We start from the raw sequence: 114,487 nt of genomic DNA, 5'->3' as shown, positions 1-114,487 counted from the left end.
CAATGACAACGCGCTGGCGAGCATTACCGACGAGGCGGATCAGCGTCTCCTCAATACCCGCCTCAGAGGCGGAGATGCCCGGGATGGTGGCGTTGGTGGAGTCACACATGAACAGGTCGATGCCTTCGTCGCCAAGACGCGACAGGGCCGGCAGGTCGGTCGGCTTGCCGTCGTACGGGGTCTGGTCGACCTTGACGTCGCCGGTCATCACGACGTGTCCGGCACCGGTCTTGATGGATACGCCGAGGCACTCCGGAATGGAGTGGTTGACGTGCCAGAAGCGCAGGCGGAACGGGCCGACGGTGACCTCGGAGTCCTTGTTCACGTCGTTGAGCTTCGGACGCTGGCGGTGCTCCTGCGTCTTTGCCTTGATCAGGGCGTTGGTGAACTTGGACGAGTAGATCGGGATGTCGTGGCGCAGCTTCAGCAGCCACGGGATCGCACCGATGTGGTCTTCGTGGCCGTGGGTGACGATGAGCGCGTCGATCTTGTCCAGCTTGTTCTCAATCGGGCCGAAGTCCGGCAGGACCAGGTCCACGCCCGGCTCGTCGGAGTTCGGGAACAGCACGCCACAGTCCACGATAAGCAGACGGCCGTTGTATTCGAAGACCGTCATGTTGCGGCCAATTTCGGAAATGCCACCAAGTGCGTAGATACGCAGGGTGTCCTTGGCCAGTTTCGGCGGGGCTGGCAAGCGCTTGGTCAGATCGGCGCCTTGCATTCCCTTCACCGGGTTGCGACGTCCGCCGCCCTGGTTGCCACCGCGACCACGGCCACGGCGACGGTTTCGGCTGCTGCCACCACCGTTGCCGCCACCACCGTTGTTGCCGCCGTTACCACCACGGTTGCCGCGCGGCCTTTCGCCGCCATTGCGACCACCGTCGCGACCGCCATCACGGCCCGCGTCGCCGCCATTATCGGCGGTGTTCTTCTGTGCGTTTGTGTCCGGGGTCTCCGGAGCTTGGAAGACCGGCTGTTGATCAGCCGGTTCCGGGGGTCCTGCCTTGCGCGTCACCTTGCGGGCGCGGTTGCGGGGTTCGTTCATATTTATAGGACTCCAGCCTCTTTCATATCTTCTTGGAGCCGCTTGACCTGCTCGGCTGTCGCTGGTGCGACAGGCAGGCGCGGGTCTCCCACTTCGATGCCCTGCAGTCGCAGAGCTGCTTTTGCAAATGTCACGCCACCCAGCTCGGCCTGCTGCCGTGCGAGGACGTTGAGTACGTTGGCGTTGATTTCCCGTGCGCGGGTGAGGTCGCCGGCCTCGAATGCGTCCACGAGTCCCCGCAGCGCTTGTGGTGCTGCGTGTCCGACGACGGAGATAACTCCGGTTGCGCCGAGTGTGAGCCAGGGCAGGTTGAGCGGGTCGTCGCCTGAGTACCACGCCAGGCCTGTCTCTTGGATGAGGCCTGCGGCTTCGAAGAGGTCGCCGCGGGCGTCTTTCATTGCCTGAATGTTGTCGACCTCGGCGAGTTCGCGGATCGATTCGGCAGTGATGGGGATCCCGGAGCGTCCCGGGATGTCGTAGAGGCAGACGGGTAGGTCGGTTGCGGCTGCGATTGCTTTGAAGTGCGCGACTACTCCGGCCTGTGAGGGTTTGGAGTAGTAGGGGGTGACTGCGAGCAGGGCGTCTGCGCCCGCGTCTGCAGCTTGTTGTGCCAGCGTGACTGCGTGGCGGGTGTTGTTGGAGCCGGCTCCAGCGACGATTTTTGCGTTGGTGCCAACTTCTTCGCGCACTGCTTTGAGCAGCTCAACTTTTTCTTCTGCGCTGGTTGTTGGGGATTCGCCGGTGGTTCCGGCGAGGACGAGTGTGTCGATTCCGTTTTCTACAAGGTGGGCAGCAAGCCGACGTCCTGCGGCGAGGTCGAGGTTGCCGTCGGAATCAAACGGCGTAACCATGGCGACGCAGACGGTGCCGAATGTGTTGGCGCCTGTATCAACTTTGCATGATGAGCCCATGAGCAAGAAGAATACCTCCTATTGACACGTATGTGCTTATCGACGTTCCCCTGCCGCCAAATCTTCAAACACCAAGGGCGCTTCCGGCTGGAGCACATCGAGGCACGCGCGTGCGATCATTCTGATTTCTTTGTCTTCATATTTTCCGCTGTGCTTCTCGACGAAACCACGCCACGCCCCGTACGACCCCGTGATTACCAGTTGCGTTGCGGTGGCTAAGGGCTGAAGCAAGCGTGCTGCTTCGGCGGCTCGTTTGCGCCGAGAGAGCAGGTTGGGGTCGTCGACAAGCACGTGCTCGAGGCCGTCGAGGAGCTCTTGGCGGATGAATGCAATGTGTTCGATGGCGGTGTCAAACAGGTTGACGAGGTCCTCGTCTTCCGCGATGAGGTGCGGGACGACCGCGCCGTCGTCGTCACGCAGGCTCACCGCGAAACCGGGGTGTGCACGGATGATTTCTGCCGCGGCGCGCGATACCCCGTACACGTGGAGGGTGGCGCTGGCGTGGGCGAGAAGGTCGGTGCGGTCGTCGTCGATAAGCCTGCGCAGCACTGTTTCGGCGTCGTGGGACGACATTGCGGCGTGCGCGATAACCGCCTCTGCGTCGGTGCCGCCTGCGGGGCGGGTGTTGCGCAGGGCGGTTGCGGCGTGCGCGATAACCGCCTCTGCGTCGGTGCCGCCTGCGGGGCGGGTGTTGCGCAGGGCGGTTGCGGCGACGAGCTCGGCGCGCATTTAGAGCCCGAGGTACTCGTCGAGGCCAATCGTCAGACCCGGACGGTTGGCCACTTCGCGCACACCAGTCAAAACACCTGGGACGAAGGATTCACGGCCGTAAGAGTCCTGACGGATGGTCAGTGACTGATCGGTGGTGCCGAAAATGACCTCTTCGTGCGCGACCATGCCCTGCATGCGTACCGCGTGGACAGGCACACCGTCGACATCGGCGCCGCGGGAGCCGTCGAGTGCTTGCTCGGTTGCGTCCGGCATTGCGCCCATGCCGGCTTCCTTGCGGGCCTGTGCAATTCCCTGCGCTGTCTTGACTGCGGTGCCGCTCGGCGCGTCGAGTTTGTTCGGGTGGTGGAACTCGACGACCTCCGCCGACTCGAAGAATGGCGCCGCCTGGCGGGCAAACGCCATGGTGAGTACCGCAGAGATGGCGAAGTTCGGAGCGATGAGCACGCCGACGCCCTCGTTAGCAGCACACCAATCGCGGACCTGCTGGTAGCGGGCATCGTCGAAGCCAGTCGTGCCGACAACGCAGTGAATGCCGTTGTTAATGCAGAACTCCAGGTTGTCCATCACCGCGTTCGGGGTGGTGAAATCGACGATGACGTCGACGCCTTCGTCGACAAGCGTTTGCAGCGAGTCCCCCTTGTTGATCTCCGCCGCCAGCTCGAGATCGTCCACCTTCTTCACCCCGGCGACGACTGCCGAGCCGACCTTGCCCTGTGCGCCAAGCACTCCAACCTTGATCATGTGCATCCTTTCTTTCGCTCGCCCGCAATGGTAGCGCCACCTAAGCTGGGCGACTATGAAACGCCACACGACACTACTTATCCCGGGTGCCATTGCGGCGCTGCTGCTCGGCGCGTGCTCTGCGGACAACGACGCCGGCACCGACGCCAGTACCGACGCCACCGTTACAGCACCAACGTCGCAGAGCACGACCGCTACCTCGAGCGAAGCGGCGACGACCACTGATGTCTCCCCTGCCGCAGCAGCTGCCCCCGTAGAGCCCCCCACCAAAGATGGGTTCTCGCTCGAAGACACACACATCCAGTCCGAGCAACTCGCCGAGATGATGGTCGAAGACGTGCGTGCTGGTTCGCACGAGGGATACGACCGCCTCGTAGTGGAACTGTCTGGCACCGGTTCGCCGAGCGTGATCGCCGGGTACGACACCGACCCGCGCCAGCAGGCTTCCGGCCTCCCACTGAAACCCGCCGGTAATGCGTACTTCACGCTGATCATCCAGGGTGTGCCGCTAAGTATGTCTGCAGATGAGGCAGTCTTGGCTAAGTCCAGCCCTGCCGGCGTGGCGGCCGGCAGCATCACGGAGATCGCGGACGGCGGCGTGTTCGAAGCGGACGCCCAGTACGTTGTCGGTTTGGACAAGCAGCGCCCGTACAAGCTCAGCGTGCTTGAAAACCCGACCCGCATCGTCGTGGACTTTCAGAAGTAATGAACGCCACATCGTGGCTTGGGCTCGCCTTCGTCATCGGGGTGAGTGTCCTTGGGTTGTTCGTCTTGTGGCGCAAGTTGCGCGAGATTCAGCGCAGCGATCTTGACGACGACGCCAAGCGCCGCTGGGGCCTGCTTTTCGGTATCTCGCCGCTTGCCGGATTGTTTACGTGGAATCGTCGCGAAGAATTGCTCGGCCATCGTGACGATTCGGAAGAAACTTCCAGTGAGACAGGTCAAGGGAGAGCGTGATTGTGTTACGCTTCACACCATGCCAAGGCCACAGCCATCCGATAGCTTCGACGACCTGCTCGACGGCAGTGTCAAAACCGGCAAGCGCGACGTAAAACGCGCACCGCTCGGCCCTGACTCGCTGCTGTGGAAATGGGGCGCCGACAACCGCATTCAACTCCTGCGCGGCTACACCGGCGTGCTGCAGAATATGCACCCAGCCATCGGCCAGTCACTGCTGGACCACTCGAAGTTTTTCGAGGAGCCCTTCGCACGCCTCGAGCGCTCCACCCCGCAAATCATCGCGTCGATTTACGACGACCAGGACGTGATCGGTAAACAAATCCGCGATTACCACGTAGATATCAAGGGCAAGCTCCGCGACGGCAAGCGCTACCACTCGCTCAACCCAGAAACCTACTGGTGGGCACACGCAACATTCGTCTACCGTGTCATCCTCGCTCAGGAACTGTTCGGGACCCCGTTTACCCACGCGGAGAAAGACCAGATCGTGCGCGAAGGCGTGACCTGGTGGGACTTGTACGGCCTGTCCGAGCGCCCTGTCATTGACAACTACGACGACCTGATCGCCTACATCGAAGAGATGGAAGACACTGTGCTTGAGCGCAACGATACGGTCGATTTCGCGCTGCGTACCGCCCGCGTCGAACCGGTGAAGGCACCGGATGGTGTCCCCGAGGCTGTGTGGAAGGTCATCTGGAAGCCGATCATGCGCAGCGTGATTTGGCTGACGGTGGGCACGCTCAACGACAAGGAGCGCCAGATCCTCGACCTCGACTGGACGCACCGCGACCAGCGCCGCTTCAACCGAATCGCAAGGTTTATCCGCGGTGTGTTCAAGATCCTGCCTGAGGACAAGCGCTACATGGAGCCAGGGCGCTCGCTGATGATCAAAAACGGCATGATCTCCGGCAAGTACAAGGAACCGAAACTGATCACCCCGTACTCTCCGAAGAGCCAAGACGCAACGTCCGGCGGTTGCCCCGTCTAGCATCGGCGTTATGCTGCCAAAACGCCTCCGCGAACAACCACTGCCCGCACACCTTCAGAGCGAGCTCGTCGCCCTGACGACGAACCACGGCGGCGAGGTGATCTCCGTCGCATCTCCGCTTATCGACGAGCCCCTCGGCACCGTCCCCGCAGGCACCACAGACGACGTGGATGAGGCGTTTCGCCGCGCCCGTGTGGCGCAGCGTGCGTGGGCGGAGCGCAGCCTGGCGGATCGCACCGCGGTGTTCGACGCGTTCCATTCGCTGGTCTACCGGCACCGCGACGTGCTGGCGGACATCGTGCAGCTCGAGACCGGCAAGGACCGAACGGCAGCGTTCGACGAAGTGCTCGACGTGCTCAATAATGCCCGGTACTACGCCCGCAACGCAGCAACGTTTCTGGCAGAGAAACGACGCCCGGGTGCTCTACCTCTGCTGACCCGTGCGCGGGAGCAACGCATCCCCGTCGGTGTTGTCGGCCAGATCAGTCCGTGGAACTACCCGCTTTCCCTGGCTATTTCTGACGCCATCCCGGCTCTTATCGCTGGCAACGCTGTGGTGGCGAAGCCGGATTGGAAGACGCCGTTTTCGTGTCTCGTCGTCAAGCAACTGCTCGTGGAGGCTGGCCTTCCAGCGGACGTGTTCCAAGTCGTGACAGGCTCCGGCCAAAAAGTCGGCGGTGCGATAGCCGAGCGGTGCGACTACCTGATGTTCACCGGCTCCACCGCCACCGGCAAGAAACTGGGCCGCACTGTCGGCGAACGGCTCATCGGCTATTCCGCGGAACTCGGCGGCAAAAACACGATGATCGTCGCGCCGGACGCCGACGTACAAAAGCACGCGCGCACAATGGCTATCGCGTGCTTCTCCAACGCGGGTCAGTTGTGTGTGTCCATCGAACGCATCTACGTCCACACAGACATTTACGACGACTTCCTGCACGCGTTCACCCACTCCACCGAATCACTCACCTTGGGCAAGGGACTGAACTGGGACTATGACATGGGCTCGCTTATCGACGATACCCAGCTCAAACGGGTGCAGACCTACGTCGACGACGCCGTAGCGAAGGGTGCACGGGTGGTCACCGGTGGCACACCTCGCCCAGATGTTGGCCCTCTCCACTTCGCGCCGACCGTTCTCGCAGACCTACCCGCTGACGCGAACCTGCGTGAGGAAGAGGTGTTCGGCCCCGTCGTGTATGTCCAGCGTGTGGGCAGCGTCGACGAGGCGATCGATCTGGCTAACGCCCTCCCCTACGGACTTAACGCCTCCGTGTTTGCATCCCCGCACACCGCCTGGGAGATCGCGCGCCGCGTTGAAGCCGGCAGCGTGACGATCAACGACGGCTACGCCGCTACATGGGGCTCGATGGCAACCCCGCTGGGCGGGGTAAAGGAATCCGGGATGGGCCGGCGCCACGGACGCGACGGGATGACCAAGTACACCGAGGTGAAAAACATCGCACAGCAACGCATCGTGACTATGCGCGGCCCACACGCGATGCCGAAGCGGCTCTACGGCCCGCTCATGACCTCGGCACTGGCGCTTGGCAAAAGGTTGCGTCTTCTGCCCTAGCAAGACAAAACGGGCGCTTCCCCAACTGGGAAGCGCCCATGATGTTTGCGAAAAACTACGCGTTGTCCTCCACCGGGACAAGCGAGATCTTGCCACGGTTGTCGATGTCGCGGATCTCAACCTCGACCTTGTCGCCGACGTTGATGACGTCCTCGACCTTCTCCACACGGGTGTTACCACCCAGGTTGGAGATGTGGATCAGGCCATCGGTGCCCGGGGTGATGGACACGAACGCGCCGAACGCCACGGTCTTGACCACGGTGCCCAGGTAGCGCTCGCCCACCTTCGGCATCTGCGGGTTCGCGATCGCATTGACCTTCTCAATCGCGGCGTCGGCAGCCTCACCGGAGGTGGCGGAGACGAACACGGTGCCATCGTCCTCGATGGAGATGTCTGCGCCGGTGTCCTCGGTGATCTGGTTGATGGTCTTGCCCTTCGGGCCGATCAGCTCGCCGATCTTGGATACCGGGATCTTCACGGTGGTGATCTTCGGTGCGAGCGGGTTCATCTCGTCCGGGCCGTCGATGACCTCAGCCATGGTGTCCAGGATAGCCTCGCGGGCGTCGCGGGCCTGGTTCAGCGCATCTGCAAGAACGCTGGACGGAATGCCGTCGAGCTTGGTGTCTAGCTGCAGGGCGGTGATGAACTCGCGGGTACCGGCGACCTTAAAGTCCATGTCGCCGAACGCGTCTTCGGCACCGAGGATGTCGGTCAACGCAACGTATTCGGTTTCACCGTTGACCTCGCCGGAGACCAGACCCATCGCGATACCCGCAACCGGTGCTGCCAGCGGCACACCAGCGTTGTACAGCGACAGCGTGGAAGCACACACGGAGCCCATCGAGGTCGAGCCGTTAGAACCGAGCGCCTCGGAAACCTGACGGATCGTGTACGGGAACGCCTCACGCGACGGGATCACCGGCTCAAGGGCACGCTCGGCGAGCGCACCGTGGCCGATTTCGCGGCGCTTCGGAGAGCCGACGCGTCCGGTCTCACCAGTGGAGTACGGCGGGAAGTTGTAGTGGTGGATGTAGCGCTTGGACTCTTCCGGGTGCAGCGAGTCGAGGTGCTGCTCCATCTTCAGCATGTCCAGGGTGGTCACGCCGAGAATCTGGGTCTCGCCACGCTCGAACAACGCAGAGCCGTGGGCACGCGGGATGAGCTCCACCTCGACGCCGAGGTCGCGGATATCGGTCACGCCGCGGCCGTCGATACGGAAGCCCTCGGTGAGGATTTTCTCGCGCACGATCTGCTTCTGCAGTGCATTGTACGCGGCGCGGATTTCCTTCGATGCTGCGTCGCGCTCCTCGCGCTCGTCATCGTCGATATCGAAGGAGTCGAACAGATCTTCCTCGATGTCTTCCATGTACTCGTTGGTGGCGTTCTCGCGCTCAGCCTTGGACGCGATGGTCATCAGCTTGGCCAGCTTCTTCGCGGCCTTCTTCTCAACGGCCTTGAACACCTTCTCGGAGTACGCCGGGAAGAGCGGGAATTCCTTCTGCTCGGTGGAAACCTCGCTGGTAAGCGCACGCTGCGCACGGCACAGGGTCTCGATGTAAGGCTTGGCTGCCTCGAGGCCTTCTGCAACGGTCTTCTCAGTCGGGGCTGGGTAGCCCTTCTTGATCTGCTCGACCACGTTCACGCCGGCGCCTGCCTCCACCATCATGATGGCGACATCTTCCTCGGTCTTGCGGCCACGCTTACGCTCAACCATGCGGCCAGCAACGACCATTTCGAACAGGCAACGCTCGTGCTGCTCATAGTTCGGGAATGCGACCCACTGGCCCTCGGGGTGCTTATCGTCGGCAAGCAGTGCCATGCGCACGCCACCAACCGGTCCGGACACCGGCAGGCCGGAAAGCTGCGTCGCGGCGGACGCGCCGTTGATCGCGACAACGTCGTAGTACTCCTCCGGGTGCTGCGACAGCACCGTGATGACAACCTGAACCTCGTTGCGCAGGCCCTTAACAAAGGTCGGGCGCAGCGGGCGGTCGATCAGACGGCACGCCAGGATCGCCTGGGTGGACGGGCGGCCCTCGCGACGGAAGAACGAACCCGGGATCTTGCCCGCGGCGTACATGCGCTCTTCAACGTCGACGGTCAGCGGGAAGAAGTCGAATCCTTCGCGCGGCTGGTTGGATGCGGTGGTGGTGGCCAGCATCATGGTCTCTTCGTCGAGGTACGTGGTGACGGAACCGTCGGCCTGGCGCGCGAGCTGGCCGGTCTCGAAACGAATGGTGCGGGTGCCGAAGTCGCCGTTATCCAGCGTGGCAACCGCTTCGGTGACGCCGAAATCTTCATCGACGTGGACATCAAACGAGTTGTTTGGCTTAAAGTTGCGCAAAAGATCCCTCTCCTTCGAAGGCGTGTTGGCGATCATCGGTGCCGCCATGTCATAGGTGTTCTTGCAACGGCCAGCAATAATAGCAAAAAACGCCCCACCGCGCAGGTGAGGCGTTATTTTTTTGCGCTATTGCTTAGCGACGAAGACCCAGACGGGCAATGAGATCACGGTAGCGATCAACATTGTTCTCGCGCAGGTACTTCAGCAGACCACGACGACGACCAACGAGCAGCAGCAGGCCACGACGAGAGTGGTGATCGTGCTGGTGGTCCTTCAGGTGCTCGGTCAGGTTGTTGATACGCGCGGTGAGCAGCGCAACCTGTGCCTCGGTGGAACCGGTGTCGGTCTCGTGGATGCCGTACTCCTTGAGGATTTCGGCCTTCTTCTCAGTGGACAGTGCCATGAGGTGCTCCTTGGTTGTTTCAGTTCGCGTTCTACGGAAAAAGTCTGTGCTGCACCATAACTGCCGCGAACCACAGTCGTCTGGCGCAAGACCTCAAAGAGGTTACACGACCGGCGTGGACTGCGCCAAACTCGTCAGACGTCGCATGAACTCCTCGAGAAAACCTGCGGTGTCTACCGTGACGGCCACTGCGGCGGACTTGTCCGGGTCGTTCAGGCGGGTTTCGTCGCCAATCGTGCGCCCACGCGTCTCGCCCTCGGTGTCCACCTTCATGTTGATGCCAAGCGTGTCCACCAAACCCGGCTGGATAGCCACGGCAACCGCCAACGGGTCGTGCAGTCCGCAGCCACCAAGGTGTGGCGAGGTGGTCTTGTAGGCGTCGATGTAGTAGTTCGTGATGTCGGCAAGGAACTTCCCGCCGGTGGTGCCCAGTTCGGCCCACTTCGCGGTCTCTTTAGTGGTCAAAAGCGTTTGCAGCGTGACGTCAAGACCAATCATGGTGACGTTACGTAGCTTTCGGAACAACACATCGGTGGCCTCAGGGTCCTGGTTGATGTTCGCCTCAGACCAGGCAGTGACGTTGCCAGGGACGGTGAGTGCGCCGCCCATCATCACAATATTGGCGTTTTCGCGGAACACGTTGGATGCCTCGACCGCTGCCGCGATTGTGGTGGACGGGCCTGTGGGCACGATGATGAGGTCATCGCCGTACGCCGTAACCGATTCGACGAGGAAGTCCACCGCAGACGTCGATTCCACCTGACGCGTCGGATCAGGGATCTCCACCTCGCCAATGCCATTTTTGCCGTGGATGAACGCGGAGATCTCCTGGACCTCGAAGGAGTCCTTCGCGCGTGCGTGGTCTGGGCCTGCGAACACCGGAATGTCTGTGCGGCCAAACAGCTCCAAGATGGCGAGGGTGTTGCGCACCGAATCTTCGACAACCACGTTGCCGTAGGTGCAGGTCACGCCGATGAGTTCTACTTCGGGCGACGCGAGTGCGTACGCCAGTGCCAGGGCATCGTCGATGCCGGTGTCAAGGTCCAGGATCAGCTTCGTGGTCATGCACCGAGAATATCGCGGGTGGTGTCCACATCGCGCGCCATGTGCTCAAGTAATTCCTCAACGGAGTCAAACTTGACCATGTCGCGAACCTTGCCCACGAACTCCACTCGGGCCATCCGCCCGTACAGGTCAGCGTCGCGGTCGAGCACAAACGACTCAACGCTGCGCCGGTTGTCGCCAAACGTGGGGTTCGTCCCCACGGAGATCGCCGCTGGGTAGCGCACGCCGGGTTCCATGTCGCCGTCGATGGGGGCGTCGTCGATGATGGTGAGCCAGCCCGCGTAGACACCGTCAGCCGGGATCGCGGCCGCATCGGATGCGTACTGGTTGGCCGTCGGGTACCCCAGTTCCTTGCCGCCACGGCCGGCACCACGTTCAATCGGTGCGATCACAGAGAACGGCCGTCCCATGTAGTCGGTCGCCGTTTGTACGTTTCCGCCGGAGAGTTCGTCGCGGATGGCGGTGGAGCAGACCTTGACGCCGCCGTCGGAAAGCAATCGCACAATCGTCACGTCGATGCCTGCGCGCTCCCCTAGCTGCGCCATGGTTGTAGCGGTGCCTGCGGCATCCCTACCAAAGGTGAAATTCTCCCCCACCAGCACGTGGCGGGCGCGCAGTTGGCCCACGAGTACGTCCTCCACGTACCCCTCGGGCGAAACCCCGCCGAGCTCGTGCCGGAAATCAATGACAAGCAAGTAGTCCACGCCCAACTCAGCGATGTGGCGGGCGCGCTCCTCAAGCGACATCAGCGCCGCAGGCGTGTGACCTGGTGCGAATACCGTCACGGGGTGCGGGTCAAAGGTCATGACCACGCTCGGCACACCGAGTTCACGTGCGGTATCCACGGCCTTCGAGATCAGCAGTTGGTGGCCTCTGTGCACACCGTCAAAGACGCCGATAGTGACGACGGTGCCACCAGGCTCGCCAAATGTTTCCGGCACTGCGTCGAGGCCACGCAAAATATCCACGGAGGACACAGTACGGCATACTTCAAAAGCATGAACGATCCCCTCGAAAAGTCCGGCATTGTTGTCGTCGATAAGCCTCAGGGCTTGACGAGTCATGACGTGGTCGCGCGACTGCGCCGCTTCTTTGGCACGCGCAAGGTTGGCCACGCTGGCACGCTCGACCCGATGGCCACGGGCGTGCTTGTCGCAGGCATTGAGCGCGGCACGAAGCTGCTGGCGCACCTGGTCGCAGAGGACAAGGTCTACGAAACGACGATCCGCCTCGGTGCGTCCACGACCACAGACGATGCGGAGGGCGAGATCACCGAAACGCACGACGCGTCCGCGGTTACCGACGACGCGATCCACGAGCAGATCGCACTGCTGACCGGCGATATCATGCAGGTTCCGTCGAAGGTGTCCGCGATCAAGATCGATGGGCGCCGAGCCCACGAACTGGTGCGCGCCGGTGAGGAGGTCACCATTCCTCCCCGCCCCGTGACCGTCCACGCTTTCGATGTCAGCGAGATCCGCCACCACGATGGCGTCGTCGACATCGACGCCCGCGTGCATTGTTCCTCCGGCACCTATATCCGCTCGCTGGGCCGCGACCTCGGCGCGGCGTTGGGGGTTGGCGGGCATTTGATTGCTTTGCGACGAACCTCCGTCGGCCCGTTCTCCATCGACGACGCTCACACCCTCGACGCGTTGGAAGACAATGCTGTGTTGTCACTGACCATGGATGAGACACTGACCCGCTCGTGGCCGGTGCTTGATGTCACTGCTGATGAATACGCGGCGCTATCCATGGGCAAGTGGCTCGAGCCGCGCGGTTTGAAGGGCGTGCACGCCGCCGTTGGACCAGACGGCAAAGCAGTCGCCCTGGTCAAAGAGCAGGGCAAGCGCCTCGCCACGGTGTTTGTGGCGCGGCCATCCACACTTTAGCTCTTAGCGCACGTACGTGGAAGCCACCGCGTAGCCACCACGGACCACCCAGCGGCCCTCAAACACCGGCACCGGCGCGGGACGGGCGAGGAGCTGCGAGACAAACGTGCCGTCGGCGCGCAACTCAATTTCGGCTTCGTCGAAATCTAGCCAACGCCGTGTCATCGGAAACCAGCACTTGTAGGTCGCTTCCTTGGCGCAAAACAGCAGCCGGTCGGCCCATTGCTGCCCCTGCTCACGCATACCGTTGACCATCGCGATCTCAGTATCACTGGCGATCGACTCCAGCACCCCGTCTGGCAGCGATTCTGCCGGCTCCGCATCGAGCCCCATCGACAGTACGTACCGGGTTGGTGCTGCGACAGCGGCGCGCAGGCCATCGGTATGGGTCAGCGAGCCGGTAAACCCCTCTGGCCACAACGGCATACCGCGTTCCCCGCGCAGGATCGCGCCTGCAGATTCCACGCCCAGTTCGCGCAGTGCCTGGTGTGCGCACCAGCGGGCATCGCCGAACTCTCCCTTGCGCAGGTCCACCGCAGTCTTTACTTCCTGGCGCTCTGCCGGATGGAGGTGGTCGTAGCGGGTGAGGTCGCCGGCGTCGTCGGTAAGTAAAAAGACGCAGCGTGCTTCTGGAGGAAACAGCGAAATATCTTGCATCACTATTCAACCTCCATGACCGGGTACGGGAATTGCCGCGTGGACGGGTGGTGGCGCCACTCGCGCGGATAGCCCAGGGAGACCTCAATGTGGTCGACGCCATCGACCTTGGTCACCCCCGGCATGTGCAGGTGACCGTACACCACTGCCTGCGCGTTGTAGCGCTTGGGCCATGTCCTGGTGTGCCGGGTCCCGCACCACAGGGCGATTTCGGACCACATCATGCGCTGCACCGGCTCCTGCACCAGCGGCCAGTGGTTGACCAGAATCGTCGGCCCGCTAATGCGGGATAAGCGTTTGGTGGTGTAGGCCAAACGGTCCCAGCACCAGCCACGGATATCCACAAATGGTGCGATGGCAAACTCGTCTGTCATCACCACGTTGTTGTCGTGGGCGGCCTGCAGGGCTTCGTCGACAGTCATTTCCCTGCTGCGGAACGAATAGTCGTACAGCGTAAATAGCGGCGCGATGGTCACTCCGCCGAACACCGGATAGCGATCTTCCGGGGTAATCACACCGATAGCGCGCATCGCTTGAACTAGCATGGCGTACTTTTCTCGGCCGCGGTACCTGTCCGCAGAACGGCAAAATAGCTCGTGGTTGCCGGGCACCCAGATGACGGTGTCGAACCGACTGGCCAGTTCTGTCATCACTTCAACGATGAGTTCGAACCGTTCGGCCACGTCGCCAGCGACGATGAGCCAGTCAGACGGGTCAGTAGGCTGGATGTCGTCGATTTTTGGGCCGTTGAGCTTCACTGCGGCGTGCAGGTCGCTGACTGCCCAGAGTGTCGTGGTCATGCGTCATTCCTACCATCACCGCTTGTCACTGCCCATCGCATGGAACGGAACCTGTGCACTACACCTACGAGGCGCACAAGGATTTGGCCGAGTTGTCCGACCCAAATACCGGTCAGGCCCCAGCCAAAGAAACCGGAAGCGATGATGATCGGCAGCGCAACCCCGAGCAGCGAAAACAGTGTCAGGTTGCGCAGGTACGCCGCATCCGCCGCACCAAGCAGCACCCCGTCGAGCGCAAACACCGCTCCCCCGGCGATGATCATGGCGATAAACAACAGCCACGGCAGCTGCAGCGTATCGACGACCGCCTGATCCTGCGTAAACAAACCCAGAATCGGCTCACGGAACAACGCGAACACCACGGCCAGCACGACCGCGAAGACCATCGAGTACTTCAGTGCGTGCTCACCAACGGCGCGTGCGTCCTGCGCCCCTGCCCGCCCCAAAGCCGAGCCGGTCAGGGTCTGCGCCGCAATAGCCAGCGAATCAAGCACGAGTGTGAGGAAGTTCCACAGCTGCAGCATCAACTGGTGAGCAGCAAGCGCAACCACGCCGAAGCGACCAGCAACTGCAGCAGCGGTCAGCAACGAGACTTGAAACGATAACGACCGCAAAATCAGGTCGCGGCCTAACACGAGCTGCTTGGAAATCACCGACCACTGCGGCGCCCAGCCCCGGCCCGACGTCCGGTGCTCCCTGATAAGAAACACCACGAACAACGTTGATGTGATCCCCATGCCAATCACGTTGGATATCGCGGAGCCCACAAGCCCGTACTGGTTCACCAATAACGGCAACGAGATCGCGCCGGGAATGAGGCCACACAGCGTTAAGTAGAACGGCAATCGCGTATTTTGCACGCCGCGCATCCAGCCATTTCCGGCCATGATGATCAGCGTCATTGGGATGGCGAATGCGGATACACGCATCCAGGACGCAGCGCGCACACTCGTCTCAACGTCACCTGCAAGCGCCATCGCCAACGGCTGGGCGAACACCCACACAATCAGCGCCAAGATCGCGCCCACCCCGAGCGCTACCCAGGTAGCTTGTACACCTTCCTCGACTGCCTGATCGCGTTTTCCGGCACCATAAAACCGCGAGCTTCGCGCCGTCGTGCCATAGGACAAAAACGTTAATTGGGTTGTCACGGTCGACTGAATGGCAGCGCCTGCAGCGAGTGCAGCCAGCTGCGCGGTGCCGAGCCTGCCAACGACAGCGGTATCCAGCAACAGGTACAGCGGGTTGGCTGCCAGCACGCCGAGCGCGGGCAGCGCGAGCATCAAGATATCCCGCGCGGTTGGTGTGCGGGCAGCGTCCGCGCCCCTCATCGGTCGGCGGGTTCCGGCAATGCGTCGAGCAGGTCGCGGACGACCTCAGAGCGCGAACCGGTGGCCGAGTACCCCGCTGCTGCCTTGTGTCCGCCACCGCCAAGAGAGCGCGCGACGGTTGAAACATTCAGCACCGTAGAACGCAGCGACATCGCCCAGTGCTTGCTGCTGTACTGCTTCAACACCACGCCGACGTCGGTGCCTTCAAGGGCACGGGCGTAGTCGATGATCGCCTCGACCGTTGGCTGGCTCATGCGCGCTAACAACCCCGTGGGAATGGTGAGCACTGCAACGGAGAGCCCCTTGACCGGAATGATCTGGGTTTCCGCCAACACCGCGCCCATGAGCTGGAGGTCAGTCGCACTCATCGTGTCCATCAGGTCCAGCGCAATCTGGCGAGTATTCAGGCCGTAGCCCATCAGCTCCGCGGCCAAACGGTGCATCCTCGGTGTGCCCCACCGGAAGCTGCCGGTGTCGGTGACCAAGCCCGCGTACAGGCAGTACGCGATGTCCTCGTCAAGCTCCACCCCAAGATGATCAAGCAACTCGCGGATCATCGTTGTGGTCGATTCGGACTCGACGATCAAATTCATGTCGCCGAAACCGGGGTTGGTGTTGTGGTGATCGATGACAACAACGCGCGACGGGCTATCCGTAACATCGACCAGGAATGCTCCTGTGCGATCTGCGGAGGCACAATCCACGGTGACAACAAGGCCATCCTCCGGCAAAGTTTCGCCGTAGATGATCTCATCGACTCCCGGGATAGTGCGCATATTCGCCGGGTGCGGCAACGGCTGGCCAATGTAAACGTCGTTGTCGATACCAAGCGCCGTGAGCCCCTTTGCGAGCGCACACGCCGATCCGATCGCATCCGCATCGGGGTTGATGTGTGCGACCACGTTGACGCGGTCCGCGGCGCGGATACGCTCGGCAACCTCGGCAAATAGCGGAGCATGCTCCGCAAACAGCTGGCTGTTCAGGGCACTACTCCCCTTCACCGGAGCGCTTGTACGGGTCAGCATCGCCAGCCGGCTTCGCATTTGCGCGCAGCTTTGCTAGCTCCTCATCACGCGCGCGTGCACGGTTGAGCAACTCCTCCATGTGCGCGGAAGCTTCCGGCACGGTATCGCGCTCAAACGAGATGGTCGGCGTGAACCGAACCGAAAGCTGATCACCCACGATCTTGCGGATCTGCCCGCGAGCACGGTTGAGCGCCTCAGCGGCCTGCTCGTAGTCAGGTTCGTCGTCGATCTCTTGGCCACGCACTGTGTAGTAAATGGTGGCGTCATGAAGGTCCCCGGTGACTCGGGTGTCGGTCACAGTGACCAACTCCAGCCGGCGGTCCTTAATCTCCCGCTCAATCGCGGAAGCAACAATCGTCTGAATCTGCTTCGCCAACCGCTGGGCGCGGGTGTTATCAGCCATGTCACTCCTCCTCAAAACTTCTGCATAGTGTAACCCCCGCCGAGCACGTGCGTGCGGGGCGGGGGTTTCGTCGATAAGCAATTGCTTTGCGACGACTAGTCGCGCGGGACCTCGACCATCTCGTAGGTCTGAATGATGTCGCCCACCTGGATATCCGGGTAGGACAGCACCATGCCGCACTCGTAGCCCTTGGCTACCTCGTTGACGTCGTCCTTCTCGCGGCGCAGCGAATCGATCGACGCATCCGGAGTAATGACGTTGCCGTCGCGGACCAGGCGCAGCTTCGCACCGCGCTTGACCTTGCCCTCGGTAACCATGCAACCTGCGATGAGGCCGACTGCGGAAGCCTTGAAGATCTGACGGATCTCGGCTTCGCCCAGGTCGCGCTCTTCGTAGATCGGCTTGAGCATGCCCTTGAGCGCCTGCTCCACATCCTCGATCGCCTGGTAGATGACCGAGTAGTAGCGGATCTCCACGCCTTCGGCATTCGCCTCTTCCGTGGCCTTGCCGTCCGCGCGGACGTTGAAGCCAATGATGATGGCGTCGGATGCCGCCGCGAGGGTGACGTTGGTCTGGGTCACAGCACCGACGCCACGGTCGATGATGTTGACCTGCACCTCGTCGTCGACCTCGATCTTGAGCAGCGCCTCCTCGAGGGCTTCCACCGAACCGGCGTTGTCGCCCTTGAGGATGAGGTTGAGCTGGCTGCGCTCCTTGAGAGCCTGATCCAGGTTCTCCAAAGAGACACGCTTCTTACGACGTGCCTGCATCGCCGCACGCTGACGAGCGTCACGCTGCGCAGCAATCTGGCGAGCCACACGGTCATCCTCAACCACGAGCAAGTTGTCGCCCGGGCCAGGAACACCGTTGAGGCCCTGGACCTGAACCGGACGGGACGGGCCTGCCTCTTCCACGTCCTCGCCCCACTCGTCGACCATGCGACGCACGCGACCGAAGTTGCCGCCGACGACAATCGAGTCACCGACACGCAGGGTGCCGCGCTGCACGATGACGGTGGACACCGGGCCACGGCCACGGTCCAGGTGGGACTCGATGGCAATACCTTGTGCGTCCATGTCTGGGTTCGCCGTGAGCTCAAGCGCCGCATCTGCGGTCAGGAGCACAGCCTCCAGCAGGTTGTCGATACCGGTGCCCTGCTTCGCGGAGATGTCAATGAACATGGTGTCGCCGCCGTACTCTTCCGGCACGAGGCCGTACTCGGTGAGCTGACCACGGATCTTCTCCGGGGAAGCCTCCGGCTTATCCACCTTGTTCACTGCAACCACGATCGGCAGTTCCGCAGCCTTGGCGTGGTTAATCGCCTCAACGGTCTGCGGCATGACGCCGTCGTCCGCTGCCACCACGAGGATGGCCAAGTCGGTCGACTTCGCACCACGGGCACGCATGGCGGTAAACGCCTCGTGGCCCGGGGTATCCAGGAACGTGATCTTACGCGGGTGGCCGTCGAGGGTGACCTCGGTCTGGTATGCACCAATGCCCTGGGTAATACCGCCGGCCTCGCCACGACCCACGTTTGCCTTGCGGATGGAGTCCAACAGGCGGGTCTTACCGTGGTCGACGTGACCCATGACGGAGACCACTGGAGGACGCTGCTCGAGCTCCTCTTCGCCGCCTTCGTCCTCACCGAATTGCAGGTCGAAGGACTCAAGCAGTTCGCGGTCCTCGTCCTCAGGCGAGACGATCTGGACCTCGTAGTTGATCTCAGCGCCGAGCAGCTGCAGGGTGTCCTCAGACACGGACTGCGTTGCCGTCACCATCTCACCGAGGTTGAACAGCGCCTGCACCAGCGACGATGCATCGGTGTTGATCTTCTCAGCGAGGTCAGACAGGGTCGCGCCTTGGCGCAGGCGAACGGTCTTGCCACCGCCGTCGGGGAGACGAACGCCACCGATGACGTTCGGCTTGTGCATCTCCTCGTACTCAGCCCTCTTCTGGCCCTTGGACTTGCGGCGCTTGCCGGGTGCACCACCCGGACGGCCGAATGCACCTGCGGTACCGCCGCGACGTCCGCCGCGACCGCGGAAACCGCCACCCGGTCCGCCGAAACCGCCACGCTGTGGCCCGTTCTGGCCACCACGGCCACGACCACGGCCACCGCCGCGGCCACCAGCCGGTGCAGCCTTCGCAGGCATTTGTGTCGGCGACGGACCTGCCGGCATATCCGCCGGGGACGGACGGTTGCCGCCACCCTGACGGGCACCACCCGGGCGTGGGCCGCCCTGGCCACCGCGACCCTGCCCCGGACGTCCACCCGGACGCGGCGGGCGCTGCCCACCGCCGGTATTGGACGAGAACGGGTTGTTAGCAACGCGCGGGCGTCCACCAGGCTTCGGCATCGGGCGAGGCATACCGCCCGGAGTCGGGCCGTCCTTCTTCGCAGCAGCCGGCTTCGGCGCTGCAGGCTTTGGAGCTGCGGGTTTAGGTGCGCCCGGCTTTGGTGCGGAACCGGCAGGCTTCGGCGCTGCAGGCTTCGGCGCACCTGGTTTCGGTGCGCCCGGCTTCGGTGCCGACGCACCAGCAGGCTTCGCAGCCGGTGCCTTCGGAGCAGCCGGAGCCGGCTTCGGCTTCGCAGCCTCGCCCGGCTTTGGTGCGGAACCGGCGGGCTTCGGCGCTGCAGGCTTGGCACGGTTCTGGCCAGGCTTCTTCAGCGGCGGTTTCGCCGGAGTCGGTGCTTCCTTCTTTTCGTTGTCGTCTGCGCCACCGCCATTGAGCTTGGCGTAGTGCGCCTTCATCTTCTTGATGACAGGCGGCTCAATGGTCGACGACGCCGTCTTCACAAACTCACCCTGTTCTTTCAGGGTTGCGAGTAATTCCTTACTTGTTACGCCGAGCTGCTTAGCCAACTCGTGTACGCGTAGCTTTCCGGACACATGTCTCCTTGTTGTTCATGCTAGGAGCCCAGTGCCCTTCGGCTACCGGCCCCTAGACGTGGTCAGTGACTTTCATCGCTGATGCTGCTTCATGGTTGCGTACTCATCAGTGTTCGGTCTTTCCTTCATTCTCTGGGTCGACCGCCTCGGCGCTTCTGCTTTGCGACGAGGCGAGGTACGTACGTACATGACCTAGGTCTACTTTCGCAGACAGACGGAGCGCTCGCCCAAAGGCGCGGCGTTGTTCCGCCAGCTCGACTGCGTCCAACGACGGGGTAATCCATGCTCCCCGACCAGGCAGTCTCCGGTCCGGGTCGGCGAGGATCTTCCCCGGCACGTCCGGATCGGCGACCACGCGCAACAGTTCGACGTCGGGGTGAGTTTTTCGGGTGGCAATACAGGTACGTGTGCGGATGGGGTGCTTACGCATTCCGCTCATTCGCATCCTTCCCGCAACCTATCTGCCGTCTAACACTGTGCCGTTATGTCTCACACCGGCGCACTCGTGTGCGTGGTGGGCCGCCGCACCCAACGTGCGGACGCAAAGCCGTTAAACACTGTACGCGAAAACCCGCAGAATCTGTACTTCCTGCGGGTTTCATAAACGTTGGCAAAGACCTTATTCGTCGTCGGCGATATCAGCGTCGGAGCGGATGTCGATCTTCCAGCCGGTCAGGCGGGCGGCCAGGCGGGCGTTTTGGCCTTCCTTGCCGATGGCCAAGGAGAGCTGATAGTCCGGCACCGTCACGCGAGCCGCTTGCATATCCGCATCGAGCACCGTGACATCCACCACTTTCGAGGGGGCCAGGGAGTTACCGACGTACTTCGCCGGGTCCGCATCCCAATCGATGATGTCGATCTTTTCGCCGCCGAGCTGCTGCATGATGTTGGTCACGCGCGCTCCTCGAGGCCCGATGCACGCGCCCTTGGCGTTGACACCCTTGACGGTTGCACGCACCGCAACCTTGGAGCGGTGGCCTGCCTCGCGCGCGATGCTGACAATCTCTACCGAACCGTCGGCTACCTCCGGCACCTCGAGTGCGAACAGGCCTCGAACCAACTCGGGGTGCGTGCGCGACAGGTTGACCTGCACGCGCTTGTCGCCCTTGTTCACACCCACCACGTAAGCCTTGATGCGATCGCCGTGGCGCAACACTTCGCCCGGGATCTTCTCTGCCGGCAGCAGGATGCCGTCCTGCGGGTCTGCCTCCGTACCGAGCTGGACGATGCTGATGCCGCGCGCCTCTGCGTGGGCATCGCGCTGGACCAGCCCAGAGACAATCTGGCCCTCGAGTTCGGCGTACTCGCCGTAAACGCGGCCAGCCTCCGCTTGGCGCAGACGGCCCTTGATCGCGTCACGCACGGCGACGGAACCAATTCGGGAGAAGTTCACCGGCGTGTCGTCGTATTCAGAGATGACTTCGCCTTCGGCGTCGAGCTCGCTGACGATAACGGCAACGTCGCCCGTTTCGGTGTCAATGTCCACACGCGCCTTGGAACGCTCCGTACCGCTTTCCTCCTTGAACTCGCGGTATGAAAACAGCAACGCGTTTGCGATGGTGGTCAGCAGATCCTCCATCGAAATGCCTTGCTGCTCTTCGATGGTTTTCAGCGCGTTCAAGTCGATATTCACTTGTTTCCTTCCTGTGCCGCCGCTGCGGCTTCGAGCTCTGCAAACGTCTGATCCGCCAGCTCAACTTCTGCTGCTGGCGGCGCGTTGAACTCAATTTCTACCACTGCACCAGCAATTTCTGAAACCGGTGCAATTCGCACCTCATCGCCCTTTTTCGACGAACGCACCAGCGCAACATGCTCCTGCGCCTCATCCAGTACGGCGATGCGCCACTTCTGCTCACCCGCCTTAATCAGACGGCCCTGGTTGCGACGGAAGTGTCGCGGCTGCGTCAGCGGCATATCCACACCAGGGGTGGTCAGTTCAAGCGTGTATCCGGCGCCGAAGTTGACTTCCCCGCGCTGCTCGAGGTCGTCGAAAAGCGTTGATAGCTCATTGGACACTTCCTCCAACTCATCCAGCGTCGGGTGCGTATCCGAGTCGAGCGCAATAACGACCTGCGATTTCTTCCCCGCCTTGACGGTGCGAATGTTCTCAATGTCCATCGCGTACGCCTTCACGACAGGGGCGACCAATTGTTCAAGTTCGTTATTTGTGGGAAATGCCATGCGTCAAACCTAGCGTGTAACGTGCAGCGGGTGAAGAAACTGCTTGTTTTGCCAGCTGTACTGCTCCTGACCAGTTGCACAGTGATGGATGTTGTCGGCCCTCGCGCCAACGGCGAGATCATGTCGCTGGCCAAGCAAGCCTCCGCTGATTGGGTGTTCGGGGAGCACCCCGAGTGGGCGGAACTGCGCAAGTTCCAGAGCGAGCAGCTTCAAGACGAAGCACTGCGCCTGTGCGGCACGGACGAAACTGGACAGACCCCGCAGTCCTGCAACGTCGGGTATGGCGACACCGACCTTCCGGCAGCCGCGGACGGCGCAGCCCTTTTGGAGCACACCGTCACCGCCGCCGACAAGGTGCCTGACGATTCGGTTGACCTCGTAGTAGCCCAAGCCATCGATGCGCTTGCGCTCACTCCTGTCAAGATTGAGATCGAGGGCCCGCTTGACGACGACGCCGCGACCCAATCCGCCGCCGACCTCCTCGCCCGCGAAAACGCGATGTATTACGGCCTCGGCCTCGCGCTCGCCCATGCCGACGAGGCTTTGCGCACCCGCATTAGCGAACTGCGCGAGGCATCCCACGAACGCACCGAGGCGCTTACGGAACTGCTCGGCGACACAGACGGCCAATCGTTAGTTCCCGCCGCCGGATACACCTTCGCGGACGGCTACAACGACCCCCAGACAACGCAAGAGGCCACCGCGCTCGTCGAAACGATGCACGGTGACCTTGTCAAACAGTGGCGCTACGCCGCCGCTCACGCAGAGACCAAGCAGTGGCGCAAGGCGGCAATCCAACTCGCCGCCCACGCCCAGCGGGCCTAGCCGTCGCGTCTAGCCTGAGCGCCTAGCCGCGGCGCTCTGCGACCAGTTCCTGGACCTTCGCCACGATCTCGTCGGCAGGGACTTCGAGAGTCTCACCACCGCGGATACGCAGCTCGACGATGCCGTCTGCGAATGCGCGGCCCAGGATCACGATGAACGGCATACCGAGCAGTTCCGCATCCTTGAACTTGACGCCTGGGGAGACCTTCGGGCGGTCGTCGAAAAGCACCTCGAGCCCGGCGTCGGAGAGTTCAGCCGCGATGCGGTCGCCTGCCTCGAGCGCAGCAGCGTCCTTGTTCGCCACAGCCACATGCACCTGGTACGGGGCGATCTCCACCGGCCAGACCAGGCCCTTGTCGTCGTGGCGCTGCTCCGCCACCACAGCGAGCATGCGAGAGATACCGATGCCGTAGGAACCCATGGTCGGCACGGCACGCTTGCCGTTTTCGTCCAGGATCTGCACGTCCATGGCTTCGGTGTACTTGCGGCCCAGCTGGAAGATGTGGCCAAGCTCGATGCCGCGGGCGAGTTTCACGGTGCCGTTGCCGGACGGCGACGGGTCGCCTTCCTTGATCTCGGCGGCCTCGATGTAGCCGTCGACGGTGAAGTCGCGACCAGCGACCAGTCCGACGACGTGCTTCTGCGGAGCGTCCGCACCGGTGATCCACGCGGAGCCGTCAACCACACGCGGGTCCGCGAGGACACGCACACCGTTGGCCTGGAGCGCACGCGGGCCAACGTAGCCCTTGACCAGGAAATCACTCTTGGCAAAGTCCTCGTCGCTTGCCAACTCGAAGGTCGCCGGCTCGAGCGATGATTCCAGGCGCTTCTCGTCCAGTTCGCGGTCGCCCGGAATGAGCACGCCGACCAACTGTGGGCCGACCGGCTTGCCGTCCTCATCCACGGCGCGCGGATCGTTGACCTTGATCATCATGCACTTGAGGGTGTCGGAGGCTTCGGCAGGGCGGTCGTCGATAAGCACTCCTGCGCTCTGCGCCCACTCCACGAGTGCCGCGATGGTCTCGGACTTCGGGGTGTCGTGCTCGACAGCCTCAGGCAGCCCTTCGACCGCACGGGCTTCCGGAGCAACCGTGGTCACAGCCTCAACGTTGGCTGCATAATCGCCCGCGGTGGAAACGACAAAAGTGTCCTCGCCGTTGTCGGAGTACGCGAGGAACTCCTCGGATGCGGAGCCACCCATGGCACCGGAGGTGGCCTGGCAGATCTCGTACTTCAGTCCCACACGGTCGAAGATGCGCTGGTAGGTCGCACGGTGGTTTGCATACGACTCATCCAGACCCTCGTCCGACATGTCGAAGGAGTAGGAATCCTTCATCACAAACTCACGCCCGCGAAGGATGCCCGCGCGCGGACGTGCCTCGTCGCGGTACTTCGTCTGAATCTGGTACAGCGTGACCGGGAAATCCTTATACGACGAGTACAGATCCTTCACCGCCGTAGTGAACATCTCCTCGTGCGTCGGGCCGAGCAGCATGTCCGCACCCTTACGGTCCTTCAGGCGGAACAGGTCATCGCCGTATTCGGTCCAGCGGTTCGTCGCCTCGTAGGGCTCGCGCGGCAGCAGTGCCGGGAACAGCAGTTCCTGGCCACCCATTGCGTCCATCTCCTCGCGCACCACACCCTCGATCTTGCGCAGCGCACGCAGACCAAGCGGCAGCCAGGAGTACACGCCCGGCGCGGCACGGCGGACGTAACCAGCACGGACAAGGAGTTTGTGGCTCGGCACTTCAGCGTCGGCCGGGTCTTCGCGCAGAGTGCGCAGGAACAGCGTGGACAGGCGAGTAATCATGCGGGGCAGTTTACCCGGTAGCTTGTTCGTCATGCTGATCGTCCTCCCTCCTTCCGAAACCAAAGCGCCCGGCGGCACCGACGCTGCGATGGCGTTGTCGTTTCCGTCGTTGGATCCCATTCGCAATTCGCTTCTCGACGAACTCACCCACACCCTCGTCGACGCTCCCGCCTCCAAGCAGGCCGAAGCGGAGGAGAACCTCACGTTGCGTGACAATCCGGTGATGCATGCCATCGAGCGCTACACCGGGGTGCTGTACGACTCGCTCGATGCCTCCACGTTGTCCGCCGACGCGCTATCGCGCCTTGCCGTGGGCTCCGCGCTGTTCGGCGTAGTCCGTGCAGGCGACCTCATCCCCCGCTACCGCCTGTCCGCCGGGATGAAACTGGACGGCAAGACGTTGCGCGCCTGGTGGGGCTCCGCCGTGACCGATACTCTTGCAGACTGCGGCTTTGTCATCGACATGCGCTCCGGCGCCTACCAGAACCTCGGCCCTGTCCCCGGCGCGCTGACCATCCGTGTGGAACAGGCCGACACCGGCAAAGTGGTTAGCCACTTCAACAAGAAGTACAAGGGCGAGCTGGCCCGAGTGCTGGCGCCACACGACGCGTCGTCTGCTTCGGAGGTCGTGGACCTGTCCGTGGCTGCGGGCTTCGACGTGTCTGTCGACGGCACGCTGTTGACCATGCGTGTGTAGGTGTCACGCCGCCTGGGTGTGTGCTGCCCCGTTGTCTGCTTCTCGCGCCTGGGCGAGGGCGAGCAGGGCGCGGGCGTCGTCGACAAACTCGTCTTCCTTAAACAACAGATCATGCGGCGACGCCCTGAGCAGGAACACACCACGTTTGAGCAGATGTTTCTCCCGCTTGCGCTCTTGTCGCAGCGTCTCGTCGGTTTTCTTGAAGGTCACTCCGTCGTATTTGTAATCCCCGTCGATCTCCAGGATCAGCGCCCCGAGGCGTAGGTCCACCTCGTAGCCGGCGAACATGCCGTTGACGATCCAACCGTCGGCCACCCGCTCAATCAACACCGCGCGTGCGTACGATTCGAACGGCGACCGCGAGTTACCCACTGCGTATCGCAGCACTTTCCGCAATACACCTATCCCCTTGACACGGCCAAGCTTGTCGGCTTCCGCCTCCACGGTCGCACGATCGGTGTGGTGTTTGAGCACCCAGTCCATCGCCACCAGCCCCTCCCTGAACCCGTAGCGCAGGGCGATCTCAAACGCTGTGGTCAGCTCGTCGGTAACGCGCAATGTGTCAAAGTGCTTGATCACGGCCACGCGGTTACGCGCTTCGTGGTAGACGGTGTTTGCTGGCCATTGTTTCCTCGACGGCGCCTTGCCACTGGGCAGCACAAGCTCTACAGGTTCGTTGGGGTCGGTAGTTACCAGCCACATCCCCAGCACGCGTGCTGCAGACCTGCCGGCGAGCGCCGCCTTCCGCGCCGCTTGACCTGCTGCGACCGCCTGCACCCAGCGCTTTTCGTAAAACGCCAACGTCCGAAAGTCGGCCTGTAGCATCGCATGCCTTGTCGACAACGCCACTGCCCTGCCTGATTGTGTATCCCTGCGGTCGATCACCTTGCTCAGGATCTCCCGTTGCCTCCCCATATCCATGCCACAACGATTGCAGAGATCCCGTGTCGGCGGAAGACCCCGCCCGTTTTTGTGGATAACTTCGCGACTGTTATCCACAGCCTAAATTCCGATATCGGGTTTTGAAGGTGCCGCGTTTGCGAACCCGCAGGTCGCTATCCGCCCTGTGCGCCAAATCCCGATATCGTCTTTTGGGCTGTGTCTAAGATCGCCTACATGCCTGCCCATTACCGTCGCTATGCCCTCGCTGCCCTGGCCTACGCAGCCGCGTTCGCGTATATCCTCCTGCGCTGGGATGCGATCCCCGACCCGGTGCCGGTCCATTTCAACGTCAACGGCGACGCGGACGGATTCGAACCGAAAACCCTGCTTCACGCGACGTTCTTGATCACAATCGGCATCGTCATCTCCATATCGATGCTCGCGTGCGTACCGCCGAAAACCCTCGCACGACAGACCGTGGACGTACCGGAGGACAAGGCGTTGCCGTATTCGGAGACGGCGGCGGCGCGCGTCGAGAAGCTTTGCGATGCCACAGCCGATTTCATGTCGAAGACCCTCCTCGCTATGGCGGTCTTGTTCGCGCTGACCAACGTCTCGATGATGCTGCCGGACATCTCGCTGCCATTCTGGCTGGAGATCGCACTGTGGATCGCATTCACCGTCTACATCGTCGTCGTAGCAATCCGCATGACCACGGCCAAGGACGGCATCGAACCCGACGAAGCGGAGCAACAACGCAACCACCTGCTGCGGATGCAGGGTGGCATGGGCACCTACAAGGAGCCGAACGACCCAATGGTCGCCGCGGTGCTGCCGCAGGCCCCGGGCAAGATCTCGGTCAACACGGCACACGCGCCGGGCAAGCGTTACCTGTGGCGTGTGATGACAAGCGTCGTCGCAGTCCTGGTGGTCTGTCTCCTGTTTGTGTTTATCTAACGGCTACAGCACGTTGAGGAACACCGTCACCACGAGGATGTTGACGAAGTCGATGAACATCCCGCCGACGATTGGTAAAACGAAAAACGCTAGGCGCGACGGCGAGTACTTCTGCACCACCGACTCCATGTTGGCCACACCGTTGGGGGTTGCGCCCATGCCAAAACCGCAGTGGCCGGCGGACAGGACGGCGGCGTCGTAGTCGCTGCCCATCGCTCGGAATGTGACAAAGCGGGCGAAGAGGAGCATCAGCACGGTCTGGGCGATGAGCAGAATGACAAGCGGGATGGCAAGGTCTGCCAGTTCCCACAGTTTGATCGTCATCAGTGCTTGCGCGAGGAAAAGTGCGAGCGCAACACTGCCGATGATCTCCACCTCTTGTGTGGGCACAAACTCGTGGTACTGGCGCTGGTTGCGCGTGTCTGAGATGTAGCGGAACAGAATGCCAACGAGCATGGCACCCAGGTAGTTCGGGAAGGCGGCTTTGTCGGTGAACTGGCTGATGATCCAGTTGATGCCGTCGGTGATGTAGGTGCCGATAAACATCGCGATGAGGATGACGATGAAGGCTTGCATGACCTGGTCGCTGCGCAGGTCTCGTCGATACGCAGTGAGCAAACTATCGTCCACGTCGACATTGCGGGTGCCGCTGGATTGGAGGCGGTTGCGTTTGATCAGACGGTCGCCGACAGGCCCGCCTATGAGCGAGCCCATCAGCAGGCCGAACGTTGCTGCGGTGTAGGCGACGGTTTCTGCGCGCTCCACACCCTGCGCCTCCACGAGCGGGGCCATACCACCGGAAACACCGTGGCCGCCGGTCATGGAAACGGATCCGGTCATCAGCGCGAGCGCGGAGGGAATGTCCACAATCGGCGCGAGCAGCACCGCAAGAAGGTTCTGTAGCACCACCAGCACAGAGGCGACGAGAAGGAAGCGGGTGACCATTTTGCCGGCTTTGCCAAGAAGCGCGACACTGGCGCCGAAGCCGACGGTGGTGAAGAACATCGTCATGAAGAAGCCCTGCAGGGTGGTGTCGAAGGTGATGTCCACCCAACCGGTGAGTTTGAACACCAGGTTGAACAGGGCGAAAAGGAACCCGCCGATCACCGGCGCTGGGATGGCGAAGCGCTCAAAGAACGCCACGTTGTTGCGCAGCCAGCGTCCAACGACGAGCAGGAGCACGGCGAAGCCGATGGTTTGGATCATGTTGAATTCAATCGCCATCGGCGGCCACCTCTCTGTTAGATGTCTGTCGATCTCGAAGAGTCTAAAGCTCGCACACGGTTTGTGACAAAGAACACGCTCCTTTGCTTCTCCCGGTAGCGTTTAAACCATGACCACAATCGACAACGCCCGCGCACTACTCGCCGACGCCAGCCGTATCGAGGTCTTCACCGGCGCCGGCATGAGCGCCGACAGTGGCCTTGTGACCTATCGCGACGCACAAACCGGGTTGTGGGAGAACGTGGACCCGCAGGCCATGGCGTCTATCGACGCCTGGCACACCGACCCGGACACAATGCTCGCCTGGTACCTCTGGCGCGCCCAACTCGCCCAGCGCGCCGAGCCAAATGCAGGACATCTCGCCATCGCGCAATCGCCGAAGACGACGGTAACCACGCAAAACATCGACAACCTTCACGAGCGTGCTGGCAGCGACAATGTCGTCCACCTGCACGGCTCGCTCTTCGCGTTTCGCTGTTCGCTTTGCGACGAGCCCTACACCGACCCAATCCCACTGCCCGAGGAGCCTGTCCCGACGATCACTCCGCCCCAGTGCCCGTTATGCGGCGGGCCGGTGCGTCCCGGCGTGGTGTGGTTCGGCGAGATGTTGCCCCAAGCTGAGTGGAAGGAGGCGGAGCGTCGCATGCGCACCGCTGACGCGTTGATCATCGTCGGCACTTCTGGCGTGGTCTACCCCGCCGCTGGCCTGCCTCTAATGGCGCACGCGCGCGAAATCCCCATCATTGAGGTCACCCCGATGCGCACGGACCTGTCGCATATCGCCGACGTGGTCATCGAGGACACCGCCGCCAACGCCCTGCCGAAGCTGCTGGGTTAGTAGTGGTACCGGGCTTGGAGAATCACCAAATCTGTCCCAGCGACCGTATAGACCAAGCGGTGTTCTTGCGTGATCCTCCTCGACCACGCCCCTTCAGCTCCGTACTTCAGCGGTTCGGGTTTCCCTATGCCTTCAAACGGATCCCTTAAGGTGTCGCGCAGAAGCTGGTTGACTCGCCTCAGCGTTTTCTTGTCGTTGCCCTGCCAGTACAGGTAGTCCTCCCACGCGTTGGTGGTCCACACAAGCCGCATTACGCGTCCAGGTCGATGTCGTGTTCGGCCACCGCCCCGTTGAGTGCTTCCTCGTAGGCCTGAGTCAGGCGTCGAGCATTCTCTGGCGATTTAAACAGGTAGGCAGTCTCAACCCATGCCGCGTAGTCATCTGCAGCCATCAATACTGCATTACCGTGACGCGACACGATTTCAACGGGATCGCGATCATTGTTCACACGCTCGATGAGCGGATATAGCGTGCGCCGCGCTTCAGATGCACTGATAGACATCACAACCTCCTCCGAGTGGTACCGCAATACGGTACCACACTCTAGAGTGAAGCACGCAGGACCGTGAAGGTCTTATCGCGGGTGACCTGCTCCACGGCGCCGAACCTTTGCTCCACCTCGCCGCGGTAACGCAGGTGCGAATTGTGGACCAGGTAGAGCGTGCCGCCCGGCGCGAGTAGTCGCTTGGAGGCGTCGAGGAGGTGCTGGACGAGGGTTGCGTCGACGGTGGTCCCGTCGTGGAACGGTGGGTTGAGCGCAATGGTGTCGAAGGAGCCGTCCGGGAACTGTGAGCCTGCATCATCCCAGGTCGCATTCAGGCCGATGGCGCGGGCGGAGAGCACCGCGTCTGCGTCAGCGTCTGTGGCCACTGCCTCCAAGCCACGCGTGACAGAGCCGTTGCCACACCCCAGGTCCAACAGTCGTCCAGGCTCTGCCGGCAGGCAGGAGCGCAGCAGTTCCCCACCACGGTCGGGCTTCGCCCCTGAGAACACGCCTCCGATGGCGACAAGTCCATCGCCGCGTACGGGCTCATAGGACACCTCGCGCGGCCCAGACGCCACAAGACAGCGAAACTTCCCGCGCCCACGGGAGGCCGCCACCTGGTCGAACGATTCGCCCAGCACCACATTCATGCCACGAGACAAGTGTTTATTGTTCGCGCCGAACACCACTCGCGCCGAAGCAAACCCAGCTCCCGCAATCGAGCGTGCCAGGTAGTCCAGCCGCGCCAGGGACTTCGGCATCTCCCCAATGGCAACGGCTGTGCCTGAAGAGCCGGCAAGGTAGTCGTCGATACGCATATCGCCCGCAATCTCCGCACCGAGCGACGCTGCTTCCTGGCAGCGTGAGTAGTCGGAGTCCAAAAACACGACCTTCGCCCCAGCAGCGAGTGCGGTGCGGGTGAGATCGAGTGTCGGGTCGTTGCACACGAGGACGACCTCTCCCGCAGCAACATCGGCCGTGTCCCAAATCAGACTATCCAGCGTGCGCAAGGCCTGCGACCTCCCCAAAAACGTACACAGCAGGCGAAGTCACATCGTTGTTCTCCATCACATCTGGCAAGGTGGCGGCGGTAGCGAAGAACACGCGCTGCGCGTCGGTTTCGCCTTCCTGGATCACCGCTGCGGGCGTATCCGGGGACAGCGATGCCTCCAGCAGCTTCTCGACGATCGCACGCACGTTGCGCACCCCCATCACCACCACGATGGTGCCGCCGACCTGTGCAAGCGCGGACCAATCCACGAGCGACTTGGGATGCTCCGGCGGCAAGTGTCCCGACACCACGGTGAACGCATGCGTCACCCCGCGTTGCGTCACGGGCACGTTTGCCGCCGCAGGAACGGACACCGCGGACGTCACGCCCGGGATTACCGAGCACTCAAGACCGGCAGCCGCGCATGCCTGCAGCTCCTCAAAGCCGCGACCGAACACGTACGGGTCGCCGCCTTTGAGCCGCACGACCTGCTTGCCCTCACGCGCATAGGACACCAGCATCTCGTTGATACGCTCCTGCGCGACCTGGCGTGCATAGGGCAACTTGGCCACGTCTACGACTTCTTTGCCGGTCAGATCCAGAAAATCCTCAAGCTCCGCGGCCGGCCCAAGGTGATCCGCAAGGATTACGTCCGCTGCTTCCAGCGCGCGCAAGCCTCGGATGGTGAGCAGGTCCCATGCGCCTGGGCCGCCGCCGACAAGAGTGATGTGGCCTTTCGTCATAGCGACACAGTCTAGGGTGGCACCATGACACGACCCCAGCTCGACCACACATTCGCCGAGAACCTGCCCGAGCTCGCCCACGCTGAACCAGGCAGAAGTTTTGAGAACCCCCAGATGGTTGCCCTCAACGAGCCTCTCGCAGTAGAACTTGGGCTCGATGTCGCTTGGTTGCGTAGCAGCGACGGCCTCGCCTGGCTTACCGGCGCCCAGGGCGGGCACGCATTGGCATATGCGGGCCATCAGTTCGGTCAGTTTGTGCCATTGCTTGGCGACGGCCGCGCGTTGCTGCTCGGCAACATCGCCGGCCACGAGATCCAACTCAAAGGATCCGGCCTGACAGTGTTTTCACGGCGTGGATCTGACGGCGTCGGTGCGATCGGCCCGATGTTGCGCGAACACCTCGTCTCTACGTTCATGCACGCCGTCGGCGTACCGACGACACGTTCCCTCGCAGTACTTACCACCGGCGAAAAGGTGATCCGCCAAAACGGCGCCGTACCCGGCGGCATCGTGGTCCGCGTGGCGAAAAGCCATCTTCGTGTCGGCAGCGTCCAGTACGCGGCAACGCAATCCGAGGACCTTGTACGCCAGATCGTCACCGCTGCCGGTTTCGACAATGCAGCCAGCCTGCTCGAAACCGTCACCCGCCGCCACTTCGACCTGGTTGCGCACTGGATGCGCATCGGTTTCGTCCACGGGGTGATGAACACCGACAACGTGACACTCTCAGGCGAAACGATCGACTACGGGCCATGCGCATTCACTGAGCGCTTCGATGCCGCAGCGTCGTTTTCATCTATCGACAGGCAAGGCCGCTACGCCTTTGGCAACCAACCGAGCATCATCGCCTGGAATATGGCTCGCCTGGCAGAGGCGCTTTACCCCTTGCTGGGTCAGGATTATGTTGACGCCTACATCAAAACAGTCCAGCCAACCTGGGACGAGGCGTGGCAGCGTTGGATCGCCGACGACCACGAAGGGCTCAACAACGCCACCGACATCACCGCCTACAACCGCGCACACGGCATCAACGGCGATCCAGGACCGATCTTCGTCCCGCGCAACCACATGCTGCAGGATGCGATAGACGCCGCTGAGTTGCACGGTGATTACGCGAAGTACAACGAACTGCTCGCGGCAGTATCCGACCCGTACAACGAACAGGCCGGGCCCGAATGGATGACCCGGCCGGAAGGACAAATGCCCTACGTCACCTTCTGCGGGACGTAGGGCAGCTAGTTCAGTTGAGCGCGGGGATTAATCCTCGAGCTTCAGCGTCTTCTGGGTCCATGCCCACTGCTCCTCGTACGCCTTCTGGTCGTGCTTGAGCGACTTGCCGTACGTGGGGAACATCTCGTGGAGCTTGTCAGCCCACTCAATCATGCGCTCACCGAAGCAACGCTCCAACAGCTCGAGCATCGCAGCCGGGGTAATCGACGCGCCCGGGGATGCGCCGAGGATGCCCGCGATGGTGCCGTTCTGGTCGTTGACCAGAGCGGTACCGAACTCCAAGGTGCCGAAACGCGGGAATGCTGCCGGCTTGATCACCTGCACGCGCTGGCCGGCGACGACAACGTCCCAGTCCTTGCCGTCTGCCATCGGGTAGTACTCGTGCAGCACGTCCATCTTGCCGTCGAAGTTACGGAAAACCTCCTCAACCAGGTACTTGACCAGGCCGATATTGGTTGCCGCGACACCGAGGTAGGACGGGATGTTGTCCAGACGGATGGACTTGAACAGGTCCAGGTAGGAGCCTTCCTTCAAGAACTTCGGGGTCCAGCCGCCGTATGGGCCGAAGAGCAGGGACTCTTCGCCATCGACAACGCGCAGGTCCAGGTGCGGAACAGACATCGGTGGGGCACCAACCTTGGCCTTGCCGTACACCTTTGCCTTGTGCTGCTGGACGAGTTCCGGGTTGGTGGTCTTGAGCCACAAACCGGAGATCGGGAAGCCCGCGTAACCGTGAACCTCTGGAACGCCTGCCTTGCGCAGCAGGTCCAGGGCGTAGCCGCCAGCGCCGATGAACACGAAGCGTGCACGGACGACCTGCTTGTCACCGGTGCGAACGTTCTTCACGGTGACCTTCCAGAAGTTGCCCTCACGCTTGAGGTTGAGCACTTCGTGGCCGTAGCGGATCTTGGTGCCGCTTTCCTGAGCGGACTCCAGGAACTGCTTGGTCAGGGAACCGTAGTTGATGTCAGTGCCGGCATCAGTCCAGGAAATTGCGACCGGCTCAGCGTCGAAGTCGCGGCCTTGTGCCATCAGCGGCAGCTTCTCAGCGAACTTCTCGCGGTCATCGGTGAACTGCATCTCCGGGAACATGTGGTTCGCAGAAAGCTTGTCGTAGCGCTTACGCAGGTATGCAATCTGGTCTTCGCCCTGGGCGAAGGAAACGTGCGGCACCGGGTTGATAAAGGCGCGCGGGTCCTTGATCACACCGTTTTCTACCTGGTGGGACCAAAACTGGCGGGCGACCTGGAACTTCTCGTTGATCGCCATCGCCTTAGAGACGTCGATTCGACCGTTCTTTTCCGGGGTGTAGTTCAGTTCGCAGAGAGCGGAGTGACCCGTACCAGCGTTGTTGAACGCGTACGAGGATTCCTCGGCGGGACCATCGAGGCGCTCGAAGATCACCTGGCTCCACTCGGGCTCCAGTTCGTGCAACATCGAGCACAGGGTGGCGCTCATAATGCCAGCGCCAACGTGCAGGATGTCCACCTCGTCCGCGTACTTATTACCACCGTTGTCAGACATGCGTAGTCATCCTTATAGTGTTTCGACAATTTTTGGAGTACAGACATTCTACGTCTATCTGCACCGGAACGTGCATAGGCCCGAATTATGACACGGCCCACACCCGCTTTCGGGTCAGTATCATCAGCCCCATGAATCAAACAGAAGAAGCATCCCTCGACACACTTACCTGGAAACCGGACGTGCTCGGTAAAAATTACGAGCATGCGCGTCTGCAATTAGATAAGGACCCCGACACGGGACATGCACCGGAGGCGGTGTTGGTCCGGGACGTGAGGTCGTCGACAAGCAATAAGCCCGCGGTGCTGTGGGTCCACGGCATGTCGGACTACTTCTTCCACAACCATGTTGCCGACGAGTTCGTGGAACGCGGTTACCCCTTTTACGCGCTGGATCTGCGCCGTTGTGGCCGCGCGCACACGAAGGGCCAGCGCTTCCACTTCACGCTGGATATGCGTCGTTACTTCGAGGAACTCACGACGGCGCTGCGGCTCATCGCGCGCGAGCATGGCTCGGTCGTTGTGCTCGCACACTCCACTGGCGGGTTGATTGTTCCGCTGTGGGCGGATCATTTACGACGAGAATCGCCCGCGGATCATGCACTGCTTCAAGGAATCGCGCTCAACAGCCCGTGGTTGGACCTGCAGTACCCGACCTGGCAGGTGAAGCTCCTGCGCCCAGTACTGAACACGCTTGGAGCCATTTTCCCGTCTATCCCACTGCCGGGCGGCGGGCTGGGCACCTATGGCACCTCTATCCACGAGAGCAAACACGGCGAATGGAGCTTCAACACGACCTGGAAACCGCTGGTCGGTCACCGCAAGTACTTCGGCTGGATCCGGGCAGTACTTAAAGGACAGGAACAAATCCACAAGGGCGATGTTGATACCGGTGTGCCAACGCTGACCCTGTGCTCCTCGCACTCGTATCTGGGCAAGGAGTACTCCCCCGCCGCCGACACGGCCGATACTGTGCTTGATGTCGACCAGATCCAGCGTTGGGCACCGACACTTGGGAAAGATTCACAAGTGCGAGTTATCGACGGCGCCCGCCACGACGTTTTCCTCTCCGAACGCCATGCCCGCGAGTCCGCGTTCAAGGCGACGTTTACGTGGCTAGACGATCTCACCGGGGCGCAGTAACGTCTAAACCCAATCCATACATATATATAGAGGAGACGAGCATGTCTGCTGTGGCGACAAATTCCACCCACTACGACCTCATTATCGTGGGCACCGGTTCCGGCAACTCGATCCTGACCCCGGACTTCGACGACAAGAAGGTCGCTATCGTCGAAAAGGGCAAATTCGGTGGAACGTGCCTGAACGTGGGTTGCATCCCGACGAAGATGTACGTCCTGGCCGCCGAGCATGCCTTTGCTGCACGCGAGGCCGGCAAACTCGGTGTTGATCTTGAGTTCCATGGCGCCGACTGGGATGCCATCAAGGAACGTGTCTTTGATAACCGGATCGACCTCATCGCCAAGGGCGGCGAAAACTACCGTCGCAACGAGTGCGACAACGTCACCGTCTACGACATGGAGGCCTCCTTTGTCGGGCCGAAGACCCTAAAGACGGGTCGCGGCGGCGTAGAGGAAACGATTACCGCAGACACGATCATTCTCGCCGCCGGTGCGCGTCCGTTTATCCCCGAGTGGGCCAAGGGCGTCACCTATCACACCAACGAGGACGTCATGCGCCTCGACGAACTGCCAAAGTCGATGACCATCGTTGGCGGCGGCTTTATCGCGATGGAGTTTGCTCACGTCTTCGATGCCCTGGGCACCGACGTAACCATCATCAGCCGCTCTCCCCTGCTGCGTCCGCTCGACGAGGATCTGCGCGATCCGTTCAACGAGATCGCCACACAGCGCTACACCACCCACATCGGCCGCACGGTCGCATCCGCCACTGAGGATGGCGGCCAGGTGACGCTCACGCTTGACGACGACACTCAGGTGACCTCCGACGCCCTCCTCATCGCCACCGGTCGCATCCCGAACAGTGACACCCTCAACGTTGCAGCGGGTGGCATCGAAACGCATGACGACGGCCGCGTAAAGGTCGACGAGTTCGGCCGCACGACCGCTGAGGGTGTGTGGTCGCTTGGCGATCTCTCCTCCCCCTACCAACTCAAGCACGTTGCCAACGCCGAGATGCGCGCGGTGACCCACAACGTACTTGCCACGTGGCGAGGCAACGGCGCGCTCGTTCCGATGCCGCACGACCATGTACCGTCGGCGATCTTCACCCACCCGCAGATCGCCACCGTCGGCCTGACCGAGCAGCAAGCAATCGAGGCCGGCCACGATGTCACCGTCAAGGTCCAGAACTATGGCGACGTTGCATACGGCTGGGCGCTGGAGGACAGCACCGGACTGGTGAAGCTCATCGCCGACCGCACCACCGGCAAACTGCTGGGCGCCCACTACATGGGCCCACAGGCATCGACCTTGATCCAGCAAATGATCACCGTCATGGCTTACGACCTCGACCTTCGCGAGTTCCCACGCAGCCAATACTGGATCCACCCAGCACTGGCCGAAGTGACGGAAAACGCGATCCTGGGCCTTGATCTGACTTTCAAAGAAGTCTAAACCTATCCTTTACCCCCTAATTTGGGGGCCATTCAACAAAGCCGCTGGGACAACTGCCCAAGAAGCGAAAAGCGCACGTTGCGATTGTTATCAACCCGCAATCATTCCCAGCGGACACACAGAGACTCCAACCTTTTGATGATCTTTGCATCAAATCGCACACCAAACTTGCACGATGCTGGAAACGATCGGCTATTGTCGTTGCAGACACCGGGACCGAGCCTCTAAGGCTTGCTATCGGTCCTAGGAGCTCAATGCCCCTGGACTTCTTTGAATTCCACCCGGACGTCGTGCAAGAACTATCAGAGAAGGATTTCGTTTCATGCGTAATTTCCGTAAGGCAGCCCTCGCCGGCGCAACCGCCGTCGCTGTGGCATTCGGCTCCACCGCAGTCGCAACCGCTCAGACCGAGGAGGACACCAAGGCGGCAGAGAACACCTATGTCGCACCGGCCCGCCCGGTCGAAGACAAGGACGGCAAGGACGGCGTCAAGCCTGGTTCCTCCGAGAAGATCACCCACTCCAAGTGGCTCGAGTTCCGTGACAAGGACGGCAACCTGCGCGGCACCGATGGCACCGCGATCTTCGGTAAGAAGGACAACTTCGACGCACAGCCGACCTACGCCAAGGTTGGTTACGGCCTGACCATCTTCACCGCTGTTTCTGCTGTCATCGGCCTCATCGTCGGCCCGCTGTACAACTTCATTGTTCACGGCCCGGTCAAGTTCTAATAACGCGGATTTCCGCTAACCACTTCCAACTCACATTTCGAAAGAAGGAAAAAGATGCGTAACTTCCGCACCGCTGCAGTTGCTTCCGCAACCGCTCTGACCGTCTTCGTTGGCGGCACCGCTATCGCTTCCGCTCAGGATGCGGACAAGCCGGCGACCCCGAACACCAACGCTTCTAGCCAGGAGAACGGCCAGGACAACACCAAGCAGGACGACAAGAAGAAGGGTGACAAGCAGGTCATCTTCGTCGGCAAGCAGGAGGGCGACAAGTCCTTCGGTGAGGTCATCTCCGACGGCACCAAGGGTCTCTTCGACGGCAAGGGTTCCTCCAAGTACTTCAACCAGGAAGTTGATGGTACGCCGGATGCTGAGAGGCCGTTCTACCCGACCGATGCTTTCGGCAAGAAGACCAACCCTGAGGCTGTCCCGCAGTGGGCACGCTACTGGATCGACGGCACCATCGTCGCTGGTATCGGTGCTCTCGTCGGCCTCGTGATCGCTGGCATCAACTTCGCTTCCTACAACGGCTTCATCCAGCTGCCGAAGTTCTAAGTCAACTTCGTCGTAGGACGATAGAAACCCGCTGCTCCGGCAGCGGGTTTTTGCTTTGGCCGGTGCTGGCCCTTGCAGCATACAAAAGTGTGCCCCGCAGGGAACGTTCCCTGCGGGGCACATATGCATCTACCAGTGCGACGCCTACTCCCCCAGCATGTGCTGGCCTGCTGCTACATCGGCGTCCGGGATCGTGAGAATCTCGTTGCCATCGTCAGTGATCACGATGGTGTGCTCGAACTGCGCGGTGTACTCACCATCGACGTTCTGTACCGTCCAGCCGTCGTCCCACACGGTGTACGGCAACTCACCCAAGTTGATCATTGGCTCGACGGTCAGCGTCATTCCCGGCTCGAGAACATCCGTGTAGGCATCCGAGTCATAGTGCAGGACGACGAGGCCGTTGTGGAACGTCGTGCCCACACCGTGGCCGGTGAAGTCGGTAACCACGTTGTAGCCGAAACGCTTCGCGTACGCCTCGATCACGCGCCCGATGACGTTGATCTCGCGTCCTGGCTTTGCTGCCTTGATGCCACGCATCATGGCCTGGTAGGTGCGGTCCACAAGGTCCTTGTGTTCCTGTGCAACCTCGCCCGCGAAGAACGTGGCGTTGGTGTCGCCGTGCACACCGTTCTTGTATGCGGTGACGTCAATATTGACGATGTCGCCCTCCTGGATCACAGTCGTATCCGGGATGCCGTGGCACACAATCTCATTGAGCGACACGCAGGAAGACTTTGTAAAGCCTCGGTAGCCAAGCGTGGACGGGTATGCACCATGCTCGATGAGGTAGTCGTGCACAATGCCGTCAATCTCATCGGTGGTTTTGCCCGGCGCAACCGCCGCACCGGCAAGGGCAAGGGCGTTCGCGGCGATCTTGGATGCCTCGCGCATCGCTTCAATCGTCTCGGGGGTTTGGATGACCGGTTCGCCGACGTTTTCTTGGACGTCGTCTTTCCAGGCGTACTCCGGACGCTCAATGTGCTCCGGGACCTTACGCACTGGGGTTGGTTTACCTGGTGTTAGTAGTCCTCTTGGATTCATAAAGGCCATGGTAGTACCGCAGCCAAATTGGCCCTGCGGCAGCTAGCCAGCTTTCTGATCTATCCCAGCGGCAAGTTGGCAAGCATCGTGTTCGTCAGCGCGACTGCCGCTTCAGAACCACCGCCGAGGACCACCAGGGTTGCAAACGCGATGTCGTCTTCCACGCGGTAGCCGGTGAACCAGGAGTGGGACCCACCGTTGATTTCGGCCTCGCCGGTTTTGCCGCGAATATCGCCGCCGGCACTCATGCCGCCTGCGGTACCGCCCGGCCCGGTCACGGCAGCCATGATCTGGCGCAGCTGATCGATCGCTTCCGGTGGAAGGGGCTGCACGTCCTCGCTGAGTTTCGTTTCCTCGCCCTGCACCAGGTACGGCACCGGCAATGACCCACGCGCGGCCGTCGCAGAAACCAGTGCCATGCCGAAAGGGCTGGCAAGGTCAAGGCCCTGGCCGTAGCCGGCCTCAGTGCGGTCGAGGGGCTCCTCCCCGACCGGGATCGAGCCAGTGATTGTCTCTACCCCTGGGATCTGCATATCGACCCCGAGACCAAACTGCTTACCCACGTCCTGCAACTCACCTGGGGCGAGACGCGTCGACATGTCCGCAAACGTGGTGTTGCACGAACGCGCAAACGCCGTCTCCAACGGCACGGTGCCGAGGCTGAAGCCTCCGTAGTTGGTCACGATGCGCCCATACAGGTTCATCGGGCCCGGACACGGCACCGGCGAGCCTGGTGTGAGCCCTTGCCGTGCAAGCCCCGCCGCTGCGGTGATGATCTTAAATGTCGAGCCAGGCGGGTACTGGCCCATCGTCGCCAGATTGCCTTGCGCATCCGCAGCCGGGGTCTGCGCAATAGCCAGAATCCCGCCCGTAGACGGCCTGATGGCCACAATCATGGCCTGCTGCCCGGCAACGGGTTCGAGCGCACGCTCAGCGGCTTCCTGGACGCGGTGATCCAAGCTGATGTGCACCGCCGGCGCCGGTGCGGGATCCTGACGGGTGATCTCCTCGTACGACGCACCATTTTCGTTGACAATGTCGACGCTCCAGCCGGAATCACCAACCAGATCATCGCGCACCAACTCGCCCACGCGCGCCATAATGTCGGGCGCGAAACCCGGCTTTGCGTTGACCATGGCGGCTTCTTCGTTGAGCCGGACACCGGGTTCGTCGCTAAGCGCTGCTTCAACAGCATCTCGCGCTGCTGCCGGCACCACCGCCACCGAATACACACCGGAGGCGCGCTCGAGCTCGCCCTTCAACGTGTCTGCATCGCGCAGTGGCACGCCACGGTCCTGCTCGTGCGCCCGGGCGAGAGCGCCGCTGATCGCAGATGCCGCAGCACCGGCGGTGCGCATCTCGTTGGTATCCACCAACACCCGATACGCGATGCCGGGCTTTAACAACTCCACCCCATCAGAGGACACGACACTCGCCTGTGCGGGTGCGATCGCGCGCAACTCCAAATGCTGGTGTGCCCCCAGACGCGGGTGCAACACCGACGGCTGCCAGCGCACAGTCCACTTCTCGCCAGATTGTGTCAGCGTCATCTGCGCGTCGTACTTCAACTCGCGATCGCGCGGCAATTGCCACGCCAACTCGTACGTCGCGGTGGCCAGGTTCTCCTCCTGGCGCACATCTTTCAGCGTCGCCGTGACGTCTTCTGCCTGCAAACCATCCCAGGTCGCGTTCGTGGAATCAGCCGCGGACGTCGGATTGTCAATCGCAGACGACTCGACGTCGCGACGCTCCAGCGCCTCCAAAAACGCACTCGCTGCTGGCTCAGCATCATTGGGGCGCGGGGTGCATGCGCTTATCGACGACGCAAGCACCACCCCGGCAACAACTGCGACGACACGACGCATACTAGCGGGTGACCTTGACCTCAGCCTTGGCGCCAGCGACCTCCTCGAGGCCCTGCTCCTCAGCAATACGCAGCGCGTGAGCAATCAGCGTTTCCACAATCTTGGACTCCGGCACGGTCTCCACAACCTCGCCCTTGACAAAGATCTGGCCCTTACCGTTGCCGGAAGCCACACCAAGGTCAGCGTCGCGCGCCTCGCCCGGACCGTTGACAACACAGCCCATGACGGCCACACGCAGCGGGAACTCCATGCCATCCAGGCCAGCGGTGACCTCCTCGGCCAACTTGTACACGTCCACCTGGGCGCGACCACAGGACGGGCAGGAAACGATCTCCAACTTGCGCGGACGCAAGTTCATCGACTGCAGAATCTGGTCACCGACCTTGATCTCTTCCACCGGGTCAGCGGAAAGAGACACACGAATCGTGTCGCCGATACCCTGCGACAACAGGGCACCGAAGGCGACGGACGACTTAATCGTGCCCATGAACTTCGGACCAGCTTCCGTCACACCGAGGTGCAACGGGTAATCCGTCTTCTCTGCCAACTGGCGGTACGCCTCGACCATCAGCACCGGGTCCGAGTGCTTTACGGAAATCGCAATATCGCCGTAGCCGTACTCTTCGAACAAGCCAGCCTCGTAGATCGCGGACTCCACCAGCGCTTCTGGCGTGGCCTTGCCGTACTTCTCCAGCAGGCGCTTATCCAGCGAGCCACCGTTGACGCCGATACGGATCGGGATGCCTGCGTCACCGGCTGCCTTTGCAACCTCCTTGACGCGGCCGTCGAACTCCTTGATGTTGCCCGGGTTCACACGCACAGCTGCGCAGCCGGCGTCGATCGCAGCGAAGATGTACTTCGGCTGGAAGTGAATATCGGCGATCACCGGGATCGGCGACTTTGCAGCAATTGCTGGCAACGCTTCCGCATCGACCGTCTTCGGGCACGCGACACGCACAATGTCGCAGCCAGCCGTGGTCAACTGCGCAATCTGCTGCAAGGTGGCGTTGATGTCGTGCGTCTTCGTCGTGGTCATCGACTGCACCGTGATCGGGTGATCGGAGCCAACACCGACACCTCCAACCATCAGTTGGCGGGTCTTACGACGTGGGGCCAGGGTGGGTGCCGGACCTTCAGGGATGCCTAATCCGATGGGGGTACTCATGGTGGATAACTCTAGCACCGTCACCCAAAAAGATTGACGGGGTTGACCACGTCTGCCGCCATCACCAACACACCGACAACAAGCAGCAGCGCCGCCATGAAATAGGTCAGTGGCATCAGCTTCTCGTAGTTTGCCGGGCCGGCTGGTGGCAGGCCACGGAGTCGTCGCAAAGCATTGCGAATCTTCTCGTAAATCACCACCGCAATATGCCCACCATCAAGCGGTGGAAGCGGCACGAGATTAAACAACGCCAGAAAGAAGTTCAGGCTGGCCAGCATCATCCAAAACGCCGGCCACTGGTCGCGTTCCACCAGCTCACCGCCGGTGCGCGAGGCCCCAATCACACTGATCGGGCCCTCAATGTCGCGCTCCCCGCCGAAGATCGACGCGACAACCCCCGGGATCTTGCCCGGAAATGCCATCAACCCGTCAACAGATGCTCGAAGCATCTGACCGGTGAACTTGGCCGTCGCCGGCACCGCCTCGACAGGCCCGAATTGCTTCACCGCATCCTTGACCGGAGCTGCGGCGATGCCCACCGCGCCGACGTCGATACGCTCGCCCGTCGAAGGATCGATGCGCTCGACCCGCGCCACGGGGAGATCAATGCTTTGCGACGACCCACCGCGCTCCACCTCAAGCGCGACCGTCTCCCCAGGACGCTGCGCAACATAAGTACGCAGGTCCGCGAATGTCTCGATTGGTTCGTCGTCGACCGCCACCAAAGTGTCGCCGACGCGCACACCCGCTTGGCCCGCAGGACCAGGTCCGCTGCACTCCGCCAGAGTTTTCTCATCCACCTGGTCGGCAACACAGACGACCTGGCCCACCTTCGGGGTGAAATCCGCGTACGGGTTCCGGATACCTGATGAGACAGCAACCCCAAAAATGATCACGACGCCGATCAAGATGTTCATCACGATCCCGCCGGAGAGCACCGCAATACGCTGCGACGCAGGCTTTTTCACCATCGCGTGTGGCGCTTCCTCCTCGGTGACCGGATCCATCGCCGTCATCCCGGCAATGTCACAGAACCCACCGAACGGCAGCGCAGCAACCCCATACTCTGTGCCGCCCCGTTTCACCGACCACAACGTTGGCCCGAAACCGACGAAAAACCGGCGCACCCGCATGCCAAACGCACGCGCAGTGAACATGTGGCCTGCTTCGTGCAGCGCAATCGAAGCAGTGATTGCAAGCGCGAAAAGCACAATCCCCAACACACTCATCGCGCGTCACCCCACAGCACACACAGCGAAGAGGTGCGGGCACACCGCCCGCACCTCAAGGGTCTAACGCTCAATGCGCGCAATCGCCGCGGCGACTCGCTCACGCGTACGGGATTCAACCCGCATCACATCAAACACATCGCTCGGGACTGCGGCGAACTCGTCGGCCTCGTCGAGGACCTCCCCGATAATGTCCACGATCTCCGGGAACTTAATGCGACCCGCGAAGAACGCCTCTACCGCTGCTTCGTTAGCAGCGTTGTAAATAGCCGGGTACGGATCACCCTTCTTGGTCACCTCACGGGCCAGACGCACAGCAGGGAACACCTCGTTGTCCAGCGGCTCAAACTCCCACGAGAATGCCTGCGAGAAATCCAACGGCTCCTGCACATCCGGCACACGGTTCGGCCAATCCAGCGCGTGCGCGATAGGCAGCTTCATCGACGGCGGCGAAGCCTGTGCAAGCGTTGCACCGTCCGTAAACGTGACCAACGAGTGAATCACGGACTGCGGGTGAATCGTGACGTCGATCTTGTCCGGATCCATGTCGAACAACATGGCCGCCTCAATCAGCTCAAGGCCCTTGTTCACCAGAGTCGAAGAGTTAATGGTGTTCATCGTTCCCATCGACCAGGTCGGGTGTACCACGGCTTCTTCCGTGGTCACCTCCATGAGACCCTCGCGCTCCCAGCCACGGAACGGACCACCCGATGCGGTAAGAACAAGGCGAGCGATTTCGCTACGGCGAGTGCCGCGCATGCACTGCGCCATTGCCGAGTGCTCCGAATCAACCGGAACAATCTGACCCGGCTTTGCAGCATCGAGCACGATACGGCCACCAGCCACAAGCGATTCTTTGTTAGCCAACGCAAGTGTCGCATCCGAGCGCAGCGCAGCCATGGTTGCCGGCAGGCCCGAGGCACCAACGAGTGCGTTGAGCACCACGTCGGCCTCCTGCGACTCAACGAGCGCAGCAGCGGAGTTCTCGCCAGTGATCACGTAACCACCAAGCGCACGGGAGACTTCCTTCGCACCCTCAATATTGCGCACGGCAATCTGGTCGGCGCTCAGGCCAAACTCCTGCGCCTGCTCAATGGCACTCTTAGGATTGGCGCCACCAATGGCAATCCCGACAATGTTGAACTTGTCGCGGTTTTCGCGGATCACCTCCACAGCCTGTGAGCCAATGGAACCGGTCGAACCTAAAATTACAACGTTTCGCACGCAACCATTGTGACACGTTTTGATTCATTTCGGCACTTGAACAGGATTAAACCCCCGAGGTGGTGCGAAAGTTTGAACACATTGGGGGCTATTGTCACCTTTTTCGCGCTCTGTGTGCGATGATGGGCAGCGATAGTTTCATCATTTCCAGGTGATCGTGTTTGCGATCGATCCCGTGTTAACAAGGAGCGTTGCAGTGGCCCACGCAAAGGAAAGCGCACCCCAGGTGTACAACGGTGTATCCGAGGCTGACGTCCCGTCCGCCAAATTTGGTTGGAGTGCGCTGAGCGACCGCGCTATCCAGCTGGCAGGTTGGATTTCCGTCGCGTTCCTCGTCGCCTACAACTTTGGCAACCACCAGGGCCACGTTGAGACCATTTGGCTCATCGCACTGGCCGTCCTCATTGCTCTCGCCCTGATCCTTCTGGCTACCAAGCCGAAGCTCAACCAGGTGCGTACCGTGACGTCACACAACAAGCCGGTCGGCTACGTGGAGCGTGACTGGACCTACGACCAGGCCACCCTCTCCGGCGATGTCTACGAGTCGCTGACCGATAGCCAGCTGCGCGCCCTCAACATCGAGCCGAGCCGTGTTGCACACCTGCGCAACGCCGCACCGGCACAGGCACGCGAAAACGTAGAGGTCATCGAGGTCGAGTCCAAGACCGGCAAGCACGCCCTCTAAATTCTTTTCGACGAAATACCGCCGCACCTTCCAACGAAGGTGCGGCGGTATTTTCATGCCGTCTGCCTGAGCGGACTAGCCAGTCTTTTCGTCGGCTGCCAACTGCCCGCAGGCAGCCGCGATCTCCTGGCCCTTGGTGTCGCGCACCGTGCAAGGCACGCCTTGGGCGATCACACGGCGGACGAACTCGTCCTGCCGATCCTTCGGCGACGCATCCCACTTCGATCCCGGTGTCGGGTTGAGCGGAATGAGATTGACGTGCACCAGCGAACCCAACGCGCTGTGAAGCTTCTTGCCCAACATGTCAGCGCGGAAGTTCTGATCGTTCATGTCGCGAATCAAGGCGTACTCAATGGAGACACGGCGCCCCGTCTGGTCCGCGTAGTAGCGGGCCGCATCAAGCACTTCGGCTACCTCGAAGCGGTTGTTGACCGGGACCAACTCGTCGCGCAATTCATCGTCCGGTGTGTGCAGACTCACTGCGAGTGTGCAGGACAGCCCTTCATCCGCGAGCATACGAATCTGCGGTGCAAGTCCGACAGTGGATACCGTCACGTTGCGCTGGGAGATGCCGAAGCCAGCAGGCGACGGCTGCGTAATCTGGCGAACAGCAGAGACCACACGCTTGTAGTTAGCCAGTGGCTCCCCCATCCCCATAAACACAATGTTGGATAGGCGGGAGCCTTCTGCCTCCATCATTGCGGCCGCAGCGCGCACCTGGTCCACGATCTCCGCGGTGGACAGGTTACGGTCCAGGCCACCCTGACCGGTCGCACAGAACGGGCATGCCATGCCGCAGCCAGCCTGCGAGGAGATGCACAACGTCGCGCGACCTGGGTAACGCATCAGCACCGACTCCAGCAAGATGCCATCGTGCAGACGCCACAGCGTCTTCGTGGTATCACCGTTGTCGGTCTCCACGGTGCGCACGGGGGTCAACAACGTGGGAAAAAGTGCGTCCTTGACAAGCTGACGCTGGTTCTCGGGCAGATCCGTCATCGTCAGCGGATCTGCCTCAAACTTGCCGTAATAGTGACGCGCGATCTGATCAGCACGGAACTTCGGCAGCCCGAGTTCCTTCAACGCGTCGATTCGCTCCTGTGCCGACAGATCAGCGAAGTGCTTCGGCGGCATGCCACGCTTTGGGGCGAGCAGTTTGATCTCGGGAAAATCACTCATAGTGCGCCCCATCTTTGCATGTCGCACGAATGTTTTCGAATTACTAGGTCTGTGCTTAGGCGCTCATAAGCGTGATGGTCGTGAGCAAGATGTAGGTCGCCGCTGCTGCGGGAAGCATCCCGTCAAGTCGATCCATGATGCCACCATGCCCTGGCAGCAGGTTGGACATGTCTTTGATGCCCAGTTCACGCTTGAACTGGCTTTCCACCAAATCTCCCATCGTCGCGCAAATCACTAAAGCGATGCCGAGCACTACGCCCATCCACCACGGGCCGTGAATGAGCAGCGTGACCACCAAGATGCCGGTAATACTTCCGGCAACGATCGACCCAGCGAAGCCCTCCCAGGACTTGTTCGGGCTAATTGCCGGCGCCATCGGGTGCGAGCCAAACATCACGCCTGCAGCAAAACCACCCACATCACTGGCAACAACGCACAGCATGAACGCCACAATGTAGGCGGAACCATCCACCCCACCTTGGCTAATCAAGGAAATCATTGCGGCGAACGTGCCAAACAGCGGAATCCACGCAAGCACGAACAGACTCACTGCCGTGTCGCGCAGGTAATTCTCTGGTCGCTTATTCCTGCCCTGGTGGAACATCCCCCAGAACATGACAACGAGAACGGTGAAGGCAAAACCCGCCACGAGCCCTGTAGTGCCATACGGCACGGAGGACCACAGCATGAGTTGGGCCATGATGATCAGCAGTGTGCGCGGCTGCTGGTAACCAGCTTCCCGCAGCCGGGTCATCACCTCCCACATCGCTCCTGCTACAGCGACGGCGACAAGTGGGTACCAGGCTTTGGGCCCCACCCATACGGCGGCAATGACAATCGCGCCGAGCACAACACCGGTCGTAATGGCGGTCGGCAGATCACGCCCCGGGTTGTTCTTCGGCTTCGGCGCATGCACCGGCCAGCGGCTCGGCGTGGCGCGCTCCTCCTGATCAGCAGCAGGCACGCTAGACCTCCAGCAGTTCGGCTTCCTTACGCTGAACGATCTCATCGACCTGAGCAACGTAGGACTGGGTGGTCTTGTCCAGCGCCTTCTCGGCGGTTACGACCTCATCCTCACCAGCGTCGCCGTCTTTCTGAATCTTCTTCAGCGCTTCCATGCCCTGGCGACGGATATTACGGATGGCAATCTTGCCGTCCTCGCCCTTCTGCTTCGCCTGCTTGACCAGGTCACGGCGGCGTTCCTCGGTGAGCTGCGGGATAGACACACGGATGACCTGGCCGTCATCCGTCGGGTTCACACCGAGATCAGAGTTACGGATTGCGTTCTCGATCTCACCCATGGTGGACATGTCGTACGGCTTGATCAGCAGCATGCGCGGCTCCGGCACGGAAATCGTCGCCATCTGGTTAATCGGCGTCGGTGCACCGTAGAAGTCAGCCATCACACCGTTGAACATCGCCGGGTTCGCACGTCCGGTACGAATCGTGGCCAACTCGTCACGAGCGTGCTCAACAGAGGCGGTCATGCGCTCTTCGGCATCCAGCAATACGTCATCAATCATGGGGAAAACCCTACCTTTTCTCTATTCGGCGTCCCTACTAACCTACCAGCGCGACTGGCACCTACACTGGCGCCATGCTGCATCCCGCGTTCACGTTGCCCCCAAGCACACACACGCGGCCGCGCCCAAACGTTGGACGTCTGGCTGGTTGGCAGATTCCGGTCAAAGACGGCACCGACGTTGCTGGCATGACCACTACCCACGGCAGCCCTGCACGCGCCTACACCGCAACAGCAACCGATCCGTTTATCTCCAATCTTTTGGCGCAGGGCGTCGCCATCCACGGCAAGACGCTGACCTCGGAGCTGGGCGCGACCTGCTACGCAGAGCGCCCTGACGTTCCCGTGCTCGAGTCGCCGGCCTACCCCGGCTGCACCCCAGGTGGCTCTTCTACTGGCGCCGCAGTTGTGGTGGCCGACGGCACCGTTCGCGCCGCACACGGCACCGATGCCGGCGGATCCATACGCGTGCCAGCTGCAGCGTGCGAGATCGTCGGCTTCAAACCCGCAAGCAAAGGTATCGCCGCACATGGGTTTCTCACTCAGGACGTCGCGGACCAATTCACGTTGTGGGGTTGGCACCGCCGCATCAAAGGCAAGCGGCTCCGAATCGGTGTGCTTACCGACGGTATCTTCGCGCGGCCGGATGTGGAGGATCGGCGAGGTGCGCTCGTCGAAAAGCTTGCGAGTGCTCTCGACTTTGAAGTGGTGCAGCTCAAGCCGTATCGCGAATCGCTGGAAACCTACGCCCACTTCACGACCACAATCACCGCGAGTTTCAACCTGACGGATCCGCTCGACAGCGGATACATCGGCTGGCTCGTCGAGCAATCCCACAAGCTGACCAACAGCGACCTTGACGCCGCCGAGCAACACCGCCGGGATTTGCCTCACCTCATCGCCTCCCAATGGGACGTCGATGTAGTGCTCTCCCCCACGCTCGCATTCGCACCACCCCGGATCGGCTATTTCCCCTCTCTCACGCCAGAAGCGAGCTTCCACGCGCAAACCGAATGGTCACCGTGGTGCTCGCTGTACAACATGCTCGGCACCCCTGCGATTGCACTCGGCGGGGTGCACCTTGGCAGCCTTACGCTCACCGGGCCGGAACTGCTCACGGTGGCGCAGCATTTTGAGACGCTGTTAGGCGACTAGCGTACCTACCTGCTCGCCGCCAACCGCGCGGGCGATGTTTCCTTCCTTGAGCAGGTTAAACACCAGGATCGGCATGTTGTTGTCCATACAGAGACTAAATGCGGTGGCATCCGCAACCTTGAGGCCAAGTTCAATGACCTCGCGAGGAGAAATCTCGGAGTAGAGCTTCGCATCGGGGTTCTCGCGCGGGTCGGAGTCGTAGACACCGTCCACACCCTTAGCCATGAGCAGCACCTCGCAGCCGATCTCCAGCGCACGCTGCGCGGCCGTGGTGTCCGTGGAGAAGTACGGCATACCCATACCCGCACCGAAGATGACCACGCGGCCCTTCTCCAGGTGGCGTGCTGCACGCAGTGGCAGGTACGGCTCTGCAATCTGCGCCATGTTAATCGAAGTTTGGACGCGGCAATCGATGCCCATCTGCTGCAAGAAGTCCTGCAGCGCAAGGCAGTTCATGACAGTGCCGAGCATGCCCATGTAGTCCGAGCGCGCACGGTCCATGCCGCGCTGCTGCAGCTGAGCGCCGCGGAAGAAGTTGCCGCCACCGATCACGACAGCGACCTCGGTGCCGGAGCGCGCGACATCTGCGATCTGGCGGGCGACGGACTCGACTACGTCGGGGTCGATGCCAACCTTGCCGCCGCCGAACATCTCACCCCCCAGCTTCAGCATGACTCGCTTGAAACCTGTGCGGTTGGGGTTGAGGTCAGTCACCGAAAACGCTCCTTTGCGCGGATCAGCCAATTGCAAAATGTTCGGAACCGATCTTAGCCACGCAACGCGTTGAGTTCAGAACTGCTTGCTTAACGACGACAACCCCGCACCACCCGTCCCCCTAATCGGGACAGACAGTACGGGGTTGCACCGCGTGTGAGGCTATGAAACCTCTCGCCTGGCTTATGCCTGGCCGACCTCGAAGCGGACGAAGTCGGTGATCTCGATGCCGTTCTCGTCAGCGAACTGCTTCACGGTCTTCTTGGAGTCAGCCAGCGACGGCTGGTCGAGCAGGACAACGTCCTTGAAGAAGCCACCCATGCGGCCCTCGACAATCTTCTCGATGGCAGCTTCCGGCTTGCCCTCGTTGCGGGTGATCTCTTCCTGAACCGCACGCTCCTTCTCAACAACGTCGGCCGGGACAGCCTCCTTGTTGAGGTAACGAGCCTTCATAGCAGCGATCTGCAGAGCCACCTGGTGTGCAGCCTCAGCGTTGTCACCGTTGTAGGCAACGAGTACGCCAACTGCCGGCGGAAGGTCAGCAGCCTTCTGGTGCAGGTACTTGGCAATGTTGTCGCCTTCGATGGTGGCAGCGCGACGCAGCTCGAGCTTCTCGCCGATCTTTGCGGAGAGGCGCTCCAGCACCTCGTGTGCGGTCTCACCGTTGACGTCGGCCTTTGCCAGCTCCTCCTGGGAGTTCGCCTTCACTGCAGCAGCAGCCTCAGCGATCTGGTTGGCGATGTCCTTGAACTCCTGGTTCTTCGCCACGAAGTCGGTCTCGGAGTTGATCTCCACGATGGTGTTGCCGGAAACAGCAACGAGGCCCTCGAGGGCGTTGCGCTCAGCGCGCTTGCCCACGTCCTTCGCACCCTTGATGCGGAGGTTCTCAACGGCCTTGTCGAAGTCGCCGTCGGTTTCCTCGAGTGCCTTCTTGCAGTCGAGCATGCCGGAGCCGGTGATCTCGCGGAGCTTCTTGACGTCAGCAGCAGTGTAGTTCGCCATATTGGGCGATCCTCCTCGTGAAAGTTTTACGTAAAGGTATTCAACCGTTTCAAGCGTAGCCGACGATCTGGCCGGCGGCATGACTTGCCACGTGTGGAAAATACGAACACCCCGGTCCGCCGCGTCCCGGCCGGTAATCGGCGGACGTGAGCGGAACGCGGGGTGTGCGTGAATCCTGGCCGAAGCCAGGCGGCTTACGCCTGGGTTGCGGACTTGCAGTGTCCTTGAGACTTAGGCGTCCTTGCCCTCAGCCTGCTCAGCAGCGCGGACGGCTGCCGGCTGCTCGACCTCTGCAACTTCCTGCGGAGCAGCGGTCTCTGCAGCAACAGCGGCCTTAGCAGCATCGGCTGCGGAAACCTCGTCGGAAGCAGCGGCCTGTGCAGCAGCCTCGGCTGCCTCAGCCTGACGCTTCGCGTCGGTGTCGCCTGCAGCGTCACGTGCAGCTGCGAGCTGACGCTCTTCGCGCTGCTGCTTACCAGCGATGACAGCCTCGCCCACGACGTGGGTGAGCAGCTTGACAGCGCCGATGGCGTCGTCGTTGCCCGGGATCGGGAAATCGACAACATCCGGGTCGCAGTTCGTGTCCAGAACAGCGACGACCGGGATGCGAAGCTTCTGCGCCTCGTTGACGGCGATGTGCTCCTTGTTGGTGTCCACGATCCAGAGAGCGGATGGAGCCTTGGTCATCTCAGAGATGCCACCCAGGACACGCTCGAGCTTCACGCGTTCGCGGGTCAGCATGAGGATTTCCTTCTTGCCGCGACCTGCGTAGCCGTCCTCGGCTGCGTCCATCGCCTGAAGTTCCTTCATGCGACCGATACGCTTGGATACGGTCTGGAAGTTGGTGAGCATGCCACCCAGCCAGCGGTGCGTGACGTACGGCATGCCGACGCGCTGCGCCTCTTCCTGGATCGGCTCCTGTGCCTGCTTCTTGGTGCCGACGAACAGGATGGTGCCGCCGTGTGCGACGGTTTCCTTGACAAACTCGTATGCCTCATCGATGTAGGTCAGCGTCTGCTGCAGGTCGATGATGTAGATGCCGTTGCGCTCCGTGAAGATGAAGCGACGCATCTTCGGGTTCCAGCGACGCGTCTGGTGACCAAAGTGGACACCTGCGTCGAGGAGTTCACGCATGGTTACAACTGCCATGGGAATGTCTCCTTCGGAGAAAGTAGTTCGGTTACTTGTAAGTCTCACGTGCGGGTTTTTATCCCTCACCCTGGCACCGTGCCTGCCCCGCACCCCTGTGAGAGGGACCGTTGCTGAGCAGCCATTGTTCGGCGCGCGTAGTCAATCTATGCAGCGCTCTACGGTGCTGCACAAACTGCCCCGGCAACCTTACCCGTATGAGCCCTAAAAACCTAAACTCATCTGCAACGTTGTGGATAACTTCCCCTGGAGTCACACTAACCACTCCCGTTATCCACAGATTTTGCGCAGACCCTGTTCTTTTCCGCGCCGCAATGGTCCTTTGAGAGCATGCATTGCCTATCGACGACGCCACGCACCACCACAGCCACCATCCTGCTCGGAGCCCTACTGTGGTGCTCCCCCGCCACCGCCCTTGCCTGGGTCGATCCCGCGGCAGGCACACCGTATCCCCGCGCGGTATCCCGTCCTGCGTCAATCCCGGAGGAAAATTGGAAGCCTGGCCACCGTGGCGTGGATCTGCCTTTGAAGCTCAACGCGCCTGTGCTCGCTGCGGGCGACGGGGTTGTGGCGTTCGTCGGCACTGTCGCGGGCACTCCTGTGATCTCGATTGACCACCCAGGGGGCATTCGCACGACCTACCAGCCAGTGCGCTCAGACCTCAAGGCTGGCGACAACGTTACGGAAGGCCACATCATTGGCAGACTTGCGCGCGCCACAAGCCACTTTGCTGGCGAACACGACGGACTGCACTGGGGTGCGCTTACAGGACCTGACAAGTACATCGATCCGCTCACACTGCTGGAGCCACCGAGAATACGACTTAAGCCCGTGGATGCGCCTGGTCGTAGACGTTTTTGAGCCGCTGCGCCGAGACGTGCGTGTAGATTTGCGTGGTTTGCAGGCTTGAGTGCCCAAGCATTTCCTGCACAACACGCAGATCCGCTCCGCCTTCGAGCATGTGCGTCGCGGCCGTGTGGCGAAGGGTGTGCGGACTGATGTCGCTGACACCGGCACGTTGCCCGGCGCGCTCGACAACACGGCGCACTTGGCGTTGGCCGATGCGCCCGCCACGGGATCCGACGAATACCGCATCCTCTGCTTTGCCATTGGCCAGTTCGGAGCGCCCGAACTCGAGCCACTCGTTGAGCGCCAGTGTTGCTTCGCGCCCGAACGGGACGACGCGTTGTTTGTTGCCTTTGCCGGTCACGCGGGCAAGCCCGCGCGCCAGGTCAATGTCGGAGAGGTTGAGACCGGTGAGTTCGCCAACACGCATGCCGGTGGCGTAGAGCAGCTCGAGCATGGCTCGGTCACGGAGGTGTTCGGCGGGGTGGGCGTCGTCGGCGGTATCCGCCTCGACGAGTTCTGTGGCACGCTCCCCGCGTACGACGTTGGGCAGCGCGCGATTCACTTTTGGTGCTTTGAGGCGGGCTGCTGCGTCGTGGTCGATGTAGCCCTGGCGGTACGCCCAGGTAGAGAATGCGCGCGCGGCTGCGGTACGGCGCGCAAGGGTGGCTCGGCTGCGCCCGGCGGTCAGTGCGTCGGCCAGCCAGGTGCGAAGCGCCTCCAGGGTGAACGCGTCGAAGGTGTCTGCGTACCCGGCGAGTGTCGCCAGGTCGGAGACATACCCCTTCACTGTGTTTGGGGAGCGCCCGAGCACAAGCGAGGCGTAGTCGGCGAAATCGCCGACGCCCGCTTGCACTTGCCCTACGCTTTCACTCATGTCGCAGGAGTTTACTCGCTAACCAATATTCACTTGGTTATTCACTCGGTGCGGGACCATTCCTTCCGCTCGCGCTGCACCACTCCCCGCTTGGCCAGGTCCATCAGAATGTGCACCGTCAGTCCGATGGAAAGGCCAGCGTCTGCCGCGATCTCTTCAGCCGTTCGCGATCCTTCGCCTGCTCGTGGCAGTGCGTCGTAAATGCGCAGTTCGTTGTGGCTGAGTTGCTGCGTCAATGTCGGCGGGTACTTCATTTCCATCTGCTCGCCCGCATCGAAATCCCCCGTATGCGCGATGTGCTCGTGAATCTGGTCGGCGTTGAGCACCATCGCCGCCTGCTTGTTCTGAATGGCGAGGTTCGTGCCGAGCGACTCCGTTGCAGTAATGGGGCCCGGCACTGCCATCGTTTGTTTATTCATTGCATTGGCCCACTTCAGCGTGTTTAACGCACCTGAGCGAAACGCCGCTTCCACCAGCAGGGTGCCCTGGGTCAGCCCTGCTACGAGACGGTTACGGGTGAGGAACCTGTGCCGGTCCGGGGTCGTGCCGGGTGGGTACTCGGTGACAATGGCTCCCCCGGCGCGCACAACCCGATCGAAGAGTGGCTCGTTGCTCAGCGGGTAGACGTACCCCGGCCCGCAGGCAGCGACCACGATGGTGGGTGCGCCGCAGTCGAGGGCCGCCTGGTGTGCGATCGTGTCGATACCCAGTGCACCACCAGAGACGATCGTGTACTGGTGTTTTGCCAAACCCCGCACAAGGTCATCGGTAGCGTGACGTCCATACTGCGTTGCTGTTCGTGTACCGACAACGCCGACCGACTGTGCAAGTAGCTTCGCAAGGTCTGCTTCACCTTTTACCCACAGCGCGTGTGGTGCAACCGCTTCTTCGTTCAGGGAAAGTTTTCGATCATCGTCCGGATACTCACAGTGGAACGTGGGCTTGATGTTCTCTCCAGGCCAGCCTGGCGAGTCTGGAGTCAGCAACGTATATCCGGCGGCCCTAGCACGCGCGAGATCCTGCGCAGGTTGGTCCCAGGTATAGCGGTTTTGCGTCTGCGGTCCTAGGGCCCCGATCCAGCTTGCACGCGTGCGCACACCGTGGGCAATCTCGTCCGCGCTTCGCCCGTTGGTAATGAACTCCTGAATGTGGATCGAGGGTCCCTCGACAACACGGCTGAGATACGCCCAGGATTCTGGCGAACTTACATTCCTCATGCCGCCACCTCCTCTGGTGCGGTGCGCATATCGACGGCGCGAGCCACATGGTCGATATCCGGTTGCGCCACGCCTTCCAGATCCGCAAGCGTCCACGCCACCTTCAGGCTCCGATCCACGCCACGCTGCGTGATACTTCCGGTGCGCAGCAGCGAGGACAGGTAGGCCATCGCTGCTTCGTCCGCGGGAAATTGCTTGCGGATGAAAGTTGGGGCAACGCGAGCGTTGACGGACTCGTCGATACCAGCCTGCGACCAGCGCTCTTGGGCACGCTCGCGCGCCTGCATGACACGCTCGGCGATGACTGCCGACGACTCCGCGTCACCCGGGGTAACCACCGTGGAATCCGCTGAGGTCTGGATGAACACATCCAGCCGGTCGAGCAACGGGCCGGAAACGTTGGATAAGTGCCGGGCCCGCTCAGCCACCCGACACGTGCAATTGCCGTTGACCCGCTGGCACGCACACGGGTTCGCAGCCAGAACGATTTGCGTATCAGCCGGGTAGACAACTTCCCGGCGCGAGCGCGTCAGGCGCACCTCACGCTTTTCTAGCGGGATCCGAAGCGCGTCGAGAACGTGCGCAGAAATCTCCGAGGCTTCGTCGAGGAACAGCACCCCATGGTGGGCCTGGCTGACCACCCCGGGGCGAGGCACTCCTGAACCGCCGCCGATGAGCGCCGCCCTGGTCAACGACGGATGTGGGGCGATAAACGGCCGGTTGGACACAATGCCGCCACTGGAAATTCCCGCAGCCGAGTGCAGCGCCGTGACTTCCACCATCTCCTCGATGTTCAGCGGCGGCAAGATAGAAGGCAGCCGCTCTGCCAGCATCGACTTGCCGGAGCCAGGCGGGCCGATCATCATCACGTGGTGCCCACCGGCTGCGGCGACCTCGAGGGCCTCGCGCTCCACAGTCATTCCGGCGATGTCACTGAAGTCCGCGACCGCTGCAGCGTGTTGGACCTCCGGCTCGCCGACGGTATCCAGCGTTGTCTCCCCGATGAGCCACTGCCACACCTGCGCCAGCGAATCTGCCACAAGGATGTTCTTCATGCCGAGCAGTGAGGCTTCTGCGGCGTTCTCTCGTGGAACGACGACGATGTCGGGTCCGGTGGTGGAGTCGTCGTGAAGCATTGCAATCAGCATCGGCAACACGCCGTCCACTCGGCGCAACGAACCATCCAACGCCAGCTCTCCGAGCAGCATTGTGCTCTCTAGTCTGCGCTGCACCCGCGGATCCAAACTGCCCAAGACGGCAGCTGCAATCGGTAAGTCGAAGTGCGAGCCCGTCTTCGGCAAATGCGCCGGCGACAACGACACCATGATCTTCGTACGTGGCCAAGGAAGCTGCGAGTTGGAGATCGCAGTGCGAATCCGGTCGCGCGACTCTTTCACCGCCGCATCGCCCAACCCCACCATGTGGATCCCCGGAAGACCCGGGCCGACGTTGGCCTCCACAGTGACAAGCCGAGCCGTGATGCCCTCAACTGTTGCGCTGATCGTGCTAGCAAGCGGCATCTTCCACCCCCAAGTAACGACGAAGGACGAAATCATCGCCATCGGTGACGCACTCCACGACGTCGAAACGGATAGCGCGAACCCCCAACGCAGGATGCTCTCGCATCCACTGCGCAGCGCAACGACGCATCGTGCGCAACTTCTTCGCAGTGACCGCCTCCGCAGCACCGAACGCGCCACCCCTGCGCGACTTCACCTCGACGAACACAATCGTGCCGTCTTCGTCTTCAACGACTGCGTCAATCTCCCCTGCAGCAACGCGTTCTCGCTGACCAAGGACGGTATACCCTTGCTCCGCGTACCAGCGAGCCGCAGCACGTTCCCCCAATACGCCCAACTCCTGTTGGGCCGCATACCTGGCGTGCATACATTCCCCCTTATTGTCTTTTAGCACCAAAACATCTGGTACCTATTAGACGGGCAAATGCACGCCCCGGTTCCCTACTCCGGGAATGTCAGCTCAGGTTTATCCAACTCTTCAATGTTGACGTCCTTGTAGGTGATCACACGCACGTAACGCACAAAGCGCACCGCACGGTACATGTCCCACACCCACGCATCCGACATGAGAACCTCGTAGTAGACGTCGCCACCCTCCGTGTGCGGAATCAGCTTCACCGCATTAGCCAGGTAGAAGCGGCGGTCCGTCTCCACAACGTAGGAGAACTGGCTCGCCACGTCGCGGTACTCGCGGTACAGGGACAGCTCAACTTCTGCCTCGTAGTTGTCAAGATCCTCGGCGCTCATACATGACCCCTTAGCTCAGTGTGAAACCTGTCAGCGTCCCTGACGTTCGCATAACTATAACGATGTTCCGGGCTCGCCCCGTGGCGGCGCACCGCGTCCATATGCACCTTTGTTGAATAGCCCTTGTGGCCCTCCAACCCGTACTGCGGATAGTCCCGAGCCATCTCCACAACGAGCCTGTCGCGGCTCACCTTTGCCAGCACACTCGCCGCAGCGATACAACGCGCGGTGTAGTCACCGCCGACAACTGGCAGTTGCGGTGCGCGAAGCCCCGGCACACGAAACGCGTCCACGAGCACGTAACCCGGATCGACATCCAAGCCTGCGACGGCGCGCCGGGCCCCATCCAGGTTGGCGTGTTGGATCCCGCGCCGATCAATCTCTGCCGCAGGGATATGAATGACGTGGTAGGAGACGGCGGCGTTGCGGATTTCGTCGAAAAGCAACTCGCGCTTCTTCGCTGTAAGCTTCTTCGAATCCGTCAACCCCTCAAGCGCAGCAATCGGCTTGATGGGCAAGACGCACGCAGCGATGGTCACAGGGCCAAAGCACGCACCCCGGCCAGCCTCATCGACCCCCGCCACCGGCCCCAGCCCGGCCTTGTCCAACGCGACCTCGTAGGTGCGTAACTGCTTAAGACGGCGCACTACCCTACTGCTGAATGTCCGGGTCCGACACACCCTGAAGGCGGTTCAGCGGGAAGACAACCGCCTGCACCTTGCCGCGGATACTCTCCTCCGGAATAGTTCCCTGGAACTGATCCCCCAAGTGGTAGCGAGAGTCCAGCGAGTTGGTGCGGTTATCGCCCATCATGAAGTAGTGGCCTTCCGGCACCGTCACCGGGCCGAAGTACGGACCACCACACGCATCCGATCCGGTCTCCTCATCCACCGGGTAGAAGTTCGGCTGCAAGATGTACGACTGATCGATCGGCTTACCATCAACCATGACCGCCGGGTCGCCCGCCTGACACGAGACAGTCTGTCCGCCGGTAGCGATGATGCGCTTGACCAACGTGTTTTCATCCTTGGGCACCAAACCAACCCAGGAACCCACCTCCTGCAACCCACGAATCGCAGGGTTCGAAGAACGGTTGGAGGAAAAACCCGTGTTCCACGAATCCGTACCGGCGAACACGATGACATCACCCGGCTCAGGGTCCGAGAAGTAATAGCTGACCTTCTCCACAAAAATGCGGTCGCCCGAACCGTCCTCGCCGTGCAGCGTTGGCTCCATCGACGCCGACGGAATGACATACAGCCGGCCGATAAACGTTTGCAGCACGAACATGATCACCAACGTGAGCACAACTACCACCGGGATCTCGACGTACCAGGGAAGGTTCTGCTTCTCGTCGCTGCAGTCAGCGCCATTTGCAGCGCCGTTTGCAGGGCGGTCTGCAGCGTTCACCTCATACGATGCATCCTCGGCAGCGTACGGGTTGTGCGGCTTAGGGGTCTGGGGCTGCCCGTTGGCGGGCACATTCGCGTTGGTCACGCCGGATAGGTTAGCACCGCACCCCGACACCCTGAGAACGCAACGTGCCCCGCCCGAGAAACTCGGACGGGGCACGTGGTGCGGCTAAAACTAGCGACGCTCCTTAATACGAGCAGCCTTACCGCGCAGATCGCGCATGTAGTACAGCTTCGCACGACGGACGTCACCCTTGCGGACGACCTCAATCTTCTCCAGGTTCGGGGAGTGCACCGGGAAGGTACGCTCAACGCCGATACCGAAGGAAACCTTGCGGACGGTGAAGGTCTCGCGGATACCGCTGCCCTGGCGACGCACAACGAAGCCAGTGAACACCTGAGTACGGGTCACAGAACCCTCGATAACCTTAACGTGAACGTCGAGGGTATCGCCCGGGCGGAAGTCCGGGATATCGTCACGGAGCTGGCCTGCGTCAACCAGATCAATAATGCCGTTGCTCATGAAAGCAATCCTTTTCGTTTTCGGACAGAGGACCCTGGCGGCACTTCCCTAATCAGGGCGCTCGGCCGGTTCGTGTCGATTACAACAACCTGCAGCATTCTACATACTGCCCGGTCACTTCCCAAATCCGGCACGCTTGAGCGCGTCCGCCATCGAGCCAGATGCTTGACGACGATCACCGCCCCGGTTCTGGTTTCGCCCCTGGCGCTGCTTCTGACCGCCACGGTTCTGGCCACGGCTCTGGCCACTGCGCTGTTTCTGGCTGGTGGTCTGGCCGGGCTGGCCAGGCTCGTCGTCAAGCCGCAGGCTCAACCCAATGCGGTTGCGAGCGACATCCACATCCATCACCTTGACCTTGACTACCTCGCCGGAGCGCACCACCTCGTGCGGGTCAGAGACAAACTTGTGGCTCATCGCGGAGACGTGAACCAGACCATCCTGGTGCACACCCACATCCACGAACGCGCCGAAAGCGGCAACATTGGTCACGGTTCCCTCGAGGATCATGCCGGGCTTGAGATCCTTGACCTCGTTGACGCCTTCCTTGAACTCCGCAGTTTTAAACTCAGGGCGCGGGTCGCGCCCCGGCTTGTCCAGCTCGGCGAGAATGTCGGTCACGGTAGGCACACCGAAAGTGTCGTCAGCGAAATCCGCCGGCTTGAGTTTGGTGAGTACCGCCGTGTTGCCGATGAGTTGCTCGGTGTTCAGACCCGTCGCCTGGGCGACGCGCTCCACCACCGGGTAAGCCTCCGGGTGTACCGCTGAGCCATCGAGCGGGTTCTTCCCGCCCTGGATACGCAGGAAGCCAGCGGCCTGCTCGAATGCCTTCGGCCCCAGACGCGGAACCTTGCCCAACTCCTTGCGGGTAGCAAAACTGCCGTGCTCGTCGCGGTACGCCACGATGTTCTTCGCCACCGTGCCGGACAGACCAGCGACACGCTCAAGCAGTGGTGCCGAAGCCGTGTTGACGTCCACGCCAACTGAGTTCACCGCATCCTCCACCACAGCGTCCAACGTTTGTGCGAGCGCCGTCTGATTCACGTCGTGCTGGTACTGGCCCACGCCGATCGACTTCGGGTCAACCTTGACCAGTTCCGCCAACGGGTCCTGCAGGCGGCGCGCAATGGACACTGCGGAGCGCAGCGAGACATCCATGTCTGGGAACTCTTCGGCTGCGATCGGGCTTGCCGAATAGACCGACGCGCCTGATTCGGACACAACCACCGGAGTCGGGCGCTTGCCGCCAGCCTGTGCGATGAGGTCCGCTACCTCGCCGGCGAGCTTTTCCGATTCGCGCGAAGCGGTGCCGTTGCCAATAGCGATGAGCTCGACTCCGTGCTGGGCAGCCAGCGACGCTAACTCGGCGCGCGACGCGTCCCAACGGTTCTGCGGCTGGTGCGGGTAGACGATTGTCGTGGCCAGCACCTTGCCGGTGCCGTCCACAACCGCGCACTTCACGCCGTTGCGATAGCCCGGGTCAAGCGCGAGCGTTACGCGCTGACCTGCGGGGGCGGCGAGCAACACGTCACGCAGGTTGGTCTTGAACACCTGCAGCGCGCCCTCCTCGGCCTTTTCCTTCAGACGCATGCGGGTATCCAGGTTGGCCGACACCTGCAGTTTCGTGCGCCAACCCCACTGCACCGCCTTGGCCAGCCAGGCGGAGTCTTTCACCGGCAGATCGAAACGATCCGCGATCATGCCCTCAAAGACGGCCTCGTCGCCCGGGTCGAGGTTGAGCGTGAGCACGCCCTCGTTCTCACCACGCAGCAACGCCAGAATGCGGTGGCTGGGCAGTTTGTGGAACGGCTCCGAGAAGTCGAAGTAGTCCGCGAACTTCGCGCCTTCCTGCTCCTTGCCCTCAACAACCGAGGAGCGCATGGTGCCCTGTTCGTAGACGCGGTCGCGCACGGCTCCAACAAGGTCGGCGTCGGTGGCGAACCGGTCCACCAAAATCGAACGAGCACCGTCGAGTGCAGCCTTGGCATCCGGGAAGCCTTCGGAGAGGTACCTCTCGGCGAGGGTCTCGGGGGTGGCGGTGGGGTCGTCGATAAGCAATTGCGTCAAATCCTCAAGACCCGCCTCGCGGGCGATATCCGCCTTGGTCTTGCGACGCTTCTTGTAGGGCAAGTACAGATCCTCAACGCGCGCTTTGGTGTCAGCTGCGAGGATCTCGTGCTTGAGATCGTCGGTAAGTTTGCCCTGCTCTTCAATACTTTCAAGCACCGCGGTCTTGCGCTCAGCGAGCTCGACGAGGTAGGTGTTGCGCTCCTCAATGTGGCGCAACTGCCCGTCGTCGAGCCCACCGGTGGCTTCCTTGCGGTAGCGGGAAATGAACGGCACGGTGTTGCCTTCAGCGAGCAGTTTCAGTGCCTGCTCGACCTGAGATTCCCGAATGTTGAGTTCGTTCGCGATGGTGACTGCGATTGATGTCATTCGGGCGATCTTAGTCGCGCCGTACTCACGGGAGCTTTACAGCAGCACCTGCGCCAGAATCGAGCCCACCACGCACGAAGTGAACACCGAGATCGCACCCGGAATCAGGAACGAGTGGTTGATCACGAACTTGCCAATTCGGGTGGTGCCGGTGCGGTCGAAGCCGATGCAGGCAAGATCCGACGGGTAGGTCGGCAAAATCCAGTAGCCATACGCGGCGCCGTAGAAGCCAACAATGACCTTCGGGTCGATGCCCAAGGCAAGCCCGATCGGGGCAATAGCGACCAGCGCCGCAGCCTGGGAGTTCACCAACTTGGACACAATCAGCAACACGATGGCATACGCCCACGGGGCAGCTTCCACAACAGAACCGAGGCTGGATTCGAGCTGGTCGATGTGCGCCGCGAAGAACGTATCCGCCATCCAGGCCACGCCAAACACGGAGAACACCGCGGTCATGCCTGCCTTGAACACCGGTGTCGAGGCGATCTTCTTGTGATCTACCTTGCAGAACAGCAAGATGATCGCACCGGCAAAGAGCATCACCATCTGGATGGCGAGGTTCATGGACAGCGGCTTCATGCCACCGTCACCGTCGTCGAACGCGGGACGCAGGCCCTCAAACGCGCCGAGAACAACCACGAAGGCGATAGCGCCGAGGAAAATCCACACCGCGTTGCGAGCGGACTTTGGAAAGACTTCGTCCAGAAGCGAATGGCTGGACTTGTTGATGGACTCCGCAAACGCCGGGTCCTGCATGCGCTCCTGGAATACCGGATCCTTGTCCAGATCCTTGCCACGGTGCAACGACCACAACGCGGCCAAGATCACGCCGGAAAGCGAAGCCGGAATGGCAACCATAAGAATCTGCGGGATCGAGTACGCCTTATCGATAACTCCGGCGTGTTCCGCCAAAATCGACGCGAGCGACACCGTTGCCACCGACACCGGCGAGGCTGTAATACCCATCTGCGCCGAGGTAGAAGCAACCGCCATGGGACGCTCCGGGCGAATTCCCTTCTTCACCGCGATGTCTTCGATAATCGGGAACATGGTGTAGACCACGTGACCGGTACCGCACAGCACAGTGAGGAACCATGTGGTCACCGGAGCCAGCAAGGTGATGCGTTCCGGGTGGGCGCGAAGGAGCTTCTCGGCTTGCTGCATCATCACCTCCAATCCGCGCGATTGTTGGAGGGTCGCCGCACAGCCGATGACTGCGATGATGGTGAGCATAACGCCCACCGGTGGTTCGCCCGGCTCCAGACCGAAGACGAAGACCATGAGCATAAGGCCGATGCCAGAGATCAGACCAAGCCCAAGGCCCCCGTACCGCGTGCCGAGCAGAAGAGCGCCAAGAATAACGGCGATTTGAAGGACAATTGCGAGCCCCGAGGTGGGGTCGAGCACTGACGCGAGCATGGGTGTCCTTTCGTTTTGCAACGCGTGTAACACACCAAACATTACGCGATCAATGATCAGATCTTTAAATTATTCCAAGGTGATTTCTACCACCTCAGCAGGCATTACCCTGCCGTGTACCCGCTCCACTGCGTGCCCTTCGGCAACGCATCCGCAACCGCTTGCGTCGCATCCTCCAGCGACAGCGCGGTTCGTCCCTTCACCGTGAGCGTCGTTTCGTTCCGCTCGATCGTCTCCGCACGATAGCCAGCCTGTTTCAGCGCCCGTCGCAGTTGCTTTGCGACGACCCGCTGTCCGCCCACCTCGAACACCGACACAACCTCACGCGAATCCAGCATGAACCGGTCCTCTTCACTGAGCTCCACCTGTTCGAGCAATTCGGGCCTGACGGCACGGGTGCGTTTCAGCGACTGCTCACGGCGCCACGCTTCAACCTTCTTGTGGTCGCCAGAGGTAAGCACCTCCGGAGCCTCGATCCCCCGCCATACTCGTGGTTTTGTATAACTCGGGCCCTCAAGCAACCCATCCGAGAAGCTGTCCTCCTCGTGGCTTTCAGTGTTGCCAAGCACTCCGGGGATCAACCGGGTGACTGCCTCCGCGATGACCAGTACGGCGACCTCGCCACCAATGAGTACATAGTCACCAATGGACACCTCACGCACCCGGTAGCGCTGCTTCGCATCCTCGAAGACACGCTGGTCGATTCCCTCGTAGCGCCCGCAAGCGAACACAATGTGTTCCTCGCGCGACCAGGCACGGGCATCCGCCTGCGTAAATGGTTTACCTGCCGGAGTGGGAACGAGCAACAGCGGCTTTGAGGCGTCATCGCCTGCCACTGGGGATTCGTAAGGGCGTGGTGCAACGTTTGCGACATCGTCGTGACGCAACTTGTCATTCCGGTGCTTGGCCGCCGAGTCCAGCTCCGTGCCTGTGCGTCCCGCAGCGATATCGTCGAGCGCCGGCCCCCACACTTCCGGCTTCATCACCATGCCAGGACCACCGCCCAGAGGGGGCGCGTCTACCGACTTGTGGTTACCCGTCGCCCAATCACGCAGGTCATGCACACCGACGTTGAGGATTCCCTGCTCAATCGCCTTGCCCAGCAGCGCGTGGCGCAGCGGGTCCAAGTACTCGGGAAAAATAGTGACGACATCAAGGCGAAGCGCTGGCTTCGGGTTAGACATCAAGTAGTCCCTCCGGCGGCGTAATCACCAGGTAGCCATCAGCGAGGTCAATGTCCGGCACAAACTCCATAACGAAGGGCACGAGGACTTCCTTGCCGTGATAGGCGATCTCCAGAATCTTGCGATTCGGCGCATCCATCACGCCAGTAACAGCGCCAACTTCATCGCCGTCATGGCGGACCTTCAACCCGATGAGTTCGTGGTTGTAGTACTCGTCGGAATCCTCGTCGCGCTCCAGAGGTTCTGCAAAAAACTTCATGCCACGCAGACTGTCCGCAGCGGTGCGGTCTGGCACCTCCTCAAAACTGACGAGGAGGCGCTTCTGATGAGGCCGAACCGTCTTCACAGTCAAGTGCTGTTCCTTGCCAGCCTGGCGGCCGGTGAGCACCTCGCCGACAACAATGTGGTCTTCAGACTCGTCGGCGAGGAGCTCGACTGCTACCTCACCCTTCACGCCGTGCGACTTCACGACGCGGCCAATATTGAGCTCCATAATCGGCTACGGTAGCAGCCCCACAAATTGCCCTTGTCGGCCTACCAGACCTTGTCGCCACGAACCGTGGCGTCGAAGCCGCCGTCGATAAAGACAACCTGGCCGCACAGGTGGGTATTCTCCTCACTGGTCAGCCATGCAATAAAGCTGGCCGCGGCCTCTGCCGGCATCCAACCGTTCAGCGGCATCGGCACCTGCGCCAACTGTGCACGACCCTCGTCGGTGTTGCGCAGCTCTTCAGTCATCGGGGAAATCACGACGGCCGGCGCAATAGCGTTGAGCGCAATGCCCTTGCCAGCCCACTCCTCGGAGATCGCGTTCTTGCGCACCCAACGAGCAATGGCCTGCTTAGAGGACGAGTAGTTAAGGTATGCAACCTCGGGGCCCTGGTCAGCAAGTTCCTGGCCACGCTTGACGGTGGCTTCCTCATCACCAGCAAGCATCGCTTCAATCAACTGGTCATCCGCCGGCTGCAGTGATGCGATCGACGCCGTCACCACAGCGCGCGGCGCATCCGACTTCTCCAGCAGCGGACGAAGCCCCTCAAGCGTCGCAACCGCACCGAAGTAATTCACCTGTGCGGTCTTCGGGGTCGGCGCCTGCATACCGGCATTCGCAATGACGCCATCGAGCTTGCCATCAGAAAGTTTGGTGGCCTCCTCGACAAGCGCCTGACGGCCCTCTGCGGTGGTCAGATCCGCATTGATATCCGCATTCGCAATATCGGCAGTAATCACCTTGTGGCCGCGAGAGGTAAGCAACTCCGCAGTCGCCTTGCCAATGCCGCCCGCGCCACCAGTCACCAAAAACGTACGAGCCATGATCCGCTCCCCTTTCGATTAGGAAATGTCTGCATGCCCAACCGTACGCAAGTTTTACAAAGTCGCAGCACGAAAAACCCCGCACCGGCACGAAATGTGTGCGGGTGCGGGGTGTCGTCGATAAGCGAAAGGCTTATGCCTCCTCGGACTCAGCCTCTGCAGCCTCGCCCTCAGCCTCTGCAGCCTCGGCCTCTGCGGCAGCTGCAGCCTCAGCAGCTGCCTTAGCCTCAGCGTCTTCCTTAGCCTTCTTGCGCTTCTCGGTGATCGCCTCAGCGGTCGGGCCGTTCTTAGCCTCTTCCAGAGCCTGGTTGAACAGGTCGAGCTTGGACGGCTTCTCCTCAGCAACCTTGAGGGTGCCCTCAGCACCGTCGAGGCCCTTGTGCTTCTGCCAGTCGCCGGTCACCTTCAGCAGCGCGAGCACCGGCTCGGTCGGCTGTGCGCCGACACCCAGCCAGTACTGAGCGCGCTCGGAATCGATGCGGATGAGCGACGGCTCTTCCTTCGGGTGGTAGATGCCGATGTTCTCGATGACAGCACCGTCACGACGGGTGCGAGCATCAGCGATGACGACACGGTACTGAGCGTTGCGGATCTTGCCAACGCGCTGCAGCTTGATCTTTACAGCCATGGTGTACTTCCTTTAGGTCACTGGGCAGTGCAGACACTCGCCGCTTCTCGACGAGCCGGTTCAACCCTTCTTATTTACCCTGCGCGTGCCTGGCCGGTCGACCATCCCCTCCCAGGCAACCTGGGAAGGATCCAGACGGATCCGGCGCGTACGCAGTTATAGACTTGTCGTGCCAAACGCCAACAATGACGTCAGACAACCTTTGACACCTTACGGGCTAAAACCCCAAGACACCAAACTCCCGCACGGCAATGCCTTGCAATGCCCCGGTGTGGCTGGTTCGGTCATGCAAAGTTCAGACTGTATGGTCTTTACCGATTGCGACGCGCATTGCCAGCTGCAATACACGTCGCCTGTAACGAAATAGAAGTAGTTGACAAGGTTGGACACGATGGCAGGACAATCGGCACAGTCGACAAAAGGCTCGACCGCATACCGCGTCGACCTCGATGGGCTGCGTGGATACGCCATCGCACTCGTCGTCCTGTTCCACGTCTTCGTCGGACGTGTCTCTGGTGGCGTCGACGTCTTCCTGCTGCTGTCCGGTTACTTTTTCCTTGGCGGGCAACTGCGATACGCCCTGCGTCCGAACCCAAACCTGAACCCGTGGTGGCCCCTGTGGCGCACCATCCGCCGACTCGTACCGGCGCTCGCACTTGTCATCGTTAGCGTTGTCCTTCTCGTTCTCGCGTTTACGCCAGAACTGATGAGCCAGCAGCTCGCGAGCCAAGTCACAGCGTCGATGCTGTACTACCAAAACTGGGAACTCATCGCCCAAAATGCCGACTACGCTGCAGCAAGCCAGGAAACATCCCCGCTACAGCACCTGTGGTCAATGTCGGTCCAGGGCCAGTTCTACATCTTCGGCATCCTCATGGGCACCCTATTGGCTGTTGCAGTATCGAAGCTCAAAGCCAACCCTGTCTGGGCGCGACGCGTAGCCATCGGAGTGCTGGCACTCATCACTATCGCCTCCTTCGCCTGGGCCTCCCGCTTCGGTTTCGTCGGCACCGGCGCCAACTACTACTCCACGTTCTCTCGCGCATGGGAACTCTCCCTCGGCGCACTGCTCGCCTTCGTACCAGCCGAGCGATTCTTCCCACAGCGTTTCGCCTGGTTCACTGCACTACTCGGCGTCGCAATGATCACCATCACCGGCATCGTTATCCCAACGTCGCTCGCATTCCCCGGCCCCCTCACACTGCTGCCACTGACCGGTGCCGCACTGGTCATCCTGTCAGGCAACAGCAACGCTGTCTCCGGCGTGCTGGCATCTGCACCCATGACCTGGCTGGGCAAGATCGCTTACTCGCTCTACCTTTGGCACTGGCCGCTTTTGATCATCGTCACCGCCCTCGGCGGATACGCCGTTCCCCCAGCATGGCTCGGCGCATGTGTCATCGCCGTGTCCCTCGCCCTCGCACACATCACCCACATGCTGGTGGAAGATCCACTACGCCAGCATCGTGCGCGCCCGCGTGCCATGGATACGCCGGTGCGCGACGCGGGGTCGTCGCTACGCACGTGGCCCGGAAAATTCCGCGCAACGGGTGGTGTGCTCACCGCCGCTTTGTTTGCCGCAGCACTTGCCATCCAGCCAATCTGGAACGATCGTATCGACGACGCCGACAAACCCCTCGACCCCGCCATCTACCCAGGCGCACTCGCACTCGCCGGCGCCGAAGTCCCCGACGTCGAAGCCCGACCAGACCCGAACCTGGTTGCAGGCATCTACCCACCAATCGGGCTGGACAACTGCATGGTCTTCCTCCCCGAAGGCCCAGACATCATGCCGGGACCTCACTGCGTATACGGTGACCTGGAAGCCGACACCACCATCGCACTGGTCGGCGGCTCCCACATCGAACCATTCGGCATCCCACTGGACATCCTTGGCAAACGCCACGGCTTCAAAGTTGCAACATTCGTGCGCCAAGAATGCCCACTCGTCGTCGGAGGCCCCTGGGACCCCGCCAACGCCGACATTGTCTCGCCAGAATGCGCAGAATGGGGCGAGAACGCGTTCGCAGAACTCGTCGAACTCAACCCTGCCATGGTGATCTCCACCTCCACACGCCCCGCAGGTCACGCAGGCGGTGGCATCGCCTCTCAGGACTACGTGCCTGACGCATACGCAAACTTCTGGCAACGCCTCGCTGAATACGGCATCCCATTCGTCGGCCTGCGCGACAACCCATGGATGTTCAACCCCGACGGCGACCCAATGGACCCCAACCTGTGCCTCGTAGCCGGATACTCCGAAGCCGACTGCTCCATGGACGCACACGTGGTCTACTCCCCTGAAGACCCTGCGAAGTACTTCCTCGACGGCGGCTACAACCAGTGGGAAATCGACACCGCCAGCTGGTACTGCATCGACGGCATCTGCCCGCCACAGATCGGCAACATTTACATCTACCGCGACCAGAATCACATCTCCAACGCGTACGCCGAATCGCTCGCCCCATTGATGTGGGAAGAGCTCACCCCGATCTTCAACAAGCTTGGGCTTATCGACGACACCACGCTGGCCCCCGAAACCGCCACCGACTCTGCCCAAGATGGCGAAGAGGCCAACACCCTCTAAAGTGCTGGCCTCTCCCCCCCTTGATCTGTGAAGCGTTCGCGCTGCGGCGCGCTGCGCGCTAGAAGAACTTTCCCTTCTGCATACGCTTCATCGCCTCGTTGAAATCGAGGTTGTTGAGATCCATGCCCTGCATGCCCGCAGGAAGCTGGCTCTGCAACTTTTCCAAATCCTTCATATCCGGCATACCGCCACCCATGCCCGGCATTCCTGGCATTCCTGGCATCCCTGGCATCTTCGGCATGCCCTGATTTCCACCGCGCTTCACCGGCTTGCGCTTGCCGTTCTTGCCCCGGCGACCCTTCGGCTTCTTCTTAGTAGCGCTTCGGCCCATGCCAGGCATACCCGGCAAGCCGAACTGGCTGGCCATCTGCCCCATCATCTTCTTCGCCTCGAAGAAGCGCTCCACCAACTGGTTCACATCCGAGACCTTCACACCGGAACCGTTAGCGATGCGCTTGCGGCGCGATGCGTTCAAAATCTTCGGATCCTGGCGCTCCTGAGGAGTCATACCGCGAATGATGGCCTGGATACGGTCGAGCTGCTTCTCGTCGACCATGTCCGCCATCTGGTTCATCTGCTTGCCGCCAGGCATCATCTTGAGCAGGTTGCCAATCGGCCCCATGCGACGAATCATGAGCAACTGGTCGAGGAAGTCCTCCAGTGTGAGTTCGCCGGAAGCCAACTTGGTTGCGGCTGCCTCAGCGTCCTGCTCGTTATAAGTCTGCTCAGCCTGCTCAATCAGCGACAGCAGATCACCCATGCCGAGAATACGGCTGGACATGCGGTCCGGGTGGAACACGTCGAAGTCGTCGAGCTTCTCGCCAGACGACGCAAAGAGAATCGGCTTGCCCGTGACCTCACGGATGGACAGCGCGGCACCGCCACGGGCGTCGCCATCAAGTTTGGTCAGTGCAACACCAGTGAAGTCGACGCCAGCAGCGAACGCCTCGGCGGTAGACACCGCATCCTGACCGATCATCGCATCAATAACGAAGATGACCTCATCCGGATTCACTGCATCACGGATGTTGCGGGCCTGAGTCATCAGGGTCTCATCGATACCGAGGCGGCCCGCAGTATCGATGATGACCACATCGTTTTTGTTCTGCTTGGCGTGCTCAATACCCTGCTGCGCCACCGCAACCGGATCACCGTGCGAGGTGCCCATCTCGTGCTCATACGAGTCGATGGACGTACCCGGATCCGGGGCAAACGTCGGCACACCAGCGCGCTCACCAACAATCTGAAGCTGCTGCACCGCACCCGGACGCTGCAAGTCACACGCCACCAACATCGGGGTGTGGCCCTGCTTAGCCAAGTGCTTAGCCAACTTACCTGCCAGGGTGGTCTTACCAGCACCTTGCAGACCGGCGAGCATAATCACGGTCGGCGGGTTCTTCGCCAAATTCAACCGGCGAGTCTCACCGCCGAGAATGTTTGTCAGTTCCTCATCAACAATCTTGATGACCTGCTGCGCCGGATTCAGCGCTGCCGAAACATCGGCACCGAGGGCACGCTCCTTGACGCGCTTAATAAACGCACGCACAACCGGAAGCGACACGTCCGCCTCCAGCAACGCGATACGAATCTCGCGAGCCGTGGCGTTAATATCCTCCTCGGTGAGCTTGCCCTTGCCTCGCAGACCACCCAGGGCTGATTGGAGGCGGTCGGACAGTGACTCGAACACGGTGTGCACGCTCCCTTTTGCTTCTAGCGGAAAAGAATCCCCACAAGACTAGCGCGCGCCCCGGGTGATGGGCACATCACCGGGGGCGCGGGGTCGTCGACAAGCAAGCGCTTAGCCGAGAAGAGCGTCGACGAAACTCTCAACCTCAAACGGCGCAAGATCGTCCGCGCCCTCACCAAGACCAACCAGCTTTACCGGCACACCAAGTTCCTCCTGAACCTGGAAAACGATACCGCCCTTGGCGGTGCCGTCGAGCTTGGTCAGCACCACACCCGTGATGTCAACAACCTCACGGAAGACACGCGCCTGCGCAATGCCGTTCTGCCCCACCGTCGCGTCGAGCACCAGCAACACCTCATCGACGTTGCTCTTCTTCTCCACGACGCGCTTGACCTTGCCCAGCTGATCCATCAGACCCGTGGAGGTGTGCAGGCGGCCCGCCGTATCGACGAGCACCACATCAGCACCCTCGTCAACACCAGTTGCCACAGCATCGAAGGCCACCGAAGCCGGGTCCGCACCCTCCTTGCCACGAACCGTGGAAGCGCCGACGCGCTTGCCCCAGGTCTCCAACTGGTCCGCAGCCGCCGCGCGGAACGTATCCGCAGCACCAAGCACCACCGAGTGCCCCATAGACACGAGCACACGAGCAAGCTTGCCGGTAGTCGTCGTCTTACCGGTGCCGTTGACACCGACAACCAAGATCACGGCCGGTTTGCCGTCATTCGGCATCGCCTTAATCGAACGGTCGAGCTCCGGACGGGCAGCCTCAATCAGAGTTTCGCGCAGCATCGCACGAGCCTGCGCTTCGTTTTCCACACCACGCTCAGCGATCTTCTCGCGCAGGTTGTCCGTGATCTTCATCGTCAGACCCGCACCGATATCGGCCAAGATCAGCGTGTCTTCAATCTCCTCCCACGCGTCCTCGTCCAGATCGCCAGCGGAAAGAATGCCAAGCAGACCCTGGCCGATGGCGTTCTGAGAACGGGAAAGGCGGCCACGGAGCTTGCCCATGCGACCTGCTGCCGGAGCGATGTCATCGATCGGTTCGCTCGCGGGGGCCTCAACAACGACAGCCTCATCGGAAACCTCAGCACCATCCTGGAGCGCCTCTTCAGCACCCTCTTGAGCCACTACAGCAGCCGCAGCAGCCTCCTCTGCCTCCGCCGTGTCTGGCGTGTCTGGCGCATCGGGCGTTTCCGATTCGGCCTCAGGGGTTTCTGCCTCATCGACAGCAGGTTCCGGCTCCGGTTCTGGAGCTGGCTTCGGCTCTGCTACCGGCTCAGGTTCTGGTGCCGGCTCCGGTTCTGGCACGGCACATTCTTCAACGACAGGCTCCTCCACAGGCCGCTCGGCCGGCTTCGGCTGATCTACCTCCGTGCTGGTGGTGTCGTCGACAAGCAATGGCTCTTCATCAGGCGCAACTGCTTTCTCGATAACAGTCTTCGGCTCCTGCTCGGCCTTTTCAGGCTCGACTACCGGCAGAACCGGCTGGTCACGACGAATCGGCTCCGGCTGCTTCGGCTGAGCATCCGCCGGTGCGAAATTGAAACCGCCCTTCGCCTGATAATTGCCGGATTTCTCCTGCTGAGTGAGCTCCTTCGGCTCCTCCGGCTTCTCAAACGAAACGGTCTTCGACTCCTTGCGCTTCTTCCCCGCAACGACGATGCCCACGATGATCAGCACGGCAACGACGACCGCAACCGCCACCCAAAGGGCCGGGGAGTTCATCAACTCAGTGGTATTCATGCGTTCTAGTGTGCCAGCCGCCACGACACAAGGTGGAACAGCAATAGACACATTGCTTATCGAAGAATCAACGCTGCAGGTCAGGCCCATCCATACGAACGGGTGTTCGAATGTGTGGCGATCGTGTCGGCCTGGTCTGTAGCTTCATTTTCAACTCAGTTAGCAGCACACGTAGCCGAGAGGGGGACCCATGACAACCATCATCGACCAACACGTCAACCAGATCACCGCTGGACTAGAAGCGCTGTCCAACCTCATGATGGAACCCGACTCCCTCCACCTCCTCGGCACCCACCAAGCAATAGAGCGGCTACACGGCTCATTGCCACTGCTCGGAAACGTCAACGCCGCCTTCGCACATCTCTGCACAAGGGACAACGCCGGATCCCTGGTCGGCGCCAACCATCCCGTGGAATACCTCACGCAACGCCTCGGCCTCTCCCGTGCCCAGGCGTTCGACCTCCTCAACCACGGCAAGCGCCTCTTCGGCGAGCCCGATATCCCAGCCCCACCAACTAACCCGGAACAAACCGAAGAGGAAAAGCGCGCCGCAGAAGAAGAAGCACAACGACGCAAAGAACAAGAAAAGAAAGCCCAGGAACGCGCCCGCAAGGCTGCACGAGAAAAGAAAGCCTCCGAAGAAAAGAAGCGCATTATCTCCAACGCGCTCAAGGACCTCAACGAACACGCCAACCCGGGCTACCTCGAGTGCTACTCCCAAGCCATGGAAGCCGCAGCACGCATGACCCCCGAAGAGCTCCGGAAGTTCGTCACCGACCTCGTCCGCAAAGCCAACCGCGCGGGGCTGGACTACGAAAAGAAAAAGGACCCCCTAGCCGCGTTTAAAAAACGAGGCATCTCCTTCGGCCCCACCGATGCAGACGGCGGCTCCTACGCCCGGCTCTACCTCGACGCCGCATCACGCGCAAAATTCGAAGCAGCCCTCGCCGCCGGAGAAGCCCCCGGCTCTCACCTACCCGACGGCTCCAAAGACACCCGCACGAAACAACAACGCCGCTTCGACCAACTCATGCACATCCTGGATAACTACTCCCAGGCACGTATCACGCGCGACCGCGGCATCGGAACCGTTGTGGTGACACTGACCCTGGAAGATCTGGTCGGCGCTGATTGGCAAACACGCTTTTCCACCAATACCAGTGTGGATCTCACTGCCCTCGACATTCTTCACCTGGGCTTAGCAGGAGACACTTTTGCTCTCCAACTCGACTCTGCAACCGGTGTGCCACTATCACTCGGACGCGCCCGCCTCGCGTCGATTGAACAGCGCCTCGTCCTACTCGCTACCCAAGGTGTCTGCGCCTGGAACGGGTGCACCAAACCTGGCGTCGAACTCGAAGCCCACCACCTCCAGTCCTACCTCCACGGAGGTGTCACTGACCTCAATAACCTGATACTGCTATGTCGCGAACACCACAGATGCAACAACGACAACAGAGACGGAGCCGGTGGTAAGGGACACTTCGAAAAAGACCCCGACACCTGGGACATCACCCACCATCCAGCCGACGGCGGGCCACCGACCACGACCAGCACATGGCAGTTCGAACAGTCACCCGGTCAGCGGCATAAACGAAAAATTCGGGACAAACACCCAAGTTTCGACGACCAAGAACTACCGGGAACAGATCCACCCCTGTTCGCACCGGACACCGGGTAGCCATCTTGCGCTGTGCTACGCCCCAGGTGCTACGCCCCAGGTGCTACACCCCAGGCGCTGCACCGGCAGGTTGCATGCGTTGAGACAGCACTCGAGTGACGCCATCGCCACGCATAGTCACGCCATAAAGCACGTTCGCAACATCCATCGTTGGCTTCTGGTGCGTGATCACAATGAGCTGCGAATCCTGACGGAGTTCCTCCAGAAGGGCAATGAGCCGGCGCAGGTTGACGTCGTCGAGCGCCGCCTCAACTTCGTCGAGCACATAAAACGGACTTGGACGCGCACGGAAGATAGCGACAAGAAACGCCAAGGCTGTCAGCGATTTTTCACCACCGGAAAGCAGCGAAAGCCGCTTGACACGCTTCCCCGGTGGCCGGGCCTCAATTTCAATGCCGGTGGCCAACATGTCGTCTGGCTCGGTGAGCACCAAGCGCGCCTCACCACCCGGGAAGAGCGTCTGGAACACTCGCGGGAACTCGGCCTCCACATCCGTCCAGGCATCGGTGAACAACTGCAAGATCTGTGCGTCAACGTCCTCGATCACACCAGTGAGGTCTTTGCGTGCCTGAATAACATCATCAAGCTGCGTAGAAAGAAACGAATACCGCTCCTCCAACGCCTTGTATTCCTCCAATGCCAGCGGGTTGACCTTACCCAGCGCGCGCAGATCCTTTTCTCCCCGCTTGAGACGTTTCTCTTCTGCTTCGCGGTCAAAGTCCTCACCTGGGGTGTACCCATCAAGCAGATCGGCTACGGCGATGCCCAGGGTGGAGGTGATGTTGGCTTCGGCTTCGTCGATACGCACCTGTGCTTGCGAGCGGGCAATATCGGATGCGTGTGCGTTGTCGGTCAATCGAGACAATTGTTGGCGCGTGGCATTGACCTGCTGACGAGCTTGCTGCAACTGTCCCTGCAGGCTTGCGGTCTGGGCGGAGAGCTCATCGCGTTGCGCCGTCGCGCGTGCCAACGCGTCCTCGATTCGGGCGGCAAGGTCGCGCGCGTGCTTCTCGACGACCCGCGCTAGCTCTGCCTCCGCTCGACGCCTTGCCATCGCAGCGTCATGGCGGGCTTTCGCCTGACGTTCTTGCTCGGCTTGGCGGCGTAGCGCGTCTCCCTTGCCCGCTTCCGCCTCTGCCCGCTGTTGTGCAGTACGCGCGGCGAGAACGGCCTCCATTTCCATGGATTTGATGTGGTTTAGCGCGTTTCGGGCAGCGTCGCGTTCGGCAGATGACGGCTCCTCGGGTGAGGCGGATACGTCCGTGTCCACTCGGGTGAGGCGGTCGCGAGTTTCTTCCAGTTCGGTGCGGCGTTGCGCAAGCCGTGCGTCAGCTTCGTTGGCGCGCTGCGCAGCTCGTTCGTGCTCCGACTTGTTCGCTTCAGCTTGCTTGACCAAGCGGGTGCGATCGCGTCGCCAGGCTTCGAGTTCGGTGTCGTGTTCTCGAAGAGACGCACGCGCCGACGCGGCGTTGACTCGGGCTTCTTCCGCCGCAACCTTCGCACCTTCAAACGTGCCTGCGAGTTCGCTGAGTTGTTGGCGGGCCGTTTCAAGTTCCACGCGAGCAGCCTCGATGCGGGCGGAGACTTCAACCGTGGTTGCTTGCCCGGAGCCGGCTGCGATCCAGCCTTCGCCGACAAGTACGCCGTCGTGTGTGACGGCTCGCAACCTTGGGTCCTGCTCGACGACGGCACGTGCCGCCGCGACATTTTTTGCGACCACAGTGTCAGCGAGCAAACGTGTCACCGGACCAGCCACTGCATCGTCCAGCGTGACGTGGTCGAGCAGCCAGTCCACCTCAACGTCGGTCTCCAGGCGCCATGTGGAGCCGCCTCGCTTATCGACGACCACCGTACGACTCGCATTCCCCAACCGCGACACGGTCTCGTCGGACACATCACCTGCGAGCGCTTCGGCATAGTCGCCGAGGGCCGCCGCAAGCGCTGTTTCCAAACCTGCCTCTGTAGTCAGCAAACCCGCTAGCGGTGAGAAACCGTCGAGCAATTCGGCGGCATCCATTTTCGGCGTCTGCTCAGACAGCGTTGCAATGCGCGATTCAAGCGTTGCTACGTTGCGTTCGTGTTCGCGCTGCTCAGCACGAAGTTGCTCTAGGCGCTTCTCTGCAGCGTCAGATTCGGTGTGGGCGCGGGCGAATGCGGCGTCGAGTGGAGCGCGTTCCGCCTGAAACGCCGCGATGCGTTCCTCAACGGACACAACCTCAGCGTCAGCTTGGCGTGCACGTTCACGGGTTTCTTGAAGCGTCTCGTCGAAACGCCGAATCTCCTCCTCAGCAGCTTCAACCGCTTGCGCCTGCGATTCTTCTTGAGCAAGCAGTCGCACTACGCCTTCGCGACGGTCCGCGATCGCACGCACCTGCGCCATGTGTTCGCGCTCAGCTTCATCGAAAGCTTCCTGTCGTTCCGCGACTTCTTCTCGTACCGTTTCCAGCTGTTCTGCTGCTTCTTCGGCTGCTTCGACGGCTTCCGCGTAGCGTTCGTCGGCAATCCGTGCCCGTGCTTCGAGGTCTTCCGGGTCTTGCCCGGCATAGGCAACATCGGCGTTGTGGCTCCGAGCACGCTCCGATGCGATGCGTTCCGTAGCACTCGCCCGTTCCGCCAGCGTCGATAGCGCAAACCACACCTGCTGTGCTTCTTGTGCTTTGGGCTGTACTTCCTGCTGCTGTGCTTCGATGCTCTCCTGCGCTTCGGTGTATTCCTCGAGTTGCGCGGTAACGGTTTCTACCTGTTCTTCGAGGAGTTCGGCAGCACGGGCGGCGTCGGAAAGCTTCGCTCGCAAACGCACGACTTGGTCACCTGCGAGCTTGAGTTTGGCGTCGCGCAGTTCGGCCTGCACCGCCGCCCCACGCTTCGCGGCTTCTGCCTGCCGCGCCAACGGTTTGAGTTGCTTGCCCAGTTCGTCGGTGAGGTCGGTGAGGCGATCCAGGTTCGCCTGCATGCCGACAAGTTTGCGCTGTGCCTTCTCTTTACGACGACGGTGCTTCAGTACACCAGCGGCTTCTTCGATAAACGCGCGACGTTCTTCAGGGCGCGAATCAAGGATTTCGGAGAGTTTGCCCTGGCCGACAATGATGTGCATTTCGCGGCCGATACCGGAGTCGGACAGCAGCTCCTGAATGTCCATGAGACGTGCTTTGGAGCCGTTGATTTCGTATTCGGACGCACCGTCGCGGAACATGCGGCGAGTGATTGCTACATCGGTGTAGTCGATGGGCAATCGTTTGTCGGTGTTGTCGAAAGTAAGCGTGACTTCGGCACGTCCGAGTGGTTTGCGCCCGCCGGCACCGGCGAAGATGACGTCTTCCATCTTCCCGCCACGCAGGTTTTTCGCACCTTGCTCGCCCATCACCCACGCGAGTGCATCGACGACGTTGGATTTTCCCGAGCCGTTCGGCCCGACGACGGCGCAAATGCCCGGTTCGAATTTCATGGTTGTCGCGGACGCGAAAGACTTAAATCCTTTGAGCGTCAGCGATTTCAGGTGCATTCGCGCAATATTACCCGCTCGGGCGCGGCTTTTAGCGTTCGTCGAACCCTACCGCACCCTTCGGTGCGCTGTACTGGGCTTGCACATGGTTCACGCGCCCAGGGCGCCCCGAACCAGAGGGTGTTTCCCGCAAGAGCTTTTCAAGCTTTTCGACGCCACCCTGCTCCCCCTCCGCAACCACTTCAACGCGGCCATCTGCAAGGTTCTTGGCGTATCCCGCAAGCCCAAGTTCGAGGGCGCGGGAGCGTGTCCACCAGCGAAACCCAACCCCCTGGACTTCGCCGTGGACGTGGGCGGTCATGCGTTTCTCAGCCATACCGCCCGAGAATACAACTTAGATGCGGTCGTCTGCGCTGCGTCGGGTGACGGGGTCGGAGCCGTCCCAGAACTCAACGTTCTTGACTTCCGGCAGCATGTCGCGGTGGAAGACAGGGTCTTCTCCTCGGCGACGCTGTTCGTTGTAGTTCTTCAGCAGCTTCAGCGCTACCCCGCCGAGCGGAACGATTGCGATGATGTTGAAAAGCGCCAGAAGACCGGCCATCGTGTCGCCGAGGGCCCAAACGAGCGGCACAGATCCGAACGCACCGAAGATGACGAAGCCGAGAACAACAATGCGGAACGTGGTCAACGCGGACTTGGAGTCGGTGAGGTACTGCAAATTAGCTTGCGCCAAGTAGTAGTTACCGATCACGGAAGAAAACGCCAGGAAGAACAGGATGCATGTGATGGCGTGTGCGCCCCAGGCGCCGACAGAATCGGCGAGTGCAGACTGCGTCAGCGAGGCACCCTGGATGTCATCGCGGCCATAGGTGATTGCGGGGCCGAGCAGTACAACAAACGCGGTGATGGAGCACACGAGCAGGGTGTCAAAGTACACGCCGAGGGCCTGCACAAGACCCTGCTTAACGGGGTGAGACACGGTCGCAGTCGCGGCAGCATTTGGTGCCGAACCCATGCCTGCCTCGTTGGAGAACAAACCACGACGCATACCGTGTGCGAAGGCTGCGCCAACGGTCGCGCCCGCAACCTGCTTGAGGCCGAGAGCGTGGCCAACGATGAGTTCGAACATGCCTGGGATCTCGCGCCAATTGATCACCAGCACTGCGAGGCCAATCAAGATGTAGGCACCGGCCATGAACGGAACGATCACCTGGGTCCAAGATGCAATGCGGGTAACGCCACCGAAGATGATGAGCGCGGTGAGTGCGGCGACGACACCAGCCACGATGGTTTTCACAGCGACAGAGTCGTTGCCCAACGAGCCGGAAACCGCTTCAGCGATGGAGTTGGTTTGGATGGCGTTGTACACAAAGCCGTAAGTGATGGCGAGGAAGGCAGAGAACAGCACCGCGAGTGGCTTCCATCCAAGGCCGCGGGTCATGTAGTAGGCCGGACCGCCGTGGTAGTTGCCGTCGCTGTCCTTGGTTTTCCACAGCTGGGCCAGCGTGGATTCGACGAATGCGGTCGCACCACCGAGCAAGGCGAGCATCCACATCCAGAACACCGCACCCGGGCCACCGATGGAGATTGCCAGTGCGACACCGGCGATGTTGCCGGTGCCGACACGAGAGGCGGCAGAGATGGTGAAAGCCTTGAAGGCCGACAAGCCACCGTACTCTTCATCGAGGTCGCGGCCCTCGCGGTCTTTGCCCTTCGGGGTTTCTGCAACGGCTTTGAGCATGTCCGGGAACATGCGGATTTGAACGAATAATGTGCGCAAGCCGAAGTAGATGCCGGCAGCAACGAGGAACCACGGTACGAGGCTCCAAATCACGCCATTGAGCGATCCCTCGACAAATGAGGTAGCTGAATCCATGGCGGGCAGCTTATCCCTGGGTTGTCTCAATTACCCAACGTGATCGAGCGCACTACCCCTCTATGGATTTGGTCTGTACCTCTCCGGGTTGGATTGGCCCGTGGGTGCCAAACTCGCGTTGCCAGTACAGCAGCGGGCAGTTTGCGGTAACTTCGGTGGCAGTGACGTCAACCAAGACGAGGAAGTGGTCCCCTGCTTCGATGATGCGGCTAACGTTGCCGGCGATCCAGGTGTGGTCGCCGGCAAGTTTCGGTGCGCCGTCGGCAATGCGCCAATCCACCCCCGCGAAACGATCCTCGAGCTTGTCAGCGAACCTGCGCGCCAACTCGTTCTGTTCGGTGGACAGCACGTTGATACCGATCGGTGAGCCGATCTCCAACCTCGCGAGCAGCGATGACTTCTGGTCTAGCGAGACCAGCACCATCGGTGGTTCGAGAGAAAGTGACATGAATGCGCTGACCGTTGTGCCGTGTGCCGATGCTTGCGTCCCTGTCGTCACAATGGCAACTGCAGCGGCAACCTGGGACATCGCGACTTTGAACGTCTGCTGATCAACCATGTCTTCTAACCTAGAGCACTTGGCAAACCGGGCAGTAATAACTGGAACGGCCGTTGATCACGGTGCGGGCGATCTCCGTTCCGCATCGCGCACAGGGTTTTCCGGCTTGACCGTATGCATTGAGAGAGCGTGCGAAGTATCCGGAGGCTCCGTTGACGTTGACATAGAGGGCATCGAAGCTCGTTCCGCCTTGCTCGAGCGCCCGGGCCATTACGTCACGCGATGCCTCAAGCACTGCTTCGGCGTCGCGTTGTCGCATGGTGCGCGCTTTACGCCAGGGTTTGAGGTTTGCAGACCACATTGCTTCATCGGCGTAGATCGAGCCGATTCCACTGACAATTTCTTGGTTGAGCAGCACCGTTTTCAGAGCCGAATTCTTCCGGCGCATCGCGCGCGCTGTCTCTCGCACATCAAATGCATCCTCGAAAGGGTCCGGCGCAATATGGCCCGCAGGACGAGGCACCCCGTCGACGAGGTCGGTGTATTGCCAGAATCCGAACGTGCGCTGGTCGACGAAACACAGCTCACATGTGCCCATGTCTGCGCGAATTCGCAAATGCGGCGATGTCACTTCGCCATGCTTTGCGACGAGCATCTGCCCACTCATCCTCAAATGCACCAGCACCGCTGCCCCATTGTCCAGCAGTAGCCACAAGTACTTGCCCCGTCGGCCCGTATCCACGACGGTACGTCCCGGCAGCACTCGCTCAAGATCAACTTCGTTGCCACGTGCCGCACGTGGGTGAAGCACTTCGACGCGGCCAAAGGTAAGGCCGACAATGTGCTGTTCAAGCCCCCGGCGGACCACCTCAACTTCTGGCAGTTCAGGCATGTCCTAGGGTCGCCTCGGCAGCGTGGTCGCGCAGGTATACCAGTGCCTGTTGCGCTGCTTCCTGTTCCGCGAGTTTCTTGTTCGGCCCTACGCCCTTACCTCGCACGACGCCGTTGATCAGTGCTTCGGCGTGGAAGGTCTGCTCATGGTCTGGACCAGTGGCTTCAGAGCGATACTCTGCAACAGGGAGCTTCAGTTCTGCCACACGAACTTGCAGTGCGGTCTTCCAGTCCTTGTTCTTCTTGCTTACCGTGGCGTGACGCAGTTTCTCGTCGAAAAGCCGCAGGATCACGTCGCGGGCAGTCGCGAATCCATGCTCGAGGTATATCGCGCCGAGCACAGCTTCTGTTGTGTCGGCAAGAATCGACTCTTTATCGCGCCCACCAGTCAGTTCTTCACCTTTGCCGATGAGAACGTGCTGGCCGAGGTTGATCTCACGGGCGATGTCGGACAAGCCGTAACGCGACACAATCGCTGCGCGCATTGGAGAAAGATCGGACTCGGGACGCGACGGGTAAAGCTCAAAGAGCTTAGTTGCCACGGTCAGACCTAAGATGGCGTCGCCGACGAACTCGAGTCGCTCGTTGTTGGGCAGTTGGTTGTGTTCGTTGGCGAACGAGCGGTGAGTCAGCGCAAGTTTGAGATTGTCGCGCTCGATGTTGACGCCCAGTTTTTCCAGCAGTGGCGCATGGTCTACTGCCCCATAGGCGTCTTCCCATGCCTGTTCGGCGTTGGCGGGTTTCCTGCGTGAACGGCTCACAGGAACTTCTCCAGATCTGCCCAACGCGGGTCGACGAGGTTGTTTTCTTCACCCGATACACCGTCCGGCACGGGAACGTCGGTATCGCCGGCGCATTCTGGCTGGCAGGTCGGGTTGAACGGCAGGTTAAGCCCAGCTTCGTTCACAAACGCTTGCTCTAGGTCGACAGTATCGCCTTCGACACGGGCAATTTCGTCCCCCGAGCCACGGTCTTCTTCTTCCTCTGCGTCTCCGGTGATGAAATCATCTGAAGTGGAAAACACTTCGGAGATCTGGAGCGTTTCGGTGGGGGTCAGATCTTTAAGGCAGCGCACACACTGGCCTACAAATTCGGCAGTCAGGGTCGCATCGACCATGATGCCGGAGCCAAGTGGGGTCAGGGTGGCTTCTACCTTGACCTCTCGGCCTTCAGGAATAGCGATCATTTCCGGGCCGATACGCGACGGGGATGGCCCCGTCTGCGTCAGGGTTTCCGGCAGTCCGTCGCCTTTGAGGACGCCGGAAACATCAAATACGAAAGGATTGTTAGCCATAGCCCTTTCAGACTACAACGAATCGCTTCCCTTGCTAGTACTCGTCGGCTTCACCCTGGCCACGGCGAGCGCGGTCTGCACCGGAGACGCCCGCCCCACGACGCAGCGCGGAGCGGTCGGTGGAGACAGTGCGCAGCACGGTGTTGAGGGTCTCCTCGAACTCTGCGAGCTTGGAGTCGACATAGTCGTCGCACTCTGCGCGCAGGCGGGAGGATTCAGCGTGTGCGTCTTCGACGAGGCGATGTGCCTCTTCGTCTGCGCGACGCATGACCTCAGACTCGGAGATCAAGCGCTTCTGCTCCTTCAGGCCCTGGTCGACGGAGCGCTGGTATTCCTCGTTGCCGGTTTCCACAAGGTGATCGGCTTCGCGCTGAGCACTGTTGATGGTGGTTTCTGCAATGTCGCGAGCGCGGGTGATCATCATGTTCGACTCTTCCTCGGCGCCCGAGACGAGTCGAGTTGCGTGGTCCTGGGCGTCCGACAGCACCGTCTCCGATTCGGCTTGGGCGTCGGAAACGATGCGACGGGCGTCCTCTTCGGCGTCGCCAACGAGAACGTCGGCGCGTTCCTGGGCCCCGCGCAGGATTTCGTCCTGCTTGTCCAGAACGTCCTGGGCATCGTCTAGATCGCCGGGCAGGGCGTTGCGGAGGTCGTCGAGAAGAGCGAGCATCTCATTGCGGGGCACCATGCAGTTGGAGGTCATCGGCACGCCGTAGGCCTGCTCCATCGTCTGCACTAACTCATCGAGGGCTTCAAAAACGCGGTACATAGTTGCACAGCGTACTGGATGAAGCTCTAAATCACGCCTTGCGCCAGCATCGCGTCGGCAACCTTTTTAAACCCAGCGATATTTGCGCCCACAACATAGTCGCCCGCGCGGTCATATTCTTCCGCGGTTCGTGCAGCGGTCTTGAAAATGTTGGACATGATGCGCTGCAGACGGTCGTCGGTGTATTCGAAGGACCAGGAGTCACGGGAAGCGTTTTGCTGCATCTCCAGCGCAGAGGTAGCAACACCACCGGCGTTAGCCGCTTTACCTGGGCCGAAAGAGACCTTATTAGCCCGGAAGACCTCGGTCGCTTCGTGCGTGGACGGCATATTGGCGCCCTCCGCGACGTACTTCACACCGTTGTCGACGAGGCGTTGGGCATGCTCGCCGTTGAGCTCATTTTGGGTTGCGCACGGCAACGCCACGTCAGCTTCGAGGTCCCAAATGGAGCCGTCGGTGTGGTAGGTCGCCCCGGTGGCTTCTGCGACATAGTCGGAAACGCGTCCGCGACGGTTTTCCTTGATGTCGATCAGGAGCTCAGTATCAACCCCATTCGGGGTCTCCACCCAACCGGAGGAGTCGGAGAAGCCAACGACAGTTGCACCAAGCGCCTGCGCCTTCTTGATCGCATAGGTGGCAACGTTGCCGGAGCCAGAGACAATCACGCGTGCACCGTCAATGGATTCGCCGTTGGTACGCATCATTTCGTCGGTGAAGTACACAGCGCCGTAGCCCGTGGCTTCCTTGCGCACGAGGGAGCCACCCCATGTCAGCCCCTTACCGGTGAGCACGCCCGACTCGTGCTGGTCCACCAGGCGGCGGTACTGGCCAAACAGGAAGCCGATTTCGCGCCCACCCACGCCGATGTCACCCGCGGGGACGTCGCGGTATTCGCCGATGTGGCGCCACAGTTCAGTCATGAAGGATTGGCAGAAGCGCATGATCTCAGCGTCGGACTTGCCCTTCGGGTCGAAGTCGGACCCGCCTTTGCCGCCGCCGATGGGCAGACCGGTGAGCGAGTTTTTGAAGATCTGTTCAAAGCCAAGGAATTTGATGATGCCCAGGTTCACGCTCGGGTGGAATCGCAGACCGCCCTTATAGGGGCCGAGCGCGGAGTTGAACTGGACACGGAAGCCGCGGTTGACGCGCACGTTGTTGTCATCGTCGATCCACGGGACGCGGAAGATGATCTGACGCTCCGGCTCGCAGAGGCGCTCGATGAGGCCGTAGTCGGCGTAGTGCGGGTCTTTTTCCAGGACGATCTTCAGAGAGTCGAGCACCTCGGCAACTGCTTGGTGGAACTCGGGTTCTCCCGCGTTTCGCTCGAGCACCCTGTCGTAAAAACTCGCAACTTCCTGGTCGATTGCACTCATGTGACCCCGCCTCCAATTTCTATAGGCTTGCAGAATTGTTTACCGGAAAGATGCTACAACACATCTCGCCCGCCCGCGGAATTTTGCGGTCTTCCGGTTAAACTTGCCCGCATGTCTTCCTCTTTCGACCCGGCTCCGTCGCCGAAAATCGTCATCGCCCCGGATTCGTTTAAGTCCACTGCTACTGCGCAGGAGGCTGCTGAATGGCTGGCAGAGGGTGTGACAAGCGTGATCCGCGATGCCCAAATCATCCTTGCCCCGATGGCCGACGGTGGCGAGGGCACGTCCGCGTTGTTTGAGGGGGAACGCATTTGCTTACCGACGACCACAGCAGACGGTCGCCTTACCGAAGCCGAATACACATTCCACGCCCCCTCCTCCACCGCCTATATCGATGTGTCTGCTGCTTCTGGGTTGCCCGCTGTGGAAAAGCCGGTCCCGCTGACCGGCGACACTTACGGCACCGGTGTGCTCATCGCTGATGCGGAGACCCGCGGCGCGAAACGTATCGTGCTTGGTCTCGGTGGCACCGCAACGGTCGATGGCGGTACCGGCATTCTGGTGGCGCTCGGTGTCAACCCCCTCGACGCTGCTGGCTATCAGCTAAAACCTGGCGGTGGCGCTTTGGAAAACCTTGCGGATTTCGACACTGCCAAAGTCAATGTCCCTGCTGGCGCTATGGAGTGGGTGCTGCTCACTGACACGTCTGCACCAGCAACAGGCCCGAACGGTGCAGCTCACGTGTTCGGCCCACAAAAGGGCGCTACCACCGACGATGTTGAACTCTTGGATCGTGGCCTTGCTCGACTGTGCGAGGTCGCAGAGATCGACCCCACAACCCCGGGGCTTGGTGCGGCGGGCGGCGTGGGCATCGGCCTGACATGGCTTTCCACCATGCTGCACGGGACCGATTCCCACGTGCATATCGTGCCCGGCGCGCGCGTTGTCGCAGATTCCAACGGGCTGACTGAGCAGATCGATGGCGCTGCGTTGGTGATCACCGGCGAAGGTCGCTTCGATGGACAGACAGGCACCGGCAAGGTGGCGTCTGTGGTCGGCGAGCTTGCTGCGGAAGCAGGTGCGGTATTCGCGATTGCTGCAGGGCGTTTCGACGAGCAGCCCGCCGACGGAACTCTCGCAGTGACGCTGCCCGAGATTGACGACGTCCGCGAGCAGCTCGTTCGCGCCGGTGCGGAGATTGCGGTCGCTTACCTCAACACTTCAACTGTCCAGGGATAAATCGACGGGGCCTCGAACTTGTCCTGGTCCTCGAGCGCCACGGGGTCGCGTGGCAGGTCGCGCTTGGGGGTCAGGATGCGTGAGAGCCCCATAGCGAGGCGGTTAATACTGTCCGCGCCTTCGGACTCGATGCGGTAGCGGTGGATTTCAGCGTCGTCGGCTGGCTCGCCGCGGTCGTGTTCATAGGTTTCGGCGAGCTGGGCGTGCACGGTGTCGTCGATACGCACTTGCTCCATTGTCACGCTGCCGGAGGTGAGCATCTCGCGGCGCACCAGGATGTCGAGGGCGCGCTGGAATGCGTCGCGTACCTCTGGAGCTGCTGCGGGTGGGACGAGGACGTCGAATTGAATGACAGACATGGGCATAAGGCTAGACGCTCGGGGCGGTAGGGTGTCGTTCATGTCTCACGCTGCTGTCAACCCGACGCCCGCGCAGCACACAGCGCTGCAACGCATGAAGGACGGCACGTTAAAGCAGGTCAATCCGTTCACCGGAACCCATGTGTGGACGGTGCCTGGCCGTGGCAACCGTCCGCTTCACACCCAGCCGAACGAACCTTCAGCGCTTGGCCCCGGCGCGCACACCGATACGTGTAATTTCTGCGCGGACCGCATGCTGCATACTCCCCCGGAGCGTTCGCGACTGGTGACTACCAGCACGGGTTTCGACATTCTGCGCAATGTCATGCCGGATGAACTCGATGCGACACAGGCCGACTTTCGGCGCGTGCCCAACCTGTTCGAGATCGTTTCTTACGACTACTGGCGCGAAAACTATGGTGCGGAAATGTCAAAAGATTGGCAGGAGCACATGGAGCGCTACCTGTCGGACCCGTCTGGCCGACACCACGTGTTGGATATTGTGCGCACGCGCTTGTCTGCGTCGGGTCAGGATCCGGATCTGCCGGACGAGCAACTGCTCAGCATCGCGCCTGCTTATTTTGGTGGTGGGCACGACGTCATCATTGCAAGGCGGCACTTTATCGACGACGCCCGCGACACCTCCGACCTCGCAGGCTCAGGCTCGCTCACTGCGGATGAGCATTACCAGTTCATCGCCTTCACCGTCGATTCGTTGCACGACCTCATCACTCACCACCGTCACGCCCGCTATGTTGTGGTGTTTCAAAACTGGCTCGCCGCAGCCGGCGCGTCGTTTGAGCACCTGCATAAGCAGTTGGTTGCTATCGACGAGCATGGCGTCAACGCTGAGTCCGAAATCGCCAAGTTGCAGCAGCACCCGAACATGTACAACGACTGGGGTGTGAACCCCGCTTTCGACAACAACCTGGTCATCGCAGAGAACGACCACGCCGTCCTAGTTGCCGGTGTGGGGCACCGCTACCCCACGATGACGGTGTATTCGAAGTCGGAAGCATGCGAGCCATGGCTGCACACTGACGACGAGGTCCGTGCCATGTCGGACCTGCTCCACGCCGCACACGCCGCGACCGGTACCCGTGTGGCCACGAACGAAGAGTGGCACTACAAACCACACGATGTCGAGGTGCCAATGCCGTGGCGTATCAATGTGAAGTGGCGCATCTCTACTGTTGCGGGTTTTGAGGGCGGCACGCAGATCTTCGTCAATACGCTTTCGCCCTTTGATGTCCACGACCGCGTCACCACGGAACTGGAGCGCTTGCGTGCCGTGGGAACGGTCGCGCCTAGTATCCGTATAGGCCAAGAATGCACGCCTAGGCCGAACGTGCTGCGCTATACCCAAGGTTTGGCCCCGAACGTAGAGAGGTAACGAGACTATGAGCAACATCGCCGACATCTTGGATACGTACCAGGTTGATGCAGCCTGGCAGCGCCGACTCTACGAGGAACTGCACGCTAACCCGGAGCTCTCCATGCACGAGGAGGAGACCTACCAGCGAATCCTGCATGAGTTGAAGCCGCTTGATTGCGAGGTTGTTGCCCCGATTGGCAAGTACGGCATCTGCGCAGTCTTTCGCAACGGCGAAGGCCCGACAGCGCTCTACCGAGCCGACTTTGATGGCCTTCCGGTCACGGAGCGCACCGGCGTACCGTTTGCTTCCCGCAAGGTGGTCACCACTGCGGATGGGCACACGACCGGCACGATGCACGCTTGCGGCCACGACATCCACACCACGGCTCTGCTGAGCTTGTGCCACGTCATGGACAACACGCGCGACCACTGGTCGGGCACGTTTATCGCATTGTTCCAGCCTGGCGAGGAGCTGGCTGCGGGCGCCCAAGACATGGCCGATGGCGGCCTGGCTGAGAAGGTGCCCACCCCGGACGTGGTGTTGGGCCTGCACGTGATGCCTGGTCGCGCTGGCGAGGTCATGTCCAAGCCCGGCCCGCAGTTCGCTGCTTGTGATTCGATCAGGGTGCACATTCCCGGCCGTTCGGCCCACGGTTCGATGCCGCACAACTCGGTGGATCCCACGTTTACTGCCGCGATGATTATCGCTCGTCTGCAGGCGATTGTGGGGCGTGAGGTCAATCCGGCGGATTTCGCGGTGGTCACCGTCGGCAGCATGAGTGCTGGGCGCGCGATCAATATCATTCCAGGGTCGGCGGAGTTGGTGCTCAACTGCCGTTTCTACGACGACAAGGTCAAGGCACGCGTGTATGCCGCCATCGAGCGTGTTGTCCATGCCGAGGTAGCTGCCTCGGGCGCGGAGGGCACGGCTGGCATCGAGTACTTTGCTCACGGCGAACTGTTGGACAACGACGAGGCGGTCTTTTCCGCAGTGCGCGCGAACTTCGATGCGGTGTTCGGTGAGGACTCGGTCACGTCGGATCCGAAGACGGTTTCCGAGGACTTCCCGATCATCGGTCAAACGTTTGGGGCGCCGTACCTCTTCTGGCTCATCGGATGCACCCCGCGCGACGTGTGGGATCGTGCTGTCGCGGAGGATAGGGTTGCCGAGGATGTTCCGGTCAACCATATGCCGAACTTCCTGCCGGATTATGAGCCCACGATTTCTGCTGCCACACGCTCGGCCGCAGTTGCTGTCTTGACCTACCTAGCTGGCTAACTGGCGGTACGCTTGGGCGCCATGACGTTCTCCAAGCAGTCACCCGCATTTGAGCAGACGATCGCAGGCCATGTCCGTGGCTTTGCCGGCAAGTCGCCGCAAGCCGCAACCGTAAAGAAGTTTTGGACCGGCTTGTCGGCCGCTGTCGTTGAGCAGATCGCCGACGATTGGGATGAAACTCGCAACACCTACCGCAAGACTCGTCGCGCTGCGTATTTCTCGGCGGAGTTTTTGCAGGGCCGTGCGCTGCTGAACAATCTGACGAACCTTGGGCTCGTCGATAAGGCTGAGGCTGTGGCCCGCGAGTTGGGCCACGAGCTCTCCGACGTGTTGGAGGCAGAACACGACGCGGCACTGGGCAATGGCGGGCTCGGCCGCCTCGCCGCCTGCTTCTTGGATTCGGCAGCGACGCAGGACTATCCGCTGACCGGCTATGGCCTGCTGTACCGCTACGGGTTGTTCCGCCAGGAGTTCGAGGACGGCTTCCAGCGCGAGCACCCGGACCGTTGGAAGGAATCGTTCTACCCGTTTATCGTGCGTCGTGGCTCTGAGCAGCGCATTGTTCATTTCGACGACATGGATGTGCGCGCAATTCCGTACGACATGCCGATCACGGGTTACGGCACGAACAATGTGGGCACACTGCGTCTGTGGGACGCTTCCCCGATCGATGAGTTCGACTATGACGCGTTCAATTCTCAGCGCTTTGCCGACGCGATCCTTGAGCGCGAGGCTGTCCACGACATCACGCGTGTGCTCTACCCGAACGACACCACGTACGCCGGCAAGTTGCTGCGCGTGCGTCAGCAATACTTCTTCGTGTCTGCATCGTTGCAGGAACTTATCGACGACTACCGCGCCGCCCACGGCGACGACCTGCGCAACTTCCATAAGTACAACTCGATCCAGCTCAACGACACACACCCGGTGCTCGGCATTCCTGAGCTAATGCGTTTGCTTATGGACGAGCACGGACTCGGCTGGGACGACGCCTGGGAAGTCACCACCAACACGTTTGCCTACACCAACCACACGGTGCTGCAGGAGGCGCTGGAGACCTGGGAGGAGTCCATCTTCAAGCAGCTCTTCTGGCGCATCTGGGAGATTGTGGAAGAGATTGACCGCCGTTACCGCCTTGATATGGAGGCACGTGGGGTTGATCCAGAAACGGCGCACCACCACTCCCCGATCCACGACGGTCGCGTCCACATGGCATGGATCGCCTGCTACGCCTCCTATTCGGTCAATGGTGTGGCTGCGCTTCACACGGAGATCATCAAACGCGACACGCTCGGCTTCTGGCACGGGCTGTATCCGGAACGCTTTAACAACAAAACCAACGGTGTGACCCCTCGCCGTTGGCTGCGTATGTGCAACCCGCGATTGTCCGAGCTTTTGGACCGTCTCGCGGGATCGGATGAGTGGGTCACGGACCTGTCCAAGCTGCAGGAACTGCGCCGCTTCGCGGATGACCCGGATATCATGCGCGAGCTGCGCGAGATCAAGGCAGCGAACAAGCGAGACTTCGCCGGATGGATCAACGCCCGCCAGGGTGCGGTGATCGACCCAGACTCGATCTTTGACACCCAGATCAAGCGTCTGCATGAGTACAAGCGCCAGTTGATGAACGCCCTGTACATCTTGGATTTGTACTTCCGGATCACCAAGGATGGCGAGCACAACATCCCGAAGCGCACGTTCATCTTTGGTGCGAAGGCGGCCCCGGGCTATGTCACTGCCAAGGGCATCATCAAGCTCATCAACACCATCGCAAACCTGGTGAACAATGATCCGGTTGCTTCCCAGTTCATCCACGTGGTGTTCGTGGAGAACTACAACGTCTCCCCTGCCGAGCAGATCATCCCGGCAACGGATGTCTCTGAGCAGATTTCCACCGCTGGCAAAGAGGCCTCGGGCACATCGAACATGAAGTTCATGATGAATGGCGCGCTCACGCTGGGCACGATGGACGGGGCGAATGTGGAGATTGTCGATGCCGTCGGCGAGGACAATGCTTACATTTTCGGCGCCCGCGAGGAGGACCTTCCGGAATTGAAGGCGCACTACAACCCGCGTCAGATCGCCGAGCAGACCCCAGGGTTGATGCGCGCACTCGATGCGCTTGTCGACGGCACCTTGGATGACCGCGGCACCGGAGCCTTCCACGACATTCGCGCATCGCTTCTCGACGACAACGGCTACGGCGAGCGCGACGTCTTCTACGTCTTAGGCGACTTCGCTGATTTCCGTGCGACTCGCGATCGTATGGCCGCTGACTACTACGCCGACCAGGACGAGTGGGCGCGGAAGTGCTGGATCAACATTTGCGAGTCTGGCCGATTCTCCTCCGACCGCACCATCCGCGACTACGCCGACGAGGTCTGGAAGATCAGCCCGACCCCGATCGACTAGTGGCGCACCATGCGTTTGGTGGTGATCTTGTCCCGCTCATGGGTTTTCGACTCACCATCAAACGCAAAGCCTTGCTTGGTGTAGAAGGCCTGGGCGCGGTCGTTGAAGTCTGCCACCCAGAGGAATGCTGGTTCGCCGGGGTGGATGACGGCATCGAGAAGCTTCGGCGCCACTCCGGTCCCTGCTGCGTCCTCGAGCAGGTACAGGTTGCGAAGTTCGGTGCGCTCGCCTGGGATGCCGTACGCCAACCCGATGATCTTTCCGTCAAACTCCGCGATTGCGACGCGGCCGTTCGGGTTGCGGAAGTACTCGACCCACTGTTGTTCGAGTGCTGCGTGATCGTCGAGGACGTCGTCGTCAATATGCCCCCGGAATGCTTGGGCACGGGAGCGGTAGTGCATGTCGGCAATGGCGATGGCGTCTTGTGCGCTTGCTTGTCGGATGCTGGCGTCCATGCGCGTCAACGCTATACGATTCCGAATCGATGATCCTGCTCATTGACAATTACGATTCATACACGTTCAACCTCGCCCACCTCATCGCCGAGGCTGCCGGCCGCGAACCACTCGTTGTGCCTGCTGGCGAGGGTGCTGACCTTCCACAGCGTGTGCGCGCCGGCGAGTTCAGCCACGTTGTGATCTCCCCCGGGCCAGGTACCCCCGAACGCGAGGAAGACTTTGGTACGTCCCGGCGCGTGATTGAGGCTGCCGCCGATTCCGGGGTCCCGCTGCTGGGCGTGTGTCTGGGACACCAGGGTCTGGCGATGCTCGCAGGGGCCTCCGTCACTCGTGCTCCGGAGCCTCGCCACGGGTTCGTTTCCACAATTACCCATTCCGGTGAGGGCATTTTCGCTGGTATTCCGCAGGGTTTTCAGGTGGTGCGCTACCACTCTCTGCACGTCGAGGAAATCCCCGGCGTCACCGTGCACGCTCGCAGCGAAGACGGCGTCATCCAGGCGCTCAAGGTCGATGGCGCTCCGCATTGGGGTGTGCAGTTCCACCCCGAATCGGTGCTGACTGAGCACGGCGCCGCGATCATGCGTAACTTCCTCGGCGGCTGGCGGTTGCTGCACCGCGAGGTGCCCGGCGCACTCGACTGCCAGCGCGTCTTCAACGCGATCAATCGCGACGGCAACGATGCGTTTTTCCTCGATTCCGCCGACCCCCGCGGGCGTTTCTCCATCCTCGGAGACACCGCGGGCGCCCTGTCGCGCTCGTTTCGCTTTTCGCTTGGTAGCGACCCCGATATCCTCCACACCCTCCAACGCGAACTATCCGCCCCTCTCCACGACGCGCCTGACCTGCCCTTTACCGGCGGTGTCATTGGGTACCTCGGCTACGAGTGCGCGGAACTTACGCTCCCGATCACGCTGCGCCACCGCTCGCCGTACCCGGATGCTTACTTTGTGCGCCCGCAATCGTTCATCGTTTACGACCACGAGGCAGAAACCGCCCACTTGTGTGCACTCGCCGGCGACGGCACGGATGCACTCCTTGACCGCCTCGAGAAGGCCTTGGATGGGGCGGACGGTGCGCGGGGGTCGTCGATTAGCAATGGTTCCTGGAGCAACCCCGACTACCTCGGGTGCATCGAGAAAGCACAGGACCTGCTGCGCGCCGGTGAGAGTTACGAGGTCTGCCTGACCGACACCTACACCGCCGAAGCGACCGGCGAGATCTATGCGCCGCTGCGTGAGCACAACCCCGCACCGTATGCTGCGCACCTCATTTTCGACGGTGTGGAAGTCGCCAGCGCCTCACCCGAGCGCTTCCTCACTGTGCGCGGTCGCGAGGTGGAGGCCAAGCCGATCAAGGGCACCATTCCCGCTGATCAGGACCCCGCATTGCTTCACGACGACAAAACCCGCGCCGAAAACCTCATGATCGTCGACCTGCTGCGCAACGATCTTTCCCGCGTCTGCGAACCCGGCAGCGTACAGGTCCCGGGTCTGATGCAGGTGGAGTCGTATGCCACCGTGCACCAACTGGTTTCCACCATCACCGGGCAGCTACGCGAGGGAGCCACTGCCGTCGACGCCATCCGTGCCACCTTCCCGCCCGGTTCCATGACCGGCGCACCGAAACTACGGACGTGCGAAATCATCGACCGGCTGGAAACCTCCCCGCGCGGCGTCTACTCGGGCGCGCTCGGCTACATCGGGTTCGACGGCCAAGCCGACCTGTCGGTGGTCATCCGCACCGCAGTACGCGCCGGCTCCACTGTGACAGTCGGTGCAGGTGGCGCGATCGTGCTCGCCTCCGACCCTTCCGCTGAGATCGCCGAGCGCAACCTGAAGGCCCAGTCCGTTTTAGGAGCGTGGGATGCGTAAGTACGCCTGGTACGGCGCGTTTGTTCCGCGCGACTTCTCCGACGGCCCCCTGGACGTCGCCGATTCTTGGCGCCACTCCTCCGGCCGCACCAACGGCCTCAGCCTGCACATCGAGCGCTTCACTCGCACCGCCGGTCCGCTCCCCGCCGGGTTTGTCGACGCGATGCTGCCGCTGCTCAGCGAAGGCGAACTCTTCCCCCGCATCGCGCTCTCCTCAGGGCTTTTGCTTCTCGACGTCCGCCCCGCCCCATCCCCTCGCCCCACCACCTCACTGACCTACACGCAAGCCCCAGACCCGCGCACCCAGCCCGAGGTGAAAGGCCCCGACTTCGGCGCGTTCCGCGCGTACCGTTCGCGGTACCAGGTGGAGGGGACGGACGACACGGTGATCGTCGATAAGCATGGCTCCATGCTGGAGACCACCACCGGCGCGCTCGTGATGTGGGACGGCGACTCCCTGTGTCTGCCCGACGGAGTGTGGCTGCCGAGTGTCACACTGCACCAGGTTGTCGCGCGCGCCGAGAAGTTAGATATGCGGGTGGAGCGCCGTCAGCTCAAACCCGAACTCGCCGCCAAGCACCCGTTGTGGTTCCTCAACTCGCTCCACGGCATTAGCCCCGTCAGCGAACTGCATGTAGGCGGCGATGTGATCACTCCGCCGGTCCACCCAAGTTTCAACGAGTGGCGCGACTGGTGGTGGGGCAGTTTTACGACCGAATGGCACATCGAGGCATAGCGAAACACCGTGGGTCCCCAGGACTATGCCGCTGCATAGTCTCTACAACCGCCAACACACTATGCCGCTGCATAGCGTCGCACCACCGCCGGGTCCGAAACCCAGCGAGCCCCCGGGACTATGCCGACCGCTCGGCGAGCACGCGCCCTGTTGCGGTGTCGCACTTTGCGAGCTCTGACGGGGTGCCCGAAGCCACAACTTGTCCGCCGTCGGCGCCAGCGCCGGGGCCCATCTCGATGACACGGTCCGCCTGCGCGATCACGGAGACGTCATGCTCGACCACGATCACGGTTTGGCCCGCTTCGACGAGGCTGTTGAGTTCCTTGACTAGCAGTGAGATGTCGGCGGGATGCAGGCCGGTGGTGGGCTCGTCGAGGAGGTACACGGTGTAGCCCCGGCGCGAGTTGCGGGAGCGCTGCAACTCGGTGGCGAGTTTGATGCGCTGTGCCTCGCCACCGGACAGTTCGGGCGCGCCCTGGCCGAGGCGCAGGTAACCCAGCCCCACGGCTTGCAGAGTTTCGACGGCGCGCAGGATCTTCGGTTCGTCGGCGAATACGTCCGCGGCTTCGTCGACGGTCAACTCCAGCACCTGAGCGATGGTGAGGCCCTCCCAGGTCACTTCGAGGGTTTCGTCGTTGTAGCGTGCACCGCCGCAGTCGGGGCAGGTGGTGTACGAGCCGGGCAGGAACACTAGCTCGACTTCGATCTTGCCGGCACCGCCGCAGGTCGGGCACTGTCCTTGCTTGACGTTGTAGGAAAAGCGCGACACGCTCCATTTGCGTCGCTTTGCTTCGTCGGTTGCGGCGAAGAGTTTGCGCACGCCGTCGAAGAGTCCGGTGTAGGTGGCCAGGGTTGACCGCGGGGTGCGCCCGATCGGCTTTTGGGTAATTTGCACGACGCGGGTGACAGCGTCAAAGCCATCATGCTTATCGACGCCCCACTCGCCCTCCTGTCCCACCTCATCGTCTTCATCAACAACGGTAGAGGCGGCGTCGCGAAGGACACCGGCGAGAACGGTGCTGACCAGCGTCGACTTGCCTGAACCAGACACACCAGCCACGGCGGTGAACTGCCCCATCCCAAACGACACATCCAGGCCGTCGATGGAGCGGGCCGAGACACCGGACAGGGAAAGTTCGCCGGTTGCGGCGCGGGGGTCGTCGTTAAGCGAGAGCTTGCGGTTGGCAAGCGCGCGGGCAGTTGGCGCATCGCCGGAGTATTCGCTGGTGGGGCCGGAATAGACCACTTCGCCGCCGCGCTCACCCGCGAGCGGCCCGACGTCGACGAGCCAGTCAGTCTGGGCAACGAGTTCCATGTCGTGTTCCACCAAGAGAACGGAATTGCCTGCGTCGATGAATCGGCGGCAAATATCCAGCACCGCACCACGCTCGGATGGGTGCAGGCCGGCGGACGGCTCGTCAAGCACATACGCCACACCGAACAGGCCGGAGCGCAACTGTGAGGACAACCGGATGCGCTGCAACTCACCCGCGGACAACGTGGGCGCGGGCCGATCCAGGCTCAAGTGCGCAAGGCCCAAGTCGAGTGCGGACTGCACCGCGGGCAAAATCTGTTTGAGCAGCAAGTCTTCGGCGGAGCCCTCCGAGGGCTTCTGTGCCGCGAGTACCTCATAGACACGGTCGAGAGGCAAGGCGCCGAGCTCGTCGATGGGCATGCCAGCATAGGTAACCTTGAGTGCTTCCGGGTTGAGGCGACGGCCGTGGCAGGTCTCGCAGACGCGTGACTCCATGTAGGACAGCACGCGTTTGCGCAGGGTATCGGACTGTGTTTCGGCGAGTGTATTGGTCAGATACGACGCCACAGATCGCCAGGTGCCTTTGTAGTTTCGCTGGATCTGGTCCTCACCGCGCAAGGGTTTCACGGTCACCACGGGGCGCTCGTCGGTGAACAGGATCCAGTCACGGTCCTTCTTCGGCAGATCCTGCCAGGGTGAATCGAGGTCGTAGCCCAGCGTCTGCAAAATGTCGTGGAAGTTCTTACCTGCCCACGCGCCAGGCCAGGCTTGGATCGCGCCCTCCTCGATGGATAGCGTCGGGTCCGGCACCATCGACTCTTCGGTTGGCTCGTGCACGACACCTGTGCCCTGGCACGTCGGGCACATGCCTTCCGGCGTGTTGGGCGAAAACGAGTCGGAGTACAGCCCCTTCGGGTTATCGCCAGCGCGCGAGTACAGCAGGCGGATGCTGTTGGACAGCGCCGAGACCGTCCCCACCGTCGAGCGCGCCCCGCCCCCGGAGGTGGACTGTTCGAGCGCCACGGTCGGCGGCAGTCCCTCAACCGCGCCGACCTGCGGGTCTACTGCAGAACCAATCAGGCGACGCGCAAACGGCGCCACCGACTCCAGGTAGCGCCGTTGCCCCTCCCCGTGGATGGTGCCGAACGCCAGCGACGACTTACCGGAGCCTGACACCCCTGTCACCGCAACGAGAGTGCCGCGTGGGATATCCACGTCCACGTTGCGCAGGTTGTGTAGGTGGGCATCGCGTACTTGGATTCCGGCATGTGTTTCAGGCATGCCCACCAGGGTAACGCGTTAGGGGTTTCGCGTGTCCTCGCCGAGTTGGTGCACGAGGATCGTGTTGGTAGTGCCCGCAACTCCTGGCGGGGTGCCCGCGACGACCACCATGGTGTCGCCTTCGTGGTACTGGTCCATGGCTAGCAATTGCTTGTCCACAACTTTGACCATCTCGTCGGTGCTGTTGACCTCATCGCACAGGAACGTCTCCGCACCCCAGGTCATGGCCAATTGCGAACGCACCTGCTGCACCGGTGTGAACACGAGCAGTGGCAGGTCCGGGTGCAGACGCGCCACGCGGCGTGCAGTATCGCCGGAGGTCGTAAACGTGACAATGGCACGCGCGTTGAGTCGCCGCGCAATGTCGTTCGCCGAGTAGGACACCACGCCACGCTTGGTGCGCGGAATGTGGTTCAGCGGCGGGACGTTGCCCATCGTTTCCGCAGAACGCACGATGCGGCTCATGGTGCGTACCACGTTGTGTGGATCCACGCCGACGGATGTCTCGCCGGACAGCATCACGGCATCCGCGCCGTCGAGCACCGCGTTGGCTACGTCGGAGGCCTCCGCACGGGTGGGGCGGGAGTTCTCAATCATCGAATCGAGCATCTGTGTTGCGACGATCACCGGCTTCGCATTCTCACGCGCGATCTGAATCACACGCTTCTGCACAGCCGGCACCTGCTCGAGCGGGATTTCCACGCCCAGGTCACCACGAGCGACCATCACCGCGTCGAATGCAAGGATGATGGACTCCAACGCGTCGACAGCCTCGGGCTTTTCCAGCTTTGCGACGACCGGAACGCGCCGGCCGACCTCATCCATGATCTCGTGCACGAGGTCGACATCAGACGGCGAACGGACGAACGACAACGCAATAATGTCCACGCCGAGCTTCAGCGCGAACCGCAGATCTTCCTTGTCCTTCTCGCTCAGCGCAGGCACGGAGATGTCCATACCGGGAAGCGACACGCCCTTGTTGTTCGACACCGGGCCGCCTTCGGTGACGCGGCAGACCACGTCGTTGCCGTCGATGTCGGTGCAGACGAGGCCGACCTTGCCGTCGTCGACAAGCAAACGATCCCCCGGCTTCGCATCCTTGGCCAGCTGCTTGTACGTCGTAGACACACGGTCGTGCGTACCTACAACATCGTCGACGGTGATGCGGACGGCTTCGCCCGTCTCCCAGTAGGTTTTGCCGTCGCCTTCAAAGCGGCCAAGGCGAATCTTCGGGCCCTGCAAGTCCGCCAAAATGCCGACCGCATGGCCGGTCTCATCAGTGGCTTCGCGCACCCAACGGTAATTCTGCTCGTGATCCGGGTAATCGCCGTGCGAAAAGTTCAGGCGCGCGACATCCATGCCGTCGCGCACGAGTCCTAAAATCGCATCCTTGCTGGCCACAGCGGGACCGAGCGTACAAACGATCTTCGTTTTCCTATCCACGTTTTCCAACCTCACCTTCGTAGGCTTCTCGCGTGTCTTCCACCGCAACACGGTACTCCGGATTGTCCTCTTCTGCCGTGGACGGTGCGTTGTAATCCGGATCGACCTCTTCCGGGGTCTCGCGCCCCTTCGGTGTGCGCATGAACATCACCACCGCGATGATGAACAAGATTGCGGTCATCCAGGTGTTGACGCGCAGGCCGAGGATGAGCGTGGCTTCGTCGCTACGCATCAGCTCGATGAAGAACCGGCCAAGGGTATAACCCGCGACATAGAGCCAAAACACGCTGCCGTGGCCAAGGCGCCGGCGGCGGTCAATCCAGATGAGCAGGAAGAACACCGCAACGTTCCAGATCAGCTCGTAGAGGAACGTCGGGTGCACGCTCGCGATCACCTCACCGGTGGACCGGCCGGTCAGCGGCGCGAACTCCCCCGCCTCGTTGACGCGGTAGTAAATATCCAGCGCCCACGGCACATTGGTTTCGGCCCCATAGAGCTCCTGGTTGAAGTAATTGCCCAACCGGCCGATGCCTTGGGCGAGAATCACCGTCGGCGCAACTGCATCCGCAAGTGGCGCGAACGGAAGGCCCTTGCGGCGCATCATCACCCACACGCACAGGGTTCCCAGCGCGACTGCGCCGATGATGCCCAACCCACCCGAGGTGATGTCGAAGGCCTTCCACGGGTTCTTGCCCTCACCGAAGTACTTATCGTAATCCGTGATCACGTGGTAAAGGCGCCCGCCGATAATGCCGGTCGGGATAATCACGATCGCTGCATCCCAGATCGTCTCCGGATTACCACCGCGGGCCTTGTAGCGACGCAGGGAAATCAACAGCGCGACAACAATGCCCGCCATGATGCACAGCGCATAGGCACGAATCGGAATCGGTCCGAGCTGCCACACCCCCTGCGGCGGGGAAGGAATGTTTGCCAGAAGTGTTGTTTGCACGCCCAACAGTGTGCCAGTTTAATTCCGCGATGGACAGGCTGGGTGCTGTCCCGCGGCCGCCAAAGAGCGGGTTGCCTCGTACACATCGCCAGACGCCATCACAGCCTCCGCTGCCAACACGGCATCCGCACCACACGCGGCGGCGTCCATCAGGTCACGCGGAGTGGTCACACCACCCAGGCTGATCTTGATCACTTCGGTGGGAAGCCCCGGCGCGATATCCGCAAAGGCGTTGCGGTTGAGGTCGTTGGTGTCAAAGGTCCAGGAGTTCACCGCGATCACACTCACGCCGGCCTTAAGGGCCCGATCCGCCTCCGCTGGCGTGCGCACCTCGGCCACACCGACCATGCCCAGCGATTCCACTCGGTCCAGCAGTGCCTCCAGGCGCGGCTGCTCGAGGATGCCTACCTGCAGCGGGAGCATGTCGGCGCCGTAGCAACGGGCCTCGTGGATCTGGTACGGGTCGACGATGACATCGCGACACACCATCGGCAGGCTTACGGCTGCGCGGGCGTTGGCCAGATCTGCCAGGGAGCCGTCGAAACGCAGCCGCTCTGTCTGGCAAGCGATGAGGTGGGCGCCACCGCGCTCGATGTCTTGGGCAACCGACTCGATCGAGCGTCTGCCTACCGCGGTTGGGCCAAAAACTGGCGAGTTGCGTTTGATCTCCACGATGACCCCGCAGCCGTGGCGCAAAAGTGCTGCTTTAGCATCGCGGGTTGGGGGCATGTCGCGCGAGCGGGCCTTGATTTCCTGGAACGGCACGACCGCTTCGCGTTTTTCGACATCACGGAGCACACCAGCGACAACGTTTGATACTGCGCTCGGTGCCGACATGCGCCTACCTCCAGGTGATACGGCCTATAGCGCTATAGGTTAGCGGTTGCCCTGCGTAGGACGAAAATCCTCGTCACCAGTTTCGGTCGGGTCGATATCCGCGTCGAGCGCATCCCACATCACGCGTCCGGAATCCGGCTCCTCTTTCAGGTCGTGACGGATGGTTTCTTTGCGCACAGCTTCCTTCTCGTATTTGTGTTGCTTCGGCGCATCCTCGCCAGGCTTGACGACGAGCATCGCACCGCCAATCACCCCCAGCACACATCCCACGATCGTGAGTACTGGGCCTACCACAGCAACGTCGGCGGCGGTGATCTCCGCCCAGTTCGCAATAGCAGCGGAGGACGTATCCGTGGCTGCCTGTTCCGCCCCTGCCGTCAAGATGGCGTGGATACGCTCATGGTCAGCACCACGCGCCAGAAGCGCTGCTGCTGGGATGACAGCAGCAGCGGCGGCGAGCGCGCAAATTCCGCCAACGACACGACGACCGACCTTGCGCAACGCAAACGCGGCAATCGCACCGGCGAGCAGCAGCACCGCCACTGCGGTGATCTCGGTGGACCACTCCGCGCCGGTGATGGTTGCTACACCTTCGCCGGAGAGGTCGTCGTTGTACTTCGCGGTCACCCAGTCCATGCGGGAAAAGCCCCACATCACCGCACCCGCCACACCGAACAGCAGTGCACCGGTTTTGTTCTTCTTCATCTGAAGCGTCCTTCCGCTACTTTGCAACCATCTGGATCGCATCGAGCACAGTACGATGCGCATGCGGTGTACCGATAACCACACCGGCGGTGGTCGGAGTCCATTCCGAACCATCAAACGCGCTTGCGTTCGCCCCTGCACTGCGTGCCAACAACACACCAGCTGCGTTATCCCAGATGTGCGGGGAAAAACTGACCGCAGCCTGGTAGATCCCCTGCGCGACGAAGGCCAGGTCAACGCCAACCGATCCGCTGATGCGCGGCCGCAGGTGCGAATCCGTGAGTGCGCCTGCCAAGTCGAGACGGAACGATGCTGGGTATCGCTGCCTATCCGCCGAGGCCAACGAGCCAATCCCCACCTGCTCCGCAGCGGAAGTCAGCGCACCAACCGGTGGCAAGGCGTTGCCGTTGAGGTGCACGGGCTCGCCATCGACCGCGGTGAGGCGCATGTTCAGCAGCGGCGCATCGGTAATCGCTGCGACCGGTTTTCCACCAAGCAGCAGCGTGCACAGGATGGCGCAGTTCGGATTGCCGGACGAGTAGTTCGACGTACCGTCGATCGGGTCAACAACCCAGCACGCCTCCGGATCAAACGACCCGCCTTGTTCCTCGCCGTACACCGCAATGCCAGTCGTGTCCGTCAGACGCTTGCGCAACAGCTTCTCAATGATCAGATCAGCCTCTGTGGCAAAGTCGCCGGCCCCCTTGCGCAGTGCAGGAGCAGCCCCCACTTTGTCGACGAATACCTCACGCGCCTCATCAACCGCGCACAATGCAGCATCAAGCAGCTCCGCCGGCTTATGCATGAGACACCTCCGGCTGCAGCTGCTGCACCCAGTTGCCCAGCACGCTCACACCAACCTCACCGGACATGGCTGGGTCGAACGCCATCGCCCACAATGGCCCATTTTCTACAGCGGCAAGGATGCGCTCGCCGTTGATGTCTGCCCAAGACAGTTTCGGGTAGGCGATGAAGTCATCCTCTGCCAACGGGAACGACTTCACGGCTTGTGGCGCGTCGAAGAACACGTCTCCAACAATTCCGGCCAGCAGCTTCGAACCATCTGCCGCCACGACGGGGTACTCCCCCGCTTCAAATGCTGCCTCCACAACTTGGCCCGGCCACTCCCCAAGGCCTGGTGTGGTGCGGCTGCCGGTCACGGCGTCGTCGAAAAGCACGTGCATTCCAGTGCCGACCGCAAGCAGTGCCCTACCCCCTGCCAGACGCTGGCCTACGATGCGATCCCCTTTGATGCGCTTGATCGCCGCAGCAGCGTCTGCAAACGATGCCCCACCAGGCAGGACAAGACCGCTTGCCTGCACAGCCTTGTCGGGGTCAGTGGTGGCAAAAGCATCAGCACCTGCATTCACCAAAGCACTGACAAGGCTGGTGGTGGTCTCACTGCCGAGGTAATCAAGTACCGCGACTGTCGGGCTTGCCGGGGTGTTCGTCATGGTTGCGTAGTGTATCCGCTCCCCCGATTACTGGTTCTTCGGCTGCTTCTTATTCTTCGACGGATAACGACGCGGCGCCTGCACAGCCTTCAAACGAGCCGACAGATTGTTAACTTCCACCACACGGTGACGGCCCAACTGACGGTCAAGCAACGTGACAATCAGCCCAATCGCGATGACACCGGAGGCGATGCCAAACATCGGCGCGAACGCCATCGTGGCAATGAGCATGCCGTAGAAGGTAGAACCCAGGCCCGTCCCGCCGTCGAAAGCAATGTTCCAGATAGCAGAAGCTTCCGAGGTCTTCGAGCGCGGCAGGCGGTAGAACATCATGGTCAGTGCCTCGTTTTGCACCGCGCCGAAGCCTGCGCCGTAACACAGGGCGGCCAGCAGCATGGTCCAAACCGGTAGCTCAAGCGCCAAGATGGCTGCCATGAGCAACACGCCGAGTGCACAAAGGACCTGGCATGGGATGAGCACGGTGCCAGGCTGCCCACGACGGTCCATGATCTTGCCTGCCGTGTAGCGCGAGATCATCGACGCAAAGTTCATCACGCCGAGCATTACGCCGCCCATCGCGGCACCCGTGGCCGGGTCGAGATCACGCATGGAGACCGGCAAGAAGTTCGTGATCGCACCGTAAGCAGTGGTCACAAACATCAACGCGAGTGCCGGCACGAGCACCAGATGCCACATGGGCACATGGACCATGTTTGTGGTCTCTGGCTCGGGATCCGGTGGTGGAATAGCAGGGATCGCCGCACAGGCAATGAGCGAGATGCCACCGATCGATGCGGCGATAATATACACGGCGTCGTACCCAATCCTGTCCACCAGGGCTAAGCCCGATGGCAGCGCAATCATCTGAGCAAGGCCGACAACACCACCGAAAATTCCCGTGGCACTGCCGAGCAGGCGCAGCGGTACCAGCTCCGCGATAATCGCCGCTTCAGCCACGGACAATGCACCGAAGCCGATGCCACGAATCGCACTAACCGTCAGCAGCGGCGCTGCATCCATGCCGATGATGTACCCCAACGCCGGGATACCCAGAAGCATTGAGGCCACTGCCATGATGATGCTGTAGCCGAACCTCCGCAGAGCCCACGGTGTACAAACTTGTGTGAGCACTGTTGCCAGCATGAACACACCAGTGGACAGCCCGGCAAGGGATGCAGACTGTCCGGCATCGATGACGGCTGTGGGCACTACCGGCAACAGAAGCGACCAGGCGGCGAAGGCGGATGCAACGGCGACGAGCACCGGGATCAAACCACGGGCCCGCCACACATTGGTTAGCGAATCAACCTCGTCGCGGATAAGGGGCCGAACTCCGAACATCTCACATCACCTCCACCAACATCAGCACACCACCTAGGGCTGCCATAACTGCAAGAAGCGCGAGGACGGCAGTCACCGCTCTTGAGGAGCCGTTCTGATACGACGACCACACTCCACCGACGAGGATGCCTGCAAGGAGGAACAGCAAAAGAATGAAGAATGTGTTTCCGGCACCTGTCACTGGGCGAACCTCCTGCGTTATTGGCGCGTTCAAGCTGTGTACGCCGTCAGTGTAACGACGCAGTCCGATTCCGGCCGTTCGGGGCCTTACAGACGGCTGTCGTCATCCCCGCGTGGTTCACGCGCATAGGCGCGCAGGTTGCCGATCCAAAACACCAGACCAGCTGTCAGCGGCGCAACAGCCCACCCGACCCCCGGCGAAACCGGCGGGACAAGCGTGAAGCTCGATCCGGTTTCCAAGACATCGTGGGTAGGCCTGGGGTGCAGTTTGAGGCTCAACCAGTCACCAAACAAGTAGATCGAGATCGCGCCAAGTACGGCAACGGTCATGATCCACAGCATCCACCACACAGAACCGCCGACCCTGCCGCGGCGCACGCTGCGCCACCCCACGGCGCCAAGCACCACCCCGAGCAGGAGTGCCAGCAGCACAAACCACGCAAACCCTGTGAACTGTACATTCACAGGGCTTGCCACTTCGTCGACCCCGATACCGCCGTTTTCTGTGATCACGCCGACGTATGCGGGACGAAGACCACCCCAGGCGAAACCTCCAGCGATACCGAGGAGCAGGGCTAGCGCGAGCAGCCCTGCACCAGATCCCATCACTAGTTGCAGAACTTCCAGCGGCCGTCTTCCTTCTCGAAGATCATGACCTGGGTTTCTTCACCGTTTGCGTTCTTTGCAGTCAGGTTGGCAGACGCACGGTTACCGTCCACACGAACGTCGGAAATGCTGACCTCGGACTTCGGCAGCTCGAGCGCCTGGCCCTGCTGCTCAGCAAGGCGGCCTGCCTCTTCAACCTGCTCAAGGGTCAGACCCTGACGCTCCAGTTCCTCCATCATCGGGTCAGCGACTGCCTTACAGGAATTGTCCAAGATGGTGCGGGTCCAGTCAGCGAAAGAACCCGGGTTAAGCACAGCACGTGCAGTGTCTTCCATCTGCTTGCGGTCTTCGTCGGTACCTTCCTGTGCGCCCTCGAGCGGCTGGTTGGTGTTTTCCGGCATGCCGTTCTCAAACGGATTGGCAAGGGTCGGGGCCTCGCCCTGGTTGCCGCCCTCTTCCTTCGACTCCTTCTTCTTCGAAGTCGTGGCGGTTGCCTTCTTCTCGTCCTTCTTTGCGTCGTCCTTCTTTCCTTCGCTCTTATCGGCATTCTCGGACACCGTGGACTCGACAGCCGTATCGGCCGGAGCAGCCTCAGCAGCGGTGGACAGCCCTCCGGACTTGCCTTCGTCGGAGGATCCGCATGCCGAAAGCGGAAGTACGAGCATTGCTGCAGCTACGCATGCTGCCATGCCGGACGTAGTGTTCATTTTCATCTTTGACTACCTTCCTAGTTTCACCCCATCCGTTCGCTGGACGCGGGCAACCGTCTTGGGCGTGGATTGGCGCCACGACGGGACGTTCGTCCCAAAGAGTACCAACGCAACGCTTACCTGACGGTTGAACGTCCGTACTATTGTTCTGAATGGTTCCTGTGAAGTCACGTAAACCCATGTTTCGGCCACTTCGGTCTAGGGTGGTGTGTCATGCAATTGTCTCGCGAGCGCATCACGCAGGCGGCGCTTGAGCTGCTGTCTGGGTACGGTTTGGCCGATGTTTCCATGCGGCGTGTGGCGTCGTCGCTGGGCGTCGCCCCTGGCGCGTTGTACTGGCATATCGCCAACAAGCAGGAGTTGCTCGCGTCGTTGGCGGAGCATATTGTGCGCCCGCTCATGAGCGATCCAGTTGCCGACCCAGCTGAGCTAAGTCGCGCGCTGCGGGAAGCGGTGCTCGGCATCCGCGATGGCGCAGAGGTGCTTGTGGCTGCAGTGAGTCAGCCGGACGCTGAGGTTTGCGCCCAGTTGTCGGAATTGTTTATTGCGTCGGTGCGTGAGTATTCGGGTGAGGGGTCGTCGTCAAGCGAGATGCGTGCTGTGGCTCTCGGCCTGTTGCATTTGACGCTTGGGGATGCCGCCGTGCACCAAGCGAGCACACAACTTGCGGAAGCGACCGGCAGTGTTTCGGACACGTACGAAGACGATTCTGCGCAGATGCATGCTGCGGCCGTGAAGTTTTTGCTGGACGGTTTGGCGCAGCATTCGTAGCCCGGGCAGTGTCGAGCGGGTGCACTATGCTCGGGCAGCATGACTGAGACGACGCATCCGGATCTGCAGCAGCAAGTCTGGCCTGGCTCCGCACATCCGCTGGGCTCGACGTTTGATGGGGCGGGGACGAACTTTGCACTGTTTTCGGGGGTTGCTGATGCAGTTGAGCTTTGTCTTATCGACGACACCGGCGCCGAAACGCGTATCGCCCTCGACGAGGTGGATAACCATGTCTGGCACGCTTACCTGCCCGGTGTTGGCCCAGGTCAGCGTTATGGCTACCGCGTGCACGGGCCGTGGGACCCGGCCGACGGCAAGCGTTGCGATCCCAGCAAGCTGCTCGTGGACCCGTACGCGCGCGCCTTTGATGGGGAGTTTGATCAGCATTCCTCGCTGTTTTCCTACGACGTCAACGCAGAAGAACCTGGTACCGGTCGCAATGAAGAAGACTCGCTCGGCCACACGATGTTGTCGGTGGTGATCAACCCGTTCTTCGACTGGGGCGACGACCGCGCGCCGAAGATCCCTGATGAGGAGATGGTGATCTACGAGTGCCATGTCAAGGGCATGACACAGACCCACCCGGGCATTCCTGAGCAGTTGCGCGGCACCTATGCGGGTATGGCGCACCCGGTAATGGTGGATTACCTCACCGACCTTGGTGTGACCTCGATTGAGTTGCTGCCGGTGCACCAATTTTTGCAAGACGACCGCCTACTCAAACTCGGGTTGCGCAACTACTGGGGCTACAACACGTTCGGTTTCTTCGCCCCGGAGCACAGCTACGCCTCCTCCTCTGCCCCTGGCGATGCCGTGGCCGAGTTCAAACAGATGGTGCGCGCCTACCACGAGGCCGGCATCGAGGTGATCCTGGATGTGGTATACAACCACACCGCGGAGGGCAACCACATGGGCCCGACAATTGCGTTTCGTGGCATTGATAACGAGGCGTATTACAGGCTTGTCGACGACAACCGGTTCCTCTATATGGACTACACCGGCACCGGAAACTCACTGAACGTGCGCTACCCGCACTCCCTGCAGTTGATTATGGATTCGCTGCGCTACTGGGTCACCGAGATGCACGTCGACGGGTTCCGCTTCGACCTCGCCTCGACCCTCGCGCGCGAGTTTTCAGACGTGGACCGTCTGGCCACCTTCTTCGACTTGGTTCAACAGGACCCGGTGGTGAGCCAGGTCAAACTCATCGCCGAGCCGTGGGATGTGGGCGAAGGCGGCTACCAGGTCGGTAACTTCCCTGCCCTGTGGAGCGAGTGGAACGGCAAGTACCGCGACACCATGCGTGACTTTTGGCGCGGCGAGGACTCCACTCTCGGCGAGTTCGCCTCCCGCCTGACCGGCTCGTCGGACCTGTACCAACACAACGGGCGCCGCCCGACCGCGTCGATCAACTTCATCACCGCACACGACGGGTTTACCTTGAACGACCTGGTCAGTTACAACGACAAGCACAACGAAGCCAACGGCGAAGACAGCCGCGATGGCGAGAACCACAACCGGTCCTGGAACTGTGGTGTGGAGGGCCACACGGACGACCCTGTGGTGCTCGACCTGCGAGCACGGCAACGCCGCAACTTCCTGACCACACTCTTGCTATCTCAGGGCACCCCGATGCTCGCTCACGGCGACGAGATCGCACGCACCCAGGGCGGTAACAACAACGTGTACTGCCAGGACAACGAGACGGCTTGGATGGACTGGTCCAACCTTGAAAGCGCAGCAGACCTGCACGAATTCACGCGTCGGCTCATCGCTTTGCGCCGAGATCATCCGGTGTTTCGCCGCCGCAGGTTCCTCGAGGGCGGTGCGCTTGGCGACGACGAACACGGCCGAGAGATCGCTTGGCTCACCCCCGACTGCCGTCTCATGACACAAGACGATTGGAACGCCGCCTTCGGCCGTGCACTTATGGTTCACCTCGATGGCGAAGCGATCGCGGAACCCGATAGCCGCGGCCAGCGCATCGTGGACGATTCATTCCTTCTCATGTTCAACGCCCATTATGAGGACATTGACTTCACTGTTCCCGGCGCGAGGTTTGGTGACGAGTGGGAGATCGTCGTCGATACGACTGGCCCCCTCGGCTACCGTGAAGGCGCACAGCCCATCGGTCCGGATTCGACTGTCACCGTCGGCCAGCGCTCGACCGTGGTGCTGCGCCGTACGCAACCGCCCGCTGGAGCGGGCCGAAAGGAAGGCAACGCCTAAATGATTTCCGCTCATGGTGCAACGTTGACTGTGACCAACGACGCCCTCACCGTGACCCCAACTGCCCTCCTCGCCTCGCTGCGCGGCGACTCCTCGGACCGCACCGTCAGTATTGCGGATATCACCGGCGTGGATATCACCGAAGGTGACGCATGGTCGCCGACCAAAGTGGATGTTGCCACCACCGGTGCTCCGCTGACCGTCTGGTTCGCACCGGGAGACGTCGATGGCGCAAAGAAGTTGCGCACGCTTCTCGACGACGCCAAGCACGGCAAGGCCCCCACCACCGCTACCGCCGACGGCGGAGCAGGCATTCCTGACTTCTCCTTCGTCGGTTTCGATGTGGAAACCGCGAACCGTCGCTGGGGCTCGATCTGTCAGATCGGGTTGGTCAAGATTGTCGACGGCGAAGAGGTCGAGCGAAAGTCTTGGTTATGTAAGCCGCCTGCCGGTTTAGACGAGTTCGAATCCGGCAACGTTGCTATCCACGGCATTTCTGCTGAGGATGTCACTGATGCCCCAGACGTGCGCGACTGTATCGCGGAAATGACCACCTTTGTCGGGGATTTACCCCTTGTCGCGCACAACGCACAGTTCGATGCCGCCGCACTTCGCGATGCTTGCTTGGCCTCCTCCATCGCCGTCCCGAAGATGCTGTTCGCGTGCACGTTGGCACAGGCCCGCGCTACCAAGCTGGATGTGGCAAACCACAAGCTTCCAACCCTTGCGCAGCACTTCGGCGTTTCCTTGGACAACCACCACGATGCCTGCGAAGATGCCGCTGCGTGCGCCGGTGTGATGGTTGGTCTCGCCCGGGAGGCCGGCCACACTGGCAGCCTGATGAGCTTCATCCACGACACCGGGTTCACGCTCGGATCGATCGACGACGCCCGCGTCACCCCTGTCCTCCGCGACCGCTCCGGTGCCGGCCGCGCGGTGCAGGCGAAGCAGGTCGCCGAAGGTGGTGTCGCTGCTGCCGTTGCCGCCACCGCCGAGCCACGTGGTTCCAACCAGGCCGGGCCGGTGAAGAAGGAGCGCAAACCCGCTCCGTGGCAGTCGGTGGCCACCCCGGACACCGTGCCGGAGCCAGATGCTCAAGCCGACCCGAACGCTCCTCTGTACGGCGAGCACGTCACCTTAACCGGTGAGTTCGAACCGCACGATAAGGGCGAGTTGTGGGACGCGATTGCGAAGCAGGGCGCGCAGGTGGGCAAGAACGTCACCAAGAAAACGACCATCCTGGTTGTCGGCGAATGGTCGAGTGTGACCTCGAAGGAGAAACGAGCCCGCGAACTGCAGGAAAAGGGCCAGGACATTCAGATTTGGCAGGCCCCGAAACTCCTCGAGGTACTCGGTCTGTAAAAAGCTTTGGTTCGGATGGAACCGGGGCGGTGTTGGCTACGTCTAACTGAGTATGTACGTAGTAGAAACTCTTCCCCGCCCTGTCCACCAAGATGCTATTGAATTGCGGCTGGCGCGTCGCGACGACGTCGCGCCATCGTCGTCGTCACGTTCCTGGCTCACGCCTGGCTTTTCGGCCTCGACCGCGTTTATCAACCTTGCACCGCGCCTGGTGTGTGTCTTTACCGTCGACGACGGTCCGGCGCTGACCCACCAACAAATCGGTGAGCTCACGCCGAGCATGAACCAGCTCTGGAATGGTGCCGCTGACCGGTTGGCGAAGCGGGCGCTCGTCGACACGGGCGTCGAGTTTTTGGTGCGCAATCCCGCTGCAGCGCTGGAGCAGACCGGCCTTCCGCCCGGTTTAGAGGTAGGTGGACACGGTGTGCCACCCACCGCGTGGCTCGCTCACCCGAAAACGTTTACGGTGATGCACCGCCATTTTCAGACGGTGCTCGACCCCCACCACGAGCTGGTCTACGCCACCCGCGACGACCAGGAACTGTTTATCTTCGACGCACCGTTGCATCACGTCCGCGACATCCTGGGGCGCGGCGCGCTGATGACATACTCGGTCGGCTTCCCGCTAATGCACGATCCGCCAGTTTCCGGGTAAGCTCACCCGCCGACATGAGCACTTCAAAACAACCGGCCAAGCGAAACAAGGAAGCTGACGACACAATCGCACGTCTCGGCTCCACATACTTCGCTTGGGTAAACGCACACGAGGACGCGGCGATGACCTTCCGCCACGCCCTCCATGAACTCATGCGCGATGCCGGCGTGAATTTCGACCGTGTAGATGCACGAGTGAAGTCCTGGACCTCGTTGAAGGAAAAAGCCCGCAAAACTCGCGACGGTGAGTTGCTCTACCCCGACCCGTGGCACGACATCAAAGACATCATCGGCGCCCGAATCACCGTGCTGCACTCGACCGAGATCCCTGCAGTGCAGCGCCTGCTCGCCGACGAGTTTGAGGTGTTGCGCAGCGTGGACAAAGCCGAAGAAACCCGAGTCGCCGGCAACTTCGGCTACGGCTCGCACCACCTTGTCGTCCGTGTTGAGGAGCAATCCGAGGGCCTTGAGGAGTTCGTCGGCCAAGTCTTCGAGGTGCAGATTCGTACAGTGCTGCAGCATGCGTGGGCGGAGTTTGAGCACGACATCAAGTACAAACGCTCAACGGAAAAACTCGACCCGCAGGTGGACCGCGCGTTCACCCTCGCCGCGGGACTTATCGAGCTAGCCGATCAGCAGTTTGACCAAATTTCAACCTTGGCAGACCCGCAGGAAAAGGTGCACACCGACGTGGACACCGAAATCTCGCCTGAGACACTGCCGGGCATTCTGACCGTGTTGCTTGGCAGCCAGTTTCCGCTCTCACGCGCGGGCGACTACCGCTTCCTCACCGAGTTGCTGCGTGCCCACGGCATTGAGCTTGTCTCGGACGTTGCGGACCTGACCAACCCGGCAGACATCGAGGCTGTCTCCAACTCGATGAACTACTCATTCGTCCCGGGGCAAGTGCGCATTATCGACGATCTCCTGCTCAACCGGTTCGGCACCGAACACATCGAGAAAACCTGGGATTCGGGAAACCGCCCAGAGGTGCGCCGCAAGCGGCTCAACGGCCGTCTAGCCCGGCTACGCGGCAGCATCGATTAGCTGCGTTTAGTCCCGCCGCCCCATGAGGCGGTCGATTTCGCGGCGTTCCTTCTTCGTGGGGCGCCCAGTTCCGCGATCGCGCACAGGAGGTGCCGCGAAGAGTTCACGCGGTGGTGGTGGCGGACTGTGGTCGATGTAGCAGGTGCGCGCCACCGGTGCGCCAACGCGCTTCGACACCGTCGCCGTAACCTCGAGAATGTACTCGTGGTGGTTCTTCCATACCCGCACCGTGTCTCCCGGCACGACCTGGACGGCAGGTTTGACTGCCTTGCCACCGATCTTGACGTGCCCAGCACGAACGGCTTCGGCGGCCTGGCTGCGTGTTTTGAAGATCCGCACGGCCCACAGCCAGGCGTCGATACGGACGGCTTTGCCTGACGGTTCGATCAAGGCGCTAGTAACGGTCCTGGTGATTGACGATCTTTTGGACCTTGTTCCAATTCACAAAACCACCCGCAACTCCGATGACGAGCCCAAGCACCAGGATCGTCCAGGACTGCATCAGCAGACCGAACGCGATGCCGCCGGCGAGGCCGCCACCGGCCCACACCAGCGCGTCGCGCGAGTATTTGCGCACGGCGGCTTTTCGTTGGTCGATCGGGTTGTTTGGGCGCGGCTGCATAGTCATGGCATGCAATTCTAGCGCGAAGTAGACAACTCGACCCACCGTGGTCCGAGCGTTTTGCTTTCTGCTTTGCCTTGGGTGGCGGCGGCGAGGAGGTCGTCGATACGCTCGCGCTCCCCTGGTTCGAACGCGAGCGTGTATGTGGCGGCAGCGCCGTATTCGACGTCTACGACTTCCACCCCAGCGTTGCGTAGTTCTGCTTCGATTCGGCCGGCTTCAGCATGCGGAAGGTCCACGGCAACTTGCTCACGCATGGCGCGTGTGGTGGTGACAACGCTCGGCAGTGTTTCAGACACCGCGTTCGTGTACGCACTCACGAGACCGCCTGTGCCAAGCTTGATGCCACCGAAGTAGCGAATAACCACGGCGACAATGTCGGACATGCCTGATCCTTTGAGCACCTCAAGCATTGGCTTTCCTGCCGTGCCGGAGGGCTCGCCGTCGTCGGAGGAACGCTCGATTGGCTGTGCGTCGTCGACATGAACGATGAACGCCGAACAATGGTGGCGCGCATCCGGGTACGCCTCACGCGCAGCATGGATGACCTCGCGCGCTTCCTCCTCAGTGGTGGCGCGCGTCACCCAGGTAATAAACCGCGAACGCTTGATCTCAAGTTCGTGGATGGCTGTCTCCCCAGCCTTGGGTCGGACGTAGGAAGTAACCATTTAACCTGCAACGATGAAGTCGTACTCCGGCGTTCCCGGCTCTAGACGGCGGCAGCCGATCAGCGATCCGTCCATGCGCTCTAGAAGCGGGGCAAGGTCGTCCGCATGCGCAAGTTCAATACCGACGAGCGCAGCACCGGTTTCGCGGTTGTTCTTCTTCAGGTACTCAAACAAGACGATGTCGTCTTCCTCACCCAGGATCTCCCGCAGGAACATGCGAAGCTGCCCTGGCTCTTGGGGGAAGTTGACCAGGAAGTAGTGGCGCAGTCCACGGTGGACCAAGGAGCGCTCCATGACCTCCGCGTAGCGCAGCACATCGTTGTTGCCTCCGGAAATGATGCAAACGACGGTCGAGCCGGGCTTAATCGTCGTTTGCGCAAGACCTGCAACCGACAGTGCGCCCGCGGGCTCGGCGATGATGCCTTCGTTTTGATACAGCGAGAGCATCTCCGTGCACACTGCCCCTTCGTCGCAAGAAAACACCTCAGCACGATCTTTGTGTGCTTGGAACACCTGCCAGGGAGTGTCACCGATCCGCTTCACCGCCGCCCCGTCCACGAATGGGTCGATAGATTCCAGCGTCACCGGCTCGCCCGCCTCAATCGCAGCGCGTAACGACGACGCCCCCACCGGCTCAACACCAACCACCCTCGTCGACGGCGACATGTCCGCCACATACGACATCACACCTGCCATCAGGCCACCGCCACCGACCGGCACAAGAACAGTGTCGAGCTGCTTGCCCATACTGGACAACTGCGCGACGATCTCGGCCGCGACGGTGCCTTGCCCGACCACGGTATTGCGCGAGTCGAACGGCTCAATCACCGTCGCTCCCCGTGCCGCAGCGTCTTCGCGCGCAGCCTGGGCAGCCTCGTCAAACGTGTTGCCCGTAACGACGAGCTCAATCGCATCACCGCCGTGCACCAAAATGCGGTCACGCTTCTGCTTCGGGGTGGGTTTCGGGACAAAGATCTTGCCCTGAATCCCAAGCGCACGGCACGCGTACGCCACGCCTTGGGCGTGATTGCCTGCCGACGCCGCCACTACGCCAGCCTCCCGCTCCTCCGGGGTTAGCTGCGAAATGCCAAAGTACGCCCCGCGAATCTTGTACGAACGCACATCCTGCAGGTCTTCACGCTTGAGATAAATCTCAGCACCGTACTGCTGAGACAGCCGCGGGCAGTACTGCAGCGGCGACGGAGTAATGACAGAAGAAATCCTTCCCTGCGCGAACTGGATATCGGCGGCATGGACCTCTTGGAATGTGTCAGATGGGCGCATGGTCGATCAGTGTACGCGCGACGAGCTTTCAGTTTGTTCAAACCTCGATTTACCCCACCTCCATAGAACTTAGACATATAGATGATTTGGGGTACACTGCTCGCCGTGACCAAACCCCTGACTTCCAGGTGTTGGCCAATCCGATGCGGGGAACACTGAAAACATTGCCTATATCACTATGTTTTCTTCTGGGAACCTGCTAGGTTCTTCCGAGTGATCTGTCGAGCGCACGGTCGACAGCGACAAACCCCCTAGATTTCCATAGGAGTTTTTCATAATGAAGCGCTTTTCTTCTGCAATGGTCGCTGCCGCGACCGCGCTGACCCTGGCTGTTACCCCGGCTTACGCTGAGGACGCCGAAAACACCGGCAACGAGGCCACCGACACCCACACCACCGCTCCGGTTGACCAGCCCGAGGACAACAAGGGCGAGACCGACAAGCCGGGCGAGGGTGAAACCGACAAGCCGGGCGAGGGCGAGGACAACAAGGACGAGACCAACAACCCGCCGGCTCCCCAGAAGCAGACTTCCGGTTCCTCCCAGGGCCACATCATCGGCGCAGTGTCTGGCACCCTCGCTGCGGTTCTGACCACCGGTCTGATCGTGTTCTCTGACCCGCGTGGCATCAACAAGATCATCGACGCACTGAACCGCGAGTTCCACCTGGGCATCCCGCACGTCCACGTGCCGCAGGTCCAGCTCCCGAAGCTCCCGTTCTAAACCTCCACCCCAGCTAGGAATATTCAAGCATGAAGCTCCGCACTCTGTTGGTTTCCGCAGCCGGTGCCGCCGTCGCCGCTGGCGCTCTTGGCACTTCAGCTCTCGCTGCAGAGACCACCACCTCCGAACCCACTTCGGCAACTACCACCGCCACCTCGGAACCGGCACCGACGACGACCACTGAGGCGCCGGCGGAACCGGCACCTTCCGAGGACACGGAGGAAACCACCACCTCGACGACGACTACTGAGACGTCGGAGGAAACCACCACCAACCAGTCGACCGAAACCACGACGAAGGAAACCACGACCGCTCCTACGCCGACGAAGGTGACCGCTGAGCCTTCGGCAACGCTGGCTCCGCACGGAAGCATCGGCCCTGCCGATAATGAGGAAGAAATCCTGAAAGCAATCACGACTATCAGCGTGATTGTTACGACGCTTGGTGCTGCAATCGGCAGCCTGGTTGTCTTCATCAACTCGATCCCTGGTGGTCGCGAGGCGCTGCGTAAGTTCTTCAAGTAAGACACGCGCTTCATCTCCTCATGCCCGCTGTGCAATATGCCAGCGGGCATTTAGCTGCGCCGACTATGCAGCGGCATAGTCACCGCCGCTGAAACCTCGAGCCCGTGCACTATGCAGTGGCATAGTCTCCACCGCTCGAACCCCTAGCCGGCGCACTATGCAGCGGCATAGTTTCCCCCT

General features: G+C 61.4%; 110 protein-coding genes (1 of these 110 cut by a window edge). 32 read left to right on the top strand and 78 right to left on the bottom strand.

Features of this window, described 5'->3' with window-relative positions; all coding sequences use genetic code 11:
* The 4 genes in view from HMPREF3145_RS05905 to dapB are tightly spaced (at most 36 nt apart) and all read right to left on the bottom strand, a layout consistent with a single transcriptional unit that may run on beyond the window.
* Positions 1-1,045, bottom strand: partial view of a ribonuclease J gene (locus tag HMPREF3145_RS05905; protein ID WP_070422305.1) — the 5' portion only. The gene continues 1,034 nt to the left of window position 1, outside the view; only the first 1,045 of its 2,079 coding nucleotides appear in the window; the start codon lies at positions 1,043-1,045; the stop codon falls past the left edge of the window.
* Between the two features lie 2 nt (positions 1,046-1,047).
* Complete coding sequence (gene dapA, locus HMPREF3145_RS05900) at positions 1,048-1,956, bottom strand: 4-hydroxy-tetrahydrodipicolinate synthase (RefSeq protein ID WP_070422304.1); 909 nt, start codon at positions 1,954-1,956, stop codon at positions 1,048-1,050.
* A gap of 36 nt (positions 1,957-1,992) precedes the next feature.
* Positions 1,993-2,685 carry an FAD-dependent thymidylate synthase gene (locus HMPREF3145_RS05895; protein WP_070422303.1) on the bottom strand — a complete coding sequence of 231 codons (693 nt, stop codon included), beginning with the start codon at positions 2,683-2,685 and terminating at the stop codon, positions 1,993-1,995.
* Positions 2,686-3,429, bottom strand: a complete 744-nt coding sequence (gene dapB, locus HMPREF3145_RS05890; RefSeq protein WP_070422302.1) for a 4-hydroxy-tetrahydrodipicolinate reductase — start codon at positions 3,427-3,429, stop codon at positions 2,686-2,688.
* Between the two features lie 55 nt (positions 3,430-3,484).
* Here dapB and HMPREF3145_RS05885 point away from each other — a divergent pair, with 55 nt between their 5' ends.
* The 4 genes from HMPREF3145_RS05885 to HMPREF3145_RS05870 are packed head-to-tail and all read left to right on the top strand — an operon-like array spanning position 3,485 to position 6,953.
* Positions 3,485-4,135, top strand: coding sequence for an AMIN-like domain-containing (lipo)protein (locus HMPREF3145_RS05885; protein ID WP_070422301.1), 651 nt, complete (start codon positions 3,485-3,487; stop codon positions 4,133-4,135).
* Positions 4,135-4,386, top strand: coding sequence for a hypothetical protein (locus HMPREF3145_RS05880; protein WP_070422300.1), 252 nt, complete (start codon positions 4,135-4,137; stop codon positions 4,384-4,386). Before HMPREF3145_RS05885 ends, HMPREF3145_RS05880 begins: the two co-directional genes overlap by 1 nt.
* Before the next feature lie 19 nt (positions 4,387-4,405).
* On the top strand, positions 4,406-5,377 hold the full coding sequence (locus HMPREF3145_RS05875; RefSeq protein WP_070422299.1) for an oxygenase MpaB family protein: 972 nt from the start codon (positions 4,406-4,408) through the stop codon (positions 5,375-5,377).
* A gap of 10 nt (positions 5,378-5,387) precedes the next feature.
* Entirely contained in the window at positions 5,388-6,953 is a 1,566-nt protein-coding gene (locus HMPREF3145_RS05870; RefSeq protein ID WP_141740825.1) for a succinic semialdehyde dehydrogenase, read from the top strand.
* Positions 6,954-7,008: 55 nt separating this feature from the next.
* Here the strand turns inward: HMPREF3145_RS05870 and HMPREF3145_RS05865 are convergent, their stop codons facing one another.
* The 4 genes from HMPREF3145_RS05865 to HMPREF3145_RS05850 all read right to left on the bottom strand — a co-directional run bounded on the left by HMPREF3145_RS05865 (position 7,009) and on the right by HMPREF3145_RS05850 (position 11,742).
* Positions 7,009-9,333, bottom strand: a complete 2,325-nt coding sequence (locus HMPREF3145_RS05865) for a polyribonucleotide nucleotidyltransferase (protein ID WP_070422398.1) — start codon at positions 9,331-9,333, stop codon at positions 7,009-7,011.
* Positions 9,334-9,430: 97 nt separating this feature from the next.
* A complete protein-coding gene (gene rpsO / locus HMPREF3145_RS05860) occupies positions 9,431-9,700 on the bottom strand; it encodes a 30S ribosomal protein S15 (RefSeq protein ID WP_070422298.1) in 270 nt (89 codons plus the stop codon).
* Between the two features lie 102 nt (positions 9,701-9,802).
* Positions 9,803-10,765, bottom strand: coding sequence for a nucleoside hydrolase (locus tag HMPREF3145_RS05855; RefSeq protein WP_070422297.1), 963 nt, complete (start codon positions 10,763-10,765; stop codon positions 9,803-9,805).
* Entirely contained in the window at positions 10,762-11,742 is a 981-nt protein-coding gene (locus tag HMPREF3145_RS05850) for a bifunctional riboflavin kinase/FAD synthetase (RefSeq protein ID WP_141740824.1), read from the bottom strand. The genes HMPREF3145_RS05855 and HMPREF3145_RS05850 overlap by 4 nt, the downstream gene beginning before the upstream one ends.
* Before the next feature lie 21 nt (positions 11,743-11,763).
* On the opposite strand from HMPREF3145_RS05850, the gene truB reads away from it, so the two are divergent.
* Positions 11,764-12,657, top strand: a complete 894-nt coding sequence (gene truB, locus HMPREF3145_RS05845; RefSeq protein WP_070422296.1) for a tRNA pseudouridine(55) synthase TruB — start codon at positions 11,764-11,766, stop codon at positions 12,655-12,657.
* A gap of 3 nt (positions 12,658-12,660) precedes the next feature.
* Here the strand turns inward: truB and HMPREF3145_RS05840 are convergent, their stop codons facing one another.
* From HMPREF3145_RS05840 to rimP, 9 genes are all read right to left on the bottom strand, one after another.
* Positions 12,661-13,314 (bottom strand): 4'-phosphopantetheinyl transferase family protein, encoded by a 654-nt coding sequence (locus HMPREF3145_RS05840; protein ID WP_070422295.1) that lies wholly within the window; start codon positions 13,312-13,314, stop codon positions 12,661-12,663.
* 2 nt (positions 13,315-13,316) lie between these two features.
* The gene (locus HMPREF3145_RS05835) at positions 13,317-14,114 is read right to left on the bottom strand and encodes a metallophosphoesterase family protein (RefSeq protein ID WP_070422294.1); all 798 of its coding nucleotides are present in this window, start codon (positions 14,112-14,114) and stop codon (positions 13,317-13,319) included.
* Complete coding sequence (locus HMPREF3145_RS05830) at positions 14,111-15,445, bottom strand: MATE family efflux transporter (RefSeq protein WP_070422293.1); 1,335 nt, start codon at positions 15,443-15,445, stop codon at positions 14,111-14,113. The genes HMPREF3145_RS05835 and HMPREF3145_RS05830 overlap by 4 nt, the downstream gene beginning before the upstream one ends.
* The gene (locus tag HMPREF3145_RS05825; RefSeq protein WP_246817517.1) at positions 15,442-16,446 is read right to left on the bottom strand and encodes a DHH family phosphoesterase; all 1,005 of its coding nucleotides are present in this window, start codon (positions 16,444-16,446) and stop codon (positions 15,442-15,444) included. The genes HMPREF3145_RS05830 and HMPREF3145_RS05825 overlap by 4 nt, the downstream gene beginning before the upstream one ends.
* Complete coding sequence (rbfA, locus tag HMPREF3145_RS05820) at positions 16,433-16,873, bottom strand: 30S ribosome-binding factor RbfA (protein WP_070422292.1); 441 nt, start codon at positions 16,871-16,873, stop codon at positions 16,433-16,435. Before rbfA ends, HMPREF3145_RS05825 begins: the two co-directional genes overlap by 14 nt.
* Before the next feature lie 95 nt (positions 16,874-16,968).
* A complete protein-coding gene (infB, locus tag HMPREF3145_RS05815; protein ID WP_070422291.1) occupies positions 16,969-19,764 on the bottom strand; it encodes a translation initiation factor IF-2 in 2,796 nt (931 codons plus the stop codon).
* 106 nt (positions 19,765-19,870) lie between these two features.
* Positions 19,871-20,194 carry a YlxR family protein gene (locus HMPREF3145_RS05810; protein ID WP_070422290.1) on the bottom strand — a complete coding sequence of 108 codons (324 nt, stop codon included), beginning with the start codon at positions 20,192-20,194 and terminating at the stop codon, positions 19,871-19,873.
* Positions 20,195-20,383: 189 nt separating this feature from the next.
* Positions 20,384-21,397: a transcription termination factor NusA gene (gene nusA / locus HMPREF3145_RS05805; RefSeq protein ID WP_070422289.1), complete on the bottom strand. Its 1,014-nt coding sequence runs from the start codon at positions 21,395-21,397 to the stop codon at positions 20,384-20,386.
* A complete protein-coding gene (gene rimP, locus HMPREF3145_RS05800) occupies positions 21,394-21,945 on the bottom strand; it encodes a ribosome maturation factor RimP (RefSeq protein WP_070422288.1) in 552 nt (183 codons plus the stop codon). The genes nusA and rimP overlap by 4 nt, the downstream gene beginning before the upstream one ends.
* A 30-nt stretch (positions 21,946-21,975) precedes the next feature.
* On the opposite strand from rimP, the gene HMPREF3145_RS05795 reads away from it, so the two are divergent.
* On the top strand, positions 21,976-22,770 hold the full coding sequence (locus HMPREF3145_RS05795; protein WP_246815343.1) for a DUF4439 domain-containing protein: 795 nt from the start codon (positions 21,976-21,978) through the stop codon (positions 22,768-22,770).
* Positions 22,771-22,792: 22 nt separating this feature from the next.
* Here the strand turns inward: HMPREF3145_RS05795 and HMPREF3145_RS05790 are convergent, their stop codons facing one another.
* Positions 22,793-24,580, bottom strand: coding sequence for a proline--tRNA ligase (locus HMPREF3145_RS05790; RefSeq protein ID WP_070422394.1), 1,788 nt, complete (start codon positions 24,578-24,580; stop codon positions 22,793-22,795).
* A gap of 31 nt (positions 24,581-24,611) precedes the next feature.
* Here HMPREF3145_RS05790 and HMPREF3145_RS05785 point away from each other — a divergent pair, with 31 nt between their 5' ends.
* Positions 24,612-25,277, top strand: coding sequence for a YaaA family protein (locus HMPREF3145_RS05785; RefSeq protein WP_070422287.1), 666 nt, complete (start codon positions 24,612-24,614; stop codon positions 25,275-25,277).
* Between the two features lie 3 nt (positions 25,278-25,280).
* On the opposite strand, the gene HMPREF3145_RS05780 is transcribed toward HMPREF3145_RS05785, so the two are convergent.
* A complete protein-coding gene (locus HMPREF3145_RS05780; protein WP_141740823.1) occupies positions 25,281-26,198 on the bottom strand; it encodes a hypothetical protein in 918 nt (305 codons plus the stop codon).
* Between the two features lie 195 nt (positions 26,199-26,393).
* On the opposite strand from HMPREF3145_RS05780, the gene HMPREF3145_RS05775 reads away from it, so the two are divergent.
* Positions 26,394-27,116, top strand: a complete 723-nt coding sequence (locus HMPREF3145_RS05775; protein ID WP_070422285.1) for a DUF1648 domain-containing protein — start codon at positions 26,394-26,396, stop codon at positions 27,114-27,116.
* Positions 27,117-27,119: 3 nt separating this feature from the next.
* Here the strand turns inward: HMPREF3145_RS05775 and gltS are convergent, their stop codons facing one another.
* Positions 27,120-28,340 carry a sodium/glutamate symporter gene (gene gltS / locus HMPREF3145_RS05770; protein ID WP_070422284.1) on the bottom strand — a complete coding sequence of 407 codons (1,221 nt, stop codon included), beginning with the start codon at positions 28,338-28,340 and terminating at the stop codon, positions 27,120-27,122.
* A 109-nt stretch (positions 28,341-28,449) separates the two neighbouring features.
* On the opposite strand from gltS, the gene HMPREF3145_RS05765 reads away from it, so the two are divergent.
* The gene (locus HMPREF3145_RS05765; protein WP_070422283.1) at positions 28,450-29,178 is read left to right on the top strand and encodes an NAD-dependent deacylase; all 729 of its coding nucleotides are present in this window, start codon (positions 28,450-28,452) and stop codon (positions 29,176-29,178) included.
* Here the strand turns inward: HMPREF3145_RS05765 and HMPREF3145_RS05760 are convergent.
* From HMPREF3145_RS05760 to cobA, 4 genes are read right to left on the bottom strand one after another with little or no spacing between them, the layout of a single operon-like run.
* On the bottom strand, positions 29,175-29,429 hold the full coding sequence (locus HMPREF3145_RS05760) for a Txe/YoeB family addiction module toxin (RefSeq protein WP_070422282.1): 255 nt from the start codon (positions 29,427-29,429) through the stop codon (positions 29,175-29,177). The two genes, HMPREF3145_RS05765 and HMPREF3145_RS05760, sit on opposite strands and share 4 nt — an antisense overlap.
* Positions 29,429-29,680, bottom strand: coding sequence for a type II toxin-antitoxin system Phd/YefM family antitoxin (locus tag HMPREF3145_RS05755; RefSeq protein WP_070422281.1), 252 nt, complete (start codon positions 29,678-29,680; stop codon positions 29,429-29,431). The genes HMPREF3145_RS05760 and HMPREF3145_RS05755 overlap by 1 nt, the downstream gene beginning before the upstream one ends.
* Before the next feature lie 41 nt (positions 29,681-29,721).
* Positions 29,722-30,672 (bottom strand): class I SAM-dependent methyltransferase, encoded by a 951-nt coding sequence (locus HMPREF3145_RS05750; protein ID WP_070422280.1) that lies wholly within the window; start codon positions 30,670-30,672, stop codon positions 29,722-29,724.
* Positions 30,656-31,396: a uroporphyrinogen-III C-methyltransferase gene (gene cobA, locus HMPREF3145_RS05745; RefSeq protein ID WP_070422279.1), complete on the bottom strand. Its 741-nt coding sequence runs from the start codon at positions 31,394-31,396 to the stop codon at positions 30,656-30,658. Before cobA ends, HMPREF3145_RS05750 begins: the two co-directional genes overlap by 17 nt.
* 24 nt (positions 31,397-31,420) lie before the next feature.
* Between cobA and HMPREF3145_RS05740 the strand changes: the two genes are divergently transcribed.
* Positions 31,421-32,626 carry a protein adenylyltransferase SelO family protein gene (locus HMPREF3145_RS05740; protein WP_070422278.1) on the top strand — a complete coding sequence of 402 codons (1,206 nt, stop codon included), beginning with the start codon at positions 31,421-31,423 and terminating at the stop codon, positions 32,624-32,626.
* 27 nt (positions 32,627-32,653) lie between these two features.
* On the opposite strand, the gene mqo is transcribed toward HMPREF3145_RS05740, so the two are convergent.
* Positions 32,654-34,150 carry a malate dehydrogenase (quinone) gene (mqo, locus tag HMPREF3145_RS05735; RefSeq protein WP_070422277.1) on the bottom strand — a complete coding sequence of 499 codons (1,497 nt, stop codon included), beginning with the start codon at positions 34,148-34,150 and terminating at the stop codon, positions 32,654-32,656.
* Positions 34,151-34,281: 131 nt separating this feature from the next.
* Between mqo and HMPREF3145_RS05730 the strand changes: the two genes are divergently transcribed.
* The 4 genes from HMPREF3145_RS05730 (at position 34,282) to HMPREF3145_RS05715 (ending at position 38,028) form a co-directional block, all read left to right on the top strand.
* Entirely contained in the window at positions 34,282-35,292 is a 1,011-nt protein-coding gene (locus tag HMPREF3145_RS05730) for an alpha/beta hydrolase (RefSeq protein ID WP_070422276.1), read from the top strand.
* Between the two features lie 41 nt (positions 35,293-35,333).
* On the top strand, positions 35,334-36,746 hold the full coding sequence (gene mtr, locus HMPREF3145_RS05725) for a mycothione reductase (protein ID WP_070422275.1): 1,413 nt from the start codon (positions 35,334-35,336) through the stop codon (positions 36,744-36,746).
* A gap of 322 nt (positions 36,747-37,068) precedes the next feature.
* Positions 37,069-37,476: a hypothetical protein gene (locus HMPREF3145_RS05720; protein ID WP_070422274.1), complete on the top strand. Its 408-nt coding sequence runs from the start codon at positions 37,069-37,071 to the stop codon at positions 37,474-37,476.
* A 54-nt stretch (positions 37,477-37,530) separates the two neighbouring features.
* Positions 37,531-38,028 (top strand): hypothetical protein, encoded by a 498-nt coding sequence (locus HMPREF3145_RS05715; protein WP_070422273.1) that lies wholly within the window; start codon positions 37,531-37,533, stop codon positions 38,026-38,028.
* Positions 38,029-38,172: 144 nt separating this feature from the next.
* Here the strand turns inward: HMPREF3145_RS05715 and map are convergent, their stop codons facing one another.
* The 5 genes from map to dxr form a co-directional block, all read right to left on the bottom strand.
* Entirely contained in the window at positions 38,173-39,072 is a 900-nt protein-coding gene (map, locus tag HMPREF3145_RS05710) for a type I methionyl aminopeptidase (protein ID WP_168162449.1), read from the bottom strand.
* 59 nt (positions 39,073-39,131) lie between these two features.
* A complete protein-coding gene (locus HMPREF3145_RS05705) occupies positions 39,132-40,937 on the bottom strand; it encodes a penicillin-binding transpeptidase domain-containing protein (protein WP_070422271.1) in 1,806 nt (601 codons plus the stop codon).
* A 1-nt stretch (position 40,938) separates the two neighbouring features.
* Positions 40,939-42,102 (bottom strand): flavodoxin-dependent (E)-4-hydroxy-3-methylbut-2-enyl-diphosphate synthase, encoded by a 1,164-nt coding sequence (gene ispG / locus HMPREF3145_RS05700; protein ID WP_070422393.1) that lies wholly within the window; start codon positions 42,100-42,102, stop codon positions 40,939-40,941.
* Between the two features lie 20 nt (positions 42,103-42,122).
* A complete protein-coding gene (locus tag HMPREF3145_RS05695) occupies positions 42,123-43,331 on the bottom strand; it encodes a M50 family metallopeptidase (protein ID WP_070422270.1) in 1,209 nt (402 codons plus the stop codon).
* A 63-nt stretch (positions 43,332-43,394) separates the two neighbouring features.
* Positions 43,395-44,555, bottom strand: a complete 1,161-nt coding sequence (gene dxr / locus HMPREF3145_RS05690) for a 1-deoxy-D-xylulose-5-phosphate reductoisomerase (protein ID WP_070422269.1) — start codon at positions 44,553-44,555, stop codon at positions 43,395-43,397.
* A gap of 196 nt (positions 44,556-44,751) precedes the next feature.
* Here dxr and HMPREF3145_RS05685 point away from each other — a divergent pair, with 196 nt between their 5' ends.
* Positions 44,752-45,240 carry a DUF2631 domain-containing protein gene (locus HMPREF3145_RS05685; RefSeq protein ID WP_083279402.1) on the top strand — a complete coding sequence of 163 codons (489 nt, stop codon included), beginning with the start codon at positions 44,752-44,754 and terminating at the stop codon, positions 45,238-45,240.
* A gap of 75 nt (positions 45,241-45,315) precedes the next feature.
* Here HMPREF3145_RS05685 and rlmN read toward each other — a convergent pair whose 3' ends face one another.
* From rlmN to frr, 3 genes are read right to left on the bottom strand one after another with little or no spacing between them, the layout of a single operon-like run.
* Positions 45,316-46,419, bottom strand: coding sequence for a dual-specificity RNA methyltransferase RlmN (rlmN, locus tag HMPREF3145_RS05680; RefSeq protein ID WP_070422268.1), 1,104 nt, complete (start codon positions 46,417-46,419; stop codon positions 45,316-45,318).
* A 55-nt stretch (positions 46,420-46,474) separates the two neighbouring features.
* Complete coding sequence (locus HMPREF3145_RS05675) at positions 46,475-47,383, bottom strand: phosphatidate cytidylyltransferase (RefSeq protein WP_070422267.1); 909 nt, start codon at positions 47,381-47,383, stop codon at positions 46,475-46,477.
* 1 nt (position 47,384) lies between these two features.
* Positions 47,385-47,942, bottom strand: coding sequence for a ribosome recycling factor (frr, locus tag HMPREF3145_RS05670; protein WP_070422266.1), 558 nt, complete (start codon positions 47,940-47,942; stop codon positions 47,385-47,387).
* 74 nt (positions 47,943-48,016) lie between these two features.
* On the opposite strand from frr, the gene HMPREF3145_RS05665 reads away from it, so the two are divergent.
* On the top strand, positions 48,017-49,096 hold the full coding sequence (locus HMPREF3145_RS05665; RefSeq protein ID WP_101732651.1) for an amidase family protein: 1,080 nt from the start codon (positions 48,017-48,019) through the stop codon (positions 49,094-49,096).
* Here the strand turns inward: HMPREF3145_RS05665 and pyrH are convergent.
* From pyrH to rpsB, 3 genes are all read right to left on the bottom strand, one after another.
* Positions 49,085-49,768, bottom strand: a complete 684-nt coding sequence (gene pyrH / locus HMPREF3145_RS05660; protein WP_070422390.1) for a UMP kinase — start codon at positions 49,766-49,768, stop codon at positions 49,085-49,087. The genes HMPREF3145_RS05665 and pyrH overlap by 12 nt on opposite strands.
* A gap of 225 nt (positions 49,769-49,993) precedes the next feature.
* Entirely contained in the window at positions 49,994-50,812 is an 819-nt protein-coding gene (tsf, locus tag HMPREF3145_RS05655; RefSeq protein ID WP_070422265.1) for a translation elongation factor Ts, read from the bottom strand.
* Between the two features lie 231 nt (positions 50,813-51,043).
* The gene (rpsB, locus tag HMPREF3145_RS05650) at positions 51,044-51,961 is read right to left on the bottom strand and encodes a 30S ribosomal protein S2 (RefSeq protein ID WP_070422264.1); all 918 of its coding nucleotides are present in this window, start codon (positions 51,959-51,961) and stop codon (positions 51,044-51,046) included.
* A gap of 330 nt (positions 51,962-52,291) precedes the next feature.
* On the opposite strand from rpsB, the gene HMPREF3145_RS05645 reads away from it, so the two are divergent.
* Entirely contained in the window at positions 52,292-52,822 is a 531-nt protein-coding gene (locus HMPREF3145_RS05645; RefSeq protein WP_083279399.1) for a M23 family metallopeptidase, read from the top strand.
* Here HMPREF3145_RS05645 and HMPREF3145_RS05640 read toward each other — a convergent pair.
* The 14 genes from HMPREF3145_RS05640 to rpsP form a co-directional block, all read right to left on the bottom strand.
* Positions 52,785-53,684, bottom strand: coding sequence for a tyrosine recombinase XerC (locus tag HMPREF3145_RS05640; RefSeq protein ID WP_070422262.1), 900 nt, complete (start codon positions 53,682-53,684; stop codon positions 52,785-52,787). The two genes, HMPREF3145_RS05645 and HMPREF3145_RS05640, sit on opposite strands and share 38 nt — an antisense overlap.
* Before the next feature lie 41 nt (positions 53,685-53,725).
* The gene (gene dprA / locus HMPREF3145_RS05635; RefSeq protein WP_070422261.1) at positions 53,726-54,901 is read right to left on the bottom strand and encodes a DNA-processing protein DprA; all 1,176 of its coding nucleotides are present in this window, start codon (positions 54,899-54,901) and stop codon (positions 53,726-53,728) included.
* The gene (locus HMPREF3145_RS05630; protein WP_070422260.1) at positions 54,898-56,421 is read right to left on the bottom strand and encodes a YifB family Mg chelatase-like AAA ATPase; all 1,524 of its coding nucleotides are present in this window, start codon (positions 56,419-56,421) and stop codon (positions 54,898-54,900) included. The genes dprA and HMPREF3145_RS05630 overlap by 4 nt, the downstream gene beginning before the upstream one ends.
* Positions 56,408-56,788 carry a YraN family protein gene (locus tag HMPREF3145_RS05625; protein WP_070422259.1) on the bottom strand — a complete coding sequence of 127 codons (381 nt, stop codon included), beginning with the start codon at positions 56,786-56,788 and terminating at the stop codon, positions 56,408-56,410. The genes HMPREF3145_RS05630 and HMPREF3145_RS05625 overlap by 14 nt, the downstream gene beginning before the upstream one ends.
* 74 nt (positions 56,789-56,862) lie before the next feature.
* Positions 56,863-57,168 carry a DUF2469 domain-containing protein gene (locus HMPREF3145_RS05620; RefSeq protein WP_070422258.1) on the bottom strand — a complete coding sequence of 102 codons (306 nt, stop codon included), beginning with the start codon at positions 57,166-57,168 and terminating at the stop codon, positions 56,863-56,865.
* Positions 57,165-57,815: a ribonuclease HII gene (locus tag HMPREF3145_RS05615; RefSeq protein WP_070422257.1), complete on the bottom strand. Its 651-nt coding sequence runs from the start codon at positions 57,813-57,815 to the stop codon at positions 57,165-57,167. Before HMPREF3145_RS05615 ends, HMPREF3145_RS05620 begins: the two co-directional genes overlap by 4 nt.
* A gap of 4 nt (positions 57,816-57,819) precedes the next feature.
* On the bottom strand, positions 57,820-58,578 hold the full coding sequence (lepB, locus tag HMPREF3145_RS05610) for a signal peptidase I (protein ID WP_070422389.1): 759 nt from the start codon (positions 58,576-58,578) through the stop codon (positions 57,820-57,822).
* 177 nt (positions 58,579-58,755) lie between these two features.
* Positions 58,756-59,103 carry a 50S ribosomal protein L19 gene (gene rplS, locus HMPREF3145_RS05605; protein ID WP_070422256.1) on the bottom strand — a complete coding sequence of 116 codons (348 nt, stop codon included), beginning with the start codon at positions 59,101-59,103 and terminating at the stop codon, positions 58,756-58,758.
* A gap of 114 nt (positions 59,104-59,217) precedes the next feature.
* Entirely contained in the window at positions 59,218-61,536 is a 2,319-nt protein-coding gene (locus HMPREF3145_RS05600; RefSeq protein WP_070422255.1) for a Tex family protein, read from the bottom strand.
* 36 nt (positions 61,537-61,572) lie between these two features.
* The gene (locus HMPREF3145_RS05595) at positions 61,573-62,958 is read right to left on the bottom strand and encodes an anaerobic C4-dicarboxylate transporter (protein WP_070422254.1); all 1,386 of its coding nucleotides are present in this window, start codon (positions 62,956-62,958) and stop codon (positions 61,573-61,575) included.
* A 104-nt stretch (positions 62,959-63,062) separates the two neighbouring features.
* A complete protein-coding gene (trmD, locus tag HMPREF3145_RS05590; protein ID WP_070422253.1) occupies positions 63,063-64,142 on the bottom strand; it encodes a tRNA (guanosine(37)-N1)-methyltransferase TrmD in 1,080 nt (359 codons plus the stop codon).
* Positions 64,135-64,635 (bottom strand): ribosome maturation factor RimM, encoded by a 501-nt coding sequence (gene rimM / locus HMPREF3145_RS05585; protein ID WP_070422252.1) that lies wholly within the window; start codon positions 64,633-64,635, stop codon positions 64,135-64,137. The genes trmD and rimM overlap by 8 nt, the downstream gene beginning before the upstream one ends.
* Before the next feature lie 41 nt (positions 64,636-64,676).
* Complete coding sequence (locus HMPREF3145_RS05580; protein ID WP_070422251.1) at positions 64,677-65,456, bottom strand: SDR family NAD(P)-dependent oxidoreductase; 780 nt, start codon at positions 65,454-65,456, stop codon at positions 64,677-64,679.
* A gap of 133 nt (positions 65,457-65,589) precedes the next feature.
* On the bottom strand, positions 65,590-66,084 hold the full coding sequence (rpsP, locus tag HMPREF3145_RS05575) for a 30S ribosomal protein S16 (protein WP_070422250.1): 495 nt from the start codon (positions 66,082-66,084) through the stop codon (positions 65,590-65,592).
* A 391-nt stretch (positions 66,085-66,475) separates the two neighbouring features.
* Between rpsP and HMPREF3145_RS05570 the strand changes: the two genes are divergently transcribed.
* Positions 66,476-68,671, top strand: a complete 2,196-nt coding sequence (locus HMPREF3145_RS05570; RefSeq protein ID WP_070422249.1) for an acyltransferase family protein — start codon at positions 66,476-66,478, stop codon at positions 68,669-68,671.
* 58 nt (positions 68,672-68,729) lie between these two features.
* Here HMPREF3145_RS05570 and ffh read toward each other — a convergent pair whose 3' ends face one another.
* Together ffh and ftsY are read right to left on the bottom strand one after the other, a co-directional pair.
* Positions 68,730-70,358 carry a signal recognition particle protein gene (gene ffh / locus HMPREF3145_RS05565; RefSeq protein ID WP_070422388.1) on the bottom strand — a complete coding sequence of 543 codons (1,629 nt, stop codon included), beginning with the start codon at positions 70,356-70,358 and terminating at the stop codon, positions 68,730-68,732.
* 111 nt (positions 70,359-70,469) lie between these two features.
* Positions 70,470-72,107, bottom strand: coding sequence for a signal recognition particle-docking protein FtsY (ftsY, locus tag HMPREF3145_RS05560; RefSeq protein ID WP_246815344.1), 1,638 nt, complete (start codon positions 72,105-72,107; stop codon positions 70,470-70,472).
* A gap of 190 nt (positions 72,108-72,297) precedes the next feature.
* Between ftsY and HMPREF3145_RS05555 the strand changes: the two genes are divergently transcribed.
* Positions 72,298-73,788, top strand: coding sequence for an HNH endonuclease signature motif containing protein (locus tag HMPREF3145_RS05555; protein ID WP_070422248.1), 1,491 nt, complete (start codon positions 72,298-72,300; stop codon positions 73,786-73,788).
* A gap of 43 nt (positions 73,789-73,831) precedes the next feature.
* Here HMPREF3145_RS05555 and smc read toward each other — a convergent pair whose 3' ends face one another.
* Genes smc through gdhA form a run of 9 tightly spaced genes read right to left on the bottom strand, consistent with a single transcriptional unit; the run spans position 73,832 to position 83,932 of the window.
* The gene (gene smc, locus HMPREF3145_RS05550; protein WP_070422247.1) at positions 73,832-77,290 is read right to left on the bottom strand and encodes a chromosome segregation protein SMC; all 3,459 of its coding nucleotides are present in this window, start codon (positions 77,288-77,290) and stop codon (positions 73,832-73,834) included.
* A gap of 31 nt (positions 77,291-77,321) precedes the next feature.
* Entirely contained in the window at positions 77,322-77,606 is a 285-nt protein-coding gene (locus HMPREF3145_RS05545) for an acylphosphatase (RefSeq protein ID WP_070422246.1), read from the bottom strand.
* A gap of 18 nt (positions 77,607-77,624) precedes the next feature.
* Positions 77,625-79,106: an alanine/glycine:cation symporter family protein gene (locus HMPREF3145_RS05540; RefSeq protein WP_070422245.1), complete on the bottom strand. Its 1,482-nt coding sequence runs from the start codon at positions 79,104-79,106 to the stop codon at positions 77,625-77,627.
* A 52-nt stretch (positions 79,107-79,158) separates the two neighbouring features.
* Positions 79,159-79,665 carry a flavin reductase family protein gene (locus HMPREF3145_RS05535; protein WP_070422244.1) on the bottom strand — a complete coding sequence of 169 codons (507 nt, stop codon included), beginning with the start codon at positions 79,663-79,665 and terminating at the stop codon, positions 79,159-79,161.
* Positions 79,666-79,675: 10 nt separating this feature from the next.
* Positions 79,676-80,497 carry a bifunctional DNA-formamidopyrimidine glycosylase/DNA-(apurinic or apyrimidinic site) lyase gene (gene mutM, locus HMPREF3145_RS05530; protein WP_070422243.1) on the bottom strand — a complete coding sequence of 274 codons (822 nt, stop codon included), beginning with the start codon at positions 80,495-80,497 and terminating at the stop codon, positions 79,676-79,678.
* Positions 80,490-81,257 (bottom strand): ribonuclease III, encoded by a 768-nt coding sequence (gene rnc, locus HMPREF3145_RS05525; protein ID WP_070422242.1) that lies wholly within the window; start codon positions 81,255-81,257, stop codon positions 80,490-80,492. Before rnc ends, mutM begins: the two co-directional genes overlap by 8 nt.
* A complete protein-coding gene (locus HMPREF3145_RS05520) occupies positions 81,254-81,790 on the bottom strand; it encodes a YceD family protein (protein WP_070422241.1) in 537 nt (178 codons plus the stop codon). Before HMPREF3145_RS05520 ends, rnc begins: the two co-directional genes overlap by 4 nt.
* A gap of 34 nt (positions 81,791-81,824) precedes the next feature.
* Complete coding sequence (locus tag HMPREF3145_RS05515) at positions 81,825-82,559, bottom strand: DivIVA domain-containing protein (RefSeq protein WP_070422240.1); 735 nt, start codon at positions 82,557-82,559, stop codon at positions 81,825-81,827.
* Between the two features lie 26 nt (positions 82,560-82,585).
* On the bottom strand, positions 82,586-83,932 hold the full coding sequence (gene gdhA, locus HMPREF3145_RS05510) for an NADP-specific glutamate dehydrogenase (protein ID WP_070422239.1): 1,347 nt from the start codon (positions 83,930-83,932) through the stop codon (positions 82,586-82,588).
* 111 nt (positions 83,933-84,043) lie between these two features.
* Here gdhA and HMPREF3145_RS05505 point away from each other — a divergent pair, with 111 nt between their 5' ends.
* Positions 84,044-85,171 carry a glycerate kinase gene (locus HMPREF3145_RS05505; RefSeq protein ID WP_070422238.1) on the top strand — a complete coding sequence of 376 codons (1,128 nt, stop codon included), beginning with the start codon at positions 84,044-84,046 and terminating at the stop codon, positions 85,169-85,171.
* Here HMPREF3145_RS05505 and HMPREF3145_RS05500 read toward each other — a convergent pair.
* Positions 85,141-85,530 carry a hypothetical protein gene (locus tag HMPREF3145_RS05500; protein WP_070422386.1) on the bottom strand — a complete coding sequence of 130 codons (390 nt, stop codon included), beginning with the start codon at positions 85,528-85,530 and terminating at the stop codon, positions 85,141-85,143. The two genes, HMPREF3145_RS05505 and HMPREF3145_RS05500, sit on opposite strands and share 31 nt — an antisense overlap.
* A 40-nt stretch (positions 85,531-85,570) precedes the next feature.
* Here HMPREF3145_RS05500 and HMPREF3145_RS05495 point away from each other — a divergent pair, with 40 nt between their 5' ends.
* Genes HMPREF3145_RS05495 through HMPREF3145_RS05485 form a run of 3 tightly spaced genes read left to right on the top strand, consistent with a single transcriptional unit; the run spans position 85,571 to position 90,596 of the window.
* Positions 85,571-86,923 carry a DUF4921 family protein gene (locus tag HMPREF3145_RS05495; RefSeq protein WP_246817515.1) on the top strand — a complete coding sequence of 451 codons (1,353 nt, stop codon included), beginning with the start codon at positions 85,571-85,573 and terminating at the stop codon, positions 86,921-86,923.
* Positions 86,924-86,930: 7 nt separating this feature from the next.
* The gene (locus HMPREF3145_RS05490) at positions 86,931-88,184 is read left to right on the top strand and encodes an amidohydrolase (RefSeq protein ID WP_070422237.1); all 1,254 of its coding nucleotides are present in this window, start codon (positions 86,931-86,933) and stop codon (positions 88,182-88,184) included.
* A gap of 21 nt (positions 88,185-88,205) precedes the next feature.
* Entirely contained in the window at positions 88,206-90,596 is a 2,391-nt protein-coding gene (locus HMPREF3145_RS05485; protein WP_070422236.1) for a glycogen/starch/alpha-glucan phosphorylase, read from the top strand.
* Here the strand turns inward: HMPREF3145_RS05485 and HMPREF3145_RS05480 are convergent.
* On the bottom strand, positions 90,593-91,051 hold the full coding sequence (locus tag HMPREF3145_RS05480) for a GNAT family N-acetyltransferase (RefSeq protein WP_092100238.1): 459 nt from the start codon (positions 91,049-91,051) through the stop codon (positions 90,593-90,595). The genes HMPREF3145_RS05485 and HMPREF3145_RS05480 overlap by 4 nt on opposite strands.
* 29 nt (positions 91,052-91,080) lie before the next feature.
* On the opposite strand from HMPREF3145_RS05480, the gene HMPREF3145_RS05475 reads away from it, so the two are divergent.
* Positions 91,081-92,925: a chorismate-binding protein gene (locus HMPREF3145_RS05475; protein WP_070422234.1), complete on the top strand. Its 1,845-nt coding sequence runs from the start codon at positions 91,081-91,083 to the stop codon at positions 92,923-92,925.
* Positions 92,918-93,661 carry an aminotransferase class IV gene (locus HMPREF3145_RS05470; RefSeq protein WP_070422233.1) on the top strand — a complete coding sequence of 248 codons (744 nt, stop codon included), beginning with the start codon at positions 92,918-92,920 and terminating at the stop codon, positions 93,659-93,661. The genes HMPREF3145_RS05475 and HMPREF3145_RS05470 overlap by 8 nt, the downstream gene beginning before the upstream one ends.
* Positions 93,662-93,779: 118 nt before the next feature.
* Here the strand turns inward: HMPREF3145_RS05470 and HMPREF3145_RS05465 are convergent, their stop codons facing one another.
* The 11 genes from HMPREF3145_RS05465 to HMPREF3145_RS05415 all read right to left on the bottom strand — a co-directional run bounded on the left by HMPREF3145_RS05465 (position 93,780) and on the right by HMPREF3145_RS05415 (position 104,428).
* The gene (locus HMPREF3145_RS05465; protein ID WP_070422384.1) at positions 93,780-96,197 is read right to left on the bottom strand and encodes an excinuclease ABC subunit UvrA; all 2,418 of its coding nucleotides are present in this window, start codon (positions 96,195-96,197) and stop codon (positions 93,780-93,782) included.
* Positions 96,198-96,215: 18 nt separating this feature from the next.
* Positions 96,216-97,640, bottom strand: coding sequence for a pyruvate kinase (pyk, locus tag HMPREF3145_RS05460; RefSeq protein ID WP_070422232.1), 1,425 nt, complete (start codon positions 97,638-97,640; stop codon positions 96,216-96,218).
* A complete protein-coding gene (gene lgt, locus HMPREF3145_RS05455) occupies positions 97,633-98,592 on the bottom strand; it encodes a prolipoprotein diacylglyceryl transferase (protein WP_070422383.1) in 960 nt (319 codons plus the stop codon). The genes pyk and lgt overlap by 8 nt, the downstream gene beginning before the upstream one ends.
* 18 nt (positions 98,593-98,610) lie before the next feature.
* The gene (locus tag HMPREF3145_RS05450) at positions 98,611-99,429 is read right to left on the bottom strand and encodes an indole-3-glycerol phosphate synthase TrpC (protein ID WP_070422231.1); all 819 of its coding nucleotides are present in this window, start codon (positions 99,427-99,429) and stop codon (positions 98,611-98,613) included.
* Positions 99,430-99,468: 39 nt separating this feature from the next.
* Entirely contained in the window at positions 99,469-100,134 is a 666-nt protein-coding gene (locus HMPREF3145_RS05445) for a TIGR02234 family membrane protein (protein WP_070422230.1), read from the bottom strand.
* 16 nt (positions 100,135-100,150) lie between these two features.
* The gene (locus HMPREF3145_RS05440) at positions 100,151-100,939 is read right to left on the bottom strand and encodes an inositol monophosphatase family protein (protein ID WP_070422229.1); all 789 of its coding nucleotides are present in this window, start codon (positions 100,937-100,939) and stop codon (positions 100,151-100,153) included.
* Complete coding sequence (locus tag HMPREF3145_RS05435; protein ID WP_070422228.1) at positions 100,932-101,588, bottom strand: type 1 glutamine amidotransferase family protein; 657 nt, start codon at positions 101,586-101,588, stop codon at positions 100,932-100,934. The genes HMPREF3145_RS05440 and HMPREF3145_RS05435 overlap by 8 nt, the downstream gene beginning before the upstream one ends.
* Before the next feature lie 27 nt (positions 101,589-101,615).
* Positions 101,616-102,929: an MFS transporter gene (locus HMPREF3145_RS05430; RefSeq protein WP_070422227.1), complete on the bottom strand. Its 1,314-nt coding sequence runs from the start codon at positions 102,927-102,929 to the stop codon at positions 101,616-101,618.
* A gap of 1 nt (position 102,930) precedes the next feature.
* Positions 102,931-103,110 (bottom strand): hypothetical protein, encoded by a 180-nt coding sequence (locus HMPREF3145_RS05425; RefSeq protein WP_070422226.1) that lies wholly within the window; start codon positions 103,108-103,110, stop codon positions 102,931-102,933.
* 86 nt (positions 103,111-103,196) lie between these two features.
* A complete protein-coding gene (locus tag HMPREF3145_RS05420; protein ID WP_141739363.1) occupies positions 103,197-103,718 on the bottom strand; it encodes a hypothetical protein in 522 nt (173 codons plus the stop codon).
* Positions 103,718-104,428: a hypothetical protein gene (locus HMPREF3145_RS05415; protein WP_070422224.1), complete on the bottom strand. Its 711-nt coding sequence runs from the start codon at positions 104,426-104,428 to the stop codon at positions 103,718-103,720. The genes HMPREF3145_RS05420 and HMPREF3145_RS05415 overlap by 1 nt, the downstream gene beginning before the upstream one ends.
* A gap of 210 nt (positions 104,429-104,638) precedes the next feature.
* Between HMPREF3145_RS05415 and HMPREF3145_RS05410 the strand changes: the two genes are divergently transcribed.
* From HMPREF3145_RS05410 to HMPREF3145_RS05390, 5 genes are all read left to right on the top strand, one after another.
* Positions 104,639-105,196 (top strand): TetR family transcriptional regulator, encoded by a 558-nt coding sequence (locus HMPREF3145_RS05410; RefSeq protein WP_070422223.1) that lies wholly within the window; start codon positions 104,639-104,641, stop codon positions 105,194-105,196.
* Between the two features lie 39 nt (positions 105,197-105,235).
* Entirely contained in the window at positions 105,236-107,425 is a 2,190-nt protein-coding gene (gene glgX, locus HMPREF3145_RS05405; protein ID WP_070422222.1) for a glycogen debranching protein GlgX, read from the top strand.
* Positions 107,426-108,787, top strand: a complete 1,362-nt coding sequence (locus HMPREF3145_RS05400; RefSeq protein WP_070422221.1) for an exonuclease domain-containing protein — start codon at positions 107,426-107,428, stop codon at positions 108,785-108,787.
* A gap of 103 nt (positions 108,788-108,890) precedes the next feature.
* Positions 108,891-109,442 carry a hypothetical protein gene (locus tag HMPREF3145_RS05395; RefSeq protein WP_070450928.1) on the top strand — a complete coding sequence of 184 codons (552 nt, stop codon included), beginning with the start codon at positions 108,891-108,893 and terminating at the stop codon, positions 109,440-109,442.
* 14 nt (positions 109,443-109,456) lie between these two features.
* Entirely contained in the window at positions 109,457-110,488 is a 1,032-nt protein-coding gene (locus HMPREF3145_RS05390; protein WP_070422219.1) for a GTP pyrophosphokinase, read from the top strand.
* 6 nt (positions 110,489-110,494) lie between these two features.
* Here HMPREF3145_RS05390 and HMPREF3145_RS05385 read toward each other — a convergent pair whose 3' ends face one another.
* The 4 genes from HMPREF3145_RS05385 to ilvA are packed head-to-tail and all read right to left on the bottom strand — an operon-like array spanning position 110,495 to position 113,062.
* The gene (locus tag HMPREF3145_RS05385; RefSeq protein WP_070422218.1) at positions 110,495-110,878 is read right to left on the bottom strand and encodes an RNA-binding S4 domain-containing protein; all 384 of its coding nucleotides are present in this window, start codon (positions 110,876-110,878) and stop codon (positions 110,495-110,497) included.
* A 4-nt stretch (positions 110,879-110,882) separates the two neighbouring features.
* Positions 110,883-111,116, bottom strand: coding sequence for a hypothetical protein (locus HMPREF3145_RS05380; RefSeq protein WP_070422217.1), 234 nt, complete (start codon positions 111,114-111,116; stop codon positions 110,883-110,885).
* 11 nt (positions 111,117-111,127) lie between these two features.
* Positions 111,128-111,778, bottom strand: a complete 651-nt coding sequence (locus tag HMPREF3145_RS05375) for a YigZ family protein (RefSeq protein WP_070422216.1) — start codon at positions 111,776-111,778, stop codon at positions 111,128-111,130.
* Entirely contained in the window at positions 111,779-113,062 is a 1,284-nt protein-coding gene (gene ilvA / locus HMPREF3145_RS05370; protein WP_070422215.1) for a threonine ammonia-lyase IlvA, read from the bottom strand.
* A 277-nt stretch (positions 113,063-113,339) separates the two neighbouring features.
* Between ilvA and HMPREF3145_RS05365 the strand changes: the two genes are divergently transcribed.
* Positions 113,340-113,783 (top strand): hypothetical protein, encoded by a 444-nt coding sequence (locus HMPREF3145_RS05365; RefSeq protein ID WP_070422214.1) that lies wholly within the window; start codon positions 113,340-113,342, stop codon positions 113,781-113,783.
* A 29-nt stretch (positions 113,784-113,812) separates the two neighbouring features.
* On the top strand, positions 113,813-114,307 hold the full coding sequence (locus HMPREF3145_RS05360) for a hypothetical protein (protein ID WP_070422213.1): 495 nt from the start codon (positions 113,813-113,815) through the stop codon (positions 114,305-114,307).
* Positions 114,308-114,487: the final 180 nt, after the last annotated feature.

The organism is Corynebacterium sp. HMSC05C01 (assembly GCF_001807155.1).
GTDB lineage: Bacteria > Actinomycetota > Actinomycetes > Mycobacteriales > Mycobacteriaceae > Corynebacterium > Corynebacterium coyleae.
This window is presented reverse-complemented; position numbering and strand designations above follow the sequence as displayed.

Coding starts and splice junctions, on each gene's coding strand:
- dapA (WP_070422304.1), bottom strand. CDS start 1,956: ATGGGCTCATCATGCAAAGTTGATACAGGCGCCAACACATTCGGCACC.
- HMPREF3145_RS05895 (WP_070422303.1), bottom strand. CDS start 2,685: ATGCGCGCCGAGCTCGTCGCCGCAACCGCCCTGCGCAACACCCGCCCC.
- dapB (WP_070422302.1), bottom strand. CDS start 3,429: ATGATCAAGGTTGGAGTGCTTGGCGCACAGGGCAAGGTCGGCTCGGCA.
- HMPREF3145_RS05885 (WP_070422301.1), top strand. CDS start 3,485: ATGAAACGCCACACGACACTACTTATCCCGGGTGCCATTGCGGCGCTG.
- HMPREF3145_RS05880 (WP_070422300.1), top strand. CDS start 4,135: ATGAACGCCACATCGTGGCTTGGGCTCGCCTTCGTCATCGGGGTGAGT.
- HMPREF3145_RS05875 (WP_070422299.1), top strand. CDS start 4,406: ATGCCAAGGCCACAGCCATCCGATAGCTTCGACGACCTGCTCGACGGC.
- HMPREF3145_RS05870 (WP_141740825.1), top strand. CDS start 5,388: ATGCTGCCAAAACGCCTCCGCGAACAACCACTGCCCGCACACCTTCAG.
- HMPREF3145_RS05865 (WP_070422398.1), bottom strand. CDS start 9,333: ATGATCGCCAACACGCCTTCGAAGGAGAGGGATCTTTTGCGCAACTTT.
- rpsO (WP_070422298.1), bottom strand. CDS start 9,700: ATGGCACTGTCCACTGAGAAGAAGGCCGAAATCCTCAAGGAGTACGGC.
- HMPREF3145_RS05855 (WP_070422297.1), bottom strand. CDS start 10,765: ATGACCACGAAGCTGATCCTGGACCTTGACACCGGCATCGACGATGCC.
- truB (WP_070422296.1), top strand. CDS start 11,764: ATGAACGATCCCCTCGAAAAGTCCGGCATTGTTGTCGTCGATAAGCCT.
- HMPREF3145_RS05840 (WP_070422295.1), bottom strand. CDS start 13,314: ATGCAAGATATTTCGCTGTTTCCTCCAGAAGCACGCTGCGTCTTTTTA.
- HMPREF3145_RS05835 (WP_070422294.1), bottom strand. CDS start 14,114: ATGACCACGACACTCTGGGCAGTCAGCGACCTGCACGCCGCAGTGAAG.
- HMPREF3145_RS05830 (WP_070422293.1), bottom strand. CDS start 15,445: ATGAGGGGCGCGGACGCTGCCCGCACACCAACCGCGCGGGATATCTTG.
- rbfA (WP_070422292.1), bottom strand. CDS start 16,873: ATGGCTGATAACACCCGCGCCCAGCGGTTGGCGAAGCAGATTCAGACG.
- HMPREF3145_RS05810 (WP_070422290.1), bottom strand. CDS start 20,194: ATGCGTAAGCACCCCATCCGCACACGTACCTGTATTGCCACCCGAAAA.
- rimP (WP_070422288.1), bottom strand. CDS start 21,945: ATGGCATTTCCCACAAATAACGAACTTGAACAATTGGTCGCCCCTGTC.
- HMPREF3145_RS05790 (WP_070422394.1), bottom strand. CDS start 24,580: ATGATTACTCGCCTGTCCACGCTGTTCCTGCGCACTCTGCGCGAAGAC.
- HMPREF3145_RS05785 (WP_070422287.1), top strand. CDS start 24,612: ATGCTGATCGTCCTCCCTCCTTCCGAAACCAAAGCGCCCGGCGGCACC.
- HMPREF3145_RS05780 (WP_141740823.1), bottom strand. CDS start 26,198: ATGGATATGGGGAGGCAACGGGAGATCCTGAGCAAGGTGATCGACCGC.
- HMPREF3145_RS05775 (WP_070422285.1), top strand. CDS start 26,394: ATGCCTGCCCATTACCGTCGCTATGCCCTCGCTGCCCTGGCCTACGCA.
- gltS (WP_070422284.1), bottom strand. CDS start 28,340: ATGGCGATTGAATTCAACATGATCCAAACCATCGGCTTCGCCGTGCTC.
- HMPREF3145_RS05765 (WP_070422283.1), top strand. CDS start 28,450: ATGACCACAATCGACAACGCCCGCGCACTACTCGCCGACGCCAGCCGT.
- HMPREF3145_RS05760 (WP_070422282.1), bottom strand. CDS start 29,429: ATGCGGCTTGTGTGGACCACCAACGCGTGGGAGGACTACCTGTACTGG.
- HMPREF3145_RS05755 (WP_070422281.1), bottom strand. CDS start 29,680: ATGTCTATCAGTGCATCTGAAGCGCGGCGCACGCTATATCCGCTCATC.
- cobA (WP_070422279.1), bottom strand. CDS start 31,396: ATGACGAAAGGCCACATCACTCTTGTCGGCGGCGGCCCAGGCGCATGG.
- HMPREF3145_RS05740 (WP_070422278.1), top strand. CDS start 31,421: ATGACACGACCCCAGCTCGACCACACATTCGCCGAGAACCTGCCCGAG.
- mqo (WP_070422277.1), bottom strand. CDS start 34,150: ATGTCTGACAACGGTGGTAATAAGTACGCGGACGAGGTGGACATCCTG.
- HMPREF3145_RS05730 (WP_070422276.1), top strand. CDS start 34,282: ATGAATCAAACAGAAGAAGCATCCCTCGACACACTTACCTGGAAACCG.
- mtr (WP_070422275.1), top strand. CDS start 35,334: ATGTCTGCTGTGGCGACAAATTCCACCCACTACGACCTCATTATCGTG.
- HMPREF3145_RS05720 (WP_070422274.1), top strand. CDS start 37,069: ATGCGTAATTTCCGTAAGGCAGCCCTCGCCGGCGCAACCGCCGTCGCT.
- HMPREF3145_RS05715 (WP_070422273.1), top strand. CDS start 37,531: ATGCGTAACTTCCGCACCGCTGCAGTTGCTTCCGCAACCGCTCTGACC.
- map (WP_168162449.1), bottom strand. CDS start 39,072: ATGAATCCAAGAGGACTACTAACACCAGGTAAACCAACCCCAGTGCGT.
- HMPREF3145_RS05705 (WP_070422271.1), bottom strand. CDS start 40,937: ATGCGTCGTGTCGTCGCAGTTGTTGCCGGGGTGGTGCTTGCGTCGTCG.
- ispG (WP_070422393.1), bottom strand. CDS start 42,102: ATGAGTACCCCCATCGGATTAGGCATCCCTGAAGGTCCGGCACCCACC.
- HMPREF3145_RS05695 (WP_070422270.1), bottom strand. CDS start 43,331: ATGAGTGTGTTGGGGATTGTGCTTTTCGCGCTTGCAATCACTGCTTCG.
- rlmN (WP_070422268.1), bottom strand. CDS start 46,419: ATGAGTGATTTTCCCGAGATCAAACTGCTCGCCCCAAAGCGTGGCATG.
- frr (WP_070422266.1), bottom strand. CDS start 47,942: ATGATTGATGACGTATTGCTGGATGCCGAAGAGCGCATGACCGCCTCT.
- HMPREF3145_RS05665 (WP_101732651.1), top strand. CDS start 48,017: ATGCTGCATCCCGCGTTCACGTTGCCCCCAAGCACACACACGCGGCCG.
- pyrH (WP_070422390.1), bottom strand. CDS start 49,768: ATGCTGAAGCTGGGGGGTGAGATGTTCGGCGGCGGCAAGGTTGGCATC.
- tsf (WP_070422265.1), bottom strand. CDS start 50,812: ATGGCGAACTACACTGCTGCTGACGTCAAGAAGCTCCGCGAGATCACC.
- rpsB (WP_070422264.1), bottom strand. CDS start 51,961: ATGGCAGTTGTAACCATGCGTGAACTCCTCGACGCAGGTGTCCACTTT.
- HMPREF3145_RS05645 (WP_083279399.1), top strand. CDS start 52,292: ATGCATTGCCTATCGACGACGCCACGCACCACCACAGCCACCATCCTG.
- HMPREF3145_RS05640 (WP_070422262.1), bottom strand. CDS start 53,684: ATGAGTGAAAGCGTAGGGCAAGTGCAAGCGGGCGTCGGCGATTTCGCC.
- dprA (WP_070422261.1), bottom strand. CDS start 54,901: ATGAGGAATGTAAGTTCGCCAGAATCCTGGGCGTATCTCAGCCGTGTT.
- HMPREF3145_RS05630 (WP_070422260.1), bottom strand. CDS start 56,421: ATGCCGCTTGCTAGCACGATCAGCGCAACAGTTGAGGGCATCACGGCT.
- HMPREF3145_RS05625 (WP_070422259.1), bottom strand. CDS start 56,788: ATGCACGCCAGGTATGCGGCCCAACAGGAGTTGGGCGTATTGGGGGAA.
- HMPREF3145_RS05620 (WP_070422258.1), bottom strand. CDS start 57,168: ATGAGCGCCGAGGATCTTGACAACTACGAGGCAGAAGTTGAGCTGTCC.
- rplS (WP_070422256.1), bottom strand. CDS start 59,103: ATGAGCAACGGCATTATTGATCTGGTTGACGCAGGCCAGCTCCGTGAC.
- HMPREF3145_RS05600 (WP_070422255.1), bottom strand. CDS start 61,536: ATGACATCAATCGCAGTCACCATCGCGAACGAACTCAACATTCGGGAA.
- HMPREF3145_RS05595 (WP_070422254.1), bottom strand. CDS start 62,958: ATGCTCGCGTCAGTGCTCGACCCCACCTCGGGGCTCGCAATTGTCCTT.
- trmD (WP_070422253.1), bottom strand. CDS start 64,142: ATGTCTAACCCGAAGCCAGCGCTTCGCCTTGATGTCGTCACTATTTTT.
- rimM (WP_070422252.1), bottom strand. CDS start 64,635: ATGGAGCTCAATATTGGCCGCGTCGTGAAGTCGCACGGCGTGAAGGGT.
- HMPREF3145_RS05580 (WP_070422251.1), bottom strand. CDS start 65,456: ATGGCTCGTACGTTTTTGGTGACTGGTGGCGCGGGCGGCATTGGCAAG.
- rpsP (WP_070422250.1), bottom strand. CDS start 66,084: ATGGCTGTAAAGATCAAGCTGCAGCGCGTTGGCAAGATCCGCAACGCT.
- HMPREF3145_RS05570 (WP_070422249.1), top strand. CDS start 66,476: ATGGCAGGACAATCGGCACAGTCGACAAAAGGCTCGACCGCATACCGC.
- ftsY (WP_246815344.1), bottom strand. CDS start 72,107: ATGAATACCACTGAGTTGATGAACTCCCCGGCCCTTTGGGTGGCGGTT.
- HMPREF3145_RS05555 (WP_070422248.1), top strand. CDS start 72,298: ATGACAACCATCATCGACCAACACGTCAACCAGATCACCGCTGGACTA.
- smc (WP_070422247.1), bottom strand. CDS start 77,290: ATGCACCTGAAATCGCTGACGCTCAAAGGATTTAAGTCTTTCGCGTCC.
- HMPREF3145_RS05545 (WP_070422246.1), bottom strand. CDS start 77,606: ATGGCTGAGAAACGCATGACCGCCCACGTCCACGGCGAAGTCCAGGGG.
- HMPREF3145_RS05540 (WP_070422245.1), bottom strand. CDS start 79,106: ATGGATTCAGCTACCTCATTTGTCGAGGGATCGCTCAATGGCGTGATT.
- HMPREF3145_RS05535 (WP_070422244.1), bottom strand. CDS start 79,665: ATGGTTGATCAGCAGACGTTCAAAGTCGCGATGTCCCAGGTTGCCGCT.
- mutM (WP_070422243.1), bottom strand. CDS start 80,497: ATGCCTGAACTGCCAGAAGTTGAGGTGGTCCGCCGGGGGCTTGAACAG.
- HMPREF3145_RS05520 (WP_070422241.1), bottom strand. CDS start 81,790: ATGGCTAACAATCCTTTCGTATTTGATGTTTCCGGCGTCCTCAAAGGC.
- HMPREF3145_RS05515 (WP_070422240.1), bottom strand. CDS start 82,559: ATGTACCGCGTTTTTGAAGCCCTCGATGAGTTAGTGCAGACGATGGAG.
- gdhA (WP_070422239.1), bottom strand. CDS start 83,932: ATGAGTGCAATCGACCAGGAAGTTGCGAGTTTTTACGACAGGGTGCTC.
- HMPREF3145_RS05505 (WP_070422238.1), top strand. CDS start 84,044: ATGTCTTCCTCTTTCGACCCGGCTCCGTCGCCGAAAATCGTCATCGCC.
- HMPREF3145_RS05500 (WP_070422386.1), bottom strand. CDS start 85,530: ATGTCTGTCATTCAATTCGACGTCCTCGTCCCACCCGCAGCAGCTCCA.
- HMPREF3145_RS05495 (WP_246817515.1), top strand. CDS start 85,571: ATGTCTCACGCTGCTGTCAACCCGACGCCCGCGCAGCACACAGCGCTG.
- HMPREF3145_RS05490 (WP_070422237.1), top strand. CDS start 86,931: ATGAGCAACATCGCCGACATCTTGGATACGTACCAGGTTGATGCAGCC.
- HMPREF3145_RS05485 (WP_070422236.1), top strand. CDS start 88,206: ATGACGTTCTCCAAGCAGTCACCCGCATTTGAGCAGACGATCGCAGGC.
- HMPREF3145_RS05480 (WP_092100238.1), bottom strand. CDS start 91,051: ATGGACGCCAGCATCCGACAAGCAAGCGCACAAGACGCCATCGCCATT.
- HMPREF3145_RS05475 (WP_070422234.1), top strand. CDS start 91,081: ATGATCCTGCTCATTGACAATTACGATTCATACACGTTCAACCTCGCC.
- HMPREF3145_RS05470 (WP_070422233.1), top strand. CDS start 92,918: ATGCGTAAGTACGCCTGGTACGGCGCGTTTGTTCCGCGCGACTTCTCC.
- HMPREF3145_RS05465 (WP_070422384.1), bottom strand. CDS start 96,197: ATGCCTGAAACACATGCCGGAATCCAAGTACGCGATGCCCACCTACAC.
- HMPREF3145_RS05450 (WP_070422231.1), bottom strand. CDS start 99,429: ATGTCGGCACCGAGCGCAGTATCAAACGTTGTCGCTGGTGTGCTCCGT.
- HMPREF3145_RS05445 (WP_070422230.1), bottom strand. CDS start 100,134: ATGAAGAAGAACAAAACCGGTGCACTGCTGTTCGGTGTGGCGGGTGCG.
- HMPREF3145_RS05440 (WP_070422229.1), bottom strand. CDS start 100,939: ATGCATAAGCCGGCGGAGCTGCTTGATGCTGCATTGTGCGCGGTTGAT.
- HMPREF3145_RS05435 (WP_070422228.1), bottom strand. CDS start 101,588: ATGACGAACACCCCGGCAAGCCCGACAGTCGCGGTACTTGATTACCTC.
- HMPREF3145_RS05430 (WP_070422227.1), bottom strand. CDS start 102,929: ATGTTCGGAGTTCGGCCCCTTATCCGCGACGAGGTTGATTCGCTAACC.
- HMPREF3145_RS05415 (WP_070422224.1), bottom strand. CDS start 104,428: ATGAAAATGAACACTACGTCCGGCATGGCAGCATGCGTAGCTGCAGCA.
- HMPREF3145_RS05410 (WP_070422223.1), top strand. CDS start 104,639: ATGCAATTGTCTCGCGAGCGCATCACGCAGGCGGCGCTTGAGCTGCTG.
- glgX (WP_070422222.1), top strand. CDS start 105,236: ATGACTGAGACGACGCATCCGGATCTGCAGCAGCAAGTCTGGCCTGGC.
- HMPREF3145_RS05400 (WP_070422221.1), top strand. CDS start 107,426: ATGATTTCCGCTCATGGTGCAACGTTGACTGTGACCAACGACGCCCTC.
- HMPREF3145_RS05390 (WP_070422219.1), top strand. CDS start 109,457: ATGAGCACTTCAAAACAACCGGCCAAGCGAAACAAGGAAGCTGACGAC.
- HMPREF3145_RS05380 (WP_070422217.1), bottom strand. CDS start 111,116: ATGACTATGCAGCCGCGCCCAAACAACCCGATCGACCAACGAAAAGCC.
- HMPREF3145_RS05375 (WP_070422216.1), bottom strand. CDS start 111,778: ATGGTTACTTCCTACGTCCGACCCAAGGCTGGGGAGACAGCCATCCAC.
- ilvA (WP_070422215.1), bottom strand. CDS start 113,062: ATGCGCCCATCTGACACATTCCAAGAGGTCCATGCCGCCGATATCCAG.
- HMPREF3145_RS05365 (WP_070422214.1), top strand. CDS start 113,340: ATGAAGCGCTTTTCTTCTGCAATGGTCGCTGCCGCGACCGCGCTGACC.
- HMPREF3145_RS05360 (WP_070422213.1), top strand. CDS start 113,813: ATGAAGCTCCGCACTCTGTTGGTTTCCGCAGCCGGTGCCGCCGTCGCC.